Annotated in this window: 107 protein-coding genes (1 of these 107 only partly in view); 36 read left to right on the forward strand and 71 right to left on the reverse strand. The window is 63.3% G+C overall.

Features of this window, described 5'->3' with window-relative positions:
• Window positions 1-127: 127 nt before the first annotated feature.
• Window positions 128-1,177 (reverse strand): threonine aldolase family protein, encoded by a 1,050-nt coding sequence (locus NKJ04_RS18720; protein WP_352677064.1) that lies wholly within the window; start codon window positions 1,175-1,177, stop codon window positions 128-130.
• 510 nt (window positions 1,178-1,687) lie between these two features.
• Between NKJ04_RS18720 and gltB the strand changes: the two genes are divergently transcribed.
• On the forward strand, window positions 1,688-6,424 hold the full coding sequence (gene gltB / locus NKJ04_RS18725) for a glutamate synthase large subunit (RefSeq protein ID WP_352677065.1): 4,737 nt from the start codon (window positions 1,688-1,690) through the stop codon (window positions 6,422-6,424).
• Window positions 6,425-6,564: 140 nt separating this feature from the next.
• Window positions 6,565-8,019 (forward strand): glutamate synthase subunit beta, encoded by a 1,455-nt coding sequence (locus tag NKJ04_RS18730; protein WP_352632041.1) that lies wholly within the window; start codon window positions 6,565-6,567, stop codon window positions 8,017-8,019.
• A gap of 158 nt (window positions 8,020-8,177) precedes the next feature.
• Here NKJ04_RS18730 and NKJ04_RS18735 read toward each other — a convergent pair whose 3' ends face one another.
• Both NKJ04_RS18735 and NKJ04_RS18740 read right to left on the reverse strand, forming a co-directional pair.
• Window positions 8,178-9,392, reverse strand: a complete 1,215-nt coding sequence (locus tag NKJ04_RS18735; RefSeq protein ID WP_352677066.1) for an SGNH/GDSL hydrolase family protein — start codon at window positions 9,390-9,392, stop codon at window positions 8,178-8,180.
• Window positions 9,393-9,520: 128 nt separating this feature from the next.
• Window positions 9,521-10,741, reverse strand: coding sequence for a lytic murein transglycosylase (locus NKJ04_RS18740; protein WP_352677067.1), 1,221 nt, complete (start codon window positions 10,739-10,741; stop codon window positions 9,521-9,523).
• A gap of 209 nt (window positions 10,742-10,950) precedes the next feature.
• On the opposite strand from NKJ04_RS18740, the gene galU reads away from it, so the two are divergent.
• The gene (gene galU, locus NKJ04_RS18745) at window positions 10,951-11,856 is read left to right on the forward strand and encodes a UTP--glucose-1-phosphate uridylyltransferase GalU (protein ID WP_352677068.1); all 906 of its coding nucleotides are present in this window, start codon (window positions 10,951-10,953) and stop codon (window positions 11,854-11,856) included.
• A gap of 40 nt (window positions 11,857-11,896) precedes the next feature.
• Here the strand turns inward: galU and NKJ04_RS18750 are convergent, their stop codons facing one another.
• Entirely contained in the window at window positions 11,897-13,687 is a 1,791-nt protein-coding gene (locus NKJ04_RS18750) for an outer membrane beta-barrel protein (RefSeq protein WP_352677069.1), read from the reverse strand.
• A gap of 250 nt (window positions 13,688-13,937) precedes the next feature.
• Between NKJ04_RS18750 and NKJ04_RS18755 the strand changes: the two genes are divergently transcribed.
• On the forward strand, window positions 13,938-14,939 hold the full coding sequence (locus NKJ04_RS18755) for a KpsF/GutQ family sugar-phosphate isomerase (protein ID WP_127414279.1): 1,002 nt from the start codon (window positions 13,938-13,940) through the stop codon (window positions 14,937-14,939).
• A gap of 52 nt (window positions 14,940-14,991) precedes the next feature.
• On the opposite strand, the gene NKJ04_RS18760 is transcribed toward NKJ04_RS18755, so the two are convergent.
• The 8 genes from NKJ04_RS18760 to NKJ04_RS18795 form a co-directional block, all read right to left on the reverse strand.
• Entirely contained in the window at window positions 14,992-15,456 is a 465-nt protein-coding gene (locus NKJ04_RS18760) for an NfeD family protein (protein WP_023810067.1), read from the reverse strand.
• Between the two features lie 11 nt (window positions 15,457-15,467).
• Window positions 15,468-16,418 (reverse strand): SPFH domain-containing protein, encoded by a 951-nt coding sequence (locus NKJ04_RS18765; protein ID WP_127259978.1) that lies wholly within the window; start codon window positions 16,416-16,418, stop codon window positions 15,468-15,470.
• 121 nt (window positions 16,419-16,539) lie between these two features.
• Window positions 16,540-17,751: an NAD(P)/FAD-dependent oxidoreductase gene (locus NKJ04_RS18770; protein ID WP_352677070.1), complete on the reverse strand. Its 1,212-nt coding sequence runs from the start codon at window positions 17,749-17,751 to the stop codon at window positions 16,540-16,542.
• A 156-nt stretch (window positions 17,752-17,907) separates the two neighbouring features.
• Complete coding sequence (hemH, locus tag NKJ04_RS18775) at window positions 17,908-18,972, reverse strand: ferrochelatase (protein ID WP_352554014.1); 1,065 nt, start codon at window positions 18,970-18,972, stop codon at window positions 17,908-17,910.
• A 236-nt stretch (window positions 18,973-19,208) separates the two neighbouring features.
• On the reverse strand, window positions 19,209-21,266 hold the full coding sequence (locus NKJ04_RS18780) for a 5'-nucleotidase C-terminal domain-containing protein (RefSeq protein ID WP_352677071.1): 2,058 nt from the start codon (window positions 21,264-21,266) through the stop codon (window positions 19,209-19,211).
• A 187-nt stretch (window positions 21,267-21,453) separates the two neighbouring features.
• On the reverse strand, window positions 21,454-21,834 hold the full coding sequence (gene omp10, locus NKJ04_RS18785; protein ID WP_031212818.1) for an outer membrane lipoprotein Omp10: 381 nt from the start codon (window positions 21,832-21,834) through the stop codon (window positions 21,454-21,456).
• A gap of 85 nt (window positions 21,835-21,919) precedes the next feature.
• Window positions 21,920-23,365, reverse strand: a complete 1,446-nt coding sequence (locus tag NKJ04_RS18790) for a homospermidine synthase (protein ID WP_352554016.1) — start codon at window positions 23,363-23,365, stop codon at window positions 21,920-21,922.
• 219 nt (window positions 23,366-23,584) lie between these two features.
• Window positions 23,585-24,616, reverse strand: a complete 1,032-nt coding sequence (locus tag NKJ04_RS18795) for a LacI family DNA-binding transcriptional regulator (protein WP_164892874.1) — start codon at window positions 24,614-24,616, stop codon at window positions 23,585-23,587.
• A 213-nt stretch (window positions 24,617-24,829) separates the two neighbouring features.
• Here NKJ04_RS18795 and NKJ04_RS18800 point away from each other — a divergent pair, with 213 nt between their 5' ends.
• Both NKJ04_RS18800 and NKJ04_RS18805 read left to right on the forward strand, forming a co-directional pair.
• Complete coding sequence (locus NKJ04_RS18800) at window positions 24,830-25,159, forward strand: MoaF-related domain-containing protein (protein ID WP_023810059.1); 330 nt, start codon at window positions 24,830-24,832, stop codon at window positions 25,157-25,159.
• A gap of 95 nt (window positions 25,160-25,254) precedes the next feature.
• Window positions 25,255-25,698 carry a hypothetical protein gene (locus tag NKJ04_RS18805; RefSeq protein WP_031212814.1) on the forward strand — a complete coding sequence of 148 codons (444 nt, stop codon included), beginning with the start codon at window positions 25,255-25,257 and terminating at the stop codon, window positions 25,696-25,698.
• On the opposite strand, the gene NKJ04_RS18810 is transcribed toward NKJ04_RS18805, so the two are convergent.
• The 5 genes from NKJ04_RS18810 to NKJ04_RS18830 form a co-directional block, all read right to left on the reverse strand.
• Window positions 25,695-26,645: a heme-dependent oxidative N-demethylase family protein gene (locus NKJ04_RS18810; protein WP_352677072.1), complete on the reverse strand. Its 951-nt coding sequence runs from the start codon at window positions 26,643-26,645 to the stop codon at window positions 25,695-25,697. The two genes, NKJ04_RS18805 and NKJ04_RS18810, sit on opposite strands and share 4 nt — an antisense overlap.
• Before the next feature lie 3 nt (window positions 26,646-26,648).
• A complete protein-coding gene (locus NKJ04_RS18815; RefSeq protein WP_352677073.1) occupies window positions 26,649-27,311 on the reverse strand; it encodes an aminotransferase class IV family protein in 663 nt (220 codons plus the stop codon).
• Window positions 27,260-28,405, reverse strand: coding sequence for an aminodeoxychorismate synthase component I (locus tag NKJ04_RS18820; protein ID WP_352441868.1), 1,146 nt, complete (start codon window positions 28,403-28,405; stop codon window positions 27,260-27,262). The genes NKJ04_RS18815 and NKJ04_RS18820 overlap by 52 nt, the downstream gene beginning before the upstream one ends.
• Before the next feature lie 181 nt (window positions 28,406-28,586).
• Complete coding sequence (locus NKJ04_RS18825) at window positions 28,587-29,342, reverse strand: helix-hairpin-helix domain-containing protein (protein ID WP_352677074.1); 756 nt, start codon at window positions 29,340-29,342, stop codon at window positions 28,587-28,589.
• Between the two features lie 361 nt (window positions 29,343-29,703).
• Entirely contained in the window at window positions 29,704-31,536 is a 1,833-nt protein-coding gene (locus NKJ04_RS18830; protein ID WP_352677110.1) for a M3 family oligoendopeptidase, read from the reverse strand.
• Window positions 31,537-31,713: 177 nt separating this feature from the next.
• On the opposite strand from NKJ04_RS18830, the gene NKJ04_RS18835 reads away from it, so the two are divergent.
• The 3 genes from NKJ04_RS18835 (at window position 31,714) to NKJ04_RS18845 (ending at window position 35,839) form a co-directional block, all read left to right on the forward strand.
• Window positions 31,714-33,249, forward strand: a complete 1,536-nt coding sequence (locus NKJ04_RS18835; protein WP_352677075.1) for a sigma-54-dependent transcriptional regulator — start codon at window positions 31,714-31,716, stop codon at window positions 33,247-33,249.
• 406 nt (window positions 33,250-33,655) lie between these two features.
• Window positions 33,656-35,482 carry a peptidoglycan L,D-endopeptidase MepK gene (locus NKJ04_RS18840; RefSeq protein WP_352677076.1) on the forward strand — a complete coding sequence of 609 codons (1,827 nt, stop codon included), beginning with the start codon at window positions 33,656-33,658 and terminating at the stop codon, window positions 35,480-35,482.
• Between the two features lie 165 nt (window positions 35,483-35,647).
• Window positions 35,648-35,839, forward strand: a complete 192-nt coding sequence (locus NKJ04_RS18845) for a hypothetical protein (protein ID WP_127272097.1) — start codon at window positions 35,648-35,650, stop codon at window positions 35,837-35,839.
• Between the two features lie 73 nt (window positions 35,840-35,912).
• Here the strand turns inward: NKJ04_RS18845 and NKJ04_RS18850 are convergent, their stop codons facing one another.
• Window positions 35,913-36,551 (reverse strand): 2-dehydro-3-deoxy-phosphogluconate aldolase, encoded by a 639-nt coding sequence (locus tag NKJ04_RS18850; protein ID WP_352632073.1) that lies wholly within the window; start codon window positions 36,549-36,551, stop codon window positions 35,913-35,915.
• Window positions 36,552-36,810: 259 nt separating this feature from the next.
• Here NKJ04_RS18850 and trhO point away from each other — a divergent pair, with 259 nt between their 5' ends.
• The 3 genes from trhO to NKJ04_RS18865 all read left to right on the forward strand — a co-directional run bounded on the left by trhO (window position 36,811) and on the right by NKJ04_RS18865 (window position 39,595).
• Window positions 36,811-37,731, forward strand: a complete 921-nt coding sequence (trhO, locus tag NKJ04_RS18855) for an oxygen-dependent tRNA uridine(34) hydroxylase TrhO (RefSeq protein ID WP_352677077.1) — start codon at window positions 36,811-36,813, stop codon at window positions 37,729-37,731.
• Between the two features lie 116 nt (window positions 37,732-37,847).
• Complete coding sequence (locus NKJ04_RS18860) at window positions 37,848-38,585, forward strand: tellurite resistance TerB family protein (RefSeq protein WP_127809400.1); 738 nt, start codon at window positions 37,848-37,850, stop codon at window positions 38,583-38,585.
• A gap of 254 nt (window positions 38,586-38,839) precedes the next feature.
• Window positions 38,840-39,595 carry an SDR family oxidoreductase gene (locus NKJ04_RS18865; protein ID WP_352677078.1) on the forward strand — a complete coding sequence of 252 codons (756 nt, stop codon included), beginning with the start codon at window positions 38,840-38,842 and terminating at the stop codon, window positions 39,593-39,595.
• On the opposite strand, the gene NKJ04_RS18870 is transcribed toward NKJ04_RS18865, so the two are convergent.
• Window positions 39,596-39,961 (reverse strand): YciI family protein, encoded by a 366-nt coding sequence (locus NKJ04_RS18870; protein ID WP_352677079.1) that lies wholly within the window; start codon window positions 39,959-39,961, stop codon window positions 39,596-39,598. It lies immediately after the preceding gene.
• A 151-nt stretch (window positions 39,962-40,112) separates the two neighbouring features.
• On the reverse strand, window positions 40,113-41,297 hold the full coding sequence (locus tag NKJ04_RS18875; RefSeq protein WP_352677080.1) for a pyridoxal phosphate-dependent aminotransferase: 1,185 nt from the start codon (window positions 41,295-41,297) through the stop codon (window positions 40,113-40,115).
• A gap of 83 nt (window positions 41,298-41,380) precedes the next feature.
• On the opposite strand from NKJ04_RS18875, the gene NKJ04_RS18880 reads away from it, so the two are divergent.
• From NKJ04_RS18880 to denD, 4 genes are all read left to right on the forward strand, one after another.
• Entirely contained in the window at window positions 41,381-42,067 is a 687-nt protein-coding gene (locus NKJ04_RS18880) for a GNAT family N-acetyltransferase (protein WP_352632078.1), read from the forward strand.
• Between the two features lie 10 nt (window positions 42,068-42,077).
• On the forward strand, window positions 42,078-43,061 hold the full coding sequence (locus tag NKJ04_RS18885) for a cation diffusion facilitator family transporter (RefSeq protein WP_352677081.1): 984 nt from the start codon (window positions 42,078-42,080) through the stop codon (window positions 43,059-43,061).
• An 89-nt stretch (window positions 43,062-43,150) separates the two neighbouring features.
• Window positions 43,151-43,363, forward strand: a complete 213-nt coding sequence (locus NKJ04_RS18890; protein WP_023810042.1) for a hypothetical protein — start codon at window positions 43,151-43,153, stop codon at window positions 43,361-43,363.
• Between the two features lie 16 nt (window positions 43,364-43,379).
• Entirely contained in the window at window positions 43,380-44,357 is a 978-nt protein-coding gene (gene denD, locus NKJ04_RS18895) for a D-erythronate dehydrogenase (protein WP_352677082.1), read from the forward strand.
• A 25-nt stretch (window positions 44,358-44,382) separates the two neighbouring features.
• Here the strand turns inward: denD and NKJ04_RS18900 are convergent, their stop codons facing one another.
• From NKJ04_RS18900 to NKJ04_RS18915, 4 genes are all read right to left on the reverse strand, one after another.
• Window positions 44,383-45,576: a nickel/cobalt transporter gene (locus NKJ04_RS18900; RefSeq protein WP_023810040.1), complete on the reverse strand. Its 1,194-nt coding sequence runs from the start codon at window positions 45,574-45,576 to the stop codon at window positions 44,383-44,385.
• Window positions 45,573-46,241 carry a DUF1007 family protein gene (locus NKJ04_RS18905; protein ID WP_023810039.1) on the reverse strand — a complete coding sequence of 223 codons (669 nt, stop codon included), beginning with the start codon at window positions 46,239-46,241 and terminating at the stop codon, window positions 45,573-45,575. Before NKJ04_RS18905 ends, NKJ04_RS18900 begins: the two co-directional genes overlap by 4 nt.
• An 82-nt stretch (window positions 46,242-46,323) precedes the next feature.
• A complete protein-coding gene (locus NKJ04_RS18910) occupies window positions 46,324-47,223 on the reverse strand; it encodes a LysR family transcriptional regulator (protein WP_023810038.1) in 900 nt (299 codons plus the stop codon).
• Between the two features lie 2 nt (window positions 47,224-47,225).
• On the reverse strand, window positions 47,226-48,422 hold the full coding sequence (locus NKJ04_RS18915; RefSeq protein ID WP_023810037.1) for an amidase: 1,197 nt from the start codon (window positions 48,420-48,422) through the stop codon (window positions 47,226-47,228).
• A gap of 540 nt (window positions 48,423-48,962) precedes the next feature.
• On the opposite strand from NKJ04_RS18915, the gene odc2 reads away from it, so the two are divergent.
• Window positions 48,963-50,096: an ornithine/lysine decarboxylase gene (odc2, locus tag NKJ04_RS18920; RefSeq protein WP_023810036.1), complete on the forward strand. Its 1,134-nt coding sequence runs from the start codon at window positions 48,963-48,965 to the stop codon at window positions 50,094-50,096.
• A 171-nt stretch (window positions 50,097-50,267) separates the two neighbouring features.
• Window positions 50,268-50,837 carry a GNAT family N-acetyltransferase gene (locus tag NKJ04_RS18925; protein WP_352554065.1) on the forward strand — a complete coding sequence of 190 codons (570 nt, stop codon included), beginning with the start codon at window positions 50,268-50,270 and terminating at the stop codon, window positions 50,835-50,837.
• 96 nt (window positions 50,838-50,933) lie between these two features.
• Here the strand turns inward: NKJ04_RS18925 and NKJ04_RS18930 are convergent, their stop codons facing one another.
• From NKJ04_RS18930 to flhA, 11 genes are all read right to left on the reverse strand, one after another.
• Complete coding sequence (locus NKJ04_RS18930; protein ID WP_013529756.1) at window positions 50,934-51,218, reverse strand: SCP2 sterol-binding domain-containing protein; 285 nt, start codon at window positions 51,216-51,218, stop codon at window positions 50,934-50,936.
• 197 nt (window positions 51,219-51,415) lie between these two features.
• Window positions 51,416-51,931, reverse strand: coding sequence for a hypothetical protein (locus tag NKJ04_RS18935; RefSeq protein ID WP_023810033.1), 516 nt, complete (start codon window positions 51,929-51,931; stop codon window positions 51,416-51,418).
• Window positions 51,932-52,028: 97 nt separating this feature from the next.
• Window positions 52,029-52,454 (reverse strand): hypothetical protein, encoded by a 426-nt coding sequence (locus NKJ04_RS18940; protein WP_127290460.1) that lies wholly within the window; start codon window positions 52,452-52,454, stop codon window positions 52,029-52,031.
• Between the two features lie 12 nt (window positions 52,455-52,466).
• A complete protein-coding gene (locus NKJ04_RS18945; protein WP_352441887.1) occupies window positions 52,467-53,078 on the reverse strand; it encodes a rod-binding protein in 612 nt (203 codons plus the stop codon).
• A gap of 129 nt (window positions 53,079-53,207) precedes the next feature.
• Complete coding sequence (locus NKJ04_RS18950; RefSeq protein ID WP_023810030.1) at window positions 53,208-54,101, reverse strand: carbohydrate ABC transporter permease; 894 nt, start codon at window positions 54,099-54,101, stop codon at window positions 53,208-53,210.
• A gap of 1 nt (window position 54,102) precedes the next feature.
• Window positions 54,103-54,954, reverse strand: coding sequence for a carbohydrate ABC transporter permease (locus tag NKJ04_RS18955; protein ID WP_372337954.1), 852 nt, complete (start codon window positions 54,952-54,954; stop codon window positions 54,103-54,105).
• Between the two features lie 193 nt (window positions 54,955-55,147).
• Window positions 55,148-56,473, reverse strand: coding sequence for an ABC transporter substrate-binding protein (locus NKJ04_RS18960; protein WP_352677083.1), 1,326 nt, complete (start codon window positions 56,471-56,473; stop codon window positions 55,148-55,150).
• Between the two features lie 37 nt (window positions 56,474-56,510).
• The gene (locus tag NKJ04_RS18965; RefSeq protein WP_352677084.1) at window positions 56,511-57,596 is read right to left on the reverse strand and encodes an ABC transporter ATP-binding protein; all 1,086 of its coding nucleotides are present in this window, start codon (window positions 57,594-57,596) and stop codon (window positions 56,511-56,513) included.
• A 179-nt stretch (window positions 57,597-57,775) separates the two neighbouring features.
• A complete protein-coding gene (locus tag NKJ04_RS18970) occupies window positions 57,776-58,159 on the reverse strand; it encodes a hypothetical protein (RefSeq protein WP_352677085.1) in 384 nt (127 codons plus the stop codon).
• 2 nt (window positions 58,160-58,161) lie between these two features.
• On the reverse strand, window positions 58,162-58,914 hold the full coding sequence (gene fliR, locus NKJ04_RS18975) for a flagellar biosynthetic protein FliR (protein ID WP_127290444.1): 753 nt from the start codon (window positions 58,912-58,914) through the stop codon (window positions 58,162-58,164).
• Window positions 58,911-60,998, reverse strand: a complete 2,088-nt coding sequence (gene flhA / locus NKJ04_RS18980; RefSeq protein ID WP_127326668.1) for a flagellar biosynthesis protein FlhA — start codon at window positions 60,996-60,998, stop codon at window positions 58,911-58,913. Before flhA ends, fliR begins: the two co-directional genes overlap by 4 nt.
• Window positions 60,999-61,146: 148 nt before the next feature.
• On the opposite strand from flhA, the gene NKJ04_RS18985 reads away from it, so the two are divergent.
• Both NKJ04_RS18985 and NKJ04_RS18990 read left to right on the forward strand, forming a co-directional pair.
• Entirely contained in the window at window positions 61,147-61,446 is a 300-nt protein-coding gene (locus NKJ04_RS18985; RefSeq protein WP_352677086.1) for a putative quinol monooxygenase, read from the forward strand.
• Between the two features lie 127 nt (window positions 61,447-61,573).
• Window positions 61,574-63,355, forward strand: a complete 1,782-nt coding sequence (locus NKJ04_RS18990; RefSeq protein WP_352441893.1) for a chloride channel protein — start codon at window positions 61,574-61,576, stop codon at window positions 63,353-63,355.
• 49 nt (window positions 63,356-63,404) lie between these two features.
• Here the strand turns inward: NKJ04_RS18990 and NKJ04_RS18995 are convergent, their stop codons facing one another.
• The 31 genes from NKJ04_RS18995 to NKJ04_RS19145 form a co-directional block, all read right to left on the reverse strand.
• A complete protein-coding gene (locus tag NKJ04_RS18995) occupies window positions 63,405-65,048 on the reverse strand; it encodes an MFS transporter (RefSeq protein WP_128303092.1) in 1,644 nt (547 codons plus the stop codon).
• A gap of 229 nt (window positions 65,049-65,277) precedes the next feature.
• A complete protein-coding gene (gene fliQ, locus NKJ04_RS19000; protein ID WP_013529773.1) occupies window positions 65,278-65,544 on the reverse strand; it encodes a flagellar biosynthesis protein FliQ in 267 nt (88 codons plus the stop codon).
• Window positions 65,545-65,568: 24 nt separating this feature from the next.
• On the reverse strand, window positions 65,569-65,976 hold the full coding sequence (gene flgD / locus NKJ04_RS19005) for a flagellar hook assembly protein FlgD (protein WP_013529774.1): 408 nt from the start codon (window positions 65,974-65,976) through the stop codon (window positions 65,569-65,571).
• Complete coding sequence (gene flbT, locus NKJ04_RS19010; protein WP_023810019.1) at window positions 65,976-66,419, reverse strand: flagellar biosynthesis repressor FlbT; 444 nt, start codon at window positions 66,417-66,419, stop codon at window positions 65,976-65,978. The genes flgD and flbT overlap by 1 nt, the downstream gene beginning before the upstream one ends.
• Window positions 66,416-66,763, reverse strand: a complete 348-nt coding sequence (flaF, locus tag NKJ04_RS19015) for a flagellar biosynthesis regulator FlaF (protein ID WP_023810018.1) — start codon at window positions 66,761-66,763, stop codon at window positions 66,416-66,418. The genes flbT and flaF overlap by 4 nt, the downstream gene beginning before the upstream one ends.
• 31 nt (window positions 66,764-66,794) lie before the next feature.
• The gene (locus tag NKJ04_RS19020) at window positions 66,795-67,838 is read right to left on the reverse strand and encodes a flagellar hook-associated family protein (protein ID WP_023810017.1); all 1,044 of its coding nucleotides are present in this window, start codon (window positions 67,836-67,838) and stop codon (window positions 66,795-66,797) included.
• Window positions 67,839-67,842: 4 nt separating this feature from the next.
• Window positions 67,843-69,297, reverse strand: coding sequence for a flagellar hook-associated protein FlgK (flgK, locus tag NKJ04_RS19025; protein ID WP_128303090.1), 1,455 nt, complete (start codon window positions 69,295-69,297; stop codon window positions 67,843-67,845).
• Window positions 69,298-69,324: 27 nt separating this feature from the next.
• On the reverse strand, window positions 69,325-70,581 hold the full coding sequence (locus NKJ04_RS19030; protein ID WP_256745508.1) for a flagellar hook protein FlgE: 1,257 nt from the start codon (window positions 70,579-70,581) through the stop codon (window positions 69,325-69,327).
• A gap of 79 nt (window positions 70,582-70,660) precedes the next feature.
• The gene (locus tag NKJ04_RS19035; protein ID WP_013529780.1) at window positions 70,661-71,329 is read right to left on the reverse strand and encodes a response regulator transcription factor; all 669 of its coding nucleotides are present in this window, start codon (window positions 71,327-71,329) and stop codon (window positions 70,661-70,663) included.
• A 222-nt stretch (window positions 71,330-71,551) separates the two neighbouring features.
• A complete protein-coding gene (locus tag NKJ04_RS19040) occupies window positions 71,552-72,139 on the reverse strand; it encodes a transglycosylase SLT domain-containing protein (protein ID WP_050592657.1) in 588 nt (195 codons plus the stop codon).
• The gene (gene fliK, locus NKJ04_RS19045) at window positions 72,069-73,175 is read right to left on the reverse strand and encodes a flagellar hook-length control protein FliK (RefSeq protein ID WP_245486093.1); all 1,107 of its coding nucleotides are present in this window, start codon (window positions 73,173-73,175) and stop codon (window positions 72,069-72,071) included. Before fliK ends, NKJ04_RS19040 begins: the two co-directional genes overlap by 71 nt.
• A gap of 272 nt (window positions 73,176-73,447) precedes the next feature.
• The gene (locus tag NKJ04_RS19050; protein WP_128303088.1) at window positions 73,448-74,827 is read right to left on the reverse strand and encodes a MotC family chemotaxis protein; all 1,380 of its coding nucleotides are present in this window, start codon (window positions 74,825-74,827) and stop codon (window positions 73,448-73,450) included.
• Window positions 74,824-76,158 (reverse strand): MotB family protein, encoded by a 1,335-nt coding sequence (locus NKJ04_RS19055; protein ID WP_023810012.1) that lies wholly within the window; start codon window positions 76,156-76,158, stop codon window positions 74,824-74,826. Before NKJ04_RS19055 ends, NKJ04_RS19050 begins: the two co-directional genes overlap by 4 nt.
• Window positions 76,155-76,781 (reverse strand): hypothetical protein, encoded by a 627-nt coding sequence (locus NKJ04_RS19060; RefSeq protein ID WP_023810011.1) that lies wholly within the window; start codon window positions 76,779-76,781, stop codon window positions 76,155-76,157. The genes NKJ04_RS19055 and NKJ04_RS19060 overlap by 4 nt, the downstream gene beginning before the upstream one ends.
• Window positions 76,782-76,784: 3 nt before the next feature.
• Window positions 76,785-78,431 (reverse strand): flagellar basal-body MS-ring/collar protein FliF, encoded by a 1,647-nt coding sequence (fliF, locus tag NKJ04_RS19065; RefSeq protein WP_023810010.1) that lies wholly within the window; start codon window positions 78,429-78,431, stop codon window positions 76,785-76,787.
• A gap of 132 nt (window positions 78,432-78,563) precedes the next feature.
• Entirely contained in the window at window positions 78,564-79,628 is a 1,065-nt protein-coding gene (locus NKJ04_RS19070; protein ID WP_127290416.1) for a flagellin N-terminal helical domain-containing protein, read from the reverse strand.
• Between the two features lie 267 nt (window positions 79,629-79,895).
• Window positions 79,896-80,882, reverse strand: coding sequence for a flagellin N-terminal helical domain-containing protein (locus NKJ04_RS19075; protein WP_128304916.1), 987 nt, complete (start codon window positions 80,880-80,882; stop codon window positions 79,896-79,898).
• A gap of 197 nt (window positions 80,883-81,079) precedes the next feature.
• The gene (gene fliP, locus NKJ04_RS19080) at window positions 81,080-81,811 is read right to left on the reverse strand and encodes a flagellar type III secretion system pore protein FliP (RefSeq protein WP_128304917.1); all 732 of its coding nucleotides are present in this window, start codon (window positions 81,809-81,811) and stop codon (window positions 81,080-81,082) included.
• Window positions 81,808-82,302, reverse strand: coding sequence for a flagellar basal body-associated FliL family protein (locus NKJ04_RS19085; RefSeq protein WP_352441899.1), 495 nt, complete (start codon window positions 82,300-82,302; stop codon window positions 81,808-81,810). Before NKJ04_RS19085 ends, fliP begins: the two co-directional genes overlap by 4 nt.
• Window positions 82,303-82,321: 19 nt before the next feature.
• Entirely contained in the window at window positions 82,322-83,029 is a 708-nt protein-coding gene (flgH, locus tag NKJ04_RS19090; protein WP_127290408.1) for a flagellar basal body L-ring protein FlgH, read from the reverse strand.
• On the reverse strand, window positions 83,026-83,610 hold the full coding sequence (locus NKJ04_RS19095; RefSeq protein WP_502897946.1) for a MotE family protein: 585 nt from the start codon (window positions 83,608-83,610) through the stop codon (window positions 83,026-83,028). The genes flgH and NKJ04_RS19095 overlap by 4 nt, the downstream gene beginning before the upstream one ends.
• Before the next feature lie 9 nt (window positions 83,611-83,619).
• Window positions 83,620-84,861, reverse strand: a complete 1,242-nt coding sequence (locus tag NKJ04_RS19100) for a flagellar basal body P-ring protein FlgI (protein ID WP_352441901.1) — start codon at window positions 84,859-84,861, stop codon at window positions 83,620-83,622.
• Window positions 84,858-85,385, reverse strand: coding sequence for a flagellar basal body P-ring formation chaperone FlgA (gene flgA / locus NKJ04_RS19105; protein ID WP_031212802.1), 528 nt, complete (start codon window positions 85,383-85,385; stop codon window positions 84,858-84,860). The genes NKJ04_RS19100 and flgA overlap by 4 nt, the downstream gene beginning before the upstream one ends.
• Window positions 85,386-85,388: 3 nt before the next feature.
• The gene (gene flgG, locus NKJ04_RS19110; protein WP_013529795.1) at window positions 85,389-86,177 is read right to left on the reverse strand and encodes a flagellar basal-body rod protein FlgG; all 789 of its coding nucleotides are present in this window, start codon (window positions 86,175-86,177) and stop codon (window positions 85,389-85,391) included.
• An 11-nt stretch (window positions 86,178-86,188) separates the two neighbouring features.
• Window positions 86,189-86,515: a flagellar hook-basal body complex protein FliE gene (gene fliE, locus NKJ04_RS19115; protein ID WP_023810002.1), complete on the reverse strand. Its 327-nt coding sequence runs from the start codon at window positions 86,513-86,515 to the stop codon at window positions 86,189-86,191.
• Window positions 86,515-86,931, reverse strand: a complete 417-nt coding sequence (flgC, locus tag NKJ04_RS19120; protein WP_013529797.1) for a flagellar basal body rod protein FlgC — start codon at window positions 86,929-86,931, stop codon at window positions 86,515-86,517. Before flgC ends, fliE begins: the two co-directional genes overlap by 1 nt.
• Before the next feature lie 2 nt (window positions 86,932-86,933).
• Window positions 86,934-87,314 (reverse strand): flagellar basal body rod protein FlgB, encoded by a 381-nt coding sequence (gene flgB / locus NKJ04_RS19125; RefSeq protein WP_023810001.1) that lies wholly within the window; start codon window positions 87,312-87,314, stop codon window positions 86,934-86,936.
• A gap of 80 nt (window positions 87,315-87,394) precedes the next feature.
• Complete coding sequence (locus NKJ04_RS19130) at window positions 87,395-88,237, reverse strand: hypothetical protein (protein ID WP_023810000.1); 843 nt, start codon at window positions 88,235-88,237, stop codon at window positions 87,395-87,397.
• Entirely contained in the window at window positions 88,224-89,627 is a 1,404-nt protein-coding gene (gene fliI, locus NKJ04_RS19135; RefSeq protein WP_023809999.1) for a flagellar protein export ATPase FliI, read from the reverse strand. Before fliI ends, NKJ04_RS19130 begins: the two co-directional genes overlap by 14 nt.
• A gap of 3 nt (window positions 89,628-89,630) precedes the next feature.
• A complete protein-coding gene (flgF, locus tag NKJ04_RS19140; RefSeq protein WP_023809998.1) occupies window positions 89,631-90,353 on the reverse strand; it encodes a flagellar basal-body rod protein FlgF in 723 nt (240 codons plus the stop codon).
• A gap of 7 nt (window positions 90,354-90,360) precedes the next feature.
• A complete protein-coding gene (locus tag NKJ04_RS19145; protein ID WP_023809997.1) occupies window positions 90,361-91,482 on the reverse strand; it encodes a DUF1217 domain-containing protein in 1,122 nt (373 codons plus the stop codon).
• Between the two features lie 146 nt (window positions 91,483-91,628).
• On the opposite strand from NKJ04_RS19145, the gene motA reads away from it, so the two are divergent.
• Genes motA through NKJ04_RS19175 form a run of 6 tightly spaced genes read left to right on the forward strand, consistent with a single transcriptional unit; the run spans window position 91,629 to window position 96,467 of the window.
• On the forward strand, window positions 91,629-92,504 hold the full coding sequence (motA, locus tag NKJ04_RS19150) for a flagellar motor stator protein MotA (protein WP_023809996.1): 876 nt from the start codon (window positions 91,629-91,631) through the stop codon (window positions 92,502-92,504).
• 32 nt (window positions 92,505-92,536) lie between these two features.
• Window positions 92,537-93,484 carry a FliM/FliN family flagellar motor switch protein gene (locus NKJ04_RS19155; protein ID WP_352677087.1) on the forward strand — a complete coding sequence of 316 codons (948 nt, stop codon included), beginning with the start codon at window positions 92,537-92,539 and terminating at the stop codon, window positions 93,482-93,484.
• A 16-nt stretch (window positions 93,485-93,500) separates the two neighbouring features.
• Window positions 93,501-93,887 carry a flagellar motor switch protein FliN gene (gene fliN, locus NKJ04_RS19160; RefSeq protein ID WP_352677088.1) on the forward strand — a complete coding sequence of 129 codons (387 nt, stop codon included), beginning with the start codon at window positions 93,501-93,503 and terminating at the stop codon, window positions 93,885-93,887.
• A 43-nt stretch (window positions 93,888-93,930) separates the two neighbouring features.
• On the forward strand, window positions 93,931-94,941 hold the full coding sequence (locus NKJ04_RS19165; protein ID WP_352677089.1) for a flagellar motor switch protein FliG: 1,011 nt from the start codon (window positions 93,931-93,933) through the stop codon (window positions 94,939-94,941).
• Between the two features lie 9 nt (window positions 94,942-94,950).
• On the forward strand, window positions 94,951-96,033 hold the full coding sequence (gene flhB / locus NKJ04_RS19170) for a flagellar biosynthesis protein FlhB (RefSeq protein WP_127396602.1): 1,083 nt from the start codon (window positions 94,951-94,953) through the stop codon (window positions 96,031-96,033).
• Complete coding sequence (locus NKJ04_RS19175) at window positions 96,030-96,467, forward strand: BspJ family T4SS effector nucleomodulin (RefSeq protein WP_127268991.1); 438 nt, start codon at window positions 96,030-96,032, stop codon at window positions 96,465-96,467. The genes flhB and NKJ04_RS19175 overlap by 4 nt, the downstream gene beginning before the upstream one ends.
• A gap of 35 nt (window positions 96,468-96,502) precedes the next feature.
• Here the strand turns inward: NKJ04_RS19175 and NKJ04_RS19180 are convergent, their stop codons facing one another.
• The 4 genes from NKJ04_RS19180 to NKJ04_RS19195 all read right to left on the reverse strand — a co-directional run bounded on the left by NKJ04_RS19180 (window position 96,503) and on the right by NKJ04_RS19195 (window position 100,351).
• The gene (locus tag NKJ04_RS19180) at window positions 96,503-97,273 is read right to left on the reverse strand and encodes a helix-turn-helix transcriptional regulator (RefSeq protein ID WP_128304927.1); all 771 of its coding nucleotides are present in this window, start codon (window positions 97,271-97,273) and stop codon (window positions 96,503-96,505) included.
• On the reverse strand, window positions 97,270-97,980 hold the full coding sequence (locus NKJ04_RS19185; protein WP_128304928.1) for a helix-turn-helix transcriptional regulator: 711 nt from the start codon (window positions 97,978-97,980) through the stop codon (window positions 97,270-97,272). The genes NKJ04_RS19180 and NKJ04_RS19185 overlap by 4 nt, the downstream gene beginning before the upstream one ends.
• Window positions 97,981-98,531: 551 nt before the next feature.
• On the reverse strand, window positions 98,532-99,563 hold the full coding sequence (locus tag NKJ04_RS19190) for a histone deacetylase family protein (RefSeq protein ID WP_352677090.1): 1,032 nt from the start codon (window positions 99,561-99,563) through the stop codon (window positions 98,532-98,534).
• 26 nt (window positions 99,564-99,589) lie between these two features.
• On the reverse strand, window positions 99,590-100,351 hold the full coding sequence (locus NKJ04_RS19195) for a TetR/AcrR family transcriptional regulator (RefSeq protein WP_352677091.1): 762 nt from the start codon (window positions 100,349-100,351) through the stop codon (window positions 99,590-99,592).
• A gap of 156 nt (window positions 100,352-100,507) precedes the next feature.
• Between NKJ04_RS19195 and NKJ04_RS19200 the strand changes: the two genes are divergently transcribed.
• The 8 genes from NKJ04_RS19200 (at window position 100,508) to NKJ04_RS19235 (ending at window position 111,133) form a co-directional block, all read left to right on the forward strand.
• Entirely contained in the window at window positions 100,508-102,187 is a 1,680-nt protein-coding gene (locus NKJ04_RS19200; protein ID WP_352677092.1) for an amidohydrolase, read from the forward strand.
• Window positions 102,188-102,328: 141 nt separating this feature from the next.
• Entirely contained in the window at window positions 102,329-103,423 is a 1,095-nt protein-coding gene (locus NKJ04_RS19205) for an ABC transporter ATP-binding protein (RefSeq protein WP_352677093.1), read from the forward strand.
• Window positions 103,424-103,425: 2 nt separating this feature from the next.
• Window positions 103,426-104,346, forward strand: coding sequence for an ABC transporter permease (locus tag NKJ04_RS19210; protein ID WP_352677094.1), 921 nt, complete (start codon window positions 103,426-103,428; stop codon window positions 104,344-104,346).
• Window positions 104,339-105,139 (forward strand): ABC transporter permease, encoded by an 801-nt coding sequence (locus NKJ04_RS19215; protein ID WP_023809983.1) that lies wholly within the window; start codon window positions 104,339-104,341, stop codon window positions 105,137-105,139. Before NKJ04_RS19210 ends, NKJ04_RS19215 begins: the two co-directional genes overlap by 8 nt.
• 23 nt (window positions 105,140-105,162) lie before the next feature.
• Window positions 105,163-106,197, forward strand: coding sequence for an ABC transporter substrate-binding protein (locus NKJ04_RS19220; protein ID WP_023809982.1), 1,035 nt, complete (start codon window positions 105,163-105,165; stop codon window positions 106,195-106,197).
• Window positions 106,198-106,265: 68 nt separating this feature from the next.
• A complete protein-coding gene (locus NKJ04_RS19225; protein ID WP_352677095.1) occupies window positions 106,266-107,462 on the forward strand; it encodes a serine hydrolase domain-containing protein in 1,197 nt (398 codons plus the stop codon).
• Window positions 107,463-107,498: 36 nt separating this feature from the next.
• Window positions 107,499-108,680: a serine hydrolase domain-containing protein gene (locus NKJ04_RS19230; protein WP_352613214.1), complete on the forward strand. Its 1,182-nt coding sequence runs from the start codon at window positions 107,499-107,501 to the stop codon at window positions 108,678-108,680.
• 128 nt (window positions 108,681-108,808) lie between these two features.
• Complete coding sequence (locus NKJ04_RS19235; RefSeq protein WP_352677096.1) at window positions 108,809-111,133, forward strand: Tex family protein; 2,325 nt, start codon at window positions 108,809-108,811, stop codon at window positions 111,131-111,133.
• On the opposite strand, the gene NKJ04_RS19240 is transcribed toward NKJ04_RS19235, so the two are convergent.
• Window positions 111,134-112,045, reverse strand: coding sequence for a LysR family transcriptional regulator (locus tag NKJ04_RS19240; protein ID WP_352677097.1), 912 nt, complete (start codon window positions 112,043-112,045; stop codon window positions 111,134-111,136). It lies immediately after the preceding gene.
• 137 nt (window positions 112,046-112,182) lie between these two features.
• Between NKJ04_RS19240 and NKJ04_RS19245 the strand changes: the two genes are divergently transcribed.
• Both NKJ04_RS19245 and NKJ04_RS19250 read left to right on the forward strand, forming a co-directional pair.
• Window positions 112,183-113,379, forward strand: coding sequence for an acyl-CoA dehydrogenase (locus NKJ04_RS19245; protein ID WP_023809977.1), 1,197 nt, complete (start codon window positions 112,183-112,185; stop codon window positions 113,377-113,379).
• A 111-nt stretch (window positions 113,380-113,490) separates the two neighbouring features.
• Window positions 113,491-113,898, forward strand: the 5' end (the start) of a protein-coding gene (locus NKJ04_RS19250; RefSeq protein WP_352677098.1) for a transglutaminase family protein. 2,952 nt of this gene lie beyond the right edge of the window; the window shows 408 of its 3,360 coding nt (coding positions 1-408); it begins with the start codon at window positions 113,491-113,493; its stop codon lies beyond the right edge, outside the window.

Here is a 113,898-nt window from a genome sequence, read left to right on the forward strand (position 1 = left end):
AATTGCTTTCTCTCCTCAAACTCAACTATCGCACATTCAACTTCAGATTTATAATATAATACCTGACTCTCTATATGGTCGCCGGCCGACCCCGCCCCGGCTTTTTTGTTGTCCGGGATATCCGTTATCAGGCGATCAGCTGGCCAAAACGGTCGACTTCATCGGCTGTCGTCGCAAAGCTGGTGACGAAGCGGTAGAGCAACTCGTCCTCGCCGATGTGGCCGTCAAAGCCATGCGGCTTGTGCCAGTCGTAGAAGGCGGCCCCCGCGGCCTGCAGCCCCTCGGCCTCGGCTTTCTTGATCACCGCGAAAACCTCGTTCGCCTGCGGCAGCCATGCCAGCTTGGCCGTGGCCGAATCCTCGATCGCGGCGGCAAGGCGTGCGGCCATAGCGTTGGCGTGGCGGGCGGTGTCCAGCCACAGTCCATCCTTGAAATAGGCCTCGAACTGCGCCGCCACGAAGCGCGATTTCGAAAACAGCTGGGCGGCGCGCTTGCGCAGGAAGGCCAATTCCCTGGCACGATCAAGATCGAACAGCACGACCGCCTCGGCGCACCAGCAGCCGTTCTTGGTGCCGCCGAAGGAGAGGATGTCGACGCCGCGTCTCCAGGTCATTTCGGCCGGTGTCGTGTCGAGTGCGACCAACGCATTGGCAAAGCGGGCGCCATCCATGTGCAGGGGCACCGAATATTGTTTGGCGATCGCGGAGATCGTCTCGATCTCATCCAGGCCGTAGATGGTGCCGACCTCGGTCGACTGGGTGATCGAAACGGCCATCGGTCGTCCCCAATGGACGATTTCCGGTGCGAAACGGCCGATGATCCTTTCCAGATTGTGCGGATCGATCTTGCCCAGCGCGCCATCGATCTCATGCAGGCGAGAGCCGCCGGAAAAATACACCGGCGCGCCGCATTCGTCCTCGATGACATGCGATTCGCGATGAGCAAAGGAAATGCCGCCCGGCTTGTTGTAAGCGGTGAGCGCCAGCGAATTGGCGGCCGTGCCGGTGGCGACGAAGAACACCGCGACCTCGCGTTCGAAAATCTCGCTGAAGCGCTGGTAGACTGCCCGGTCGAGCGCACCGTCGCCATAGGCGGTGGAAAAGCCGCCGGCATTGGCCGACAGGCCGGCGGCAATATTGGGATGGGCGCCTGCCCAATTGTCGGAAGCGAAGAACATGCATCTGCCTATGTCTTGGGAGGTCGGGGGTTGGGGAGATCGGGGTTTTGGGGAAATCAGCCTGAAGTTGACCGGTTTCGCGAGCGGACCGCAAGGGGCCAGGCGCCGGAAAAATGGTAAAGCCAGCCAACCGACAAAGCCCGGGTCGAAGACTGAAGCTTACGTTTTTCCTCAACTTCACGACATTTTCTGTCGCGGAAAGCCCAAGTTTTTTGTGAATCGGTCTTGTGTGCGTCCCAGATTTCTGCAATAAAAATTTAGGACAGTAGTGCTGTCTTATTTTGTCGCACAAAACGAGCTGGATTGGCGTATCATTTGGGCCTCTCCGGCTGTTGCCGCGAGCGACAGGTGGACAGCCAGACTCTGGCCTGTACGATTACCAGATGCGATCCATGCGGAAAGCCGCCTGGTTCGGCAAGGATTTCGCAAGACGTGCCACAAGGATCAGGGTGAGCCAAGCGCTTGCCGAGGCAAACCAGCGCCTGAATGGCTGGGAATGGAGGACAGGAGATGACGGACATGACGCACTCTGCGACGAACGGCCAGGCCGCGCAGACGAAAGCGGCAACCGTCAAAACCATGTCCCGGACCGATATTGGCCGAACCGTCAACGGCCTTTCCGCCCAGGGTCTTTACGATCCTCGCAACGAGCATGACGCCTGCGGCGTCGGCTTCATCGTCAATATGAAGGGCGTGAAGTCGCATCAGATCGTCAAGGACGGGCTGGCCGTGCTCGAAAACCTGACGCATCGCGGCGCCGTTGGCGCCGATCCGCTGGTCGGCGATGGCGCCGGCGTGCTGGTGCAGCTTCCCGACCAATTCTTCCGTGAGGAGATGGCGGCCCAGGGCATCGACCTGCCGCCGGCCGGCCAGTACGGCGTTGGACACTGGTTCATGCCGCAGGACGTGGCCCTTCGCGCCCATATCGAGGACATCATTGCCGAATCGGCGCAATCCGAGGGGCTTCCGCTCATCGGTTTCCGTGACGTGCCTGTCGACAATTCGTCGCTGTCGAAGGCGCCTGACATCGTGGCATCCGAGCCGTTCCATCGGCAGATATTCATCGGCCGCACGCCAGACATTACCGATGACGAGGAATACGAGGCCAGGCTCTATCTGCTGCGCAAGGTGATATCGGGCCGCATCTACGCCGAGAACGACAACAAGGACATCGGCGCCTATTGCGTGTCGCTGTCGGCGCGCACCATCGTCTACAAGGGCATGTTCCTGGCCTACCAGGTCGGCGCCTATTACAAGGACCTGATCGATCCGCGCTTCGAGACCGCGCTGATCCTCGTCCACCAGCGCTTCTCGACCAACACGTTCCCGTCATGGAAGCTGGCGCATCCCTACCGCATGGTCGCCCACAATGGCGAGATCAACACCGTGCGCGGCAACAACAACTGGATGGCCGCGCGCCAGGCTTCGGTCGATTCCGAACTGTTCGGCAACAACATCTCGAAGCTGTGGCCGATTTCCTATGACGGGCAGTCCGACACCGCCTGCTTCGACAATGCGCTCGAGTTCCTATTCCAGGGCGGGTACAGGCTCAGCCATGCCATGATGATGCTGATCCCGGAAGCCTGGGCCGGCAACAAGCTCATGGATGCCGATCGCAAGGCCTTCTACGAATACCATGCGGCACTGATGGAGCCGTGGGACGGGCCGGCGGCGGTGGTTTTCACCGATGGACGCCAGATCGGCGCCACGCTCGACCGCAATGGCCTGCGCCCGGCACGCTACATCGTCACCGACGACGACCGCGTCATCATGGCCTCGGAAGCCGGCGTGCTGCCGGTGCCCGAGGAGAAGATCGTCAAGAAGTGGCGGCTGCAGCCAGGCCGGATGCTGCTGATCGACCTGGAGAAGGGGCGTATCGTCTCCGACGAGGAGCTCAAGTCGGAGATCGCGACCAAGCATCCCTACAAGACCTGGCTCGCCAACACACAGCTCATCCTCGAAGATTTGAAGCCGGTCGAGCCGCGCGCGCTGCGCAAGGATGTCAGCCTGCTCGATCGCCAGCAGGCGTTCGGCTACAGCCAGGAAGACACCAAGCTTTTGATGTCGCCGATGGCGACAACAGGCCAGGAGGCGGTGGGCTCGATGGGCACCGACACGCCGATCTCGGCGATGTCGGACAAGTCGAAGCTGCTCTACACCTATTTCAAGCAGAATTTCGCCCAGGTCACCAATCCGCCGATCGACCCGATCCGCGAGGAGCTGGTGATGAGCCTGGTGTCCTTCATCGGGCCACGGCCCAACATCTTCGACCTGGTCGGCAATTCGCGCCGCAAGCGGCTTGAGGTGCGCCAGCCGATCCTGACCAATGGCGATCTCGAAAAAATCCGTTCCATCGGCCACACCGAGGACCGCTTCGACACCAAGACGATCGACATCACCTATGGCTCGGCCGAAGGGGCCGCGGGCATGCAGGGCGCCATCGACCGGTTGTGCGAGCGGGCGGAGGCGGCGGTCGCCGGCGGCTACAACATCATCATCCTGTCCGACCGCCAGGTCGGGCCGGACCGCATCGCCATACCGGCGCTGCTGGCTACGGCTGCGGTCCATCATCACCTCATCCGCAAGGGGCTGCGCACCTCGGTCGGGCTCGTCGTCGAATCCGGCGAGCCGCGCGAAGTGCATCATTTCTGCTGCCTTGCCGGCTATGGCGCCGAGGCGATCAACCCTTACCTTGCCTTCGACACGCTGCTCGACATGCACAAGCGCGGGGAACTGCCGAAGGAGGTGGACGCCTACGAAGTCGTCACGCGCTACATCAAGTCGATCGGCAAGGGCATCCTCAAGGTGATGTCCAAGATGGGCATCTCGACCTACCAGTCCTATTGCGGCGCGCAGATTTTCGACGCCATCGGCCTGAAGACCGATTTCGTGCAGCAATATTTCACCGGCACCGCGACGCTGATCGAAGGCGTCGGGCTGGACGAGATCGCGGCCGAGACGCTAAGCCGCCACAATGACGGTTTCGGCAACGACCCCGTGCTGCGCAACAGCCTCGAGGTCGGCGGCGAGTACATGTACCGCATGCGCGGCGAGGCCCATATCTGGTCGCCCGACGCTGTCGCCACCTTGCAGCACGCCGTGCGCCAGGGATCGTGGGAAACGTTCAAGGACTATTCCGCCCAGATCGACAGCGAGACGGCCCGCGCCCAGACCATTCGCGGCCTGTTCAAGATCAAGCTGGCCGGAGAAACCGGCCGCAAGAAAGCGGCGCTCGACGACGTCATGTCAGCGGCCGACATCGTCAAGCGGTTCTCGACCGGGGCGATGTCGTTCGGTTCGATCTCGCGCGAAGCGCACACGACGCTGGCGCGCGCGATGAACCAGATCGGCGGCAAGTCGAACACCGGCGAGGGCGGCGAAGAGGCCGACCGCTATCTGCCGCTGCCCGGCGGCGGCAAGAACCCCGAACGCTCGGCGATCAAGCAGATCGCCTCGGGGCGTTTCGGCGTCACGGCCGAATACCTCGTCAATTCCGACATGATGCAGATCAAGGTGGCGCAGGGCGCCAAGCCCGGCGAGGGCGGCCAGTTGCCCGGCCACAAGGTCGACGCGACCATCGCCAAGGTCCGGCATTCGACGCCGGGCGTCGGCCTGATCTCGCCGCCGCCGCATCACGACATTTATTCGATCGAGGATCTGGCACAGCTGATCTACGATCTGAAGAACGTCAATCCGGCGGCCGACGTGTCGGTCAAGCTGGTGTCGGAAGTCGGCGTCGGCACGGTTGCGGCGGGCGTTGCCAAGGCACGCGCCGACCACATCACCATTTCGGGCTATGATGGCGGCACGGGCGCCTCGCCGCTGACCTCGCTCAAGCATGCCGGCAGCCCTTGGGAAATGGGCCTTGCCGAGACGCACCAGACGCTGGTGCTGAACGGCTTGCGGTCGCGCGTCGCGCTGCAGGTCGACGGCGGCTTGCGCACCGGGCGCGACGTGATCATCGGCGCGCTGCTCGGCGCCGATGAATTCGGCTTCTCGACCGCGCCGTTGATCGCGGCCGGCTGCATCATGATGCGCAAGTGCCATCTCAACACCTGCCCGGTCGGCGTCGCGACGCAGGATCCGGTGCTGCGCAAGCGCTTCAAGGGCACGCCCGAGCATGTCATCAACTTCTTCTTCTATGTCGCGGAAGAGGTGAGGGAGCTGCTCGCCGAGATGGGCTACACCCATCTCGACCAGATCATCGGCGACACCGATCTTCTGGAGAAGCGCGACCTGATCGTGCACTGGAAGGCACGCGGGCTCGATTTCTCGAAGATGTTCTTCAAGCCGGATGCGCCGCATGAGGCGGTGCACTGGACCGAGCGGCAGAAGCACCCGATCGACGACGTGCTCGACCGCAAGCTGATCGAGTTGGCCAAGCCGGCGCTTGAGAGCAAGCTGCCGGTCAAGATCGAGGTCGACATCCGCAATGTCGACCGCTCGACGGGCGCCATGCTGTCGGGTGAAGTGGCCAAGCGCTTCAAGCACAAGGGCCTGCGCGAGGACACGATCCAGGTGAAGCTGACCGGCACTGCCGGCCAGTCCTTCGGCGCCTTCCTGGCGCGCGGCATCTCGTTCGAGCTTGTCGGCGCCGGCAACGACTATGTCGGCAAGGGCCTGTCGGGCGGCCGCATCGTCATCCGGCCGCCGGAAGGGGCCAAGATCGTCGCGGCTGAGTCCATCATCGTCGGCAATACGGTGCTCTATGGCGCAACCGAGGGCGAGGCCTACTTCGCCGGCGTCGCAGGCGAGCGTTTCGCCGTGCGCAATTCGGGCGTCGCCGCCGTCGTCGAAGGCGTTGGCGACCATGGCTGCGAGTACATGACCGGCGGCATCGTCGTCGTCATAGGCAAGACCGGCCGCAACTTCGCCGCCGGCATGTCGGGCGGCGTCGCCTATGTGCTCGATGAGGCAGGCGACTTCGCCGAGCGCTGCAACATGGCGATGGTCGAGCTGGAGCCGGTTCCCGAAGAAGACGATTTGATGGAGAGGCTGCTGCACCATGGCGGCGACCTCGACCACAAGGGCCGCGTCGACGTGTCCGGCGACATGACCAGCCATGACGAGGAGCGGCTTTACCAGCTGATTTCCAACCATGTGCATTACACCGGGTCGGTGCGTGGCCGCGAGATCCTCGACGACTGGACGACTTTCCGGCCGAAGTTCCGCAAGATCATGCCGGTCGAATATCGCCGTGCCCTGATCGAGATGGAACGCATGCGCATGGGCGTCGCGGCGGAATAGGCTTGCAATTGCCGGGGAGCCCAGGCTTCCCGGCCCATCTTCATCGACAGTTTGACCTCCGGCGCAAGGTTGCCATGGCTGCCTCAAGGGGTTAACGGGTGCGGCGAAAACCGTACCATCTGGACAGCAGGAACTGGACTATGGGCAAGGTAACAGGCTTTCTCGAAATCGACCGGCAGGTGCACAAGTACCAGCCGGCCTCCGATCGCATCCGGCATTTCCGCGAATTCACGCTGCCGATGTCGGACAAGGAGGTCGAGAAACAGGCCGCGCGCTGCATGGATTGTGGCATTCCGTTCTGCCACGGGCCGACCGGCTGCCCGATCCACAACCAGATTCCGGACTGGAACGATCTCGTCTACAATGGCGATTGGGACAACGCGATCCGCAACCTGCATTCGACCAACAATTTCCCGGAGTTCACCGGCCGCATCTGCCCCGCGCCCTGCGAGGAAGCCTGCACGCTGAACCTCGAGGACATTCCCGTCGCCATCAAGACGGTCGAGCAGGCGATCGCCGACAAGGCCTATGAAACCGGCCATATCAGGCCTTATCCGCCGGAGAAGAAGACCGGCAAGCGCGTCGCCGTCATCGGTTCCGGTCCGGCCGGTATGGCGGCTGCGCAGCAGCTTGGCCGCGCCGGCCATGACGTCCACGTGTATGAGCGCGAGAGCCGGCCCGGCGGGCTGATGCGCTACGGCATTCCCGACTTCAAGATCGAGAAGCACTACATCGACCGGCGCATCGAGCAGATGCAGGGTGAGGGCGTGACATTCCATTGCGGCGTCAATGTCGGCGTCGACAAGTCGGTTGCCGAGCTGCTCGCCGAACATGATGCCGTGCTCTATTGCGGCGGCTCGGAAACGCCGCGCGCGGCCGGCATTCCCGGCGACGATCTCGGCGGCGTGCATGACGCGATGCCCTATCTGGTGCAGCAGAACAGGCGAGTCGGCGGCGAACCGATTCAGTCGGTGGCGTGGCCGTCGCATCCGATCATCGCCGGCGGCCAGCATGTGGTCGTCGTCGGCGGCGGCGATACAGCGTCCGACTGTGTCGGCACGGCCTTCCGCCAGGGCGCCGTGCGTGTCACCCAGCTCGACATCCGCCCGCAGCCGCCGGAGAAGGAAGACAAACTTTCGGTCTGGCCCTACTGGGCGACCAAGATGCGCACCTCGTCCTCGCAGGCCGAAGGCGCGGAGCGCGAATTCCAGGTGGCGACGCTCGAATTCATCGGCGAGGAAGGCCAGCTGACCGGCGTCAAGTGCTGCGAGGTCGATGACAAGCGCAAGCCGATCGCCGGTACCGAATTCGTCATTCGTGCCGATCTCGCTTTCATCGCCATCGGCTTTGCCGGGCCGGCCGCGGCCGGTGTGGCGAGGGAATTGGACGGGCAGATGAAGATCGCCACCGACAGCCGCCGTTCCAGGAATGTCGAGGCCAATGACCGCGACTACAGGACCAGCGTGGACAGGCTCTATGCGGCCGGCGACGTGCGTCGTGGCCAGTCGCTGGTCGTCTGGGCAATCCGCGAGGGCCGCCAGGCGGCACGCTCGATCGACGAGGCGTTGGTGGGGTCGAGCGTCCTCCCGCGCTGAGCCCGTTTGGAAACTCTACTCCTGCGGCCATCTGAAGGCGTTTTCTGCGCTTCCGGTGCTCGCGTACTCAAATGTACGCTCCGCTCCGGTTCTCGCAAACACCATCATATGACTCGCAGGAGCGAGTTTCGAAACGGCCTTGGAGTAGCTCTGCGATACTAACGATTGATCGCGGTCGTGGTGTCGGTTGCGGCCGCGGCTTTCGGCGGCCATGAGAAATCGTCGGCGCGGCCGGGCGATGCAATAGGTGCCTTGCCCTCGACCACAAGCTTTTCACCGGGCAGGTCCGGATTTGCTTTCGCCGGCGGGGCCGCGCCAAGTAGCTCGGAGCCGCCGTCGAGTGCCGGATCGCTGAGCAGCATCGGCGCGGTGCGGTCGATGACGATGGGTGCCGCGGCCGGCGCCGGCGCCTCGACAGGGGCGCCCGCCGGAGCGGACGGCGTAACCACGCTTCCCGGCGCGGTCAGGCCGAGGATCTTCAGCAGCGGTTTTTCGGTATAGAAGGCGAGCTTGCGCTTGCCCGCCCTCGAGACGTTGATGCCGTCATCGGCGCGCAGCCGCACCGGCTGGCCGTTGATGTCGGGGCCGCTGGTGACGAAAGCACCGTTCTCATCGACGAAGCCGTCCCAGACGTCGACGAATTCACCGCCATGGCTTTCAGCGGCCTGATGGTAGATGTCGTTGAAGGCCAGCATGTCGGAGGTCATCTTCGGCACCCGGAACGCCGGCATGCCGACCCATAGGAAAGGTACCTTTGCCTCCGCGATAGCTTTGCCGAACGCCTCGGTCCGGCGCTCATATTCCTTGGTCCAGGTTTCAGAGCGGGGCTGTTCGCGCACGTCACCCACCTTCATCTGCTGGCGGTCGTTGGAACCCAGCATGACGATCACGGCGGCGGGTTTTTCGGTCTCGATCAGCGATTTGATCTGTTCGGGCCAGTTGTAGAAGTCGTCGCGTACGAAGCCGGACGAGCCATTGCTGCGAACGACGATCCTGACGCCGGTATTCTCGGCAAAGGCGGTGTCGAGGCCTTCGGCGAGGCCGGCCGCCATGAAGTCGCCGACCACCAGTACGGTGCGAGCGTCCGGTGCCTTGTCGACCACCGGGATTTCCGGTTCCGCGGGCGGGCGCGGGGCACGGGGTTTTTTCGCCTTTGGCCTGGGCCTCGGCTTCTGGATGTCCTGCGGCGGCTCGATCCGCTCACTGCGGCGTGGGAACAGAAGGTCGCGCAGCGACCAGCTGCGGTTTTGCTGCTCCTGCGCCATGGCGGGCGCATGAAAGGCGCCAGCCACACCGACGGTGAGCACGATCGCGGCCAGGATGAGCACCGGCATGCGACGAACAAGCCCTGCGATGCGCGCAGCCGAAGCCAATCGTTTCCTCCATCCCTTGGCGCAGCCCTTTTTTTGAAAAGTCGTACTTTTCAAACGGACTTTGCGCCAACCAGATTGCTACAGCGTCCTTTGCGCGGCCGAAAGGCCGCGCGGCACCGCAGGCGGCTCTATTTCTGCCGGAGCCACTTCAGCACTTCCATGCTCGGGTAACCGTCCTGGGTCAAGCCGGCCTTGGCCTGGAAAGCCAAGATGGCTGATTTCGAGCCGTCGCCTATCTTGCCGTCGAACTTGCCGTCATAAAGGCCATGTTGGGAAAGCCGCTGCTGCAGCTCCTGCCTTTCCTCGAAAGTGAGCTTGGTGAAAGGCCGCTTCCAGTCCTGCACGAGACCGCTGGAGCCGGCGATTTCGTCGGCAAGAAGGCCGACGGCAAGCGCATATTTGTCGGCATTGTTGTAGGCTTTGATGACCGTGAAATTCTTGATCATCAGAAAGGCCGGCCCGTTGCGGCCGTCCGGCACCTTCAACGTCGCCTTGTCTGAGCCGTTCTTGAACGGCTTGCCGTTGGCCCTGACGACGCCCAGCGCCTGCCATTGCGACAGCGTCTTGGACCCGGCGGGAAGTTTGCCGGCCGGCAAGGCGACCTCATAGCCCCAGGTCTTGCCGGCCTGCCAGCCATTCTTCTTCAACAAATTGGCTGATGTCGCCAGCGCATCGGGGATCGAATTCCAGATGTCGCGCTTGCCATTGCCGTCTATGTCGACGGCATAGTGCAGATAGCTGGTCGGAATGAACTGGGTGTGGCCCATGGCGCCGGCCCAGGATCCGCTCAGATGGCTTTCGTCGATGTCGCCGGTCTGCAGGATCTTCAGTGCGGCGACCAGCTGGGTGCGGGCGAATTTCGCCCGCTTCGGATCGGCATAGGCCAAGGTTGCCAGCGAGCGCACGACATTGCGCATGATGTCGTCGCGCTTGAGGATCTCGCCATAGTTCGATTCCATCGACCAGATGGCCAGGAGGATGTAACGGTTGACGCCGAACCTGGCCTCGATCCGATCCAGCCACGGCTTCCATTTCCTGGCCATCTGCTGGCCGACGGCGACCGACTGGTCATGGACGCGGTTGTCGAAATAGTCCCAGGCAGGAGCCGTGAATTCAGGCTGCGTACGCGCCTTTTCCAGCACCACCGGATCGATATCCCTGATGTTCCTGAAGGCCTGGTCGTAGAGGGCGCCGGAAACGCCGCTCTGCACGGCGGTGGCGCGGAAGCCGGCGACCCACTGCCGGAAACCGGCATCGGCGAAAGCGGGGCCAGGCATCAGCAGAGCGAGCGATAGGCTGGCTGCCGCTATGACGCTGGTAAAACGTTTTGCGGCATTGCGAACGGACATCTTTTCCTCCTTCTCTGTCTCAGGAAAGACCATTCATCGCCGAACCAGGTTAGGAATTAGTTTACCATAGGCGCCACCGGGAACGAAAAGACGCTTCGAAGCTTTACCGGTGGACATTCCTCTCAGTTGCCCAGTAGTCCCCAATTCCGGCGTGAAAATGTCTTGGAACGGGGATTGCGGAGCTGGCCCTCAAACGGATAATTGAAAGCATGAAGAGAGTTCGCAAGGCAGTCTTCCCGGTCGCTGGTCTCGGCACACGGTTTCTCCCGGCCACCAAGGCTGTCCCCAAGGAAATGCTGACCGTCGTCGACCGGCCGGTGATCCAGTATGTGGTGGATGAGGCGCGCGAGGCCGGCATCGAGCATTTCATCTTCATCACCGGCCGCAACAAGGCCGTCATCGAGGACCATTTCGACATCCAGTTCGAACTCTATGACACGCTGGCCCAGCGCGGCAAAGACGACCAGCTCGCCCGCCTGCAACGGCTGCAGCCGGCGCCGGGGCAGACCAGTTTCACACGCCAGCAGGTACCGATGGGACTTGGGCACGCCGTCTGGTGCGCCCGCGAGCTCGTCGGCGACGAGCCCTTCGCGCTTTTGCTGCCCGACATGATCATGCAGTCGGAGAAGAGCTGCACGAAGGCAATGGTCGAGCTCTACGAGGAGACCGGCAACAACATCATCGCGGTGCAGGAATGCGCTCCCGCCGAAACCCACAAATACGGCATCGTCGGCCGCGGCGAGGACACGCATCACGGTTTCCGAATCACCGAGATGGTGGAAAAGCCGAAGGCCGGCACCGCGCCGTCCAACCTTTACATCAACGGCCGCTACATCCTGCAGCCGGAGATCTTCAAGATCCTCGAAGGCCAGGAAAAAGGCGCCGGTAACGAGATCCAGCTCACCGACGCCATGCTGAAGCTGGAAAAGCAGCAGCCTTTCTACGGCTACCACTATCGAGGCCGCACATTCGACTGCGGATCGCCGGAAGGCTTCGTCGAGGCCAACGTCGCCTTCGCGCTGTGGCGCAGCGACATGAATGAGAACATGGCTGGCGTCATCCGCACGCTTCTCGACGAGCTGAAGCCGTCTGAGCGCCGCGGCGCTGCGTTTTAAGGTATTCTAGCGAGCGGCCGGATGTCGTTGGTGCGGCCGTTCAGCGCTGCACCTTGACGCCAAGGAAGATGCTGTTGGCGGTGTAGTCCCGGCCCGGCAGATTGCTGGTCAGCTTCTCGGTCCTCACTCTTGTGGTCAGGCCGGCGTAGCGGTTCAGCCACCAGGTCAGTCCGGCCTCGGCGCTCAACACCCTGTCATGGCCGTCGATGCCGATGTAATCACGCCAGTCGAGGCCCAGAGCCGCATTGGCGGTGAGGTTGGCGCGAATCTGGCGCTCGCCGGTCAGGCGACCGGAATAGAGGATGTCGCCGCTTTCGCCCGATGTGGTCGTGGGCTCGACGGTGGTCCGCCCGGTCAGGCCGATCGTTGTGCCGCGCTCGGGTGACCATTTGAGGTCGGCGTTGACGGTGGCACCAGAGATCGCATCAAGGTTTTTGTCGTCGATCGCTTCCCTGAGCCAGCCGGCCGAGAATTCACCCGACAGCTTCTCACCCATATCGAGTGCAAGGCCAGCGCGGGCGCCGAGCCGCGTCGACGAGCGCTCGAAGCCTTCATTGTCGATGCGTTGATCATAAGTCCGGCGGCCGACCTCGATTTCGGTGAAAGGGGTCAGGGCAGGGGAGATCTCGTAGCCGGTGCGCAACGTCGCCGTGTAGAGTGTGGAGTCCTGATCCTTCTGCGACAGCGAGGTGCCGTCCGAGAGCTTGGCGTCGCCGTAGAAGTCGTGCGAGACCGCGCCGGTCAACGTGTACTGCATCTTGCCGAGATGCTTTTCGACGGCGAGGCTGCCATCGATGGTCTGCCGCAGCGGCTGCTTGCTGACGCCCGCGATGGCGTCCGGCGATGATGCCGATTCCGGCACGGCCTCGTAGCCGAGCTTGGCGATGGCGCGCAACTCATTGTCGAGGTCGACATTGAGCTGGCCTTCGATGCGCCCTTGCTCGTCGTGAACCGGGTAACCCGAGACGGTCTCGCGAAACAGGCCATAGCCGTCGATCGTGGCTGAGTTCTCGCGCCAGTCGGAGGCGGCGGAAAAGCGCAGCGCCGTCTCGGACAGCAGCGCCGACGTGCCGGCACTGCTCGAATCGCCGTTCGATGTGGCGGTCAGGCCCTGTTCGATCGTCGGCCGGATGACGAAGGAACCCCATTTGACGCCGGTGGCGGCGAATGGATCATCCTCCGGTTTCTTCTTCTGGCCTTCGATGGCGTCCGTGCGCTCCGCTCCTGGGTCAAGCTTCTGCCTGTCGGCACTGTCGATGGTGAGGGCGCGGCGGTTGGCCGTGTCCGCATCGGTCTCTGCACCATCGGCAGCGTCCGTCGTGGAGGCCGTCGTGGAAGCGGTGATGTCGGAGGCGCCGGCCGTCGATTTCTTCTTCTTTTTCGATTTGTCGGCAGCCTTGTCCTTGGCCTGGTCAGCCGCATTCTGCCTGGCGGTCGATGAGCGGCGGCGAGGCTTGGGCGGCGCCGCAGTGTCGGCGGACGTGTCGTCAGTGGCTGCCGGCGGGTCGAAGAGGCTGCCGGTCGCGGTGGCGTCGCCAGTGTCGGCGTCGTCAGGCACGGCACCGGCGCTGGCCGGCAGATAGGTGCGGGCCGGCGCATTGTCCTGCGCTGCATTGGCCGGCTGTTGACCCTGCGCTGCCAGGGCCAGCTGTCTCGCCTTGCGCTGCTGGTCGGACAGGATCGCCGATTCCGAAACCTCTCCGCGCAGTTCGGTTTCCTGGGCATGGAGCGCAGTCGGGCGCAGCAAGGCAAACATGCTGGTTGCCAGCAGCAAGGCGCAGACCGCCTTGCCCTTTCGTCCTGTCGAATTTTCTGGCTGGGCCCCGGACATCGCCACCACTGCTTGCGCGGCGCACGCGCGCCATACTTACCGAACCGTAAATGGGGATGGTTAACGGAGGGTTGAGGCGGCGGCCCGTCAGCCGCCTGAAGCGCTGATTTCCAAAGGCATTCATACCGCGTGCGTCAAGCTTTTGGTTTTCGCCCCTGCCGTCGTCAAAAACCACCGCACACGTTCGGGCAACACGCCTTGGGCCATTTCTGTTGGACAGCGCGCCGGCAAAGCGCTAATCGCATCAGCCATGCATGCGGGATCCCTGGATAAGAAGCCTTCGGACAGGCAAGCCTCGATCGCTTCGGCGCTGAGGACGGTGGCAACAGAACAGGCTGGGGTTGCAGCCCTTGCCGAGGCCTTGGAGAACGGATTGGCCGCGCCTTTCGCGCAGGCGGTCGAGATGATCTCTGGGATTGAAGGCCGGCTCATCGTCACCGGTGTCGGCAAAAGCGGCCATATCGGTTCGAAGATCGCCGCGACGCTGGCCTCGACCGGCACGCCGGCTTTCTTTGTCCATCCCGCAGAAGCCAACCACGGCGATCTCGGCATGATCGCCAGGGACGACGCCATCATCGCCATGTCGTGGTCGGGCGAGAGCAAGGAACTGATGGGCATCGTCGCCTATTCCAGGCGCTTTTCCATTCCGCTGATCGCCATCACCGCCGGAGAGACATCGGCGCTGGCGCGGGCGGCGGACGTGGTGCTGCTTTTGCCGCGCGCTCCGGAAGCCTGCCCGCACGGCCTGGCGCCAACGACATCGACGCTGCTGCAACTGGTGATGGGCGACGCGCTGGCGATCGCGCTGCTCGAAGCACGCGGCTTCACGCCGGATCATTTCCGCACCTTTCACCCGGGCGGCCAGCTCGGCGCCAACCTGACGCAGATCCGCGAGATCATGCATGTCGGCGACAGGCTGCCGCTGGTGGTCGCGGGCACCGGCATGCAGGACGCGATCCTGGAACTGTCGCGCAAGGGGTTTGGCTGCGTCGCGATCACCGACGCCGACGGTGCGCTGGTCGGCATCATCACCGATGGCGACATCCGCCGTCACATCGGCAGCAATCTGCTGGCGATGACGGTGGATCAGGTGATGACAAAAGGCCCGAAGACCGCGACGCCGGACACGCTGGTGGCAACGGCGCTGCAAACGATCAACAATTCAGCCATCACCAGCCTGATGGTGGTGGAGGGCCGGAAACCAGTCGGCCTCATCCACCTGCACGACCTGCTGCGCATCGGCGCCGCCTAAGGGTGTGCTGATATTCAGGTGATGCCGGCCTGACCTGAATCTGCGCGCTCGTTCAGACCGCCTCGACGGTCAGTTCCAGATCCGTATCGGCCGCACCCGTTACGCGCACTTGCGTGCCGGCCGGCAAATCCGGCCCGGAGACACGCCACAGCGTATCGCCCAGCTTGATGCGGCCGCGTCCGTCCCGGATCGGCTCGGCAAGTGTCGCCATCCTGCCGACCATTTGCGCGCCGCGCCGGTTGAGCAGCGGCTGGTCGGTCGGGTCGTTGCGGCTGCCGACCAGCTTTTTGCCGACATAGGCCGAGACCAGCGACAGCGCCAGGAAGGCGAGGACCTGAACCTGCCAGGTCCAGAAGCCGGCGTCCCAGATCAGCAGCGACACGGCGCCGATGATCAGCGCGGCGATGCCGATCCACAGCATGAAGATACCCGGTGCGATGATTTCCATCACCAGCAGGACGAAACCGAGTACCATCCAGTTCCACGGGCCGAGTTCGGAAACGATGCGGTCGATCATTGGTTTCGACCTCAGTTGTCGGTTGGGCGAACGACCGGCGGGCGCGCGGCCTGCCTTTGCGAGCCGGTCGTGCCTTCGCTGCGGAAGACTTCCTTGGCGATCTCGCCGATGCCGCCGAGCGAGCCGATCAGCGACGACGCCTCGAAGGGCATCAGCACGATCTTGCTGTTGGTCGCCGTGCCGATCCTGCCAAGCGCTTCAGTGTATTTCAGCGCTACGAAATAGTTCAGCGCCTGCACATCGCCTTTGGAGATCGCTTCCGACACGACCTGGGTGGCGCGGGCTTCCGCCTCGGCCGAACGTTCGCGCGCCTCGGCATCGCGGAAGGCGGCTTCCTTGCGGCCCTCGGCCTCGAGGATCTGCGACTGCTTGAGACCTTCGGCGGCAAGGATCTGCGCGCGCTTGTTGCGTTCCGCCGTCATTTGCCGGCCCATCGATTCGATAAGGTTGGCCGGCGGGTTGATGTCCTTGATTTCGACGCGGGTGATCTTGATGCCCCACGGATGGGCCGCTTCATCGACGACGCGCAGCAGGCGCTCGTTGATGGCGTCGCGGTTCGACAGGAGTTCATCGAGGTCCATCGAACCCATGACGGTACGGATGTTGGTCATCGTCAAATTGAGGATGGCGTTCTGCAGTCCGGAAACCTGATAGGCGGCCTGCGCCGCATTGAGGATCTGGAAAAAGGCGATGCCGTCGACACCGACAATGGCGTTGTCCCGGGTGATGATTTCCTGACTCGGAACGTCGAGCACCTGCTCCATCATGTTCATCTTGGCGCCGATGCGGTCGATGAACGGGTAAATGAAATTGAGACCCGGGCTCAGTGTCTTGGTGTAACGGCCAAAGCGCTCCACCGTATAGTTGTAGCCTTGCGGGATTGTCCTGATGCCTTTGATCAGCAGCACCAATACCAGAAGGGCAAGTGCACCAACCGCAATATCGAAACCACTGAAATCCATTTGGCTCTCCCTCAGACGAAGGCCGCACAAGCCATTCTCGCGCTGCCGACTTCACCAAAGACTTAGGTGTATTTCAGATGCGTTACAATCAGGTGATGATGGATTGTTTATAGGGTTGCACTCAGCGGTTGAAGGCAAACGATCTTGCATCCATGTCATCCAGCCCGTTGATCGAAGCCGGGATGATCTCGGAAGCGATCTGCGAGAAGGTGATGCCGTTGCCGCCGTAGCCCAGCACCGCATGGATGCGCGGGTGGCGGGGAATGGCGCCGATATAAGGCAGGCCGGTGGTCGTGGTGCCGAACGAGCCGGTCCAGGCAAAATCGGGTCTGGTGTCGAGATGCGGAAATATCAGGCCGAGCTTCTCGGCGATGCGTGTGCTCTTGTCGGCGATCAGCTCGTCGCGCCGCGCTTCGTCGATAAAATCCTCGTCCTCGCCGCCGCATATGACCCGGCCGTCGACCGTCGTGCGCATATACAGATACGGCTCCGACGCTTCCCAGATGAACGCTGCGTCCGGCCAGAGCTTTCGCGGTTGCGGGCGTGTCGCAATCGCCCATGTCGAGATGATCCGGTGGGCCGCGGCCGGCACGATGTCTACAAGTTCGTAGCCGGTGGCCAGAACAACATGTCGTGCGGTTATGGTCGGGCCATCCCTGGTCGCGACGACAACAGCTTCGGCGCTGTCCTCGATCATTGTGGCTTCGACGGGGGCATAGAAGCGTGCCTTGCGCTCCAGGGATTTCAGCAGCAGCCCAGCCGTCAGCTTGCGCGGGTCGAGCGCGATGTTGCCGTGGCCGAGAATGGCGCCTTCGCGGTCGATGCCGAATTTCTCGGCTAGCTGTTGTCGGGTTAAGCAGATGGCGCCGATGCCGGCTAGCCGACGTGCCTCGGCCTCGTCGCGCAGTTCCGACGGACCAAGCATCGTGCCGGCCAGATAGAGTGATGGCATGCGCCTCAGGCCACAGTTGATGCCGAGTTCGGCAATCCGTCCGGCGAGATTGGAAACGGCGAGCCGCGAGCGTCGCCAGGCCTGCTGGGCCGAGGCTCTGCCAACCATCTTCGCGAGCGTGGAGAGAGGCTGGTCTATTTCGAATGCCACCAGTGCGGTGGTTGCGGCCGTCGAGCCCTTCAGCGGGCCGCGCCGGTCGATGCAGATCACCCGATGGCCATCGGCCGTCAGCGCCTCGGCCATCATGGCGCCGCTGATGCCCATGCCGACGATCAGCACATCCGTCTTGACGTCCCGGATCAGGCCGTCCGTCGGCACCGCAGGCGCGCGATAGGCCGACCAGACGGGCTGGCCAGTTCTGAGGTCGAGTTTGCGGGGCATCGCATTCTCCGGAAGGCGCGCCTTAACGGCCCGGAGCTTGTGTTGTTCCGGAGTTAGAGCGGCGAGCCGCTCTAACTCTCTGGTTGACGAAATTCCCAAGGGAAAGCGCTATGCTTTTCCCGGGAAAACCGTTTCACACTTTTCCTGGAATTTCTCCTACACCCAGCCGGACAGCTCGCGCCGCACCATCGCCTCGATCACCGCCATCCCTTCCGCGCTATCGTTGAGGCAAGGGATGTGAGCGAAATTCTTGCCGCCGGCATGGTGAAAGGTTTCGGCCGCCTCGCGGCCGATCTCGTCCAGCGTCTCGATGCAGTCGACGGAAAAGCCCGGATTGACGATGGCGATCGACTTGACGCCGTCCTGCGCGAGTTTTTCCACCGTCTTGTCGGTATAGGGCTGCAGCCATTCCTGCGCGCCGAAGCGCGACTGGAAGGTGATGATCAGTTTCTTGTCATCCCAGCCAAGCCGTTCGCGCAGCAGCCGCGTCGTCTTCTGGCAATGGCAATGATAGGGGTCGCCCTTCTCGAAATAGGGTTTTGGAATGCCGTGATAGGAGGTGATGACCACCTCCGGCTCGAAGTCCAGCGTCGCCAGATGCCGTTCGATCGAGCGCGCCAGCGCTTCGATGTAGACCGGTTCGTCATAGTAGGGCGGCACGCTGCGGACGGCCGGTGCGCGGCGCATTTTCATCAGCGCGCGAAACAGCTGGTCGTTGGCTGTTGCCGTGGTCGTCGCTGAATATTGCGGATAGAGCGGGAAGGAAAGAATGCGGTCGCAGCCCTGGTCGACCAGACGCTGGGCAATGCTGGCGGTTGAAGGGTTGCCGTAGCGCATCGCCCAGTCGACGACGACATCAGGCAGGTCGCTCAGCGCTTCAGCCAGCTTTTCGGCCTGGGCGCGGGTATAGGTGCGCAGCGGCGACTCGTTCTTTTCCCGGTTCCAGATCCGTGCGTAGTTGGCGCCCGACTTCTTGGGCCGCCTGGTGAGCACAAGGCCATAGAGGATCGGATACCAGATTGCCCTGTTGAGTTCGATGACGCGCGGGTCGGACAGGAATTCACGGAGATACCGCCACATCGGCTTGAAATCGGTGCCGTCGGGCGTGCCCAGATTGACCAGCATGACGCCAATCCTGCCCGCCTTGACCGGCGGATGCCCAGCGGGCAACGGGCCGAGCGCCTTTGCGGCCTTGGGTTCGGCAGGGGTGGGAAGCGTCATAAGGGTTCTCCGGAAGACGCGAACCTAACCATCTTGCGCGCGCTTTCAATGCAGCGTCTGGCCGCACCTTAAAGCGGATTGTCTGAATGGATTCAGACGACCCGCTTTAAGTCCTTGTTTTCATGCATGTCGTTCTCCCAAAACCGAGTTCACTTTTGGGCGACATGCATTAGCCCGAAAACAGGACGCCCGTCCGGTTTTCGGGCGGGCGGTGTCATTCAGGCATATAAGCGAGGCTATTTCGGCGGGATGGTCAGCGTTGCGCCGACCGGAAGCCGGCGCGGCTCATAGCCCTTGTTGGCGCCCGAAATGACCTTCCACTTGGCACCGTCGCCATAGGCCTTCTTGGCCAGGTCCCAATAGGTGTCGCCGGCAACGATGACATGGCTGGCTTCGGCCGGCGCGGCCTCCGCAGGCTTTGCCGGCTCGGCGGCGAGAGCCGGTGCCGCCGGGGCGGGGGCTGCTTCAGCCGGTTTTGCCGCCTCGGCCGGTGGCGCTGGCGGGGGTGGCGCTCCCTCTGTCGATATGGCCGGGGGCGTGTTGGCGATGTCGCCCGAGTTGGCCGGCAATTCGGGCATTGCCGGTGCCGCATCGGCGGGCTTGGCGGCTTCAGCCGTTGCCGGGGCCGCTTCGGCTGGCTTTGCCGGCTCAGCAGCCGGGGCCGCAGGCGCCGCGGCGACGGTCGCGGCTATTTCGGTGATGCGGCCGTCGAGCTTCGGCGTGTAGGGTCGGTGGGCACCGAGATAGTCGGCAACCACCTGTTCGAGGCCGGGGCCGTAATCGTAGGCATTCTTGGCCTTGTCGGCGAAGATCTTGTAGCCGTCGCCGCCCTGGCGGACATAGTTGTTGGTTGCGACCAGATAGTCCTTGTCCGGCTTGATCGGCGTCCAGGCGCCGCCTTCCATGACCTCCACCGACTTGACGCGGCCGGCATTGGGCGCGACGGATTTGTCGAAGGAATATTTCAGGCCGGCGACCTGGGGGAAGCGCCCGGCGCCGTCCTCGACCTGGCTGAGGCCGCCCTCGAGGCCGGCCACCAGATCCTTGCCCGAAATCTGGAAGGTCGCCAGCGTGTTCTGGAACGGCAGCACGGCCAGCACCTCGCCCATGGTGACGGTGCCCTTGTCGATCGAGGCGCGCAGGCCGCCGCCATTGGAGATGACGATTTCGACGCCCTGTCCCTTGACGCGGTCGAGGACGGCGTCGGAAACGAGGTTGCCCATCGCGCATTCTCGGGTGCGGCAGCTCTCACGACTGCCGTCGATGACGTCGGTGGTTTCCGCCACTTCCTTGTTCTTCAGCGCCTCGATCGGCGCGCCAAGTTCCTTGATGCGGGCGAGCACGGCCGGGTCGGGGGTGATCGACTTGTCGAGATAGATCGGGTCGCCGCTGGCCGATTTGACGACGCCATTGTCGTCGAACACCACCTTGAACTCGCCGAGATATTTCGAGTAGGACGCCGCCTGCACCACCGGCACCTTGTAGCCGTCCGGATTGTCGACCATCGTCGGGTAGGGGCCTTCGGCCTTCGGATCGGTGTTCGACAGCAGGGAATGGCTGTGGCCGCCGACGACGACATCGATGCCCGGGATCTTGGCAATGACGTCGCGTTCGCGCCTGTAGCCGATATGGGTCACGGCGATGATCTTGTTGACGCCTTCGCCCTTGAGCTTCTCGACCTCGGCGGTGATCGACCTGACGTCGTCCTCTATAGTGACGTTGGGTCCGGGGGAAGCGAGGTCCGGCGTGTCGTTGGTGATCGCGCCGATGATGCCGATCTTCTGGCCGCCGACCTCGACGACCACAGACGGCTTGATGCGGTCGCCGAGCTTGGATTGCGCGTTGGCCTTCACATTGGCGCCGAGCACCGGGAACTTGATCATGTCGAGGAACGGCGCCAGGGCCACTTCGCCGTCGTCGAATTCATGGTTGCCGAGCGCCATGGCATCGAACTTCATCTCGTTGAGGAATTCGCCTTCGACCTTGCCCTTGTAAGTGGAGTAGAACAGTGAGCCCTGGAAATTGTCGCCTGCGCTGAGCAGCAGCACGTTCTGGCCTTCCAGCTTCTTGCGCTCCTGGGCGATCGCGGTGATCAGCCGGCCCGCGCCGCCGATGCACTCGCCCTTGGTTTCCTCGTCCGCCGAGCAGGTCGATTCATATTTGTTGTTGCCTTCGATGCGGCTGTGCCAGTCGTTGATATGCAGGATGTTCAGCGTGTAGTCGGCAAAGGACGCGCCGGCCGACAGACCGAGTGCTGAGGCTGACAGGGCAGCAATGGCGGCAAGCTTCTTCATCTTCGTCTCCCGGAAAGCTGGTCAGAGGCCACTAGCGCTCTTGTTTGACTGGAACATTACAGCCGGCGCTTCGGCCATGTTCCCATCGCGTTCCGGATGACGCAAGCGGAATCCGGGACCCTTTGCCGGCACAAAAAAGGACGGCGGCCAACCGGCCGCCGTCCTTGGAAAATGAATGGTCGTGGGTTCAGACGCGCCTTGTCAGCACGAAATTCTGACCGCTGGAGCTCGTGCAGTTGAGCTGGCTTGTCGATACCATCAGGCAGTTGAAGCTGACCGCGGTCTGGCGGATCAGCGAGGTGCCGCTGATCTGCACCGATGTGGCGCCTGTCATCGTATAGCTGCCGTCGGCAAGCTTCTGGCCGGTGTCGGTGGCGACCGTCGTGAAAGTACCGCCGGCGAAGGTCGACAGGCCGGTGCCTTTGGCGTCGATCCAGGAGCCCTCGACGCCTTTCGGCGCCGCCGCCATGGGCGGCTCATCGGGACCGCTGGTCGCACAAGCAGCAAGCCCGGCCAAGGCTGCCGCCGCTACGCTCATCGAAAGAACTTTGCGCGCAATGTTGTTCATATGAAAATCCTCTCCTCAGTCCGCATCCCTTCAATCGCCCGATTTCCGGGCGATTGCAAGGCAGTGAGGTAGGTAGGCGGTGCTGCTATCGCACAAGGATGTTGCGGAACTGCCACGGGTCGTTGCGGTCGAGGTCTTCCGGGAACAGGCCGGGACGGTTATCGAGCGGCGTCCAGTCGGTGTAGTAGCCCTTGACCGGTCCGAGATACTGGGACTGCACTTCCAGGCACCGCCTGTAGTCCATCTCGTCGGCTTCGACGATGCCGGCCTCGGGGTTTTCCAGCGCCCAGACCATGCCCGAGAGCACCGCCGAGGTGACCTGCATGCCGGTGGCGTTCTGATAGGGCGCCAGCTTGCGCGCCTCGGCGAGCGACAGCTGCGAGCCGTACCAGTAGGCATTCTTGTCGTGGCCGTAGAGCAGCACGCCGAGTTCGTCGACGCCGTCGATCAACTCGTTCTCGTCGAGCACATGATGCACCGGCTGAGGCTTGCCGGCGGCGCCGAACATTTCGTCAAGCGACAGCATCGCGTCGTTGCAGGGATGGTAGGCATAGTGGCAGGTCGGGCGGTAATGCACCTTGCCCTTCTTGGAACGCACGGTGAAGAAATCGGCGATCGAGATCGCCTCGTTATGCGTCACCAGCAGGCCGTATTGCGCGCCGGGCGTCGGGCACCATGAGCGCACGCGCGTGTTGGCGCCCGGCTGCTCCAGATAGATGGCGGCCTTCGAGCCTTGCTTGTGCTTCTTGGCGTTCTTCGGCATCCACGTCTCATGCGTGCCCCAGCCGAGTTCGGCAGGCTGCAGGCCCTCGGAGATGAAGCCTTCGACCGACCAGGTGTTCCAGAACACATTCATCGGCTTCGGCTTCTTGGTGCGCTGGGTGTCGCGTTCGGCGATGTGGATGCCCTTGACGCCGGCCTTCTTCATCAGCTTGGCCCAGCCCTCGCGGTCGTCCTGCGCGGGCTCCGAGAATTCCAGGCCAAGATCGGTGGCGAGATTGACCAACGCCTGCTTGACGAACCACGAGACCATGCCTGGATTGGCGCCGCAGGTGGAGACCGCCGTAGCGCCGCCGGGCTTGTCGTGCTTTTCCTTGAGCAGCGACTCTCGCAGCGCGTAATTGGTGCGGCTGGCGTTGTCCGCCTTGGCGTCGAAATAGAAGCCGAGCCACGGCTCGACGACGGTGTCGATGTAGAGCACACCAAGCTTGCGGCAGAGCCGCATCAGATCCACCGAGCCGGTATCGACCGACAGGTTGATGCAAAAGCCCTGGCCGCCGCCATTGGTCAGAAGCGGGGTCAAGAGCTTCTTGTAGTTCTTCTCGGTCACCGCTTCCTGGACGAAGGCGATGCCGCGCTCGTCGAGCAGCTTGCGGTCGGTGTCGCGCGGGTCGATGACCGTCATGCGCGACTTGTCGAACTTGAAATGGCGTTCGATCAGCGGCAGCGTTCCCCGGCCGATCGAGCCGAAGCCGATCATCACGACGGGGCCGCTGATCTCACCGTAAACGGGCCAGTTTTCATTCGCCATTTTATCGAGCACTCCTTCAAAACCCAGGAAACTGGGAAAACACGCGCAAAACCGGGAATTTCTGCCCGGCGGCCATGCGCTACATCATAGATCATTGTCACAAACCAGCGAAAAGCGCCAACCAGCGGCTACGCTGCGTTGGCTACGTGGTTAAGGCCGAAACCGTGGATGAGTGGCTCTATCCGAGCCTGAGCTTGCCCATTCGCCAAGCGCACCGGTTTAACGGATTTTTGCCCTCGGCGCGGCTGTGGACGCCCGAACCACCAGTTCCACGGGCAGAACGACTTGGCGGGGCGGTTGATTGTCAAGAACCATGCGGGCGGCGAGCCTGCCTTTTCCGATCACGTCTTGCGCGACAGTCGTCAACGGAGGCGTGGTGCGTGCGGATTCGGCAGTGCCATCGAAGCCGATAACCGACACATGGCGCGGCACCTCTATGCCACGACGAACCGCCTCGTCGAGTATTGTGATCGCTTGCCAATCCGACATGGTCAGGATTGCGGTTGCTTCGGGCACATTGTCGAATACCACCGCCCCAGCAGATGGATCGCCCGGCGTCGTCTCGATGATCGGAACATCGTCGATCGACAAGTTCGCCTCCGCCAAACCCTGTTTGAAACCGTCGAGCCTTTCGTCGTCGAGTGAGAAGCCGGCTAGAAGCGGGCGCTCTGCCTGTCCGGGCATGTGCACGATCGGAGGGCCTGGAGTCCTCCGTATGGAAAGGATGGCAAAATGCCGGTGCCCTAACCCGGTCAGATGCCGGACGGCGGCGACCGCGCCACTTCTGCCGTCGATCTTTATCGAATTGATGTCGGGACCTGCGTCATTTTCGAGAATGACGAAGGGCAGGCGCCGTCGTTGTGCCGATGTTATGAGACCGATGTCCCCGCTGTGACCAAGGATGAAGCCGTCAACGAGGGCCTCGCGGATGCTGGCGAAGCGGGTATTGTCGGTGCCGTTTACAAGGCTGAGCGTCGTTCCGGCCTCGTCGCAGGCGAGCGAAACGCCCAGCACCAACTCGCGGCCATAGGGGCTTCTCATCACCTCGGCGATGGCGTAGGCGCCAGGTGGCATGAACCCGATGGCATTGAACTTGCCATCCCGCAGCAATCGTCCTTTCGGGTCGGGGCCGCCAAATCCGAGCGCTCTCGCGGCCGCTTCAACACGTTGGCGCAATTCAGGCCTGACCAGTTCCGGCCGGTTGAAGACGTTGGAAACAGTGCCCCGGGAGACACCGGCAGCCTTGCCCACATCGGCTAGTGTTGGCATTGTGATTCACCCATTTCCCTTCAGTTAGACCATTTTTTGGAGCGCTCCAAGAATTTCGTTGACTCGAAAGTGAAAAAGGGGGATCGTATCACTTGGAGCGCTCCAAATAAACATATCTGCTATATTTCGCGTCTGAAACAACGGAGATTGTCAAAAGGCTTGGTCACAGCGGCGGCCATGCCCAAGGAGAGAGTCATGGCAGAAACCAATGTTTTTCCAGCCTCGCTTGTCGGTAAGTCTTTCGACTGCGTTTTCGGCCCGTTCGTACCCCGGCTGACGTTTTTCTCGCCGGAGGAATTGCATGTGCAGGCGTCGATCGGTGCCACCGAAATTGACGAGATGGTCAAGATCGACATGACCAGCGTACGCCCGAACCTCGTTCTCATGAGCTGGACGGAGCAGAGCGGCAACTTCATCGTGCAGTTGCAGGATCATGAAAACGGGATCGTCCATAATTATGCGCGTCTGGCCGATGGGCAGCTCTTCTGTGCCCAAGGTGCCATTCAATCCGTTGCGGTGGCGTGACACTGCCGCGTCTTGGCCCGGCCGACCGCGTGCGGCCGGACTCCGATCTGCTGAAGTGCCTGTCATCGATTTCCCTAATGGAGGAGGAAAGTGCGATGGAACTCGCTTACGACAGTCATCTGCTTGCCCGAATTCTGTTGAGCGTCGCGACCGTGGGCTACGGTGTGGTGACGATCAAAGCCGACCTCAACGCCACCCACGCCACCAATCCGCTGTGGACCCCGCACGCCCGGTTTCACGTCGTTTGGCAGGTGCTGAGCTACACCGGAGTTGCGCTGATTGCGCTGGGGCTTATCTGGATCGAGGGGCCACTCGAAGCCGAGCGGCTCTATCTCGCAGGGGGATTGGGCGTCGCTATGTACGGAGCGTTCTTCGTGGCAATGCTCTCACGACCGATTTATGGCGGCGTGCTCTACGACGAGAACGGCTATCTGCCATTCCGACCGCCGTTCGGACCGGCGGGTTGGCGGTGGGATGTCAACGTCACCGTCTTTAGCGCGATGTCCGCGATCCTGCTGCTGGGCCTAGCCGCGATTTAGGACAGCGCCAGCGCCCCGAGCCGGTCGACTAGCCGATCGCGGTCTGATGTCAGGCCCTTGTAGTCGAGCTGCGCGAGATCGAGCGCCTTGAGCTGGGCGGCGAAAGACGCCGCGAGCTTCGCCCGATCAGGGTGCCTGGCCAGCACGGCGAGCGGGTCGAGATGGATGCGGATGGTGAACAGGATATCGCGTGAAACAGGCAGTTTGCGCAGGGTTTGCCGCTCGACGCGGATGAAGGCATGGGCGTCGATGTCGCCATCGGGGAAGCGCGACGGCCGATTTGTAGCGCGGTCGATGCGCTGCAGGTCGGAAAGCGGATGGTAGAGCGCGTTATCGGACTGGATCGACCAGTTGTAGCGCTCGACGGCCTGCCCCTGGAGGCCATCGAACATCCGGTTGATGAGTTCCGCCGGACGCGTGCCCGGGCCGAAACCGGGCACCGGCGCGTGGATGTCCTGCAGCGGCTTGCCGAATTTTTCCAGGAGCGACCAGGACGAGGGAAAGCAGAGCGAGCCGGCAACCAGCCGCCAGCCGCTGTCACTGCTGCGCATCAGGATGAGGTCTTCCTGGACGAGCTGTGAGGCCTTGGCCAGCGGCGCATCGGCAAGGGAAGCAGGCAGACGGCTCGCCGCGCCCGCCACCTCGACGCCTGATCCGCCGAGCCGATGGGTTTCGGGGAACCTCTCCAGGAGATGCGCAGCGAGCAAGTCGAGCACTTCCTGCTGGGCGTCCCGCGTGCCGTTTTCCTCGACGAAAACGCGCTCTGGGATTTCGGCATAGAGCCGGCGCTTTTCGGCGAGATACGGCAGCAGATGGCCGTCGACCTCGATCCAGTCCGCCGGGTCGAGCGGCTTCAGCCCGATACTGAACAGTTTCGACGAGCCGTCATAGGGCGTGTGGGTGGGCGGCGTATGCTCTGGGGGTGTGTGAGTGGGCACAGTCGTCATGTTTCAGGTCAGTCTTGCGGGGATTAGTCCGCGCAGCGAATTGCCGACGAACAGGGACTTGGCGGATTTCAGATCGTCCAAGCTGTAGATTGCTTCGCGGGCGCGGCCTTCATCCAGAAGCTGCGCGCGCAATACACCAGGCAGCAGGCCGCAGTCGAGCCGGGGTGTGACCAGCACGCCGTCGCCGAGATCGGCAAAGACATTGGTGATCGTGCCTTCACAGATCTCGCCGCGCTCGTTGGCCATAAGCACCTCGTCGGCCTGGGTGATGAGGTGTTCGGCGCGGGCACGCGTGTAGAGCTGCCGCCGGCTGGTCTTGTGGCGCAGCAGCGTGTCGTTCGAATCGAGCTTGGTCCGCGCCAGCCGCAGCATCCAGACCTTGTCGGCGGCGAGCGGTTCATAAGGCTGCGCCGAGGCCGCCACCTCACCACCATGCGACAGGACGAGCCGCGTGCGCATGGCAACGCCGGAACCGCTGACCGCGCTGCTCAGCGCCTCGCCGACCGTGCCTGGATCACAGCGGAAGCCGAGCTCCGCCGCCGAGCCGTAGAGGCGCGCAAGATGGCGATCGAAGCGCAGGAAGCCCGGGCCGGGTTCCCAGCGCATGGTCTCGATCAGCTGAAAGTCGGCGGTGTTCCCGTCGCGAAGCGCGCTTTCAGCAGACACTCCTGATACTCCTCCTGCGCCGTGGAATCGAAGACGACGCCGCCTCCGACATTGTAGACGGCCTCGCCGCCCGAAAAGAGCGAGATGGTGCGGATCGCCACGGAAAAGCGCATCGGGCCGCCGGGCGCGATCCAGCCTATGGCGCCGCAATAGGCATCGCGGGGCGTGCCTTCCAGATCGCGCAGGATCTCCATGGCACGGATCTTAGGCGCGCCGGTGATCGAACCGCAAGGAAACAGCGCCGCGAAGATCTGGCGGATAGAGAGACCCGGCAGCAGTCTGGCCCTGACGTCGCTCACCATCTGATGCACGGTCGGGTAGGTCTCGATGCGGAACAGCGCCGGCACGTCCAGCGTGCCCACCTCGCTGATCAGCGAGATATCGTTGCGCAGGAGATCGACGATCATCCGGTTTTCGGCCTGGTTCTTCTCGTCATTGCGCAGGAAGATCTTCTGCCGTTCGTCCTCGGCTTTGGTGGCGCCGCGCGGTGCCGTTCCCTTCATCGGATGCGTCTCGATCATGCCCTCGGCATCGATCTCGAAGAACAGTTCAGGCGAGCGCGACAGCACGATGGGTTCACCGAGCGCGATCAGCGCGCCGTATTTCACCGGCTGACGTTCAGTCAATGCATTGAAGGCGGCCAGCGGCTCGCCCGACCACTGCGCATGCACGGGAAAGGTCAAATTGCCCTGGTAGCAATCACCTTGCCGGATGTGCTGGTGCAGCCGCGAGAAGCGTTTTTCATAATCCTCGGGCGACCACGTCGCACGGGCGTCGAAGATCGGGCCGTTGGTCGCCGTGGTGTCGCGCGGCGGCACCGCCTCTTCGACCGGGGCATCGAAAACCCCAAGGCACACGAGTGGGGAGCGGCGTCCGTTAGGCAGCAGGGGAACGAGCTTGGGTTCGAGCAGGTAGCCCGCCTCATACGAGAAATAGCCGGCAAGCCATTTGCCTGCATCATGCGCGGCTTGTGCTGCTTCCAGAGCCGGCCCGAAATCCCCTGCTTCGTGCGCCACGATAATATCGGCCGGCCGGTCGAAAACGAGCTGGCGCGCGCTTTTGTCATTGCGAAAAATTGCGGCGGGCAGGGACATGGGCACCGAATGCTGCGGTCAATGAAGCCATCAACCGCTCTATATGGGGTGCCGCCCGCGCGCAATCGAGGGAACGGCACGCTGCCTCTTAAAGCCGACCTTAGGGCCAACTCAGGAACCAAGAGCAAACGGCGGCGCCGATATGGCGCCGCCGCTTGCAATCTTCAATATTCGCCAGCGATCAGCTGTTGCCGGTGGTTCCGGCTGTTGGAAACTGCTTGGCGAATTCCTTCTCGTTGCCGGAGGCGAGCAGCTTGGCCTGCTCGATCCAGCGTTCGCGCGCGATACGGCCGTCGAAATTCATGACGTCCTCGATCCGTTTGATATCGGCCGCGGTCCAGGACGCGATCTGGGCGAAGTTGGTGACGCCTTGCGCCTTGAGCAGCTTCTCGTTGACCGGACCGATACCGATCAGCCGGCGCAGATTGTCGGGCTTGCCGGATGCTGGGCCGGCTGCTGGCTTGGCTGTTGTTGCAGGCTTGCTCGTCGCGGATTTGGCTGGAGCCGAGGCTTTGGTGGCGGCGGGTTTCGCCGCTGGCTTGGCAGAGACCGCCTTGGCAGAGACCGGCTTGGCAGAGACTGCTTTTGCCGCGGCCGGTTTGGCCGGCGCGGGCTTTGTGGCGGCGGATTTGGCCGGCGCGAGGGTCGACATCAGGGCCGCCGGCGCCTGGCTTGCCGGCTTTGCCGCGCTGCTTCCGGCGGCAGGTGCGGCCGGCGCGTCGCGCAGCCGGCGCTCGAGGTCGGCGCGGGTCTTGCCGCATGCATCGAGTTCGCCGGTCAGGCGGTCGCTGTCGGTGCGCAGCCTGTCGCGTTCGCTGCGTGTACGGTCGAGGTCGCCGCGCAAGCTGTCGAGTTCACCGCGCAGGCGCCCCCAAAGGAACCAACCGACCAACACGCCTATCAGGAACGCCAGGACCACGTAGAAAAAAGTGCCCATTGTCTCTCTCCAGTCAGATCCGTCTGCCGTGGGTCATGACCTTCGGCGAAGGACTACTCTTGGTGGTTCCGCGGTAAGCAGAACAGCCGGCTTCGGTTCGAGCTGCGGCGATCGGCTTTGCTTGCCCATGGCCAACGGCCGTTGTCGCGTTCGCCTGAGCGCCACGGCCGGCTGAGATTTCTCCTCGCCGATCCGCATGCGCTCCGGCTGAGCTTGGAGCGAAGGCTATCATAGAGCTTGTGGAAAGCTATCGGAAAACTTCGGTGGAGAGTACTTCAAGAACAGATATTTAGGGCGATAGTAGAGCTGTCCCAACATGCATTCCGGCTAAACTGTTAGAGCGACGCCTGAGGGACGCATCTCAGGTGTCGAGCGCTTCCAGCTCGTCGATCAGGCCACTGATGACGCCAAGTCCGATCTGCCAGAAGGCGGGATCGGTGGCGTCGAGCCCGAAGGGCGCCAGAAGCTCGGAATGATGCTTGGTGCCCCCGGCGCGCAGCATTTCGAAATACTTGTCCTGAAAGCCGCGCTCGGCGTTCTGGTAAACCGCGTAGAGCGAGTTCACCAGGCAGTCACCGAAAGCATAGGCATAGACATAGAAGGGCGAATGGATGAAGTGCGGGATGTAGGTCCAGAACACCTCGTAGCCTTCGCGCAGTTTGATAGCGGGACCCAGACTTTCGGCCTGCACTTCGAGCCAGAACTGACCGAGCCTGTCGGAGGTCAGTTCGCCGTTCTTGCGTTCGGCATGCACCTTGCGCTCGAATTCATAGAAGGCGATCTGGCGCACGACCGTGTTGATCATGTCCTCGACCTTCTGGGCGAGCATGGCCTTGCGCTCGCGCCGGTCGGTGGTCTGGTCGAGCAGCGAGCGGAAGGTCAGCATCTCGCCGAAGACCGATGCCGTCTCGGCCAGCGTCAGCGGCGTCGAGGCCATCAGTGCGCCCTGGCCGCCGGCCAGCACCTGATGCACCCCATGGCCAAGCTCGTGCGCCAGCGTCATCACATCGCGCGGCTTGCCCATGTAGTTGAGCAGGACATAGGGATGCGCCGACGGCACGGTCGGATGCGCGAAGGCGCCAGGCGACTTGCCGGGCCGCACCGGCGCGTCGATCCAGTTGCGGTCGAAGAAGGTTCGCGCGATCTCGGCCATGTCGGGCGAAAAGCGCTGATAGGCGGACAGCACCGTGTTCCTGGCCTCGTCCCAGCCGATGATCGCCTGGGGCGTATCCGGCAACGGCGCGTTGCGGTCCCAGTGGTTCATCACCTCCATGCCCAGCCAGCGCGCCTTCATCGCGTAATAGCGGTGCGACAGGCGCGGATAGGCATCGCGAACGGCGGAAGCAAGGGCGTCCACCACGCTGCGCTCGACGCGGTTTGCGAGATGGCGTGAATCGGCGATGTCCTCGAAGCCGCGCCAGCGGTCGGATATTTCCTTGTCCTTGGCCAGCGTGTTGGTGATCAGCGTGAAGGTGCGCAAATTTTTGCGGAAGGTCATGGCCAGCGCCTCGGACGCCCGGCGGCGCACCTCGCCGTCGGCATCCTGCAAGCGGTTCAGCGCCGGCTCCAGCGTCAGGTCCTCGCCGTCGATGTCGAAGCGAAGGTCGGTCATCGTCTCGTCGAACAGGCGGTTCCAGGCGCCGCGCCCAGTGATCGACTTTTCGTGGAAGAGCTGCTCGACGCGGTCCTCGAGCTGGTAAGGCTTGTCCTTGCGCAGATCGAGCACCCATGGCCGGTAGTGACCGAAGGCGGGGTCGCCGGCGAGCGCGCCTTCGATCGACGCATCGTCTATCAGGTTGAGTTCGAGCGCGAAGAACAGAAGGTGCGCGCTGGCGTCGGTCATCTTCTCCTGGACGTCGCCATAGAGCTTGGCGCGCTGGGGATCAGCGGTGTTTCCGGCATAAACCAGTCCCGCATAGGAGACAATGCGGCCGATCAGTTCCTCCAGCGCCTCGTAGGCGACAAGCGCCTCGCCCAACCTGCCGGCGCTGCCGCGCTCGGCCTCGGCGGCCAGCGTGCCTTTCCAGCGGTTCTCGAAGCTGGTCGCATCAGTGGCGGCCTTGGCGATGTCGCGCTTCAGTTCCGGCGCGTCCATGCCGGCATAGAGGTCGGCAAGGTTCCATTCCGGCAGGTCGCCCAGCTCGGCCGCGCCCTGACCGGACGCCGGCGCCGCAAGCCGCCGAGCAGAGACCATGTTGCCAGAATCCTTATGCATTGCCGACACCTTCCGTGGCCAAGGTTCAAGGGGAAACGAGAAGCCGGTCAAATCCTAAGGAATTCATTCACCGGGTTTTTTGAAACCTTATTTAGAACCCTGTGCCAAGATGGTCCACAGGGCAGGATTCCTCGGGCGGGCATAGTCGTATCAGTCATGACAGGTTCCATACTCATAGTCGATGACGATCCGGTGCAACGCCGGCTGCTCGAAGCGGCGGTGACGCGGTTCGGCTACAGCGCAATCGTCGTCGACGGCGGCGCGGCCGCTCTCGATATCCTCGATGGACCCGGCGCCCGCGAGGTGTCGGTGGTCATCCTCGATCTGGTCATGCCCGGTCTCGACGGTATCGGCGTGCTGAAGGCGATGCGCGAACGCGACATCAACGTGCCGACCATCGTGCAGACCGCGCAGGGCGGCATCGAGACCGTGGTTTCGGCGATGCGTCATGGCGCCTTCGATTTCGTCGTCAAGCCGGCGTCTCCCGACAGGCTGCAGGCGTCGATCGGCAATGCGCTCAAGGTCGAGGCCGTCGAGGGCGAGGTCAAGCGCACGTCACGCCGGCGCGGCGGCCTCCTGACCTTCAAGGACATGATCACGCACAGCCCGGCCATGGACAGGGTGATCCGCCTTGGCCAGAAGGCGGCGGCATCCAACATCCCGATCCTGATCGAGGGCGAGTCCGGCGTCGGCAAGGAACTGGTGGCGCGCGCCATCCAGGGCAGTGGCGACCGCCGTTCGAAACCCTTCGTCACGGTCAATTGCGGCGCCATCCCCGACAATCTGGTCGAATCGATCCTGTTCGGCCATGAGAAGGGCTCGTTCACCGGCGCCACCGACAAGCACACGGGCAAGTTCGTCGAAGCGCATTCGGGCACACTGTTCCTCGACGAGATCGGCGACCTGCCGCTCGACGTGCAGGTCAAGCTGTTGCGCGCGGTCCAGGACGGCGAGGTCGACCCGGTCGGCGGACGCTCGACCGTCAGGGTCGACATCAGGCTGATTTCGGCGACGCACCGCAACCTCCTGCAGCAGGTCAAGGACGGCAAGTTCCGCGAGGATCTGTTCTATCGGCTGAACGTCTACCCGATCTTCGTGCCGCCGCTGCGCGACCGCCGCGACGACATCCCGTATCTGGTCACCCATTTCATGGAGAAGGTGGCGCCGGCCGACCCGCGTCATCGCCTGCAAGGTATTTCGGCGGCAGCGCTCGCCGTGCTGCAGGCCTATGACTGGCCCGGAAACATCCGGCAGCTGGAAAATGCCGTCTTCCGTGCCTCGGTGCTTTGTGAAGGCGATGTGCTTGCCGCCGAGGACTTCCCGCAGATACGGGCGCAAGTGGAAGGCACCGTCAACCTCGATTTGGATGGCGACGCGTCGTCGCCGTCCCTGTCTTTGGAGGGGCGCGATGACGAAGCCTTTCCCGGCGAGGGCGGCCCGGCAATCGCGTTCGATCCGCCGGCAAGGCTGCAGCCTCGCTTCGGCACGTTGCGGGCGCTCGACGAGCGCGGCAATGTGCGGGCACTTGCCGATGTCGAACTCGAGATGATCAAGCTTGCCATCGATCACTACAACGGACAGATGAGCGAAGTCGCCCGCCGACTCGGCATCGGCCGCTCGACGCTCTATCGCAAGCTCAAGGAACACGGCATCGATCCGGAGACAGGCCGCGTGGACCGACTCGCCTCCTAGGGCGATGCCAGGCTGAGCTTCGGCCCGAATCCGGCTTTGCCACAAGACCGGCGCCAGCTGCAATGCCATAACAGCCCTTGTGTCGCCGTTTCAGCGGCATTGTGGCTGTGTCATGGACAGCTCTGTTCACGCATTAAGGCTAACGGTAACAGATCGTGTTCGGGCCGAAGGCGAAAATCTGATCTAAACCAGCGGTTTACCAAGAAACCTTGTGAACAATTTTTGACGGGATATCGCCACGGTGTTACCGCATTTCGGCTTCAATAAGCGATGATTAACCATTAGGATCGATATTCGGGTGTGCTAATGCCACATCCGTTTGGACAAATCCGGGGACAAACGGCAGCCTGCAAGGCCTTTTGATTTGAACAGAATCGAACGACACACAAACAGGCGGCACCATCATTTGAGCGTCTGGCCGAAGTGGCTGGCAGTGTTGGTTGTCGCTTTTGGTTTTGTTGCCGCGGCTGCGAGCGGAGCCAGCGCCGAAACACGGTCGCTGAAGCTGTATCATCTCCACACCCATGAGAAGGCCGAGATCGTCTACAAGCGCAACGGCCGCTACGTTCCCGAGGGTCTCAGGAAGATCAACATCATTTTGCGCGACTGGCGTCGCAACGAGCCGACCAAGATGGATCCGCGTCTGCTGGATCTGGTCTGGGAGGCGTATCGGGAAGCAGGTGCCACGGACTACATCCAGGTCGTCTGCGGCTATCGTTCGCCGTCGACGAACTCGATGCTGCGCGGCCGCAGCAGGGGCGTCGCCGAGAAGAGCCAGCACATGCTCGGCAAGGCGATGGATTTTTACATCCCCGGCGTGCCGCTGAAGAAGCTGCGTAACATCGGTCTCAAGATGCAGGGCGGCGGCGTCGGCTACTATCCGTCATCCGGTTCGCCGTTCGTCCACATGGATGTCGGCAATGTGCGCCATTGGCCGGGTATCAGCCGGCAGGAACTGGTCAGCCTGTTCCCCAATGGCAAGACGCTGCATGTGCCGAGCGACGGCAGGCCGCTGCCCGGCTTTGAGCAGGCGCTCGCCTCCTACAAGGCGCGCAAGGGTTCAGGCTCGCCGGCCATCGAGATGGCCAGTGCTGGCGGCAGCGGCAAGAAATCAGGTGGCTTCCTGTCGGCTTTCTTTGGCGGCGGCGGCGACGACGAGGCCGACGACAGCGCCGACGTCCAGACCGCTTCGGCCGCCCCCCCGCCCAAGGCGAGAAACCTGAAGCCGGCAGCAGCAGCCAAGACCAGCAACCTCCCGGGCATTGCCATCGTGGCGCCGGAGAATGCGCGGCGCGCCGAGATTCCGCAGGTGACCGAGCAGCAGGCTCCGGAGCCGGAAGAGGACACGCCGGAGACGATCATCGCGGCATTGCCGGCCCGAAGCATTCCGCTGCCGGATTTCGCACCGCGGCCGAAAGCCGACGTCGGCGCACAGCAGCCTGAGAACGTTCCTTTTGCGATGGCGGAGGCGACAGCCACCACCGAGCAGGCCGTGGCGACCGCGCATGCGCCGGCGAGCGTTCCTTTCGGCTTGGCCGATGCAACGGCTTCGGCTAATCCGGCCCAGATCGCGGTCAACAACATACCGTTGCCGACATGGCGTCCCGACAATTCGCTGCCGGCCGCTCTGGCTGCGCCGCCCAGCAAGGATGTGCTGATGGCGCTGGCCGAGACGGCTGATCAAGGCAAGACCGCGACCGATGCGTTCTCGGTGCTGCCGACGGCGCGGCCCGAGACGGCCAGGCCGGATGCGGTCAAGGCCGTGCTCGACGAGGCCAATGCACAGGTCGGTGCGGCCGATTACCAGCTTGCTTCCTTGTCCGGATCCGAGCCGCGTTCGGCGTTCAACGATCCGGGCACCAACGCCGCATCGCCGCGCGATGCTGTCGTTGCCCGTCCGGCCGGTTCCGATCCGGCCGCCGCGATCGGCGCCGGCGTCAAGACGACCCGCAAGGAATCGAGAGCCACCGCCCGCGACCTGAAGCCAGGCCCCAAGGCCATGGTGGTTGCAGCCGCACCGCAGGCCGCCCGCTGGGCATTGACCAGCGGCGAGCATGTCGCCACCGTTTCAAGCGCGACGACGGCGCCGGGCTACGCCTACAGCATCGTGCACACGCCGCCGAGCGAGGTCTACACGGCCGGCTTCCAGCCGAGCAGCCAGGTGGCCGATGCCAATCGCTTCACCGGCAACGCCGTCAAGTTCATGTCGGTGGCCCGCTTCCAGACCAAGTGACGGCAAATCAATCGACAAAGCCGCGCCGGGCAACCAGCGCGGCTTTTTGTTGTTCAGCGAACCGGGCCAGCCTGCACGGTCACGTGCGGCTGAACTTCTCGTGAAGGCGGAACGGTCGGCCTATTCCCCGGGTTAATATAGGTTCGTTCAAACCCGGGGAGATCCATGAAGAACATCCTATTGGCATCGGTCATCGCATTGGCAACCGCTTCGGCGGCCATCGCCCCTACGCAGGCCGAGACCATTGTCGTCAAGACTCATGACCATATGCACATGAAGAAGCATTGCCGGACCAAGGTGGTCACAAGCTGGAAGCATCACCACAGGGTGGTTGAAAAGGTTCGGGTCTGTAGCTGATCCGGTTCGGAGCCGATTTGGCAAACCCGGTCGACGCGAGTCGGCCGGGTATTTTCATGCCGTGGCCGAAGCCTTATTTCGCAAGCTTGCTCGCCGCGCGCGCCAGGGCTTCGATCTCGTCCCACTTGCCGGCCTTGACGAGGTCGTCGGGCGCCACCCAAGAACCGCCGACGCAGACCACGTTGGGCAGGCTTAGATAGTCAGCCGCGTTCTTGGCCGAGATGCCGCCGGTCGGGCAGAATTTCACATCGGCGAGCGGTGAGGCGAAGGCCTTCAGCGAAGCGATGCCGCCCGACTGCTCGGCCGGGAAGAATTTCAGGAAGCGCAAGCCGGCTTCGCGCGCGGCCATGATCTCGCCGGGCGTGATGGCGCCGGGCAGCAGCGGAACATCGCTGTCGGCGGCTGCCGCCAGAAGCTCGCGGGTGATGCCCGGGCTGACGATGAATCGCGAGCCTGCGCTCGCTGCCTTTTCGAACTGCCTGATATCGAGAATGGTGCCGGCGCCGACGATGGCTTCCTCGACCTCACCAGCCACACGCCGGATCGCCTCCAGCGCGTCGGCGGTCCTCAGCGTGATCTCGATCGCCGGCAGGCCGCCACGCGCCAGGGCGCGGGCCAGCGGCACGGCGTCAGCGACATTGGCGATCTTCAGCACCGGGATGACCGGCTGGCCGTTGAGGAGCGACAGGAGGTTTTCGGTCTTGCTTGGCATCTGTCTCTCCATATCCTAGTGCATGTCGCCCAAAAGTGCCCCTGGTTTTGGGAAGACGACATGCATAAAACAAAGACCTAAAGCGCGTCACATGAATTCGTTTCGGCGCGACGCGCTTTAGGACAATTCAACCGATTAGCAGACGGGTGTTTTTCTGTCCATGAAACGAAGCGTGTCGCGATGTCACGCGCCGTCGATGCTTGCCGGGATTCCGGCTCTGCCTTGAATCGGCTTGCGTGAGCGTTTAGTGGCTTTGGCAATGACATCACTTCTGCCCCTTCGCGTGGCCGCGCTCTACCGGTTTGCCCGGCTCGACGCCTTCGAGGAGCTGCGCGCGCCGCTCGCTGCCTTCTGTTGCGGGCGCGGCATCAAGGGCACGCTGCTTCTGGCGCATGAAGGCATCAACGGTACTGTCGCCGGCAGCGAAAAGGCGATTGCCGAACTGATCGAGTATCTCGAAGCCATCGAAGGGCTCGCCGGCCTCGAGGTCAAGTACAGCGTGGCCGCGGACATGCCGTTCCATCGCATGAAGGTGCGGCTGAAGCGCGAGATCGTCACCATGGGTGTCGATGATATCGACCCTTCGAAAAGCGCCGGCACCTATGTCGCGGCGGCCGACTGGAACGCGCTGATTTCCGAGCCCGATACTGTTATCATCGACACGCGCAACGCCTATGAGGTGTCGATCGGCACCTTCAAGGGCGCGGTCGATCCAGCCACGTCAAGCTTTCGCGAGTTCCCGGCCTGGGTGGAAGCGCACCGGGCGGAGCTCGAGGGCCGCAAGGTCGCGATGTTCTGCACCGGCGGCATACGCTGCGAAAAGGCGACCGCCTACGTCAAGTCGCTCGGCTTCGAGGACGTGTTCCACCTCAAGGGCGGCATCCTAAAATATCTGGAAGAGGTTCCCTCCGAACAGAGCCTCTGGCAAGGCGAGTGCTTCGTCTTTGACGAGCGCGTTTCGGTGTCGCACGGCCTCGCCGAGGGCGAAGCGGAACTGTGCCGGGCCTGCCGCCGCCCGCTGACGCCGGGCGACCTGACGTCGCCCAAATTCGCCGCCGGTATTTCCTGCCCGCATTGCTTCGATGCGCGTTCGGACGAGGACCGCCAGCGTTATGCCGAGCGCCAGCGCCAGGTCGAGCTTGCGCAGGCGCGGGGCAGAGAGCCGCATATCGGCTCCTGATCCAGGCATCGAGCTGCTGCAAAGCGGCCGCTGTCATTGCAATGTCAAGTTTCGGGACTTACGTCTTCGACGTTCGAAACCTGCCCGTTCGGCCGGGCAAATCCTGGAGGCACTGAATGTTCGATCCCAAGAAGCTTCTCGACGATCTGCTCGGCTCGCAAATCCCCGGCACCAGCGGCACCGTTCGCGACAAGGCGGGGCAGGCCGTGCAGATGGCCAAGGACAATCCGCTGGCCGCCGGCGCACTGGCCGCCGTGCTACTTGGAACTGGTGCCGGTCGTAACGTAACGGGCGCCGCGGTGAAGCTTGGCGGACTGGCTGCCATCGGCGGTCTCGCCTACAAGGCCTACCAGAACTACAAGGCCGGCAACGCACCCGCCGAAGCACCGGCGGCCGGCGAACCGGAATTGCTGCCGCCGCCCAAGGACACCGCCTTCCACCCGTCGCAGGCGCCGCAAGGCGAGGACGAATTCACGCTGACCCTGATACGGGCGATGATCTCGGCGGCGAAGGCCGATGGCCATATCGACGATGAAGAGCGCCAGAAGATCGCCGGCAAGCTCAGCCTGGCCGGCATAGACTCCGATGCCGAAAAGTTCCTGATGGCGGAGCTGGCAAGCCCGCTCGACCTCGACACGCTGGTGGCCGGCGCCAAGACCGACGCGCAGAAGCTCGAACTCTACACGGCGTCGCGCCTGACCATCGATCCCGACACCCGCGCCGAGCGTGGCTATCTCGACCTGCTTGCAGGCCGGCTCGGCCTGCCGGACGCGCTGGTCGACCATGTCGAGGCAACGGTTTCGGCGGCCAAGGTGCCGGCCAAGGCAGGGACATCACCCAATCCGCGCTGGTAGGCCAAAACGGCACAGGAGGCACTTTCCGGGTTAACCTCTCGTTAACCCAGCAAGCGCATCAACACAGTCGGATCGGCTTTTCCTCCTCCCAAGCCCGGTTCAGATCAGGGGCGGTCGCCAATGGCCGCCCTTTTTGTCGGTCCGATCGGATGGACACGCTTGCCATCGCCGCCCTCATTTGCGATGCCTTCCTTTTTCGAGCCAAAACCCGAAAATCAGTCGAGCAAGCGCAGCTCTGCCGGAGGACAACAGCCATGACCGAGCAAAGAACCGCCATCGTCACCGGGGCCGGCACGGGCATCGGCAAGAGCGTCGCCACGGCGCTGCTCAAGAACGGCTGGAACACGGTATTTTGCGGGCGCCGCAAGTCGGTGCTGGACACTGCGGTCGCCGAGGCCGGCCGCACCGACGCCAAGGCCTTGGCGGTAGCCTGCGATATCAGCAAGGCAGGCGAGGTCGACGATCTGTTCGAGACCGTGGCGGCGGCCTTCGGCCGTGTCGACCTGCTCTTCAACAATGCCGGCATGGGCTACAAATCGGCGCCGATCGACGAGATACCGGTCGAAGTGTGGAACGATATCGTCGGCGTCAATCTCACCGGTTCGTTCCTGTGTGCCCGTGCCGCCTTTGGCGCCATGCGCAAGCAGAAGCCGATGGGTGGCCGCATCATCAACAACGGTTCGGTGTCGGCCTATGCGCCGCGCCCGGGCTCGGTGCCCTACACGGCGACCAAGCATGCCATCACCGGGCTGACCAAGACGCTGGCGCTCGACGGCCGGCCCTATGACATCGCCTGCGGCCAGATCGATATCGGCAATGCGCTGACCGATATGGCGCAGCCGATGACGGTCGGCGTGCCGCAGGCCAACGGCTCGATATCAGCCGAAGCGGTGATGGATGTTCAGCGCGTCGCCGACGCCGTCGTCCACATGGCCAGCCTGCCGCTCGAGGCCAACGTGCTGTTCATGACCGTCATGGCGACCAAGATGCCGTTTGTCGGGCGTGGGTAGTTATTCTCCCGGTAGCTCTGCGCCGGGCAGATAGAGCGCGATAGGACGGATCTCGTAGACGGCGGTCGTATTGACGCGACGAAAGTCGCGCGCGATAGCGATGGCATCGTCCCGCGTCGGGCAGTCGACGACATAGAGGCCGAGAAGCTGTTCCTTGGTTTCGGCGAAGGGGCCGTCGACGATCATGCCGTCGCGCAAGGTGCAGGCCGATTGTGTCGCGTCAAGCCGCGCCGACGGGCCAAGGCTGCCGTCGGCATAGAGCCCTTCATGGATCTTGAGCAAGTCAGCCATCAGCGCCGTATCTTCCTGCGGCGTCAGCGCCTTGATTGCGTCTTCCACATGATAGGCAAGGATTGCATAGAACATCCGATGTCACCCCACTTCGATCCTGATCCGAGGACCGTAGCCGTTCTCGACATGCACGCCCAGTCTTGGCCGCGCGCCTCCGGACGGCTCATGACACCGTCATGCCACAGCCGCAAATTGTCCGGAAGAGGACAGCGGGCCGCTTTCAAGCTTACTTCGCCAGGAAGGCCCCGATCCGTTCCAGCGCCCGCAAGATGTTCTCCTCGGAATTGGCGTAGGAGAGCCTGATATAGCCTTCGCCGAGAATGCCGAAATCGGGACCGCCGATCAGCGCCACGCCGGCCTCGTCGAGCAGCGCCGAGGCGAGCTTCTTGGCCTTCCAGCCGGTCTTCGAGACGTTGGGGAAAGCGTAGAACGCGCCCTTGGGCGTGATGCAGGAAATGTCAGGCAGGGCGTTCAGTCCCTCGACGACGATCTTCCGGCGGCGGTCGAAGGCGCGCATCATATTGGCGACATCGTCCTGCGGGCCGTCGATTGCCGCGATGCCGGCGAATTGGCTCGGCGCGTTGACGCAGGACCAGCAGTTGACAGCCAGCTTGCGCACCTTGTCGTAGAGATGGGCGCCCCTGTCGCCATTCGGCCAGATCGACCAACCCATGCGCCAGCCGGTCATCGCCCAGGTTTTCGACCAGCCATTGAGCACGATCAGCCGGTCGCGGATCTCGGGAAAGCCGAGCAGCGAGCAATGCGTCTCGCCATCATAGGTCATGACGTCGTAGATCTCGTCGGAGAGGATGGCGACGTGCGGATGCGCCTCCAACCCCTTGACCAGTTTCTCGATCTCGGCACGCGGCGTGACGCCGCCGGTCGGATTTGCGGGTGAGTTGAGGATCAGCAGCCTGGTCTTCGAGGTGATCAAGGCCAGCGTCTCCTCGGCGGAGAAGGCAAAGCCGTTCTCCTCGCGCATCGGCACCGGAATAGGCGCCGCACCGGTGAACTCGATCATCGAGCGATAGATGGGGAAGCCCGGATCGGGATAGAGGATTTCGGCGCCAGGTTCGCCGAACATCAGGATCGCCGCGAACATGGTCGGCTTGCCGCCGGGCAGGATCATCACCGTTTCGGGCGATACTTCGACACCGGTGGTGGTCAGCGTGCGCCGCACCACCGCCTCGCGCGTCGCCAGCAAGCCGTTGGCCGGCGTGTAGCCGTGGTGACCGTCGCGCAACGCCTTGATCGCCGCCTCGACGATGTGCTGCGGCGTCTTGAAGTCCGGCTGGCCGATGCCGAGATTGACGATGTCCCGACCTTGGCTTGCAAGGGCTGTCGCCCGCGCCAGCACCGCGAATGCATTTTCCTCGCCGAGACGGTCGAAAGCCGAAATCGTGTGGAGCATTTTTCCCGTCCGTGTGGTTCTTGCTGTTGGGTCGCGTTTTTGTGAGCTTCGGCTGGCAAAAGTCAAACGGATTGGAGCTTTCGGTGTCGGAAAATCTCAGGGATTGGCAACCGCGCCCGCGGCCTGAACGCACGGCCATCGATGGCCGGTATGTCCGGCTTGAACCGCTGAGCGCCGCAAAACACGGCGACGGCCTCTATGAAGCGTCCTCCGTGTCCGACATCGGCGGCCGCTTCGCCTGGCTGCCGGACTATCCGCCGGAGACCCGCGCCGCCTTCCAGCCATGGCTGGACAAGGTCGAGGCCAGCGAGGATCCGCTGTTCTTCACCGTCATCGACAAGGCCAGCGGCAAGGTCGCCGGACGCCAGACACTGATGCGCATCGATCCGGCGTACGGCGTCATCGAGATCGGCAACATCTATTGGGGACCGCTCATCTCGCGCAAGCCGGGAGCAACCGAAGCGCAGTTCCTGTTCATGAAATACATCTTCGACGAACTCGGCTACCGCCGCTACGAATGGAAGTGCAACAACCGCAACGAGCCATCGAAGCGGGCGGCCGAACGGTTCGGCTTCAAGTTCGAAGGCATTTTCCGCCAGCATCTGATCGTCAAGGGTGAAAACCGCGACACCGCGTGGTATTCGATCATCGACAAGGAGTGGCCGGCTCTGCGCAGTGCCTATGAGGCGTGGCTCGATCCGGCCAATTTCGATGGCGACGGCCAGCAGAAGCGACGGCTCGAGGATTGTCGCGCGGAATTCGGCGCTTAGGAGTTCGCCATTGGCACATACAAACGATCACCGCGGGCATGATCACACTGGGCACGATCATGGGCCTGGCCATGTGCACGGCTCGACCGACAAGAAACGCGTTCTGATCGCAGCCTGCCTGACCGGCGGCTTCATGGTCGCCGAAGCGCTTGGCGGCATCCTCACCGGATCGCTGGCGCTGCTGGCCGATGCCGGCCACATGCTCGCCGACTCGATCGCGCTCGGCTTGGCCTGGTATGCTTTCCATCTAGCCGGCCGCCCGGCGACCGTTCGCCTCACCTACGGCTTCGGCCGGGTGAAGACGCTGGTGGCCTATACCAACGGCATCGCCATCTTCGTCATCGCGCTGTGGATCGTCTATGAGGCGTGGGGGCGCCTGCAGGCGCCGGCACCAGTGCTTGGCGGGCCAATGCTGGCGGTGGCGATCCTCGGCCTGCTGGTCAACATCGGCTCGTTCTTCGTGCTGCATGGCGGCGACCGCGAGAGCCTGAACATGCGCGGCGCCATCCTGCATGTGCTTGGCGACCTGCTCGGCTCGGCTGCGGCCATCGCGGCGGCGCTGGTCATCCTGGCGACGGGCTGGACGCCGATCGACCCGATCCTGTCGGTCCTGGTCTCGCTGCTGATCCTGTACACGGCGTGGTCGCTGATGCGAGAAGCCGCTCATGTCCTGCTCGAGGGCGTGCCGCCAAGCCTCGACCGCGATCTGATCGCCAGGGATATCGAGGCGACGATCCAGGGCGTGCGCGAAGTGCACCACATGCATGTCTGGTCGCTCGACGGGACCAGCAACATGGCGACGCTGCATGCCTGTCTCGACGAGGGCGTCGATGCGCATCAGGCGGTGAGTGCCGTCAAGAAGCGGCTTGCCAGCGAGCACGGCATCAGCCATGCCACCGTGGAACCGGAATTCGGCCAGTGCGCCGACGATGGCGACGAGCACGGGCATGGGCACGAGCATGAAGCGGCAGCCTATCACGACCACCATCATTAGGACCGATCGATCGACGTCGATTGATCCTGCCTCGGGAGTTGCAAAACCTTGAAAACCAGCTTGATGAACACCCGCTGCCCTGGTGCGGCGTGATGGATCGCGACACCAGGAATGCTCTTATCGCCGCAGTGTGGATCATGCTTCTGTTCGGTATCGGCGCCTACTATCTGCCGACCGTGATGCTGGCACTCGGCAGCCTTTCGACCGTGCTGGCCGGCGCCTTCGGCGTCGTCTTCGTGCTGGCGTTCTTCTCGGTGTTCTGGCTGCGGGCCCGCAACCAGCGCAAAAACCAGGGTAAATAGGCAAGGGATTTTCGATATGCGCATTCTGATCACTGGCGCCGCGGGTATGGTCGGCCGCAAGCTCATCGCCCGGCTGGCCAAGGACGGCACGCTGCGCGGCGGCAAGATCACCGCGCTCGATTTACACGATATCGTGCCGCCGCAGGCACCGAGCCTGGATGGCGTCAGCGTCACGCTGCACACCGGCGATCTCGCCGAAGCGGGTGCCGCTGAGCGCCTGGTCGCATCGCGTCCCGATGTCGTCTTTCATCTCGCGGGCATCGTATCGGGCGAGGCGGAAGCCAATTTCGATCTCGGCTACCGCGTCAATCTCGATGGCACGCGGGCACTGTTCGATGCCGTTCGCCTGGCGGGCTTTGCACCGCGTGTCGTCTTCACCTCGTCGATCGCGGTGTTCGGCGCGCCGTTCCCGGATGTCATTCCCGATGAATTCCATCCGACGCCGCTGACCTCCTACGGCACGCAAAAGCAGATGAGCGAAGCGCTGCTGGCCGACTATTCCAGACGCGGCTTCTTCGACGGCATCGGCATCAGGCTGCCGACCATCTGCGTGCGGCCGGGCAAGCCGAACAAGGCGGCGTCCGGCTTCTTCTCCGGCATCATCCGTGAGCCCTTGAGCGGCCAGGGGGCGATCCTGCCGGTGCCGCGTTCGGTCGTGCACACCCACGCCAGCCCGCGCTCGGCGGTGAACTTCCTGATCCATGCGGCGGGAATCGACGGCAGTGCTGTCGGGCCGCGCCGCAACCTGACGATGCCTGGCGTCGCCGTCACCGTCGGCGAACAGGTCGAGGCGCTGGAACGCATCGCCGGGCCGAAGGCGGTAAGCCTGATCCGCGAGGAGCCGGATGACACGATCTGGGCGATCGTCAAGGGCTGGCCAACACGGTTCGAGGCGCGGCGGTCAAGGGAACTGGGCTTCAGCGCCGAGAACAGTTTTGACGAAATCATCCGCGCGCATATCGAGGACGAACTCGGCGGCAAGATCGCGGGTTAAACCCCGAGCCTCGCGGCGCCGGGCATCATCCGCCGCTCGCCAAGCTCGCCGACAGCAACAACAATCCGAACAGGAACACGAAGGCTGCGCCGCCGATCTCGACGATCGAGTGGATGCGGTTGCCCATGCGGCCGTCGCCGGCGAAATACACCGCCCAGTTCTTGGCGGTCACCGCCAGTGTCGCCAGTGCCGAAACGGTGATGGCGGTGCCAAGCGACATCGCCAGGACCGACAGCAGGCCGCCGAGCCAGAGCCCGTTGAGCAGGGCGAAGCTGAGCACGATCAGCGCGCCGGAGCAGGGGCGGATGCCGACCGCCGCCACCGCCGTCCAGGCCGTGCGCCAGTCGAAGCGGTCGCCCGACAGCAGCGCCGGATCTGGTGCATGCGAATGGCCGCAGGTGTCGCAGACTTCGCCCGCCGCGTGATCGTGATGAGCATGATCGTGTTCGGCATGATCGTGATGATCGTGCGAAGGGCCGTGCACATGGTCATGCGCGTGTAGCGCGTGCGAATGAGCATGCGCCGAATTGCTGTGAGCTGCATGGGAGTGACCGGCCTGCGAATGCGCGCCGTGCGAATGACCCCCATGAGAATGATCGGCGTGAGAATGACCGGCGTGAGCCGCCGACAGGCTGTAGGCCGGGCCTCTTCCAAACAGGCGCAGGATGGAAGGGCCGAGCTTGCGCCACAGCAGCCAGGCGCCGAACAGGGTGACGAAGACAAAGCTCATGATCTCCATGAACCAGGCTGCGTCCGTCATCGAGACGGAGGTGCCGCGCAGGACGAAATAGGCGACTCCCATCACCGCGACCGCGGTCAGGCCCTGCAGCAGCGCCGAGACGAAGGACAAGAGGATGCCGCGCCGCAACGCCACCTCATTGGCCACCATGTAGGACGAGATCACCGCCTTGCCGTGGCCGGGGCCGGCGGCATGGAAAATACCGTAGGCGAAGGACAGGCCGACGAGTACCCAGATCTTGCTGCCGTCCTGGCGCATCGCCTTCATCGCCGTCGCCAGCGCGCGGTAGAATTCCTGCTGCCTGAGATTGATCCACATCAGGATGTGGGCGAACGGGCCGGTGGTGGGCGCCATGCCGTCATTGACGCCGATGCCGAGCGAACTCTGGGCATGAGCGGCGTCGGCGAAATGCATCATTGCGACAGTGAGGGCCAACAGGCCGAATGCCAAACGCAGGGACGGTTTCGTCACCGGCTTCATCCTTCTGGCTGACAGGTCAGTTCGAGCTTGGTGGCGAAGATCTTGCTCATATCGGTGCCGGTCGGGTCATTGAAAAAGGCATCGGTGAGGGTCTTCTGGTTTTCCTTGATGGCCTCGTCCGGGTCTGGACGGACCACCTTGCTGGTGCAGTTCGAGGGCAGGCCTTCAACCGTGATGTTGGAGTCCTCGGTGAAGTCGATCGCCGTGTAGAATGTCGGATCGTAGACGCCGATATCGATCTTGCCGTGGAGCTTGATCGGCACCTTAGGTTCGGACTCGAAAAGGATGATCAGCTGATCGTTGTCGAAATTGGCCATCAGATGCGGCGGCGGCGTCATCGCCACATCCTTGCCGTCGACGGTGACGAGCTGGAAGTAATTGAACTCGGCCAGCGAGGCATGAACGGTGTCGGCGACTTCCTTCAGCTCCTTGTCGTCGAGCTTCAGGTCGGAGTTCTTGTCGAACTCCATCATCACGGTCGAGGAAAACAGATCGTCGAAGCGCCAGAGATGACGCAGAGCCTTCACGCTTTGGTGATCCGGGGAGAGAATCACATCGAGGCGGGCCTCGGCGAAGACATGCGGATGCACGTAAGCGGGTCCAGTGGCGGCAAAAGTAGCCGCCAAGGCCGAAGCCAGCATGATTGCGTGCCGTTTCAGATTCATTCTCGGTCCATAGGCCTCGGAAGAGTTGCCGAGAGTTACCAGAAAGGGGGCGAAATTGGGACCACGAGACTATTGACGCCGGTCAGCCAGCCTCGCGCGTCCTGAACCACTGCACCAAAAAGTCGACGAAGACGCGGACTTTCGCCGGCAGATAGCGACGGTGCGGGTAGACGGCGAAGATGCCGCCGCCCGACAGGATACGGTCATCCATCACCGCCACCAGCCGGCCGCTCGCGAGGTCGGGCGCGGCGATGAAATCCGGCAGGACGGTAAATCCGAGACCCGCCACGGCCGCGGCTCTCGCCGTCATCGGGCTGTTGACCTCGACCGGACCGGACACCGAAACGCTCACCGGATCGCCATTGTCGCCCTTGAACGGCCAGTTGTTCAGTCCGCGGCCATTGGTGTCGACGATGCAAGGCATGCGGCTGAGATCCTGCGGCCTTGTCGGCATGCCATGCTTGGCGATCAGTTCGGGGGAGGCGCAGAGCTTTATCGAAAACGGCGCCAGCCGCCTGGCGATCAGCGACGAGTTCTCCAGCCGCGAGATGCGCACCGCAAGATCGAAGCCCTCCTCGACCAGATCGACGAAGCGGTCGTCGAGCTGGATGTCGAGGACGATGTCGGGATGCTGCTTGGCGAAGTCGATCAGGGACTGGCCGATCGGCGCATCGGCGAAGGTGCGCGGCGCCGACAGCTTGATCCGGCCGCGCACGTCACCGGAGGATTCACGCACCGCGTCGGCCAGGCTGTCGACCTCGCGCACGATCTCCGAGGCGCGCCGGTAATAGGTGTGGCCGGCCTCTGTCATCGAGAACTGGCGCGTGGTGCGGTTGAGCAGCAAAGCGCCGAGTTCGTCCTCCAACTCGCGCACATATTTCGACAGCAAGGCCTTGGAACGGCCGATCTTGCGCGCCGCCGCCGAAAAGCCCTCGGCCTCGACCACGTCGATGAAGGCACGCATGCGCGTCAGTGTGTCCATGGTCAGGCCTTTCGTGCCGCGTCGAGAAGTTTCCGGCCGAGCCGTATCAGGGCAATGTCGCTGCCGGAAGGGCCAAGCAGCGACAGGCCGAACGGGGCGCCGGCGACCGAGCCGACGGGCAGTGTGATCTGTGGAAAACCGGACAGGCCGGCCAGGCACAGAAGTTGGAGCGCCCGTTCGCGATAGGCCTGGAACTGCTCCGGCGTGCTGTCCACGTAAGGTGCCGGACCAGGCACCGTCGGCAGGACAAGGAAGCCGTTCTTGCCGAGCAGGGCGCTCAGTTCGCCGCGAAAGGTCAGACGTCGCACCTTCTCGGCCTGGGCTGTCTTGTCGTCGACGGCGCGGCCAAAGCCGAAACGCTCCTCGACGCCGGGGCCAAGGCCGCGCTCGCCGCTGGTGATCCATTCGCCATGCACCGCCCAGGCCTCCCTGGCCTGCAGCCGGCGAAAGCACCAGTAGAGTTCATCGGGAGATGAGGAGAAGCGCACTCCCGGCGTCATCGGCGCGCCGAAGACCTTGCCCGCCAGCCCCTTCATTTCACCATATTCGGCAAGCGCCGGGCGGGCGACCAATCCATCCAGCCAATCCAGTGCCAGCGGCCGGTCCAACACATGCTGGTGCGGATCGCGGCCGAGCAGCAGCTTGCCGACGGTTTCGTAGGTCTCGATGTCGTCGGCGAACCAGCCGAACGTGTCGAGGCTCGGCGCCAGCTTCATGGTGCCGTCGAGCGGAATGCGGCCATGCGTGGTGCGCAGCCCGATCAGTCCGCAAAAGCTCGCCGGGGCGCGGATCGAGCCGCCGGTGTCGGAGCCGGTGGCGATATCGGCCAGCCTGCCCGCCACCGCCGCCGCCGATCCCGATGAGGAGCCGCCTGTGACGCGGTCGGGTGCCGCCGGGTTCACCGGAAACGAGAAATGCGCATTCTGGCCGAACAGCGCGAAGGCAAGCTCGTCGGTCTGCGTCTTGCCGACGAAGCGTGCGCCGGCATCGAGGATCATCTGCACGGCGGGTGCGGTGCGCGAGGCTGCGTGGCTTTCGGCGAATTTTTGCAAATTGCCGCAACCGGTGCGGTAGCCGGCGACGTCGTAGATGTCCTTGACGGCCAGCCGCAGGCCGGCCAGCGGGCCTAGCTGGGCATGTGCCACTGGCATCTGGCGAAGATCGAGAAAGGCGTTGAGAGGGCCGTGCGTGCCTGTCATCGTTCGATATCCGGATACGGTTGCCGCAACATTGTTCGACGCCAGAAATTTTACAACCTGCGATACGATTTTTATTGATTGTGAAAGTCTTCGCCCTTATATCGCGCTTGCCCAAAGTCGCACGTGCCTGTGGGTGTCCGCCGATCCTCGAATGGTGAGGGAAATCGGTAAGGTAACTGGAGCTAACCCCTCCAGTCGGTCTAGCGGCCAACCGCCAGCCCGAGGACACCTTGAAGCAACGACGGTGCGGGCCTTTCTGGTGTTCTGCCGGTTGTCCAAAAACCGGGGTTACTGAAGAGGCACACCTTCATTGCCGGCAGTGCGGACGGGTCTCCCATCCAAGCCAAGGCAGACAAAGCGAACCGAGGCCGGGCAAGGCCAAGGTTCACCGCCGCGAGACGGCGCTTCATGGTTCCGGGGTCTCCACCGGCTGGTTCCATGAATTTCCGTCCCGCCTTTGTCCACCGCGAGTTCGCGAGGCCGACAGCCCGCGTCCCGCAGCCTTATTGCGCGCCGAAAGGCGCTGATGGAGAGACCCCGATGGCCACCCAGCGCATTCTTGACTTTCTCGCCACCCGACGTCCGACCGGCCCCTGCCTCGTCGTCGACCTCGATGTCGTGCGCGACAATTTCCGCGCCTTCGAGAAGGCGCTGCCTGATTCCAAGATCTACTATGCTGTGAAAGCAAACCCGGCGCCGGAAATCCTGCGCCTGCTTGCTGCGATGGGCTCGTCCTTCGACACCGCTTCCGTTGCCGAAGTCGAGATGGCGATGGACGCTGGTGCGCCGGCGGACCGCATCTCCTTCGGCAACACCATCAAGAAGGAGCGTGACATCGCACGCGCCTACCAGCTCGGCATCCGCCTGTTCGCGGTCGACTGCGTCGAAGAGGTCGAGAAGATCGCCCGCGTCGCTCCAGGCGCGCGCGTGTTCTGCCGCGTGCTGACCGATGGCGAGGGCGCCGAATGGCCGCTGTCGCGCAAGTTCGGCTGCGTGCCGGCGATGGCCGTCGACGTGCTGCGCCATGCCAAGGGGCTCGGCCTCGACGCCTATGGCGTATCGTTCCATGTCGGCTCGCAGCAGACCGACCTGACCGCCTGGGACCGTGCGCTGGCCGACGCCAAGGTGGTGTTCGCGACGCTCGCCGAAGAAGGCATCGTCTTGAAGATGGTCAATATGGGTGGTGGTTTCCCGACGCGCTATCTGCGTGACGTGCCGGCCGCCCAGGCCTATGGCCAGGCGATCTTCTCGGCGCTGCGCAAGCATTTCGGCAACGCGCTTCCCGAGACCATCATCGAGCCGGGCCGTGGCATGGTCGGCAATGCCGGCGTCATCAAGTCGGAAGTCGTGCTGATCTCGAAGAAAGCGGCCAACGACAATGTGCGCTGGGTGTTCCTCGACATCGGCAAGTTCGGCGGCCTGGCCGAGACGATGGACGAGGCGATCCGCTACCCGATCGTCACCGCGCATGACGGCACGGAGACAGCACCTTGCGTGCTCGCCGGCCCGACCTGCGATTCGGCCGACGTGATGTACGAGAAGACGCCCTATCCGCTGCCTTTGTCGCTGACGATCGGCGACGAGGTGCTGATCGAAGGCACCGGCGCCTACACGACCACCTACTCGGCGGTCGCCTTCAACGGCTTCGAGCCTCTCCGATCCTACGTGATCTGACGGCGCTTCCTCAGCGCATTTTCGGACGGCGAACCGGACACAACTTCGCCTGAAAATGCGCTGAGAGAGCCGATCAGATCATCCCAGGTGGGCGCCTGTCGTCCACCCGGGCTCGCCTGTGGAACAGATCTCCGCTCGCCAGGGATTGCGGAAATGGAAATGTCATTTGAAATGGAAATGCCAGTTGAAATTGGGGGCCACGCACCGGCCTTTGGGATGGTCGCCGAAACCGCCGCCGATGTTGCGGCGCGCGAGGCGTTGCTCGATCGGGCCATGGGGCCGAAGCGCAGGAAAAAGTCGTCGGAGAAGTTGCGGCGTGGCCGGCGGCCCTCGGAAGGGCTGGCCTTCGTCGCCCGCGATGCTTCGGGCGGCGTGGCCGGCACCGTGCGGCTGTGGGATGTCAGGCTGGGCGAGGGCGGTGCGGCCGCGCTGCTGCTTGGCCCGCTTGCCGTCGACCCGTCGCTCAAGAATGCCGGCATCGGCTCGGCGCTGATGCGCCATGCCATCGCCGAAGCGGCGCGTCTCGGCCATGCCGCTATCCTTTTGGTCGGCGATGCGCCCTATTACGCGCGCTTCGGCTTCTCGGCCGAGAAGACCGGTTCACTTGCCATGCCAGGACCCTATGAGCGGCACCGCCTGCTGGCGCTGGAACTGGTGGAAGGCGCGCTTGACGGCGTGCACGGCACGCTGAAGGCGGCCGGTCGCAAGCTGAAGGCGCAGGAATTGATATCGGCGGCCTGACACGAAGCCGCCAGCATTTCATGCAAAAACGCCGCCCGAAAAAGGCGGCGTTTTTTCGCAATTGGTGGGTGCCGCCGCCTGGGCGGCTGGATGCCTTCAGCCGATCAGCTGGCTGAGCGCCATAGCGACGGTCATGTCGCCTTCGACCTTTATCTTGCCGGTCATGAACGCCATTGTCGGGTTCAGGTCGCCAGCGATCAGCGAATCCAGATCGTCGAGCGAGAGCTTGATGGTGCAGTCGGTGGGTGCATCGGTGTTCGAAACAGTCGCGCCGTCGATGACGATGACGCCGTCGCTGCCGGTGTCGAATTTCACGGAACGATCGAACCCGCTACTGGCCACCCGCGACTTGATCTTCTCGGCAATCTCCTGAACGCTCACGCTGTTCTCCTTGTCTGGTTGCATCTGTCTCGCAACGGCGCTTCGATCCAGCCGAAGCCCATGCCGCGGTTTCGCGATCACGGTCGCTGCCGCATATAGCTTTGGGTTGACGTTTACGTCAACGCGGATTCGGGTGGCTGGTTCCTGCCCTTGCGGCAGGCGAGGCTCGATGTGACCGGGCCTGTGAGCAGGGCAACTCAGTGTTCCTTGAACGCCTTGGTCATTTCGGTCGCCGTTTCGCTTTTCTTGCGGCGCAGCCAGTTGTCGCGGATTTCGTCCTTCGACAGGAAATTGACCTGGTCGATCAGAACTTCATGCACCAAAGGCGCGCCGACACGCGCGTTGACGGTATCGCGGATTGCGGCGCGGAAGGCATCGAGATCGATGGTCGCCTTGTTGGTGAAGTCGATCTGCGGATTGGAATAGAGGTAGGAATAGACCTGGTCGGTGATCAGCGCTTCGGCCGGAATGGACAGCTTCTTTATCTGCTCGGGTTCGACGGTGTAGACGAGCTTGGTCAGGAAATAGCCGCCGATCTCAGAATCGCGGATCAGCGGCACCGAAATGATGTCGGTCTTGACGTAGTCGAGACCGCCCAGCATCGGCTTCGGCGTTTCGCCGACACCGCGCTCGCCGGCCGCCTGAAACGAATAGAACACGGCGCCGAGGGTTGCGGCGCAAATCCAGACGGCGATGGCGATGACCTTGATCATCGACTCTTGTCAGTCCCTTGATCAGTCCCTTGCGAAGGCGACGCGGCACTGCGCCGTTGCTTCGGCAGGATCTCCGAAGTGTCGCTCGTGTTCGGCATCATGCCTTCATCCAGCCGAACTCGCCGGCGGAGTAGGTGCCGTCGGTCTCGGCGCGCTGGATGGCATGCCGCAGCAGGCTGGCGACTTCGTTGACCGCGCTGAGATGCGCGAGGATCGCCGCTTCGTTCTTCGCCAGCTTCTGGCGCAGCCGGGTCAGGCCCTCGCGGTGCTGTTCGAGGAATTCGGCTTCGCTGCCGCCCTTCATGGCGCGGGTCAACTCGTAGAGGTAGCGGCTCTTGCGGGCGTTCGATGCCTTGAGATCATAGTTGGTCGCGTTGCGGATGCCGGCGGTCTCTTCCTCGACCACTTCCTCGATGCGACCGATGATGGCGGCGAGGTTGCCAGGCCGCGCGAACGGGATCGGCGCTTCCGACGCGGTCGTGCGTGCTGGCAGGTTGGAGGTGGATTCCGAAAAGTCGGCCATGGCGTTTCCCGTTTAGATCTTGATATTTGTTTTTATGGTCGTCTCGTCACCGGTCATCGACCCCGCAGCCTTGCGCTGCAATTGGTGGACCAGCGAGGTCGACAGGCTGTTTTGCTGGTCGATCTCGGTCTTTTCCAACCCGCCCGAAACCGGACCGACCGGAACCACGCGCTTGCCTTCGAGATAGTGGTCGGCAAGCATCGACTTGGCGATGCCGATGCCACCGCGTTCGGCCATCACGTCCGCGACCCGCTCGGCAAGCTGCGATTTCCACATGTCGCCGGCCAGGCCCTTGCCGTAGACGCCCTCGGTATCCTTTGGCAGCATGTTCTGGATGAAGGTCTGCAGCACCATCGCCTCGAACTTCTTGAATTTGTTGGCCGGGTCGGTTGCAGCGGCGGCCTTGTCGGCGGTGGCGCGCGACAGGATCGAGCCGGCATCGACCGAAGCGGCGGTGTCGAGTGAAAACGTGCCCGCAGCGCCGCCGGCCCGCTTTGCCAGCGCGGCGCGGGCGGTCTCGATATCCGCCGGGTCGACGGCTCGGGCCACATCCATAACGATGTCGCTGGGTGGAGAAATCGCCAAGAAAGTCCGCCTTTTACCGGTTTTCCTTAGCCAGACCATGCCTCAACAAGCTTGTGGCAGGCTTGCGGGAAGGAGAGGGAGCGGAAGTGCGGGGATCGGATCGAAGCTGCCGGCTTGGCGCCATGCGTTGTCGGGCAGTTTTTTCCATCGTCGATTTCCGCCTCAGCTTCACTCCTTGACCGCGCCCGTCATCGAGGAGACGTAGTGTTCGACAAAGAATGAATAGAGCACCACCACCGGCAGCGAGCCGATCAGCGCGCCCGCCATCAGGGCTCCCCATTCATAGACGTCCGAACGCACGAGCTCGGTAAGCACGCCGACCGGCACGGTCTTGTTTTCGGACGACTGGATAAAAGTCAAAGCGTAGATGAATTCGTTCCATGACAGGGTGAAAGCGAAGATGCCGGCGGAGATCAGGCCGGGCACCGACAGCGGCAGAACTATCTTGGTCAGGATTTGCCAGCGGCTGGCGCCGTCGATCAGCGCGCATTCTTCCAGTTCGAAAGGGATCGAGCGGAAGTAGCCCATCAAGAGCCACGTGCAGAATGGAATGAGGAACGTCGGATAGGTGAGGATCAGCGCGAACGGCGTATCGTAAAGGCCGAGGTTGAAAACCATCACCGACAGGGGAATGAACAGAATCGAGGGCGGCACGAGATAGGCCAGGAAGATCGCCAAGCCGACCTGCCGCGCCCCGGAAAACCTCAAGCGTTCGATGGCATAGGCAGCGAACACCGCCGCCAGCAGCGACAGGAAAGTTGCGGCGGTCGAGATGATGATCGTGTTGAGAAGCCAACCCGGATAGGACGTGTCGAAGAGCAGATATCGAATATGCTCGAGCGTCGGATGGACGACCCAGAACGGGTTGAAATTGGCATAATCCGTCATCTCGAGATTGGGTTTCACCGCCGTGATCGTCATCCAGTAGAACGGGAACAGCAGCACGATGACGAATATCAGGAGCGGCAGATAAACGGTCACCACGCGCCGGGGCAGGCTTTGAAGATAGCCCATGCCGCCTTCATCCGTATTCGGACGGTTGTTCGTTTCGATCGCGGCCATGTCAGTCTCCACCGCCCTGCTGCCATTTACGACGTTGCAGCCCAAAATAGCTGAAAAGGATCGCCGCAAGCAGGAACGGGATCATCGCCACCGCGATCGCGGCTCCCTCGCCAAGCTGGCCGCCGGAAATGCCGCGCTGGAACGAGAGCGTCGCCATCAGATGGGTGGCATTCACCGGCCCGCCGCGAGTCAGCACATAGATCAGCTGGAAATCGGTGAAGGTGAACAGGACCGAAAAGGTCATGGTGATGGCGATGATCGGCGTCAGCAGCGGCAGCGTCACATAGCGGAACAACTGCCAACGGCTGGCGCCGTCGAGCGTCGCGGCCTCGTAAAGCGATTGGGGAATCGTCTGCAGGCCGGCCAGCAGCGTGATGGCCACGAAAGGAATGCCGCGCCAGACATTGGCAGCGATCACCGAGGCGCGTGCGTTCTCCGGATCGCCAAGGAAATTGATGCGGTGATCGATCAGTCCCATTTCCATGAGCGCCCACGACAGGATGGAGAACTGCGAATCGTAGATCCACCAGAAGGCGATGGCCGAGAGCACCGTCGGCACCACCCACGGCAGCAGGACAATCGCGCGGAAGAACGATTTGAAGGGAAGGTTCTGGTTGAGGAGGAGCGCTAGCCAGAGGCCGAGCGCGAATTTCAGGATCGAAGCGCTGATCGTATAGAGCAAGGTGTTGAAGACGGAGAGCCAGAAGACGGCGTCGCTCCACAGATATTCATAGTTTTCGATGCCGATGAAGATGCCGGGGCGGCCGATGCGGGCATCGGTGAAGCCGAGCCAGACGCCGAGCCCCAGCGGATAGGTCAGGAAGACAAGCAGCAGTGCAGCCGCCGGAAGCATGAAGCCGAAGCCAAGTGCGTTCCGGCTTTCGCTCCAGCGCGACAGAATCCGTGAGAAGATCGAAGGTCGCGGCTGGATGGCAGCTGACGGCACGGCCATGGGTTGGCTCCTGCTGAGGTCTCATTGATAGGCCGGATCGGCCGCGACGCAATCCGAAGCCAGCCGGGCAGCCGCGCTGCCCGGCTGAGCAGGCTCAAACGCGATAATAGCGATTTGCCCGCTTCTCGGCCTCTTCCATTGCCTCTTGCGGCGTCGCCTGGCCGGTCACCGCTTTGGCGAACATGTCGACCAGCACGTAGTCGGCCATGGTTGCCGCCGAGGCATAGCCGAGCGGCCCGGCATAGCCGTTAGGCCGCAGAGTAGCCGAAGCCTTGGCGTAAGCGGCGTTGTTGGGATCGGCGGTCCATACGGGGTTGTTGTCGAATGCCTTCAGTGTCTGGCAGCAATATCCGGCCGAGGAGGTGATCCAGTCCTTCATTTGCGGTTCCTCGAACATGAACTGCAAATACGCCTTAGCCGCGTTGGGGTAGGGCGTGTAATTGAAGATGACAGCCGTGGTCACCTGGAACAATTCGACGGATTTGCCGACAGGACCGATGGGCAGGTTGGTCGTGCGTATGTCCTTGGCGATTTCAGCCAGCTTTGGATCTTTGTCCTTGTTGATCTTGGCCGTGTTGTAGGCGGAAATTCCATTGGCGATCACCCCCAGTTCGCCGGCCAGGAAGGCGCGGTTGTTGTTGACGTCGAGCCAGCTTTCGGTGCCTGGAATGAAGGTCTTGTAGAGCTCCTGCGCGTATTCGATCGCCTTGAGGGTCTCGGGGCTGTTGATCGTTACCTTGCCACTCTCGTCTACCATCTGGCCGCCATGGCTCCACAGCAGCCAATGAGCATAGTTGTTGCCGTCGCCGACGCCATGGCCATGCGTGAAGCCGGCCGGATGTCCCTTCGCTTGCAAGGCCTTGCAAAGTTCCAGGAAGCCTTTCGTATCCTTGGGAAACTCCGAAAAGCCGGCCTCTTTCACCCAGCTTTCCCGATAGACGATGGCATTGCCGATCGTGGCCAGGGGCAGGCCGACGAACTTCCCGGCGCGTGTCGCATATTGCTTAGGTCCCTCGTGCCAGCCACCGTATTTCGCGCCTAGATACTCACCCAGTTCGCTCACGTCGTGCAGCTTGTCGGGATATTGGTGCGGGTCATCGAACCAGACGAACATCAGGTCGGGGCCGGACCCGACATTGGCGGCGACCGCCGCCTTGGGACGAATGTCCTCCCAGCTTTCCTTGTCGACGCGAACCTCGACACCGGTCGCTTCGATGAAGCGCTTGGTGTTGGCCAGCCATTGGTCCTCGTCGCCCTGGACGAAAGGCGACCAGCGCAGCAGTCTAAGCTTGGCGCCATCCTCGGGTTTGTATTTCAGTCCGTCCTGGGCAAGGGCCGGAGAGCTGATGAACCGACTTCCCAAGGCACCCGCCGCCGCGCCGGCGGTGGTGCGGATCACGTCGCGTCTGGTGAACTTCATGCTCGTTTCCTCCTGTTTGTTGTCCTTGCCTATGGTCCTACTGATCGGTACGTGTTTGGAATCTCTGTCCGGTTTCTGCGTGAAAGAGATGAATGAGGCTGGGCTCGGCCGTAAGCCGGATGGTTTCGCCCGGCGTAAAGGAATGTCGTTCCCGGAAATTCGCGACGATCTCTTCGCCGCCGGCTGTCCTGCCGATGAGCTGCACTTCGGACCCGGTTGGTTCAACCACCGCGACGGTGACCGGAATGCCCTGCTCGTCGGACAGCCGCAAATGCTCGGGCCTTATTCCCAGCACCACAGGCTCGCCATCGCGGATGGAAAGTGCCGAGGCCAACGGGACTGAAATCCCCCCGGCGCCGCGGAACGAGGGTGAGCCGTCGGAAGCGATCTCGCCCCTCAGCAAATTCATGGCCGGCGAGCCGATAAAGCTGGCGACAAAAAGATTGTTCGGCCGGTCATAAAGTTCCAGCGGCGGCCCTATCTGCTCGACGATGCCGTCATGCATGACCACGATCTTGTCAGCCATAGTCATGGCTTCGATCTGATCGTGAGTGACGTAGACTGTCGTGGTCTTGAGGCGCTGGTGCAGTTCCTTGATCTCGGCGCGCATCTGCACTCTGAGTTTGGCGTCGAGATTGGACAGCGGTTCGTCGAAGAGAAACACCGCCGGATCACGCACGATCGCGCGGCCCATCGCGACGCGCTGGCGCTGGCCGCCGGAAAGCTGCCGAGGATAGCGCGCCAGCAAAGGCACCAGCCCAAGGATTTCGGCTGCGCGGCGCACGCCGGCATCGCTCTCCGGCTTGGAAACTCCTTTGAGCATCAGCGAGAACGCCATGTTCTCGGCAACGGTCATGTGTGGATAAAGCGCATAGTTCTGGAAGACCATGGCGACGTCGCGCTCCTTGGGCGCAACGTTGTTGACGACACGTTCGCCAATCGCGATCTGGCCGCGTGAAATCTTTTCCAGGCCGGCGATCATTCTGAGAAGGGTTGATTTTCCGCAGCCCGACGGTCCGACCAGAGTGACGAACTCGCCGTCCTCGATGTTCACGCTGACCCCGTGCAGGATCTCGACAGCGCCGAATGATTTATAGACTTCGCCAATTGCGACAGACGCCATCGGTCCTCCCAACAATTCCCGCGACGTCGTCGAAGGAACAACGCTTCCGCTAGCGACAGCCCTGGCTCCTCCCAGGCTCACGCTAGGCCGAAACGGTAGCGCTACCAAACCGGGCTGTAAAGCGTTTACGGGAAAGCCGAACCTTGGAGCGTCCGCTTCGCGCCACACAATCGTCCCAGCTACTCCTGCGTCCGCTTCTGCGCGATGATATCGAGCCGCTCGCGGTCGGAGCGTTCGCGTTCGTCGCGGTCGCGCACGTCCTTGTAGGCGCGCTCGACCATGTTGGTGCGGGCGGTCGCCGCGGCGATGAGGTTGGCTTCCTGCCTGGCGCTCGCCAGGTTCGCCTCCTGGCGCACCACCGCCTGGGCAATGCGGCGATGGTAGAGATCGGGAAACAGGGCGGAGAGCGAATCGGCCTGGTCGAAATGGCCGACCAGTTCCTTGGCCTCGGCCTCGGCGGTACTGGCCGCCGCAAGGAAGGTGGCGTGGCGGGTTTCGTGCAGCGCCTTCAGCTGTTCCTGCACCTTGACCAGCTTCTTGAGGCGGTCCTTGCGCGTGCTCATTTCTACCTCGCCAATGTCAGGTCGACGAAGCCGTCGACGAACAGCGACAGCATGGTGCCGACGGCGAAATAGAAGATGATCATGCCGCCGGCGATGATGAAGGGCTGGGAGATGAAATAGATGGGGATCTGCGGGGTCAGCTTGTTGACGAAGCCGATCGTCAGATTGACGAGAATGGCATAGGCGACGAACGGGCTGCCGAGGCGGATGACCAGGAAGAAGGTGTCCGACACCGTGTCGGTGACATCGACAAGGGCTGCCTGCGGGTTGAAGAAGATGTTGACCGGCGCGACCGTGTAGGAGGAAACCAGCGCGCGTATTATCTCGTGGTCGAAATCGAAGACGAACAGCATCAAAAGCGCCGAGAACGAGATGATGGCGGCAAGGGCTGCCTGGGGTTCGGGCTCCTCGATCGCCGGTCCGCCGCTGCCGCCATAGCCCACCAGCATGGCGATGGCCGAGCCCATGAAGCGCAGGGCTTCCATGTAGAGCCTGGTCATGGCGCCGATCAGGCCGCCGACCAGAAGTTCCGAGATGATCATCGGCACCAGGATCTGGGGGCGCGGGTCGACGAAAGGAAAGATCTTGTCCCACAGGAAGGCGAGCAGGCCGCCGGTGGCGGCGACCGCCACGAACAGCCTGACCTGGACCGGGACGCGGGCGCTGGAGAGGCCCGGCATCAGCATGAAACAGGCGCCGATGCGGCAGAAGGCGAGGAACGCCGCGATGACGACGCCTTGCGACAGCACGCTCACGATATGGTTCCGAGCACCTTGATCTCGACGCCCTTGGCGATTTCGACATGGCTGAGCACCGGCAGTGTGGTGAACAGGCGCTCGATGATCATGCGCACATAGGGGCGGGCGTCGGGCGCGGTGACGAGGACGAAACGCTCGCCGGCTTCCAGATATTTCTTGATCGCCTTGGTGGCGTCCTGGCCGAACTCCTCGAGCTGGCGCGGGTCGATGTCGAACTCGCGCACCTCACCCTTGGCGTCGCGCTTGAGGCTCTGGTGGAAGGCGAGATCCCAACGATTGCCGAGGCGCAGCACCTTCAGCACGCCGCCCTCGGACAGGTCGCCGCAGATCTGCTGGGCCATGCGGATGCGGACATGCTCGACGATCTGCTCGGTGCGGCGCACATGCGGCGCGATCTCGGCGATCGCCTCGATGATCAAGTGCAGATTGCGGATCGAGACGCGCTCGGCGAGCAGCAGCTTCAGCACCGCCTGCAGGCCGGGATAGGAGATGTGCGTGGTGCAGATCTCGTCGGCGAGCTTGCGGTATTCCTGGTCCTGACGTTCGAGCAGCGCCTTCATGTCCTTGTAGGACAGAAGCTGCGGCAGGTTGTTGCGGATGACTTCGGAGAGGTGGGTGAGCAGCACCGACATGTTGTCGGCGAAGGTGTAGTTCTCGCGCTTCAGATCCTCGGCGAAGGCTTCGACCACGGAATAGGCGCGCATGCCGAAGGCCGGCTCGCGGATTTCCTCGCCCGGTATTTCGGGTATGTCGCGGTTGCCGAGCAGCACCATGATCTCGCCGACGCGCATCTGGTACTCGGCCACCACGGTGCCGTGCACCTTGATCTGATAGCTCTTCGGCGGGATGGCGAAATCGTCGGCGACACGCACTTCCGGCACCACGAAGCCGTACTGGGTGGCGAATTTCTTGCGCATCTTGCCCATGCGGAAAACCAGTTCCTGATGCGACGTCAGCAGCCTTGTCGACAGCTGCTTGCCGATCAAAAGCTCGATCTCGGCGGTGGCGAGCGAAGCCTTGACCGAGTTCTTCTCCTCCTCGACCTTGGTCGCCTTTTCCTGGTCCTTGATCGCCTCGGCTTCGGCGACGGCGCGGTTGGCGCGCATCGGGATGACGTAGCCGAGGCCGGCCATGCCGGCGGCGAGCGCAAAGAACGGGAACAGCGGCAGGCCGGGCATCAGGCCGAGCAGGACCAGCAGCGATGCCGCGACATAGAGGGCGCGCGGGTGGGCGCCGAGCTGGCCGAACACCGCCTGGTTGGTCGAGCCGCGGGTGCCGCCCTTGGAGACGAGCAGGCCGGCGGCGAGCGACACGATCAGTGCCGGGATCTGGGTGACGAGGCCGTCGCCGACCGACAGCTTGATGAACACGTCGGCGGCTTCGCCCATGCCCATGCCGTGCCTGATGTAGCCGATGGCAATGCCGCCGACGATGTTGATGGCGGTGATGATGAGGCCGGCGATGGCGTCGCCGCGCACGAACTTCGAGGCGCCGTCCATTGAGCCGAAGAATGAAGATTCTTCTTCCAGCTCGCGGCGGCGCAGCTGCGCGGTCTTGTCGTCGATCATGCCGGCGGAGAGATCGGCGTCGATCGACATCTGCTTGCCGGGGATGGCATCGAGGGTGAAGCGCGCGCCGACTTCGGCGATACGGGTGGCGCCCTTGGTGATGACGATGAAGTTCACCACGATCAGGATCATGAAGACGATCAGGCCGATGACGAAGTCGCTGGCCATCACCAGCTTGGAGAAGCCGGCGATGACATAGCCGGCGGCATGCGTGCCCTCATTGCCATGCGACAGGATCATGCGCGTGGTGGCGATGTTGAGCGACAGCCGCAGCATGGTGGCGATGAGCAGCACGGTCGGGAACGACGAGAAATCGAGCGGCCGCTGGATCCACAGCGCCACCATCAGGATCAGCACCGAAAGCGCGATCGAGAAGGCGAGGCCGATGTCGATGAGAAAGGCCGGAATCGGCAGGAACAGCACGGCCAGGATGATGACGATGCCGATGGCGAAGAAGACGTCGCGGCCGTTCTTGGCCACCGCGCCGGGCTGAATGCTTTCGCTGATCGCCATATCGTCCTCAAACCCCATACACTGCCGAGCGCGCGACAGCCCTGTGAGGGTAGTCCGCCAAGCTTGCGCGAGGGTGGGAGACTGGCTAGTCCGAACGATCATGCGCAGGCCGCCGTGTCGGTCGGCCTTGTAAAGAAGGGAAAACCGCATGCTTCTGATCATCGGCACCATCCGCTTGCCGCCAAACAAACTGGAAGAAGCCAAGCCCGCTATGGAACGCATGGTTTCCGGCAGCCGCGCCGAGTCCGGCTGCATCCAATATTCCTATGCGCAGGATGTTTTCGATGCCGGGCACATCCGGGTCACGGAAGTCTGGAGCGACAGGGCAGCGCTCGACGCGCATTTCGCCTCGCCGCACATTGCGGACTGGCGTGCGAGCTGGCCGGCGCTTGGCATAGGCGAGCGCAACCTCGTGCTCTATGAAGCCGGCGAGCCCATGCCGACCTGAACGGTCCATCGGCCGATCGATATCGCGCCCGCTATGTGGTGTCTGTCGGCATTGTGGTTGCCATGCCGTGCCGCCGGGCGTATCAGGCTGGCTTTCCACTGCCATTCGATATCGGCGAGCCGCCCGGGTGCTTTCCAGAAACCACAGCGAAGTCTACGCCCGCCGGTTGCGCGCGGTGCTGGTCAGGTCGTTGCCTCTGCTCGAGGCACGCGGCATCGTGGTGGTCATCCTCGCAGGTGTCGTAGGCGTGATGGCTGGCATATTGGTCACGGCGATGAGCCAGATCGTGCAGGACCTGCACGGGCTGCTGTTCGGCGTTCAGCCAGGCGGCCGGCTTTCCGGCATGTTCTCGCTCGCCAATCCGATGCAGGCGCTGATACCGGCGATCGGCGGCATGCTGCTGGGGCTGACGGTGGTCTGGCTCAGGATACGGAAATTCCGCACGCCGATCGACCCGATCGAAGCCAATGCGCTCTATGGCGGGCGCATGTCGCTGACCGACACCTTCATCATCGCCGGCCAGACGATGATCTCCAGCGGTTTTGGCGCCTCGGTCGGGCTGGAAGCCGGCTATACGCAGGTTGGCTCCGGGCTGGCATCGCGGCTGGCGGGCATCTTCAGGCTGCGCCGCAACGATGTCCGCATCCTGGTCGGCTGTGGTGCGGCCGGCGCCATCGCCGCCGCCTTCGATGCACCGCTGACCGGCGCCTTCTACGGCTTCGAATTGGTCATCGGCATCTACTCTGTCGCCAATGTCGCACCGGTCTTGACAGCCGCGATCTGCGCCTCGCTGACCGCCGAAATGTTCGGCGGCGTGCCGTTTCCGCTCGAGCTTTCGGGCCTGCCTGCGCTCACCGCCAGCCAGTATGTGCCGTTCCTGCTGCTCGGCCTGCTCGGCGGTGCCGCCTCGATCGCCATCATGCATCTGGTGACGTTGATCGAACGTGGTTTTGCCAGACTGTCGATCGATGCGGCGCTGCGCCCCGTCATCGGTGGCGTCATCGTCGGGCTGCTGGGTCTTATCACCCCGCAAGTGCTGTCAAGCGGCCATGGCGCGCTGCATCGCGAATTCTCGATGAATTACGGGCTGGCCGTGGTGGCCAGCGTCTTCGTGCTCAAGCTGACGGCGTCGGCGGTGTCGCTGGGGTCGGGTTTTCGCGGCGGATTGTTCTTCGCCTCGCTGTTCCTCGGCGCGCTGCTCGGCAAGGCATTCGCGGATGTGATGATTGTCGTCTCGCCGGCAACCGGCATCGACCCTGCCGTTGCCGCCGTCGTCGGCATGACGTCGCTCGCAGTCGGTGTCGTCGGCGGTCCGCTGACGATGACCTTCCTGGCGCTGGAATCGACCCGCGACCTGACGCTGACCGGCGTTGTGCTGGCCGCCTCGATCATGTCGGCGATCCTGGTGCGCGAAACCTTCGGTTACTCGTTCTCGACATGGCGCTTCCATCTGCGCGGCGAGACCATCCGCAGCGCCCACGATGTCGGCTGGATGCGCAGCCTCACAGTCGGTTCGATGATGCGCAAGGACATCAAGACCATCTATGCCTCGACGACGCTGGCAGCCTTCCGCAAGCAAGTGCCGCTCGGCTCTGCCCAGCGCGTCATCGCCGTCGACGCGGGCGACCACTATGTCGGCGTGCTGATCGTAGCCGAACTGCACAGCGATCCTTCCGGCGGCGAGGTCCCGGTGCGCGATCTTGCCAAATACAAGGACGCGGTGCTGGTGCCGAGCATGAACGTGCAGGCCGCCGCGGAAACATTCCAGCGGGCGGGCGCCGAAGAACTCGCTGTCGTCGAGGATTTCACCGACCACATCGTGCTGGGGCTGTTGACCGAAGGCCATTTGATGCGGCGCTATGCCGAGGAGCTCGACAAGGCGCGCCGGGACCTGTCGGGCGAGGGGTGACGGGAGGGCCAAGCGGGGTGCCTGCGACAGGGGGCGCGGTTGCGGAGCCCTAATGCTCGATCGGTCCCTTGGCCATCACCAGGGCCGTGCCGGCGGTGGTCGGGCGCTCGATCATGCGTCGCACGCGCGGCGGTTCGTCGCCGCTGTGCAGGGCCCGCACGCGTTCGCCGATGACGGCGTCGGCATGGGTGATGCGTCCATTGTGCCTGATATATTCGATCCAGGTCGGCGTGTGATAATGCTCGATCCATACGGTGGGATTCTCGAGATCGCGCGCCAGCGTCCAGTTGCGGGCGCCGTCACGACGGCGGATGCGGCCGCGTTCGGCCATGATGGCGAGGAACTCCGGTTCGTCCTCGTGCCGGATCACATACTCGATCATGATGGCGATGGGACCACTGCGCGGCTTCAGGTCAAGCGCAAGGTGCGGTTCCTTGAAGCGATTGAGCGGGTCGAGGTTGAGCACCTGCTGTTGCGGCAGCGGGAGCAAAAGACCGATGGCGCCGCCGGCCAGCATGGCGACGCTGGCTGCGATCAGCGCGGTTTCGGCGCCGTGCGCATCGGCGACGACACCCCAGATCCAGCTGCCGAGCGCGATGCCGCCGAAAGTCGCGGTCTGGTAGACCGACAGCACCCGGCCGACCACCCAGCGCGGCGTCGCCATCTGCACCGTGACGTTGAAATGCGAAAGCGCGATCACCCAGCAGGCGCCGCCGACAAGCAGGCCGAGCGACGTCTGCCAGGCATGCTGGCTGACGGCGGCATTGAAGGCGCAGACAGCGAAGCCGGCAAAAGCACAGCGCACCATCGTCTCGCTAGACAGCAACTGCCGCAGCCTGACGCTGATCAAGGCGCCGCCGACCGCGCCGATGCCGAAGGCGCCGAGCATGATGCCATAGGTCAGCGCATCGCCCTTGACGACATCGCGCGCCACCAGAGGCAGCAACGCAAGCACAGCGCCTGCACTGAAGCCGAACGCAGCACCTCTGACCAGCACCTTGCCGATGTTGGGCGACATGGCGACATAGCGCAGGCCGGCGCCCATGGCGGCCCCCAGAGACTCGCGCGGCAAGGTCGACATGGGCACGTCCGGCTTCCAGCGCGCCAGCACGACGATCAGGCCGATATAGCTCACCGCGTTCGCCGCGAAGGCGGCCGCCGCACCGGCCGCGGCGACAATGATGCCGCCGATCGCCGGACCGACGCTGCGCGTCAGGTTAAAGCCCATCGAATTGAGGGCGACGGCCGCCGGCACCTTGTTGCGGGGTACGATATCGCCGACGGAGGCTTGCCATGACGGGCTGTTGAGCGCGGTGCCGCTGTCGATCAGGAAGGTGAAGGCAAGCAGCGTCCATGGAGTGATCAGGCCGGAATAAGTGAACACGGTCAGGAGCACCGACACCACCAGCATGAAGGTCTGGGCGACCAGCATCACCTTGCGCCGGTCGAAACTGTCGGCGATGGCGCCGGCTACGAGTGCAAACAGCATGATCGGCAAGGTGGTCGAAGCCTGGACCAGGGCCACCTGATAGGGCGAGGTGGCGATCGTGGTCATCATCCAGGCGGCGCCGACACCCTGGATCAAGCCACCGAAATTCGAGACGAGACTTGCGCCCCATACGGCGCGGAAAATGCCGTGACGGAAGGGCGCCAGCGCCGAGACGCTCTCGCTGTCCGGCTTTTCGTCAATCATTTGGGGTTCCTGCCATGTCGTGCCTGCTCGTCAGACAATCCGTTTGCGCAGACCGTTTGCCGAAAGTAGGGCAGGGCGCCGAAAAGGGCAAAAAAGCTCATGGTCCAACAATGGGATAGAGGCGGTCCAGGCCTTGTCCGCCGTGGGTCCGGAGGTGCCGCGGGGATCGGCGGCTCTGTCTTCAGACAATTGCGAACGGCATGCCGCGGCACACCATCCTGGAACAGGTTCAGAATCCGTTCTGGATGCGCTCGAAGATGACGTTGGTGAAGGCCGATATCTGGCTGCCGATGAAGGGGCCGGTCAGCGCCACCACCAGCATGATGGCGACGATTTTCGGCACAAAGGTCAAGGTGATCTCCTGCACCTGCGTCAGCGCCTGGATGAGGGCGATGCCGATGCCGACCACCATGGCGACCAGCACCACCGGAGCCGACGCGACGAGCACCGTCCACACCGCATACTGGACGATGTCGAGAGCGTCGGCCTCATTCATGGGACTGGCTCTCTGCCGAAAGCGTCAGCTTGCTGCCTTGACCGAAACTCCCGGACCGACCGCGACTTCGGTGCCGTTCTGCAGCACGGCGATGAGACCGTTGCTGGCGAGGCGCACCGAAGCCACGGTGCCCGTCGTCAGGCCGTCGGCGGAGGTTATCGAGCGCCCGATCAGTGCGTCGGCCTGCGACAGCGCCGAGGACTGCATGATCTGATTGAGCTTGGTGTTGGTCTGCACCGATTGCTCGACCTGAGAGAAGGTGGCGAGCTGGGCGACATATTGCGTCGAATCCATCGGCTTGGTTGGATCCTGGTTCTTCATCTCGGCGATCAGAAGCTTCAGGAACGACTGGTAGTCGACCGCTGTCTTCGAGGTCGACGCCGTGGCCTGATTGGCGCCGGTCGGAATCGTCGTCGTCATGTCCACGTTCATCAGTATCGTGCTCCCACAGCCAACGGGCGCTCGGCACCCGAAACATCGTCATTACCACCCAGCGCGCGGCGTTCGAGCGGATAAAGCGCGCGGATCGCCTTCAGCGCCTCGTAGATATGATCCTCGCCGACCATGCGGTCGATCTGTTTCAGCGCGCTGCAGATCTGGGTGTCCTCGAAGCTTGCCAGAAGCAGCGGCAGCGAACGGCGGAACATGTCGCGTGCGGCGGCGGCGCCGGCCGGGTTCATCAGCATGACCTGCAGGATGAAATAAAGCTGCTTGAGCGGCGTCGAGGCATCGTCGGCCTGAATCACGTGGCTTTCGAGCAGGAACTGGACGTCGTTCATCAATTCGACGGTGACCTTGCGGTCGACCCGGATGACGGCGCCGTTGATGTAGATCTTTTCGTTCGGCTTCAGCGATATCTTCAGCGTGTTGGTCATTGAATGCCGTCCCTGATGATCTGGGACACCTCGATCAGCCCTTCGAAATTGTTGGTGCGGCCCTGACGGATGTCCTCCGCCTCGCGCAGCAGCCACAGGCCGATGGAAATGAGGTTGGCGCGCAGTTCCTTGGGCAGGGCGTTGTCGCTGGAGCCAAGATCCTCGACGAAGGCGGTCCAGACGCGGTTGGTGAAGTGAAGCGCCTCGATCGCCTCCATCGAATCGTGGCCGGCCGCTGCTGCCGCCGCCAGCATGTCGATCGAGCGGGTCAGAAGCTCCCGCTCGCGGTCCTTCGCGTCGGCAACGGAGTTGCTCTGGATGTCGGCGTAGGAGAATTGGTACATCGTTGGGGCTCTACCGTTCCGTTAAGCGTTGTCAGGTCAGGTAATTCAACAGGCTGAGCTGCTGCAGGCGTGCGGTCAACGCGAAAGACGTTTCGATGTGCTGTGTCAGGTCCGCGACCCGTGTCGCGGCTGCCGCCGGATCGACGGCTTCCAGATCGAGAATGTGCCGTTCGAAAAGGTCGACCTGCGTTTTCATCCGATCGTTGGCATCGGAAACCCGCTTCTGGACGATGCCGGTCTCGGATTGAAGCTGGCCAATGCCGCTCAGCGCTTCGCCAACCAATGTGGTCGAGCGGCTGACAACCGTATTCTTCGCCGCCTGGCTGATGTTGCTGGACATCAGGCTGCTGACCATGGCTGCCGCCATGGCGAGTTTCTGAATGCCATCGCTGTTGGCGCTGGTCGAAGTCGGTGTGGTTTCGTTGAGTGCGATGCGGCTGACGATCTGCTGGTCGGTGGCGTTCGACCAGTTGCCTTGCCAACCCGCGCCCGTGAACTGCGGCACGACATCATTGGTGATGAAATCGTCCATCTGGGCAGCCGTGATGTTGGCCGCTGCCGGGTCGTCCTGGGTGAAACCGAAATTGGTGAGGAAAGCGGTATCGAATGCAGCCTTGGCAGGAGAGCCGGCAGCGGTGAAATCGTTGATCGGCTTGACGTCTGTGTTGGTGCCGGCAAACAGATATTCACCATTAACGCTGGTGTTGAGGATCGAGGTCAGCTGCTGGATGGTCGCCTTGCCGGAGTCCCGGGTGAGGCTGTTGGACGAGTCGCTCGAGGAAGCGGTGGTCAGGGCGGACAGGAAGGTCTGCGCGGCGGTGGAGAGCTGACCAAGCGAGGTCTGCGTCGAGGAAAGCCGGGCGCCGACCAGGCCGTTGGAATCGATGATGACGTTGAGCCGGTCAAGATCGCGCTGGAAGGTGACGGCCTGGGTGGTGCGCCCACCGAGAGCCAGGCCGACGTCAGCGACCCGGCCCGTCGAGGATTCTTTGGTGGCTTTGACGAGTTCGGCCTGCATGCGCATCTGCTGGGAGCGCATGGCATTGGAGATTGCGGCCGAGGAGACTGAAGTCATGGAATTATCCCACCGCGTTGAGCAAGGCCGTCAACATGTCGTCGACGGTTTTCATCATCCGGGCTGATGCCTGGTAGGTGTGTTCGAGGTCGAGCAGCAGCGACATTTCCTGGTCGACATTGACCCCGGTCGCGTTGGACAGCGCCTCGGCGCTGCGCGATGCCAGTGCTTCCTTGGCGTCGGAGGCGGTCGAAGCCTGCTGGCGCACGCTCTCGAACCAACCGATCGAACTGGCGGCGTAGTCGGATACGCTGGAGGTTGCCGAAACGCCGGCGGCGGGGTCGAAAGTCATCGGCTGGTCGAGCCGGTCGCCATAGGCAACCAGAAGGGTGGAATAGGACGCGCCGCCGCCCGTGTTGGCGACATAGGCAGCACCATTGGCGCCGCCGTCGCGCAGCAGCGTCGGGTTGCCGCCGGTGCTCGGGTCCATCGCTGCATTGACGCTGATGGACGCGGCAAGGCCGGTGACCAGCGTGCCGGCGGCCGGCACGGCCGGCGCCCCCGACCAGGTGAACAGGCCGGCGGCATTGGCCATCGAGGGTGCGGTCTCGGCAAAAGCGGTGATCAGGCCACGCGCGGTCTCATCGAGCTGGCTCTGCATGGTCGAGGCGACGCCGTCGCGCAATTGCAGCAGGCCGGCAAGCGTGCCGCTGGCGCTGGTGTTGCCGCCGGCTCCCGCCGAGATCGGCACGTTGTCGATGTAAACGGCATTGCCGGCGGCACCCGCGGTATAGCCTGCCGACGCCGCGAAGGTGACCGTGCGCGGTATCGTCTCGAACAAAGTCGTGCCGTCACCGGTGGTGATGACCATGTCATTGTCGCCTCGCGTGAAGGTCGACACCGGGACATAGTTCGAAATCTTCTTCAAAAGCGCGTCGCGCTGGTCGAGCGCATCGGAAACGTCGGTGCCGGAACGGGTTCCGGACATGACCGCCGTGTTGGCATCCTGGAACTGGCTGAGCAGCGAGTTCAGGTCATCGACGGCGGTGGCGATCTGGCCGTCGGTCTGGGTGCGGAAATCCTGGACTGCCTTGGAGCCCTCATTGAGCGAGCGCACGACCTGCTTGGCGGCGTCGATGACCGAGGCGCCGAGGTTCTGGTTCGACGGCGAGGTGGCGTAGAGCTGCAGCGCCTGCTGCAGGTTGGCGATCGCGGTCGAGGGCGAGGACGCATTGTCGACGCCATTGACCGCAACGCCCAGCTGATCCATGCCGCTGTAGAGCGCGTTCTGCCCGCTCCAGGCCGACAGCGCGCCGAGATTCTGGCGAAACAAAAGCTCGTTGGCTGCGCGCTGGATATCGACCGAACGCGCGCCCGGCGCCGTGCTGGTGACGACGGCCTGACGCCGTGAATAGTCCGGGTTGGAGGCGTCGGCCACGTTGCGCGAGACAACGCTGGTCTGTCGCGCGGTGTTCATAAGCGCCGACTGGGCGATACTCAATGCGGTAGACAGTGACATGCGGGTCTTTCGCGGGCGACGCCCGTCTTATCTCTTCAGGTTGACAAGGACGTCCATCAGATCGGAACCGGTCTGGAAGACTTTCGAATTGGCGGTGTAGCTGCGCTGCGCCGCGATCATGTTGGTCAGTTCTTCGGCGATGTCGACGTTGGAATTCTCGAGCGCGCCGGAGATGATGGAGCCGAGCTTGCCTTCATTGGCAAAGCCGACACGAACCGCGCCGGACTCGGTACCCTGCGAATAGACGTTGCCAGGCAGCGCGGTGAGCTGATCCGGGCTCTGTACGTCAGCCAGCGGGATCTTGTAGAGCGGCTTGGTGGAGCCGTCCTTGTACTGCGCGTAGATGGTGCCGTCCTTGCTGATCTGGACCTTGTCGATAGTGCTCGGCGCGTTGCCGTTGACCTGGGCGTCGGAAACCGTGAAGCCGGCGCCAAGCTGGGTCAGCGCAGACAGATCGAGCGAAAAGGCGGCGCCGTTGGGCACGGTGAGGGAGACGCTGTCGACGGCGCCGGTGAGCTTGCCAGTGGTGGCGTCGAACGTCAGGTTGGCCGAGCCCAGCGCGCCACCGGTATAGGGGAATGCTGTCCCGGCCGTGGCCTGAGACTGATCGAAGACCGAGACCTGCCAGGTGCCGGCGCCGGTGTTGGTGAAATAGACGTCGAGCAGCTTCTTGTTGCCGAGATTGTCGTAGGCAACCATGGAGGATTTTGAGGTGTACTGCGCGCCGACAGCATTGGTGGTGGGCAGATTGCCGGCGGCGATCGGGGTCGCGCCGGCCGGCAGGTTGCCGGCATAGCTGCCCTCAGTGCTCGGTGTTGCAGTCATTCCCTGGTCTGAGATGACAACCGGGACCAACCCCTCGAAGCCATTGACCGTCGCTGCCGGTACGCCGTTGTCGTAGCTGTACGCCATCAACTGGAAGCCGGCCGAGTTGACCAGTCTGCCTTGACCGTCGGGAACGAAAGCGCCGGCCCGGGTCAGGTAGGGGGTGCCGCTCGGATCCTGAACGACAAAGAAGCCATCGCCGCTGACGGCAAGGTCGGAAACCGAGGTCGTGTATTGAAGCACACCCGGATCGCTGACCGCCTGGCGGATCGTCGTGGTGACGCCGCCGGAATTGTAGGCACCGCCGGTCGACGGCATGACCAGCGTCGAGAATTCGGCGGAGGAGCGCTTGTAGCCGGTGGTGTCGGAATTGGCGATGTTGTCGGCGACCGTCGATAGGCGGTTTGCCTGGGCGTTCATGCCGGAGACGCCGGTCCGCATCATTCCGTAGAGGCTCATCGAAACGTCTCCGCTGTGTCCATGCTGCTGGCTACGAGGCTACGCATGTTTTCTTGCGCGAGGCTGGCGCGGCGCTGCATCAGAAGACGAGCCGGTAGCCGAGGAAACGCTTGGAATCGATCGGGTCGGTGCCCAGCTTCTCGCGCAGCTTCTTGCGCAGTTTGCTGATGTGGCTTTCCACCACGTTCTCCTCGACCTCTTCGTCGAAGATGCCGTAGATGGCATTGAAAACCTGGGTCTTGGTGACACGGCGCCCCCGATTGCTCGCCAGATATTCGAGGATGCGGCGCTCGCGGCGCGGCAGGGGGAGGGGCTGACCGTCGATCTCGGGGTCGCGGCCGTCCATGAAGATGCGCATGGCGCCGATCTCGGTGTAGGCGACGTCTTCCTGGGCGCGGCGGCGGATGGCGGTGATGCGGGCCAGAATCTCGCGGATATGGACGGGCTTGCGAATGACGTCGTCGACGCCGCTCTCGAACAACCGCAGCGTGTTCTCCAGCGAATGCTGTTCGCTGAGCGCAATGACCGGAGCGCCGGTGCGGTCGCGGATCTGGCGGGGAGAGATGGAACCTTCGCGGCAGTCGCCGATGAGGAAGGCCCGGACCGAGCGCAGATCGGTGTCCGCGGCCGAGTTCACCCACTCACCGAATTCGCCGGACGCAAAGCCTGCACAGGCGATGCCCTCACGATCGAAAAGTGAATTGTATCCCTCTGTTACGAGCTCGCGCTCGTCAACGATCACAATCATCGGCCCCGCCTTCCGAATCAAATCATTTGCCCCGTGAAGAGAGGCGTATCCGCTGGCGGGAATCCTGAACAACCGTCATTTCTTGTAGCTAGTTTCTTGGGAGTCTGGAATCGTACCGGTTGCATTAGCGGGCGGCCAGATGTGCTTTCGGCGGCAAGGTATGATCAAGTCTAACCAACAATTCGGGTTGTACGGTTGGTCTATTAGTAACGGGAAATGCGCTTACGGGTTGCAGAAGCCGCGGGCGTTCGCGGTCCATTTTCCAAAGCCGGTGGCGACCATGTTGGCAATGACGCGGCAGACATAGATCTTCTGCGCCGGGTCGTTGTCGGGACCGGCATGATAGCGGGCAACGGCCATCGACCAGGTCTCGTGACGGGCATGAAGGCTGGCCAGGAAGCGCGCCGCATAGTCGACGTTCTGGCGTGGGTCGAGCATGTCCTCGACGCTGCGAAAATGCGATGCGTGATAGTGGTGATTGATCTGCATGCAGCCCAGATCGATCAGGGTCTTGCCCTCGCGCCGGGCATTGGCGAAGGCGGCAAGGGCCTCGGTCCGGCTCCTCGGAAAGACTGCTTTTCCTTCTATATTCAAGGCATTGGGTTGAAGGCTGCCCTTGTTTCCGGTCTCCGTCAGGCCAACGGCATAGAGGATGCCGGCGGGCACGCCATAACGATCGGCGGCGCGCAGGATCTCCGGCTCGCAGGGGTTGGCCGCGGCTGCGGCGGCGTTTGCCGCGCTAGATAAAGATATCGCCGCCAGCGCGCTCGCGAGCAGGCGAAGTGCCGCGGCCGTAGTCCTGCGCGTCATCGTTGCGTTTCCCTGAGGATTGCTGGCCCGGTTGCTGGCCGCCGGCTCCACCATTGCCGCTGCCCGAATTCCCCGGTTGAAAGGATGCTGGATCGCGGCCTGTCGCCGCCGCCATAGGAGCGGTTGCATCCGTCCGGGTTGTAGCGGGAGCTGCTACCGAAGGTTGCAGTATCGTGACCTTGTCAACCTCAAAGCCGAGCCCCCGCAGTGACTTGACGATGGCCTCGCTGTCGGCCGACAGCCGACGATAAGCGTCATGCGTTTCAGGCTTCAGCTCAATCGAAAGTTGTTCCCCGGAGAGGCGAAGATTGGCCGTCACCATGCCGAGTTCGGCGGGGTGGAGTTCGATCTTCAACACATGTGTCGGAACGGCAACAGAGCTGGCCAGATGGGTGGTCGTGGGTGAGGCTGAAAGCGCCTTTTGCGGCCCGGCGTCGGCGGCTATGGCGTTGATCACATTGAGGGCTGCCTGGCTGATGGGACTTTGCGGCGGTGCGGGGAAACTCCGTTCCGACACCACGTCGATGCGCGCAGTGGACAGGGACTGTTTTCCCGCTTCTGGACGCATCGAGGACTGGACATCCTCGATGCTCTTCATCGCATTCGCGGTGTGCTTCGACCGCACGCCGGGCACATCGGCGGCCGGTGCGTCCGACAGCTTCTGGGCCGCCGCTGCGGCGTCGCGTTTTGGCGCGCTGGAGGCAGCGCTCGGCGACTGACCGTCAAACGCCGTCAAAGGTCCGTCGACGATTGACGCCTGCTCCGGCTTCGACATGGTTTCGAGTGCTTCGCGTCCGCCCGCGGCTTTTGGCCGGTAGGTCTTTGGCAGTGAAGCCTGCCCATCGAGCGCCGGGTCCGACGGATTCTCGCCGGTGGCCGTATTGCCCCCGGCTGCCTTGGCCGTTGTCGCGAAATGCCGCAGGTCATGAAACGCGATCAGCAGCGGCAGGTCGTCCTGAAGCGGCCCGGCATCCGGCGCCGTATCTTCAGCGTCGGCCTTCGCGTTTTCTTCCAAATCGTCCTTGCCGGTTTTCACGTTTGCCACTTTGGCCGAGATGGTCCTTCCGGGCTCGGCCGATGCTGGTTCGGCCCTGGCGTCATGCCCGGCAAGGCCGGCAGCGAGCTTGCTCCAGCGCTGGTCGCGCGATCCCGCCTCTGTCGAAGGCTGCCGTTCCGGGCGGGCAGCACCGGCATCGTCGCGCAGCATCTCGCCGAAGCCGGCGTCATCGTTCCTGCCGTTCGCGGCCGGCTGCTCCGACGTCGCGCGCGTGGAGGCAAATCCTGGCAAGGCCGAGCCGAGGCTGGTGGTCATTTTGGGGCGGCTCCAAGCATCTGGTCGATCAGGTCGAGCTGTCGACGTGTTCTGGTCATGGCGGCGTCGGTCGGATCGGCGGGCTCTGGACCGGCTGCGGGTGACGGTGCCGACGCTGGCATGACAGTCGCAGGGTCGGCGGATGCCGCTGCTGCCATGTCCGGCGCATTGGCGGCTGGTCCGCCGGAGGCCGCGGTGACGGCGGGTTGCTCCGAGATGGCGCCTTCGACCGGCGGCAGGCCACTGTCATCGGCGCCTTGCGCCGTGGCGATCTCGGGCACCGGCTGCGCCGCGGCGGCAGGAACTGGGGCAGGCTTTTCCGCCGGAAGGGCGGTGGGCGGCGCGACGACCTCGCCGGCAATGGCCTGCGCGGCGTCGAGCAAAGCGCGGTCGCCCTCCGACAGCCGGCTGCGGTCGATCTTGCCGAGCTTGGCGCGAACGTCCTCGATTGTACCCGAGGTGACGGTGGAAAGGCTGGCATAGAGCAGGGCGCGTGGATCGTCCTGATTGGTGTTGCCGTCGCGGCCCTGTTCCGCCCGCGCCGAAGCGAAGGCCGACAAGTCGTTCAGGCCGTCTATCGCGGCCCGGCGGGCGATGCGCAGATAGATCACCTTCTCGCGCTCGGGATCCATCATCGAGGTGATGTCGCCCAGCTTGTCCTGGCTGATCGACATGTGCAGCGCGATGACGCCGGAGACGAAGGAGTCGGCGAACTGGCTGGCATAGGGCGAATAGAGATAGCGCTCGACATATTGGGTGGAAGCAAGGGCGAAGCGTGCCGCGTCGCCTTGCGCGACTGCAAGGCCAACCGAACGGCGAAGTGCCGCTTCCTCGACCAGCGTGCCGGGGCTGAGCAATCTTGCCTCGTCGAGCAGACGGAGTGCGGTCGCCGGTTGATCGCCGGCAAGCAGTGAGCCTTTGACCAGGGCGAGGAAGGCGCCGAGATCCGGAGGCAGCGCCATGGGATCGATCGGCCTCAAGGCTTCGATAGCCTCGCCGGGCCGGCCGTTGAGGTAATCAATCACGCCTTTGGCGATGGCAAGGCTTTGCGGGTCCGTCGTAGCGCGCGACGTGGCCGCTTCGACGGTCACCGGGTTGCCGCCGCTCATGCCATAGACAAGCAGAGCTCGAAAGTTCTTGGGATCCTTGTAGTCCTCGGCATTCGCCGCCCGCAGGCGCGCATCTGCCATCTCCAGCAGCTTGGCTTGCATCGGCAGGGCGGCATGATCGCCGGCGGCTATGCGGTCCTGGATGAGTTGCAGCGAGCGCACCAACTGATACGGCTGCAGCGTATCCTGGGCGAAACCGGTCGACGGGTGTCCGCCGGCCAGCAGCAACAGGCCAATCAACCGGCGGGTGACGGCCGCTCGCTTCATCCGCCGGTCGCCATCAGGATCTCGATGCGGCGGTTCGCGGCCGCCAATGGATCGGCTGCTATTTTCGGCTGGCGGTCGGCGAAGCCGGCGACCTCGGTGATGCGGCGTTCGTCGACGCCGCCGCGCACGAGCATGTAGTAGGCGGAATGCGCGCGCGCCGTCGACAGGCGCCAATTGTCGTAGCTGTCGCCGCGGAACGGCCGGGCGTCGGTGTGGCCGTTGATGCTGATGGTGCCCTTCTGGCTGTTGACGATGCGGCCGATCTTCTCCATCGCCAGCACCAGTTCGCGTCTCGGCAATGCCGAGCCGACCTCGAACATGCCGAAGTCGAGCTGGTCGGTGATCGAGATGACGACCCCCTTGTCGGTGGCTTCGACCGAGACGCCGTCGTGCAGCTTGTCGCCGGGCTTGAAGGCATCGGCCAGTTGCCGCTTGACGTCGGCCGCTGCCTTGACGGCAGCCGCGGTTGGCGCCTTCTCGCCGACGTCAGGCTTGGTGGCGTTTTGCGTCGCGGCTTTCGCTCCGCCCGCGACCGTGGTGCCGTCCGGTTTGGTCTCGCCGGCCATTGCCGTGGCAGGGTTCGCGGCCTGCTTGCCGGTCGCGTCCTTAGCCAGCGGCTCGAGCGGTGCCGCGACAGGCGGCACGGCTTTGACTTTGAGCACTTGCGTTTCGGCGGTCTTGTCGCCGGGCTTGGCCGGATCGCCCTCGATCTTGGTGCGCTCGGCGCTGGCCTCGGCGCCGGGCGCCGCGACCTGCTGCGACCAGAAATCCGGCTCGAAGGGATCGCGGTAGGAGGCGCCACCGGAGGCGCCGGTAGCCGGTCCGGCAGCCTGCACGCCGCCGTCGCCTTTCTGGCTGACATTCTGCATGACGCCGGTATCCGCGGCGATTTCCGAAAGCACCGCGTAGGGGTCGGCGAAGAGATGATCGTCGGTGCGTTCCGCCTGCTGCGGCTCCTGCTTGTCCTGCTTGCGGTCCGACGCGCCCGCGCCGGCATTGCCGTTCTGTCCGGCTTTGCTGGTCGCCTCTTGCGGATCGTCGGCCGTCAGCCCCATGGCGCGCGGGCCGTCGCCGAGATCCTCCAGGCCCTTGCGGCTCGAATTGCGGTCGACCAGCTTGACCGGGTTGAAGTAGCTGGCGACGGCTGCCTTGGTCTGCTCGTTGGCGGCGTTGATCAGCCACATGACCAGGAAGAAGCACATCATGGCCGTCATGAAGTCGGCGAAGGCGATCTTCCAGACGCCGCCATGGTGGGCTTCGTCATGGTCGTCATGACTGCGCCGCACGATGATGATCTCGTGGCGGCCGTGATCGGCGTCGGCGACGCTCATGCCAGGACCTCCGAGAGGGTCGTCGACCATTCGGCCATGCGCGTCTCGAACACCGCCTCGTCGATGGCGACGGTCAGGTCGAAGCCTGGCGCCTCGACAAAATCGAGATTGGCGGCGCGGGGTCCGAGCGACGCCTTCAGTGTTTCGAACATCGAGAGCGGGCCGCGCACGACGATGCGCACCGCTTCGGCATCGCCAACCGCTTCGCGAACGGCGCCGGCCAACGCATCGATCGAACGTTTCTGCAGATCGTCGCTGACGATGCCGCCGATGATGCGGGCGACCGTGGCGGCGACAAGTCCGGTCACGCGCGCCTCCATCGCATCGATGCGCAACGAGACAGCCTTGCCGACATCGTCGCCGAGGCTTTCGAGAAATATCCTTGCTTCCTCGGCACTGGCCTGGCGTTCGGCTTCGAGCGCGGCGTCATGCGCAGCCGACAGGCGGACCTCCAGCGCTGCCTCCGCCTGGGCAACCGCCTCGGCGATCAGCGTGCCGATATCGGCTTGTGGCGCCGGCGTCTCGGGCTTGTGGTCGGGATCGACTGCTGCCCGGGGCTGGCCGGCGCGTTGCGCGCGCGTCCCGAAATCGGGCAGAAGGTCGAAGAGGGCTACGGAGGGCATGGTTTACACCGCCACTTCCTGGGCAGCCCATTTGCGCAGGATCTGCGCGGTGCGCTCCTCGTTGAGATCGACCATCCTGGCAAGCCTGTCCTGCGGCGCCGGCCGGATCTTCTGGCGAAGATCGTCGAGCGGCGTGGGGCCTGGGCGTGTGCCTGGCAAGGTCCCGATCGCGGCACTGTCGGTGGCCGCCATTGCCTCCGGCGTCGGCAGCGAGCGCTGGACGTCGTCGAAGCTGGGACCTGCCAGGGCCGGAGTAGCCTTTGCCGTCAGCGCCGCGGCCATCGGCCTCAGGCCGAAGAAGGCGACCAGGAACACCACGACGATGAAGGCACCGGCATTGATCATCGTGCCGGCATGCTGGCCGATAGAATCGAGCATTCCCGCCTGCGGGATCGCCTCGCCATCCAGGCCATCGATGAACTCGACCGCCGAGACGTCGATGATGTCGCCGCGCTTTTCGTCCAGGCCGGTGGCGGACGTGACCATCTTCTGGATCTCGGCGACGCGCTTGGCGATCTGCTCCGGCGTGGCGTCCTTGCCGAGGATGGCCGTCAGCCGCTGCTGATTGACGACCACGGCGATCGACATCTTGGTGACGGTGTAACCGTTGGAGACCGTGGCGATCTTCTTGGAATTGATCTCGTAGTTGGTGATCTCTTCCCTGCGGTCGTTTTGCGAGGAGGATTGCGGGCCATCGGTGGCGGTTGCCTGGGTCTCGGGCAGGTTCTGCTCGACGCTGGCCGGAGTGGAAGCCTGCTTCTGGTTGTTGTTCTCGTTGGCCCGCACCGACTGCACCGAGCGTTCGACGCGGGAATTCGGATCGAAGATGGTCTCTTCCGTCTGGCGGGTGTCGGTGTTGACCTCGGCCTTGACGCTGGCGCGGAAATTGTCGGGGCCGAGATAGGCCGTCAGCGCACGGCGGATGTTGTCTCCGATCTGCGCCTCGACGGTCTGCTCGACGCCGAGCGTGCGGGCGGCGCTGGTGTTGGAAGGGTCGTCGCCCGCAGCCAGCAGATTGCCGCTGGAATCGAGAACAGTCACCTTGTCTGCCGACAGGCCGGGAACGGCGGCGGCGACGAGATGGCGGATCGACATGGCGCTCTTCTCGGCGTCGATGCCGGCGTAGCGGATGACCACGGAAGCGGAGGGCTGCTGCTCGTCGCGGCGAAAATTGGCGCGTTCGGACATGACGATGTGGACCCGCGCAGCCTTGATGCCCGATATCGACTGGATGGTGCGGGCGATCTCGCCTTCCAGCGCGCGCACGCGGGTGATCTGCTGCATGAAGGAGGTGAGGCCGAGCGAGCCGACATTGTCGAACAGTTCGTAGCCGGCATTGGCGCTGGTCGGCAGGCCCTTTTCGGCGAGCAGCATGCGGGCCTGAGCGGTGGTGCCGGCCGGCACCAGAACCGAGGTTCCATCGGCGCCGACATCGAAGCCGATACCGGCTTCGCCCAGCACCAGGCCGATCTGGTTCACGTCGGCACGGTCTAGTCCCACATAGAGCGTGTCGTAGGCGGGGCGGTTGAGATAGACCGAGGCGATGCCGATGACGCCCATCACCAGAACGGCGATGCCCGCCAGCATGGCGAGGCGCTTCACGCCAAACCCGCGGAGATTCGAGATGATGCTCTGGATCTGTTCCGGCACGGTTCAACGACTCCCAGCATGATTGTCCGCTGGAACTCTAGTCTTCGAAGCTTGTGCGAAAATGAAATCGGGCCGCGCTTGCGGCGCGGCCCGATTATCTGATGGGAAGGTGGGCGCCGGTGGCGCCCGTGATCAGCTCTTGAACAGAGACAGGATCGACTGCGAGGCGGCGTTGGCGATCGACAACGCCTGGATGCCGAGCTGCTGCTGCACCTGCAGGGCCTGGAGACGGGTCGATTCCTTGTTCATGTCGGCATCGACGAGCTGGCCGACGCCGCGGTCGATGGAGTCCATCAAGCTCTGGGTGAAGGTCTTCTGCAGGTCGATGCTGCTCTTGGCCGAGCCGAGGATGGTGGCGGAGTCGGTCAGCTGGGCCATGACCTTGTCCATCCTGGTTACCATCTGCGTGATGATGTCGTCGGTTACCCCTGGGGCCGTGATGTCGAGGTTGTAGGCGGAAATATTGTCGACCTTGGCGACCGCTCCCGCCGCCGTCTGGCCGGCTGTGTTCGCGGCGATATCCGTTCCTCCGCCCGCGATCACGCCCGCATAGGCGTTGTCGTACAGGGTCTGGGCGGCGCCCGTGGAATAGATGGAGGTTTTGCGATCGAGGGTTCCGGAATTCTTCACCTCGGCGGCGAGGCCGTAGTCGAAAAGCTTGGTGCCCTCAACATCGATGTTGATCGTTCCGATCGACACTGCGCCGGATGAGGAGCGATTGAATGAGGACACGATCTGCGAGTCGGGCTGAACGCCATCATTGGGGGCGGCAGTCTGCTTGGAGGTCACCGCCAGGAAATTCGAGCCGGAGAAGGTCGCCGCATCGGCAAACGACTTCATCTGCGTCTGAAGCGCCTTGATCTCGGTCTGGGTTTTTGCCTTGGCGGCATCCGTCTGACCGACCATGGACAGCACCTTGGTCTTGATCTGCCCGATCGTTGTCAGCACATTGTTCATGCCGGTGTAAGCGGCGTCGACCTTCGAGGCGCCGAGGCCGAGTGCATCCTGCACGGTCGACAGGGCCGCGTTGTCGGAGCGCATCGTGGTGGCGATCGACCAGTAGGCGGCGTTGTCCGAGGCCTGCGAGACCCGGTAACCGGTCGATATGCGGGCCTGCGTCTGTTCAAGCGACTTGTTGGTGGCGCTGAGGCTTTGAAGTGCGGTTAACGCCGAAGCGTTGGTCATGATGCTCGCCAAGAAAGTCGCTCCTTCTCAAAAGCCGACATGCTCAGACATGCCGGATGGGCCTGTTCAACGGGTGGCATCGTGCCGGTCGGACCGATACGCCAACTGTCGTAAGCTATTGGTTAACCATAACTAGCGCGGCATGGTTAACAGCCTGTTAAAAGCTGGCTTTTGAGAGTTAAGCATCGAGGGTTGCGTGGGGCTGGAGCAAAACGCAAATCGGGCCGCGCTTTTGGCGCGGCCCGATTTTTAGTGCGAACTGCGGTTGAGCGAAGGCGATTAGCCGCGGAAGAGCGACAGGATCGACTGCGACGAACCGTTGGCGATCGACAGCGCCTGGATGCCGAGCTGCTGCTGGACCTGCAGGGCCTGCAGACGGGTCGATTCCTTGTTCATGTCCGCATCGACCAGCTGGCCGACACCGCGATCGATGGAGTCCATCAGGTTCGAGGTGAAGGTCTTCTGCAGGTCGATACTGCTCTTGGCGGCGCCGAGCGTGGTGGCGGCGTTGGTCATGGCCTTGAGCGCGGCGTCGACGACGTTCATCTGCTGCGCGATCTGGCTATCGCTGGCAGCCGTGCCACCCGAAAAGATAGTGAGCGAGGCAACCGAATAGGTGTCGGTTGCCGCTGCTGCAGCACCCAGGGTGGGGTTCGAGGCCGTGGCAACAGCAGCGCCCGTGGTGCCGAGGCGAGCCGTGTCGAGAATACCCTTGGCGGTTGGTGCCGCGCCGGCATCGTACAGCTTGATGCTTTCCACATTGACATCGATCGTCGAGATCGAAGCCGCGCCGGTCGCGTCGCGGTTGAAGGCCGAAACAATCTTCACGTCGGCCGCGGTGCCTGTCGCAGTGGACACCGAAAGCATGTTGGTGCCGGAGAAGGTGGCGCCATCGGCGTAGGCCTTCAACTGGTTCTGAAGGGCGGCGATTTCGACCTGGGTCTTTTCCTTGGAGGCGTCCGTCTGGCCGTAGGACGCGACCAGCTTGGTCTTGATCTGGTTGATGGTATCGATCGCGCTACTCATGCCGGTATAGGCTGTGTCGACCTTGGAGGCGCCGAGGCCGAGAGCGTCCGAAACGGTGGACATTGCCTGGTTGTCGGAACGCATTGTGGTGGCGATCGACCAATAGGCGGCGTTGTCCGAAGCCTGCGAGACCTTGTAGCCGGTCGAAATGCGGGCCTGGGTGTCGGTGAGGGATTTGTTGGTGGCGTTGAGGCTCTGCAGAGCCGTCAATGCGGCGCTGTTCGTCATGATGCTGGACATGGTACTCGTACCTTGATTTTACAGGTATTTTTTACATACCGGCTCTACCGGTATGACGGTGCGGCATCATGCCCATGATCTCTCAAATCGATCACCCGCCATCTGCGAGCGAATATGCGGGCAAGTCCCTACCAAAGGGCTAAACCGGACGGTTAATCGAAAATATATTGCTGGGATTTCGAGCCGGCGCGGCAGGGTCAGTTGAAGGAGCGCACCAGGCTGCCGACAAGCAGGTTCCAGCCGTCGATCAGGACGAAGAACAGGATCTTGAACGGCAGCGACACCACTGTCGGCGGCAGCATCATCATGCCCATCGCCATGGTGATGGTGGCGACGATCAGGTCGATGACCAGGAATGGCAGCACGATCAGGAAGCCGATCTCGAATCCGCGCCGGATCTCCGAGATCATGAAGGCTGGCACCAGGATGCGCAGGTCGACGGTGTCACGCGAAACGGTCTGGCCGCGCTCGCGGGCGAGGTCGGCGAAGAGGTCGAAATCCTTGTCACGCACATTGTGCAGCATGAAGGTGCGGAACGGGTCCGAAATCTTGTCGAAGGCTTCGGTCTGTGTGATCTGGTTGTCCATCAGCGGCTTGACGCCGGTGTTCCAAGCCTGATCGAAGGTCGGCGCCATGACATAGAAGGTCATGAACAGCGACAGCGAAATCAGGATGAGGTTTGCCGGTGTCGACTGCAGGCCGATGCCGGCGCGCAGGATCGAGAAGGCGATGACGAAACGGGTGAAGCTGGTCACCATGATCAGCAGGCCTGGCGCCACCGACAGAACGGTCAGCAGGCCGAACATCTGGATGATGTAGCCGACGGTGGTGCCGTCAGCCTTGCCGATGCCGCCGAGATCGAGTTGCTGGGCCGCCGCGATGGAGGTGGCGGCGGCGATCATGGCCGTGGCGAGAAGGAGTTTTCTCATTCGAGCAGCAATGTCCTGATGAGTACCTGTTTGGCGTGACCCTGGCTGCGGATCGCGGCGCGGTCTTCGAGGTCGGCCTTCAGGTGCTGGTAGCCGCTGGCGCCCTCGATCTGATGCATCTTCAACGTGCGCACCAGGGCCAGAAGGTCCTGGTGGATGTCATCCGACATTGCCTGTGGCTGCGGCGCGTCATAGACGATGGACACCTCCATCCTGATCCAGGTGCCGGCAGGCGAGGCGATGTTGGTGGTGATCGGCGCCAGCACGACCAGTGTAGGCCCCACGGCTGGCTGCTCGGCAGAAGCCGGCTGCTCCGTCTTGCCTTCATTCTCGGGCGCCGCCGGTACCGACGACGGTGCGTCGACACCCTTCAGATAGCCGCCGGACATCCAGCCCATGCCGATGGCGGCCGCCGTCACAACCAGCAGCATGCCGGCCTGAATGGCAAGGGAGGGACCCTTGCGCGGCTGGACCTGTTCGACATTTGCCACTGTGCTCTGTTCCCCAACCCTAGAACGGAAGAACCTGGTCGAGAATCTGCTGGCCGTAGGCAGGCTGCTGAACCTCGGTGATGCGACCGCGTCCGCCGTAGGAGATGCGGGCCTCGGCGATGCGTTCGTAGGGGATGGTGTTTTCGGCGCCGATATCGGCCGGCCGCACGATGCCGGCGAGCGTCAGCACCCTGAGCTCGGCGTTGACGCGCACTTCCTGCGATCCGGTGATCATCAGATTGCCGTTGGGCAGCACATCGGTGACGATCGCCGCGACATTGAGCTCAAGCGTCTCCGAGCGCTTGATCTCGCCGTCGGCGGTCGTGTCCGTGGTGGAGCTGAGAGCCCCAGCGCCCTTGCCGGCGGTGCTCCACTTGTCCCACTGCGCGCTGAGGTCGTAACCGAGCTTGCGATTGGCGGTGCGGCTCCTGTCGTTCTGGTTCTTGAAGTTGGCTCGATCGTTGATCTTGATCTTGACCGTCAGGATGTCGCCCTGGGACAGCGCCCGCGGGTCGGTGAACAGCCGGCTCTGGCGGTCGTCCCACAACGAGAATTTCTTGACCGGCGCGGGCGGCGTTTGCGGATAGCGATAGAGGGAGCCAGTACTGCCGCCATCGATGCCGGAGCCGACCGGGGACAGAGCCGGCTCCCTGCCGACCTCCTTGAGGTTGGTTCCGCAACCCGACAGCACGGTGACCGCGCACAGGACAAGCATTTTCCGGATCATGACGGGTCTACCCTTCGGGCTGCGCTGGCCATAATGCCGGTGAGCGTCGCCGCCGCCTTCTGGTCCATTTCGTTGAGGATGACGCTCGCCTTGCGTGTGTCGAGCTTCATCAATATGGCCGCAGCCAGATCGGCGTTGACGATGGCCAGCCGCTCGGCAGCGGCGTCGGGTTTCATGCCGGCGTAGATCTGGACGACGCCGTCCTCGGCCCGGGCCAGGAAAATCTCGCGCCGCTTCAGCCAGGTCTCGTATTCAGCTTTCTTTGCATCGAGAGCTTTCATGCGCTCGTCAATGCCGGCCTGGAGCTGCTTCAGTTCCTCCGCTTGCAGGACATAGCGGCGGTCGCGGGCGGCGTCGGCGATGTTTGAGCAGAAGCGCTCGATCTCGCTTTGGTCCGGCGCGTTTTCCCGTGTCAATTGCCGCGGCGGCGCTGCCACCGGTGCTCCCGGCAGGACCTGGCGGACCGTCTCCTCGCCGCGTGCGGTGTCGCCGGCAAAGGGCAGAGCCGCGAGAATAGCGGTCGCAAGCAGGATCGCGGCTTTGCGGTGTCTGCCGTCATGGCGTGGGAAGGAGCGCGTCATCGGCATCGCCTATTGCAGAACCAGGTCGGCCTGCAGGGCCCCGGCCGACTTTATGCCCTGCAAAATGGCGATGATGCCGTCCGGCTTGACCCCGAGGCGGTTGAGGCCGGAAACGAGGGTCTGGAGATCGGGTCCGTCAAGCACGGCAACGCGGGCGTCGGGCCGGCTGGCGTCGATGGCGGTGAACGGTTCGACGGCGGTTTCGCCCTTGGAGAAGGGCTCGGGCTGGACGACGCGCGGCGCTTCGGTGATGCGTACGGTGAGCGTGCCGTGGCTGATGGCGACCCGTGAGATCTTGACGTCATTGCCGATGACGATGGTGCCGGTGCGCTCGTCGATCACGACACGGGCCGGCGTGTCGGATTCGACCACAAGGTTCTCGATCTCGGCATAAAAGCGCGCCGCCGAGACACCCTTCGGCCTTCTGATCTGAACGGTGCGCGAATCGCGCTCGGCCGCGACCCGCATGCCGAAGCGTTGGCCGGTGTAATCGTTGATGGCGTCCGCGATGCGGATAGCGGTCGAGAAATCGGGATTGCGCAGTTGCAGCGTCAGGATCGCCTGATCGTCGAACTCGGCCTGGACAGCACGCTCGACGATGGCGCCGTTCGGCACGCGGCCGGAGGTCGGCACGCCTTGCGTCAGCTGCTCGGCCTGTCCCTGGGCGGTAAAGCCGGACACGATGACCGAGCCCTGGCCGACGGCATAGATCTCGCCGTCCGCCGCCTTCAGCGGCGTCATGATCAGCGTGCCGCCGGAAAGCGAGGTCGCGTCGCCCATCGAGGAGACGTCGATGTCGATGCGGGCGCCCGACTGCACGTAGGGCGGCATGTTGGCGGTGACGATGACGGCGGCGACATTCTTGGCGCGTGCACTGCCGCCTTCGGTGGCGATGCCGAGGTTTTCGAGCATCGCGCGGATAGACTGTTCGGTAAATGGCGAGTTGCGCAGGCTGTCGCCCGATCCGGCAAGGCCGATGACCAGGCCGTAGCCGACGAGCTGATTGTCGCGCGAACTCTGCAGCTGGGCGATGTCCTTGATGCGCGAGGCGACCTGGCCCGGCGGCAGCGAACTCGGCCCGGTCGACACCCGGAACATGCGGCTGGTGGTGGCCGGATCATATTCGGGATCGTTGTAGACGCCGCCATTCTTGGCGGCGAGCTCGCGCTTGGCCTTCGGCGTCAGGCCGTCGGCCAGCGCCGGCTGCAGGCCAAGCACGGCTGCCAGTATCAGGGTAAGCCCGCGCATCATGAAGCGCTGACCTGGATGGTTCCATCCGCCATCACCGTGCCGGACAGGACTTTGCCGCTGTCGATGTTGCGAACCTTGACGAGGTCGCCCGCGGCTCCCGGCTGCAGCGTCACGGCGGTGGCCGAGATCGTCAGCCCGCCGGCGATGAAGAAGATCTGCACGGAAGCACCCTGTTCGACCAGCCAGGCCTCGCGGATGGCGGTGGAGGGAATGTAGCGGCCGGGCAGCAACGTGCGCTTGGCGACCTTGCCATCCAGTTCCTCGACCCGTGTGGCGACCGCCTCTGGCTTGTGCTTGCCGACGATAAGGGTGACCTGTTTCAGGGCAGCCAGGTTGATGGTCTCGCCGGGATAGATAACCCGGCTCGGAATAAGCACCACCTCGCCGACAGCTTGATTGCTGGCGATCCGGGTGGCCGACTGGTTGGCCGATTCCTGGGCAAAAGCCGGCATCGTGCCGGTCACCAGCGCAAGGACGAGCGCGCTGCGGCGGAATGCGGACAGGAGGCCGGGCGTCGACATCATGCGTTACCTGATGTTCTTGGAGACCACGGAGGCCATGTCGTCGGCGGCCTGGATGACCTTGGAGTTCATCTCATAGGCGCGCTGCGCCGAGATCAGCTCGGTGATTTCCTTGACCGGGTCGACGTTGGAGGCTTCGAGATAGCCCTGCTGGATGGTGGCGAAGCCTGGATCGCCAGGCACGCCGACATTGGCTGGCCCCGAAGCCGTGGTTTCCTGGAACAGATTGTCGCCGAGCGGCGCCAGGCCGGCCTCGTTGGCGAAATTGGCGATCTGAAGCTGACCGAGGTTCTGCAGGTCGGTCTGGCCGTCGATGCGGGCGAAGACCTGGCCGGTCTTGTTGACGATGACCTCGACGGCATCCACGGGGACGTTGATTGCCGGAATGACGGCAGCGCCGTCGACCGTCACCAGCTGGCCGGTGGCGTTGGTGTTGAGAGCGCCGGCGCGGCTGTAGAGCGTGCCGCCGTCGGCACCCTCGATCTGAAACCAGCCCCTGCCGGTCAGCGCCAGGTCGAAACTGTTGCCGGTGCTGGTCAGTTCGCCCTGTGTGTGCACGTTGCGCACGGCCGTCGTCTTGACGCCGAGGCCGATCGAGACGCCCTCCGGCACCAGCGAGGCGTTGGAGCGGTTGGGCACGCCTTGCGTGCGGTCGACCTGATAGAGCAGGTCGGAGAATTCGGCACGGGCGCGCTTGTAGCCGGTGGTGTTGATGTTGGCGATGTTGTTGGCGATGACTTCCAGATTTGTCTGCTGGGCATTCATGCCGGTGGCGGCGATGGCAAGTGCTTTCATGGCGGAATTCCTCAGATGCCCATTCGACTGACTTCGAGATACGCGGAAACCACCTTGTCGCGGATGGCGACGGCGGTCTGAAGCGCCTGCTGCGCGCTCATCACGGCGTCGACCACCTGACGGGTGTCGGCGTCGCCCTTGAGCGCCTGCATCGATACCTGCTCGGCATTCTGCATCGTGTCGACGGTCTTGGAGGCTGCCTGGCTCAGCGCCTCGGCAAAGGAGGTGCCGACATTGCCGCCGGCCGAGGGTGTTGCGCCGCCCTGGAGCAGGCTTGTCGCCGTGTCATCGCCGCCGATCGACGGCTTGAACTGAAGGGCTCCGATACCGCTGATCATTACTGGTTCCTCATCAGGTCGATGGTCATGGAAATCAGGTCACGGGCCTGCTTGACGACCTGAAGGTTGGCCTCGTAGGAGCGGTTGGCCTCGGTCATGTCGGCCATTTCGATCAGCACGTTGACGTTGGGCATCTTGACGTAGCCCTTCTCGTCGGCTGCCTCGTTGCCGGGCTGGAACTCGACTGGAAAGTCACTGGGATCTCGATCGATCGAGTTCACTGCAACCGTTGAACTGCCGGAGGCCCGGTCAAGCTCGGAGACGAAGCTGATGGTCTTGCGGCGATAAGGATCGGAGCCGGGCGCGGTGCCGGTCGACTGGGCGTTGGCGAGGTTTTCGGAAACCACGCGCAGGCGCTCCGACTGGGCGCCGAGGCCGGATGCTGCGACTTTGAGGGCTGCGGTCAGTGCGTCCATGGTCAGCTCTTCACCGCCATCATCATCATCGTATGAAACGCCTTGACGATCGCCGTGTTGAGTTCGAAGGAGTGGCGCACCTCGCCGGCTTTCAGCAACTGGTCTTCCAGAACGACGGAGTTCTTGGACGGCATGACGACGCCGTCATCCTCCTGCGGCTTGATGGTGAAGCCGGCATTGCTCGCTGCATTGCCGAGATGGCCGGCCTGGGTGGCCTGCAGCGATACGGCGGCGCGGTCGAGCACCTTTTCGAATGGCTCGACGTCGTTTGCCGTATAACCCGGCGTGTTGGCATTGGCGATGTTGCCGGCGACTGCCGACTGGCGCACGGCCAGCCATTGCGCTTGCTTGGCGGCGAGATCGAAAAGGGAAACGGGCTCCATGGGAATCTCCGAGCAGGTACCCAGAGACTAGGCCGCCAGTCTTGCGCGGGCCTTGCGGATGGCCGGAAGCCGGAGATCGTTTATCTGGAGAGTTCGATTACCCGGTCGGCACTGGTGACCATGACCCATTTGCCGTTGCGCTGCTCGATGGAGGACACCTGACTGGAGTCAGGCAGTATCGAGCCGCGCTGGACGATCCAGAGGCCAGCGTCGTCCTGGATCATGGCACGGCCGTTGGCGACATGAACCATGCGGAATTTCGCCGCGTCGGCCGGAAACGGTTGCTCGTCGGGTGCGGCTGCGGGATTGGCATCATCCCGCACCGTTCCGGTGGCAAGAAGATCGAGATTGGCCGCGGGAATATCCTTTGCCGTCAGCGGCGCGCTGCGTTCGGCGACCACGCCGCCGCCCGCTCGCCCGGAATTGGAGCCGGTGCCGCCGAACTTCATCGCCTGGACGCCAAACTGGTCCTGGTTAAAGAAGATGTACCAGGGAAACAGGGCGCAGATCAGGCCGAGCGTGATGCCGAGCGCGGCTATGACGAAATCGCTGCGTCGGTCGGACTTCTTCCTCAGTCGGGGAAACGGTGCCTTTGGCGGCTGCGGCCATTCGGTGCGCGGGAACAGCCCGTTGATCAGCGAGTCGCGGCTCGCCTGCGTCATCTCGGCAGCCACCGCCTGGACAGCCCGGGGCAGAGCGGGTTCGACGGGCCTGGCCAGAAGATCAGGATCGGCTCTGCCAGCCCGTGGCAGGATTGGCTTGACGGCTCTGGCCAGAACGGCCTCGGCTTTGGCTGCGATGATACGGGCAGCCTTTGCCTTGGCGGTTCTCGCTTCGTCAGCCTCGGCTTGCTCCACGGCATTGGCCTCGGCGATCATGTCGCGCAGGATGCGCTCGGTATATTCGCGTTCAGTCTCCGGCATCGGCGTTCAGCTTGCTCTTGAGGTGGCGGGCGAGATCGGAGAAAGGGTCGGCCGACGGGCGATCCTTCGGCGCTTGCGTCAGCGCCTCATAGATCAGCGGCACCTGGCGCACGGCGATGTCGAGTTCGGCATCGACGCCCCCCTGATAGGCCCCAAGCAACCGGATATCGCGCGTGTCCTCGAAGCGCGAGATCATCGACTTCAGCCTTGTCACCAGCGCGCGCTGTTCGACGCTCCAGGCCTTTCCGGCCAACCGCGATATGGACGACAGCGGGTTCACGGGGGGATAGCGACCCTGTTCGGCGATCGTGCGATCGAGCACGACATGGCCGTCGAGGATGCCGCGCACGCAATCGGCGACCGGGTCGTTGTGATCGTCGCCGTCGACCAGCACGGAAATGATGGCGGTGATCGACCCTTTGCCTTCCGTACCCGGCCCGGCGCGTTCGAGCAGCTTGGGCAGTTCGGTGAACACCGAGGCCGGATAACCGCGCGCGACCGGCGGCTCGCCGGTTCCAGTCGCCACCTCACGCAGGGCGTGAGCGAAGCGGGTGATCGAATCCAGCACCAGCAAAACGCGATGCCCCTGGTCGCGAAAGTGCTCGGCGATGCGCATGGCGGTGTCTGGCGCACGCCGGCGCATCATGGCGCTTTCGTCGCTGGTGGCGACGACGGCGACGGTCTTGGCCATGCTGTCGCCGATCGTGTCCTCGAGGAATTCACGGACTTCGCGGCCGCGTTCGCCGACGAGCGCCACCACGACGGTATCGAATGCGTCGGCGCCGGCGAGCATGGCGAGCAGCGTCGACTTGCCGACGCCGGAGCCGGCAAAGATGCCGAGGCGCTGGCCGAAGCAGAGCGGCGTGAAGATGTCGATGACCTTGACGCCGGTCATGAAGGCAGTGCCGACGCGTTGCCGCGCCATGGCCCCCGGCGTCGTCTGGGCGCCGCGCGTTGTGTCGTCTCCCCGGGCGAGTGGCGGGCCGCCATCGATCGCCCTGGTGAGTGCGTCGATGGTGCGGCCGCGCCACGAGGCATGCGGCGCCACCACGAGCGGACCGCGGCGGAACACGGCATCACCGATGCCGGAATCGGCGCTGCGTTCGAAGGGCGCCACGACGGCCTCGTCGCGGCCGATCTTGACGATCTCGCCGCGGCGCGCACCGGCATTGCCGCGCTGCTCGACGATGTCGCCCAGCCTGGCGAAACCGGAAAGGCCGTGCACCTTGTAGTGCGTGGGCGTGACTTCGATGACGCGGCCGCCGCGCTTGAGCAGCGCCTCGGCGTCGGCGAAACGCCGCCAGACCCGTTCCAGCGCGGCAAGCCGGTCTTCCGGCGCCGGCTGGAGTTGTCTTTCGAGTGCGCGCAGGGATGGCTGGTCGAGCGACATGGATTATTTCGAGCCGAGCGTCTTGATCGCCTCGTCGGTGGACGAGTCGGTCTGCCGCATCAGGGCGGCGGTGTTCTCGAAGGCGCGCTGGACCATGATCAGCCTGGTGATCTCCAGCACCGGATTGACATTGGACTCTTCGAGAAAGCCCTGGGCAACGCCGATATCCGAGCGATCGGTGACAGGCTCCGGGGTGCGTGCCGGAACGATGCCGGAATTGCCGTAGCGGACGAAGTTCGCGCCTGGATCGAAATTGTAGAGACCGATCGAGCCGACAAGCTGATCGTTCTGGCGCAACGAACCATCGGCCCCGGCCTTGGGCGGGCCGTTGCGGGGGTCAAGCTGGATCGGCGAGCCCCCGGCATCGAGCACCGGGTGGCCCTCGAGCGACATCAACTCGCCGTTCTCGTTCATCGAAAAGCGTCCGTCGCGGGTCATGACGGTGCCGACCGGCGTCTCTATGGCGAACCAGGCATCGCCCTGGACGGCGAAATCGAAGGGATTGCCGGTCTCGCTCAAGGCACCGTGGGCGCCGGAAAGGTAGGTCTTGCCCGGAGAGGCGAAGGATACCGATTTCTGCCCGGTGCCGGAGACGACGTCCTCGAACTTCACCCCGGTGGCGCGAAAGCCGATCGTCGAGGCGTTGGCGACGTTGTCGGCGATGGTGTCGAGGCGCCGCTCGAGCGCGATCTGCGACGAAAGGGCGACGTACAGGCTGTCCCGCATGATGGTCTCAGAACCTCAGTTTCTGCATGGCCATCATCAGGTCGGTGGAGATGCCGACGGTGAGTGGCTGGGCAAACAGCACGCTGACCGAGGCGACGGCCGATGAAGTCGGGTGGTTGATCTCGTACATGCTGGTGAAGCGCGTCAGGAACTTGCCGAGTTTTTCGGGGTCGGAGAAATCCGAGATGTCGAGTTTTTGCTCGAACAGCTGCGCCTGCTTGTCGACGTCGGCGGTGGCGAAGGAATCGGGCAGGCCGAGCACGGTGCGCACGACACTGGCAAGCGCGGTGTCGGCCAGCACGTCATACCAGCTGGTGATGGTCGGGGCCTTGCGATCGAAATAAAGCGCCAGCCGCACGCCCTGGTTGGTCTGACCGGCATCCTCTTCGAGGGTCTGGCGCATGTATTTGTCGACGGTCGGCTGTTGCGCCGGATTGATGGTGGTGGTGTTTTCGCCATAGGCTTCGAAGTTGAAGGCGGAGGCAAGCGCGGCATAGGTCTTGTCCGTCATCTTGTTGGCGACACTGTCGGGGTCGCGGACGCCGCCCTGCAGAACCCGCTTGATGAGATCCTTGTCCTCCGTCGCCGAATCGAGACCGAATGACGCCAGCGCGTATGTGTAGAGCCGGTTGTTCGACATCAGATCGTCGATCGACTTCACCTTGGTGATGTTGGCAAGATAGTATGTCGTCTCGCCCTTCACATAGGCCGAATTGGGATCGAGGCCGGCGATCTGCGCCTGGGTGGCATAGTTCTTGGTCACCAACTGCTGTGTCTTGTTGTAGATGGTCGCATCGGCGCCGTTGGCGGCGAAGTTGAAGGCGCTGACGAATTCGGCGTAGCGCTTGTCGGTCAGCTTGTTGGCGAAGCTGTCGGGATCGGAGACGCCTTCCTTGAGTGCCTTGACCATGAAGGCCTTGGCGTAGTCCATGTCCTCCAGCCCGTAGGCCTTCATGGCATACTTGAACAAACGGTCGTTTTTGACGAAATCGTCGATCGATTTCACCTTGGTGATATTCGCGAGATAATATTTGGTGTCGCGATCAACCACGGGCTGCTGCTCGATCCTGTCGATCGATTTTGAAATGTCCTTGGTGATGAGCTGGTAGCTGGTAAAGGTATTGAGCAAAGACGTGCCTCCGGCCGAAGCTATGCCGGCACAATACCCCTACTTCCTTGCGCGAAACTGAATCGCTTCCAAGCCCTCGATTCAAGCCTCACACAAGGCACGGGGACTATCCCTAGCTCCTGATGTGAAATGCGGAAGGACCTGTCGTGGGCATTCTGATTGGACTGGTGGTAACGCTCGGCTGCGTCCTTGGCGGCTTCATGGCCATGGGCGGCCATCTTCACGTGCTGATTCAGCCATGGGAGGCCGTGATCATCTGTGGTGCGGCTTTTGGCACCTTCCTCGTCGCCAATCCGATGAAGACGGTCAAGGACACCGGCAAGGGCATCCTCGAAGCCTTCAAGCAGGCGGTGCCGAAGGAACAGGACTATCTCGAGACGCTCGGCGTGCTGCACTCGCTGATGCGCGAGCTGCGCTCGAAATCCCGCAGCGAAGTCGAGGCGCATATCGACAATCCGGAAGAGTCGGCGATTTTCCAGGCGTTCCCAACCGTGCTGCATAACCACGACCTGACGCATTTCATCTGCGACTACTGCCGTATCATCATCATCGGCAATGCCCGCTCGCACGAGATCGAGGCGCTGATGGACGAAGAAATCCAGACCATCAAGTCCGACAAGATGAAGGCCTATCACGCGCTGGTGGCGGTGGGCGACGGCTTGCCGGCGCTCGGCATCGTCGCCGCCGTGCTCGGCGTGGTCAAGGCGATGGGCGCGCTCGACCAGTCGCCTGAAATCCTCGGCGGTTTGATTGGTGCCGCACTTGTCGGAACGTTCCTCGGCATCTTCCTGTCCTATTCGGTGGTCGGGCCGGTCGCCACCAAGATCAAGACAGTGCGCGAGAAGAAGAACCGCCTCTATATCATCGTCAAGCAGACGCTGCTGGCCTACATGAACGGTGCGCTGCCGCAGGTGGCGATCGAGTTCGGCCGCAAGACCATCTCGTCCTATGAACGGCCGACGATCGACGCCGTCGAGCAGAGCACGATGAATACCGGCACCGTCGAAAAGAAGGCCGCCTGAACGATGCGCGACAGATCGGTCCCGGCACTGTCATGACCAGCCTGGGCAGTCCAGCGGAAGCGCGTTCGCTGATCATCGAGCGTCTGGTCGGCGACAGCGGCGAGGCCGCGCAGGTCATCGACGCAGGCCGCGCCATGGCCGAACGCGCCGTACCGCTGTTGCAGAAAAGCCTGACCAGCGAGCTTGGCGTTCCGGTCGTCGTCGAACTCAAAGTGATCGAGGTCAGCCGCGTTCCCGAGGCGCGTTCGCGTGCCGGCGACACGTTTGCCATGACCGTGATCGGCTCGTCGGCGTCCTCCGATGCGATGACCTTGGTGATCGATGCTCCGGCGATCGCGATCATGGTCTGCACGCTGTTCGGCGGCGATCCGGATCTGCCGGCATCGCCGATCGAACGCGATCTGTCGCAGATCGAAATCGATGTTTCGACCATGGTGTTCCAGCAGGTCGCGCAGGCCCTCAACGGATCGGGAAAGCGCTCGCTCGACCTGCGCCTGCCCGCGCCGCGAGCAATGTCCGGCACCGAGGCGAAGCGGTATGTGCTGCGCGATGGCGCGGCAATCCGTATCGTGCTTGGCATCTCGACGCCGGCCGATAGTGGCACCGTCACGGTGACGATGCCGCAGCGCGTCGTGCTGGCCAGCCGCGACGGAGCCGTGCCTGTCAGCGACGACGATCACGGCCCCAGCTGGCGCGCCCGCTTTTCGGAAGAGGTGATGCGCTCCACCGTGGCGCTCGAGGCCACGATGCCGCTGGCGCGGCTGACGCTCGGCGAGCTCGCCGGTTTCCAAATCGGCGACGTCATCGAATTCGAGGAAAAGGCCCAGTCCCAGGCGCGTCTCAGCGCACGGGGCAAGACGCTGTTCGTATGCGAGTTCGGCAAACTGGGACAGAGCTACACCGTCCGGATCAGGCATCCTTACGACGCCGGACAGGACTTTATCGACGGGCTGATGCCGGCAGCCGCCGGACGCGCCTGAGAATTTGGAGACGATCATGGCCAAAACCAAGGCGGAAGCCGACCTCGACCAGCCGGACGAGCAACTCGACCGTGCCATCGAAGAGTTGCGCGGTGTCCTGCATGAAGAGGAGCAGCGCCCCGATGCGGCGGTCAGGGCGGCCTCATCAGCCAATTCGAGCGTGATCATGAACATCCCCGTCGATGTCCAGATCATCCTCGGCAGCACGGAGATGCCGGTCTCCGATCTGATGGCGCTGCAAAAAGGGTCGACCGTGGCGCTCAATCGCCGCATCGGGGAACCCGTCGACGTCGTGGTCAACGGCCGCAAGATCGCGCGCGGCGAGATCACCGTGCTGGAAAGCGATCCGTCGCGTTTCGGCATCAGGCTGACCGAAATCATCGCCGGCACGAAGGGCGCCTAGACATGGTTTGCGGGGCTTGCCGGTGGCAGCGGAGGCGAGTGGCATGACGACGCCGGTGACCTTGACCCGCGCGCAGAAGGCGGCCGCCATACTTGTGGCGATGGGCAAGCCGTCGGCCAGCCGCCTGCTGAAATTCTTCAAGCAGGAAGAACTGAAGGCCCTGATCGAGGGCGCCCGCCTGCTGCGGACGATTCCGCAAAGCGATCTCGAACGTATCGTCGCCGAGTTCGAGGCCGAGTTCACGGAAGGGGCGGGATTGCTTGATTCCGCCGACAGGATGGACACCATCCTCAACGAATCGCTCTCGCCCGAAGAGATGAGCGCGATCATGGGCGACAAGAAATTCGAGGTCGCACCGGAAGGCCCGCCGCCGATCTGGCCCGAGCTTGAAAAGCTCGAGCCGGCGCGGCTTGGTGCCTTCCTGGCCGGTGAGCATCCGCAGACGGCGGCCATGGTGTTGTCGAAACTGGCACCGCAGGTGGCGGCCAACGTGCTGCTGACACTGACCAAGCCGATGCGTGGAGAAATCATCAAGCGCATGGTGACGATGGCCAATGTTCCCGACGCTGCCGCCAGGATCGTCGAAGACCGGCTGCGTACCAGCGTGCTGGCGGAAACCTCGACCAAGGACACCTCGGCCGGGCAGGCGCGTGTCGCCAGCGTTCTCAACGAACTCGACAAGCCGCTGCTCGAGGAGGTCATGCAGGATCTGGAAGCCGCCGGCACGCCTGATCTCGACGGTGTGAGGGCCCGCCTGTTTGCTTTCGACGATTTGCCGCTGCTCACCCAGAAAGCGCGGGTGCTGCTGTTCGACGGGCTGTCGACGGAGTTGGTCACGCTGGCCCTGCGCGGCACTTCGGCCGCACTCGCAGAATCGGTGCTGTCAGCCATCGGCGCCCGCTCGCGGCGCATGATCGAAGCCGAACTCGGACAGGGCTCGGACGGGGTCCCTCTCGCCGACATCACGGCGGCGCGCAAGACGATCGTTACGACGACGATCCGGCTGTCGCGCGAAGGTGCCTTCGAACTACCCTCGACCCAAGACGCCGCCTAAGACCGCGCCATGGCTGACGCGGTCGACAAGGATTCGAAAACCGAAGAGGCGACGGAAAAGAAGATCCGCGACACCATCGAACAGGGCAAACTGCCCCATTCGCGGGAGACAGCGCTCCTTGCCTCGTTCGTTGCCATACTGGTGTTCACCGTCTTCTACGCCAAGGATGCGATCATCGATCTCGGCATGTTCCTGTCGATGTTCCTGGAGAAGCCGGAAGCCTGGCCGATGGACACCGAGACCGACGTCATCGCGCTCTACAAGATCGTCCTCCTCGAGGTTGGCCGCGCCGTCCTGAGCCTGATGGTGCTGCTGACCGTCGCCGGCGTCGGCGCCTCGGTGTTCCAGAACATGCCGCAATTCGTAGGCGAGCGGGTCCGGCCGCAACTCTCGCGCATTTCGATCGCCAAGGGGTGGAACAGGCTGTTCGGCATCCAGGGTTGGGTCGAGTTCCTGAAGTCACTCGGCAAGGTCGGGTTTGCCATCGTCGTGCTGAGCTTCACGCTGTCGGAAGACCACCGAAAGCTGCTCGCCGGGATGATCACCAATCCGGTCGCCTTCGGTCTCGTCATCCGCGGCATCGCCGTCGACATCCTGGTGGCGATCGTCTTCGTCATGGGGCTGATCGCGGCAATCGACATCGTCTGGTCGCGCTTCCACTGGAAGCAGGATCTGCGCATGAGCAAGCAGGAGGTCAAGGACGAGTTCAAACAGTCCGAGGGCGACCCGATCGTCAAGTCGCGGCTGCGCTCGCTGGCGCGCGACCGGGCGCGCAAGCGGATGATGACGGCGGTGCCGCGCGCGACGCTGATCATCGCCAACCCAACGCACTTCTCGATCGCGCTGAAATATGTGCGCGACGAGGACTCGGCACCCATGGTGCTGGCCAAGGGCCAGGATCTGGTGGCGCTGAAAATCCGAGAGATCGCGCGGGAACACAACATCCCGGTCTTCGAGGACGTGGCGCTCGCCCGCTCCATGTACAAGCAAGTTTCGGTCGATAGTGTGATCCCATCACAATTCTACCAGGCCGTCGCCGAACTGGTGCGGATCGTCTACTCGAAAAAGGCTGAGCGCAGACAGATTTCATGAACCGGCAACCGCACGCAAAATCCCGCGAGATCATCGTCGCCAGCGCCATCGAGCAGGTGGTGGGGGAACTCAGGCTGATCGATGTCGCCGACTACATCGCCTTTATCCGGCTGGAGCATTTCGCGTGCCTGTCGGACCTGGTCGATTCAGCGGTTGAGTTGTTCTTCATGCCGGGCACTCTACGGCTCGGCCATGGTGGTGAGGCGCATGTCGACTGGAGCGGCAGCCCGCGCATCGTGCTCGATCTGGAACTGAGGCCGCCCGGCGTCACCGTCTATTTCCAGCTGACGCTGAGCGAGCTCGGCGCATCGGTGGCGGTCAACTACGTGTCGTTCGAGAAGCCGGGCGAAGACCCGGAGCACAATACGGCGCTGCTCGAGGCGGTGATCGAACAGGCGCGTATCCGCAAGGTCGAGCCGCTCGCCTATCGCTGACCGTCGGTCGCCTTTCGAAGCGCTGTCGAATTCCCCTATTCGATCAAGCCCAGCCGCAGCGCCTTGGCAACGGCCTGGTTGCGATTGACGGCGTTGAGCTTCTGGGTCGACTGGGTCAGATACTGGTTGGCGGTGTGCACCGACAGTTTCAGGAGCCGCGCGATCTCCTCGCTGGTGTTGCCGTTGGCGGTCAGCTTCAGGCATTCGAGTTCGCGCTTGGAGATTGCGCGCATGCGGCCGGTATCGCCCGGACGGATGCGGGCGACGGCGGCGAACAGCGAAAAGCAGCGGGCGTGTATTTCGTAGAGCGCATCCTGCTGCATGGTCATCTCCGAGCCGAGGAACACGACAAGGCCGCATTGGCCGCGGTCGGCGTGAACGGGAAAAGCGATGCCGCTGGTTCCGGGCACCAGCGCCGCCATCTGCTCGGTCCAGGTGAGATCGCCAAACAGCTCCGCCATGGCAGGGACGCCGTCATCCGTCCACCAGCGCGGTTCGGTCGAGATGCGGGTGTGGCGCACGATCTCCTCGCCGTTGGCGCCTGAGATGAACTTGGTCGCCACGGCAATGCCGGGATAGTCGGAATCAAAGCATGGGACTAGCCGCGCCCGCTCGGGCGAGGGGCTTACGAAGAAGAGGCCGAAAGCCGAGGCATTCATGTCAACGGCGATCCAGCGGCAGCGGCGCACGGCATCGGGAATGGTGACCGCGTGATGGGTTTCGGAGCCAAGGGTGAAGGCTCCGAACGGGTTGCGCTGCTCGTTGAAAAGGGCTTCGGCCGTTTCCTTGATATCGGCGTGTTTCAAATGATGCCGCTCCTGATCGCCGTGGCGATGGCCATCGCGCGGTTGCTGGCCGCGAATTTCTGGATGGCGTGGGTGATGTAGCTATTGACGGTGTTGGAGGAGACGCCAAGGATGACGGCGACCTCGTCGGTGGTCTTGCCTTCGGAAACCCAGAACAGGCATTCGCGCTCGCGATCCGACAACGGATCCTGCATGGCGGCGGCGGCAATCAGTTGCGGAATGTGCGAGAGCGCGTAGCAGCATTTCAGCTGCGCCCGCATCAACGCCGGCTGGTCGATGCTGCCGGCGGTCGCCGCAGAGAACAGGGCGAACAGGCGCTGGCGACCGACATTGAGGCGCAGCGAATAGATTTCGGCATGGCCGAGCACGTCGAGAAGGCGGGCTTCCTCGCCGGTGATCAATCCGTCTGTTTCTGGTGCCCGGGATGCCACCAGCGGCTGTGGACGGATACCTGGCGCGACGGTGAGCGCGCCTTGCGCGAGCCCGGCGATCAGCCGCTTGCCGATCAGCTCGATGGCATCGAAAATCCAGTTGGAGGAGACGATGCGCGCATCGTTGCGGTCCTGGTCGTGGACGATGGCGACCAACATGTAGCTGTCCGCGCCGATCTCGGCGGTCAGTTGCATGAAAAAACTGGTGAGATCGCCGCGCGACGTCAGGCGCGAGCCCAATGTGTCGGATTGAAGAAGTGCGGCGGGACTGCTCATTCTTGTTGCTTTTGGCCGGAATCGTTTCTGCTGTCCGGATGCTGGAAGCCAGCCGCCGAACCCGAATACGCATTACTTTGACGAAGACACACGCGTGGCGCAGGGCTGCGCCGAACCAAATCCCGAATCCATTCAGGGAACGCGAAGCCGTCCGCGTCTGGTGCCGGAAAAGCTCCGGAACAAGAGACTTTGGGTGGTCGCCGCGCCCCCCGAGGACCGGCTGATTCGGGTCTAATCTACCCGCAGTTGAATCTGACATCAAACGCGATTTGACAAAATCGAATCCGATGGACTCAGGTGCGACTCAGAGGTCGGTTTTCGCGCCTTGGACAGAAGACCGGGACGCGAAAGTCTTCGCCGGTCCTCTCGGCGGCTGGTCGATTTCGCCAGGCTCGGGAGCATTGAACAGATGGGCGCGCCGGTTGCTGTGCCGAAGGCTGGTGCCTTGGCCCGATAGTGGGAACCGGGCGATGTTGCCGCCCGGTCCCGGTGGTCCTTTGCTATGCCTGTCGTTGTCCCAAAATCGCTAGATGCTCCTGAACGACAGGCATTTACCGATCCTCGAACCCGCTCAGCACGCCTACCGCGTTGATGCCGATCTCCTCGACGGCATAGCCGCCTTCCATGACGAACAGCGTCGGCAGGCCGAGCCTGGCGATGCGGCGGCCGATCTTGGGATAATCAGATGTCTTCAGCTTGAACTGGCTGATCGGGTCCTTCTCGAACGTATCGACACCCAGCGAGACGATGACGACATCCGGTGCATAAGCGGTGAGCCTGGCGCAGGCATCCTCGAGCGAGGCGTTCCATGCATCCCAGTCGGTGCCGAAGGGCATCGGATAGTTGATGTTGAAGCCTTCGCCTTCGCCGGCGCCGCGTTCGTCGGCATGGCCGAGGAAGAACGGGTACTCGACCATCGGATCGCCATGCAGATTGAGCACCTGCACGTCGGCACGGTCGTAGAATATCTCCTGCGTGCCGTTGCCGTGGTGATAGTCGACATCGAGGATCGAGATGCGTTTGGCGCCCTGGTCGCGGAACCATTGCGCGGCGACGGCGGCGTTGTTGATGTAGCAATAGCCGCCCATGAAGCCAGCCCCGGCATGGTGGCCGGGCGGACGGCAGAGCGCGAAGGCGGAAGCCTCGCCATCCTTGACCAGGCCGGCGGCGGTCAGCGCCACGTCGTAGGAAGACTTGATCGCCGCCCATGTGCCTTCGACGAAGGTGGCGCCGGCATCGAAGGAATAATAGCCCAGTAGCGCGTCGATGCGTTTTGGCGGCACGTCGCCGCGCAGGCCGCGCGTCGGCCAGGTGAAGGGCATCGCCGTGCCCGTGAGGCCTGCTTCCAGCCATTGCGGCCAGACCGTCGGGAGAAAGTCGATATAGTCTGATTTGTGGATGCGCTTGGCGGCGGCGAGGTCATGTTCGTGCGGCGCGATGATGGGACCCAGTTTCTCGCTTTCGACCCGTGCCTTGATGAATTCGGCCCTCGATGGCTTTTCGAAGCCCGGCACGATGGCCGATGTGACCAGTTCCATTTGGCCGGCATGGCCGGCGTGCAGGGGGGAGAAAACAGTCTTCATAAATTCCTCTCGAAGTGTGAAATCAGTCAAGATTCAAGATTGAGATAAGGGCTCACCAGAGCGAGCCACATGGTTTCCACATCGTCCTCGATGAGGTCGAACGTCCTGCGATCCTTTTTCAGCCCCACAAGCCGGCAAACGTGTCCGACCTCCATCATCAGCACACCGAGCCGGCTGGCGATCTTGTCTTCAAGTGCCGGGTTCACATGCTGCAGCCATGCGGCGTAGAGGGCGATGATCTGGTCGTCATATTCGTTCTGGATCGGCCTGAGGTCGGCGTTGCCTGAAATGGCCTCGATCACCGGCATCAGGCTGGCGTTTTCCAGGTAGAGCCTGGACGTGTCGGTGAAGAGCCTGCGCACTTCGCGCCGAAACTCTTCACGGTTGGTGGGCGGGGCGACCTTGATACGCTTGGCGATCACCTCGGGAAAGGATGACAGCCAGCGCCGGGCGAGGTCCAGAAGAATGGCTTCCTTGTTGGGAAAGTATTGGTAGATCGAACCAACCGACAAGCCTGCGCGCTGCGCAATGGCGAGCGTCGTCGGCGTCTTGGTTCCTTGCTCGCGCGTCAAGACCAGCGCTGCGTCGAGAATCCGGTCGACTACCTTGCTGGAGCGTTGTTGCCGCGGCTGTTTGCGCGGTTCGAGCGCTATCCTGGTTTTGCGGTCGAGACTGCGCTTCACCGTCCGATGTCCTCGTTCCCCGCCTGGTCTCAACATGGTGGGAGCTTGCTGTCCACAATACATTCCAGATTCGGTATGTTGACAAACGCGAATAATCAGTCGCATTCTTTATCCACGCTGCCTCTTGGGATGACAAGGGGAATTTCCAAGACAGCGCGCTGGCATTCTTTTTCGTCCCATGGCGCCGCTCCGGTGGAGTGGCAGGTCGTTGGACATGAGGGGTTGTCGGTCCCAGTCAGTCGTCAAAAGCGCGGAGTCGCGATGTCTGTCACAGGTGCGGGTCACAATGCGGATCTGATCGTCATCAACGGTCGTGTACGGACCATGGACGACGACAATCCCGCCGCCGAAGCCGTCGCCGTCAAGGACGGCGCCATCATCGCCATCGGCAGCCGCGCCTCCATCGAAGAGTTCAAGGGACCGACCACCAAGGTGATCGACGCCAAGGGGGGTTCGGTGGTCCCGGGGTTCATCGAAGCCCATATGCATTTGTTTTCGGGCGGGGCTGAACTTGCCCACCTTCAACTCACCGGTATTCATGGCTTCGAGGCGCTGCAGAAGGCGATCCGCGACTATGCGCCGACCCGGCCCGACGCCAAGATGCTGGTCGGCCAGGGCGTCGACTACACCGTGCTCGGCAGCGAGCGGGTGACGCGCCACCACCTCGACGCCATTTTGCCCGATCGCCCGTTCTGCATGGCCGCGCCTGACCATCACACCATGTGGGCCAACACCAAGGCGCTGGAAATGGCCGGCGTCCTGCAGGGGCGCACGCTTGGGCCGGGCAATGAGATCGTCATGGGCGACGACGGACTGGCCGCGGGTGAATTGCGCGAAGGCGAGGCCTTTGGCCCGGTGCTCGACCTTGCCGGCGAAGGCCGGGTGCGGCTGGGGCTGTCGACCGGCGGCGAGCCGGACCCGATGCCGACGACGGCCGAGCGGGACGCCGACCGCGACATCATGCGGCGCGGGCTCGCCTGGTGCGCCCGCCACGGCATCACCTCGATCCAGAACATGGACGGCAATCTCTATCAACTTGAGCTGCTGGCCGAGATCGACGCCGAGGAAGGTTTGCCCTGCCGCGTCAAGATCCCGTTCCACTACAAGAATTTCATGACGCTCGACATGCTCGACAAGGCGTCCGATATGGCCGAACGCTACAACAGCGAATGGCTGTCGTCGGGCATGGTCAAGGTGTTCTACGACGGCGTTCTCGATTCCTGGACAGCTGTAATGGTCGAGCCCTATGCCGACCGCCCGGACTGGGTTGGCGAGCCGCTGTTCACGCCGCAACAATTCATCGATCTGGCCGTCGCGGTCGACAGACGCGGGTTGCAGATCGCCGTGCACTCGATCGGCGACGGCGCGGTGCGCGCGGTGCTCGACGGTTATGAGGCGGCGCAGAAGGCGAACGGCAAGCGCGACAGCCGTCACCGTGTCGAGCACATCGAGGTCACCACCACGGCTGATGTGCCGCGTTTCGCCGAACTCGGCGTCATTGCCTCCATGCAACCGCCGCATCCGCCCGGCGCCATGGATTTTCCGTTGGAGCCGACAGTGTCTCGCATCGGGCCGGCGCGCTGGCCGCTGAGCTATGCCTGGCGGACCTTGAAGGATGCCGGCGCGCATGTCGTCTTCGCATCCGATTGGCCGGTGTCGCCGATCGATCCGATCCTGGGCATTCAGGCGGCAGTGTTGCGCAAACCGTGGGCAGAAAGCGACCCGGACCAGAGTTTCTCACTGCATGAAGCGATCGCCGGTTACACGATCGAGGGCGCCTACGCCGAATTCGCCGAGCACCGCAAGGGCACGCTGAAATCAGGCTACATGGCCGATCTGGTGGTTTTGTCGATGGATATCGAGAACACCGCCCCGGCCGACCTGCACAAGGTGCGGCCGGTGACGACGATTTGCGGCGGCAAGGTCACCTATCAGGCCTGACTATGGCATGGGGCTTGCAGGCCTCAATGACTGATTGAACTGTGACCCAATGCCGGGCTTGCCAACCCACCGGCCATGTGGTCACATCGAACAGGGGAAGAGCTCCGCCAGCAAGAGCGGGGTCAACAGTGAGGCGTAATCGTGCCGGACAAACCGGATCGGAATGCGATTGAAGTAGTAAACGTCAGCAAAATTTTCGGATCAGGTGAGGGGCAGGTAGCTGCCCTCGACACGGTCTCGGTATCTATCCGGGAGAACGAATTCTTCACGTTGCTGGGGCCATCCGGCTGCGGCAAGACGACGTTGCTCAGGCTGATCGCCGGCTTCGACTTTCCAACCGCCGGTGAAATCCTGCTCTACGGCCAGGACATCGCGCCGCTGCCGCCCTTCAAGCGGCCGGTTAACACCGTTTTCCAGTCCTATGCGCTGTTCCCGCACATGACGGTCGCCGACAATATCGGCTTTGGCCTGGAAATGCTGGGCAAGCCGAAGGCGGAGATCAAGGCGCGCGTCGCCGAGATGCTGAAGCTGGTCAAGATGGAGGCACTCGCTGGTCGTCGCACCAGCCAGATCTCCGGCGGCCAGCAGCAGCGCGTGGCTTTGGCCCGCGCTTTGGCGCCGCAGCCGAAGGTGCTTTTGCTCGATGAGCCGCTGTCGGCGCTTGACTACAAGCTGCGCAAGGAGATGCAGATCGAGTTGAAACGGCTGCAGCACGAGACCGGTATCACCTTCATCTTCGTCACCCACGACCAGGAAGAAGCGCTGACCATGTCAGACCGCATCGCGGTGATGTCATCGGGCAAGATCCTGCAGGTCGGTTCGCCCTGGGATATCTACGACAAGCCGGCGGAGCGCTTCGTCGCCGACTTCATCGGTGAAACCAACTTCCTCACCGCCGCCATCAGCGAGATGGCCAACGGCAAGGCGCGCGCCACGCTCAAATCCGGTGCGACCATCGAGGCGACCGTGGCCCAGGGTTTCCAGTCCAAATCCAACGCCACGGTGGTGGTTCGGCCCGAACACGCCAAGCTGACCAAGGCCAAGGGCGAACTGTCGGGGACGGTCGAAAACATCGTCTATTTCGGCACCGACACCCACATCCATGTTCATCTCGACAGTGGCGAACTCTTCACCGTACGCCAGCAGAACACGCGCAGCGCGGGCTGCGGTTTCGAGAAGGGCGACGCAGTCGGCATCCTCATCGGCAGCGATGCCGCTCAGGTCCTGAAGGACTGACGATGGCGACCGCGGAAGAAGTCGCCAAGGCAGCGGAGCGGCGCGATGTCCGTGACCGCTGGCTTTTGTCAGCGCCAGCGCTGCTGGTCATTTTCCTCGCCGCGACCGGCCCCTTGCTGATCGTGCTCGTCTACTCGTTCCTGACGCCAGGCTCCTATGGCGACGTGAAGTGGCAGTTCTCGCCGGAAGCCTGGACATCGGTGTTTCTGGAACGCGATATCTTCGACGACACGCTTTCGATCGCCGCCGCCCACGTCACCATCTTCCTGCGCTCGATCAAGCTCTCGGTGGTGACGACGATCGCCACTTTGGTGCTTGGTTTCCCGACCGCCTATTTCATGGCGACGCGCAGCGAAAAGACCCGCGATCTCTGGCTGTTCCTGATTACCATTCCGTTCTGGACCAACCTTTTGATCCGCACCTTCGCGGTGCTGCAGATCATCCGCAACGAAGGCATCGTCAACACGATCCTGCTCAAGCTCGGCATCATCTCGGCGCCCATCCAGATACTCTACACCGACACGGCGATCCTGATCGGCATGGCCTATGTCTACCTGCCACTGATGGTGCTGCCGATCTATGCCAGCATGGAAAAGCTCGATTTCCGGTTGGTCGAGGCGGGGTACGACCTTTACGCGTCGCGCTTCCGGGTGCTGCGGCGGATCATCTTTCCGCTGGTCAAGCCGGGCGTCATCGCCGGCTCCATACTGGTCTTCATTCCAGCGCTTGGCGCCTATGTGACACCGAGCGTTCTTGGCGGCGGCAAGAACATGATGCTGTCCAACCTGATCGAATTGCAGTTCGGGCAGGGCCGCAACTGGCCACTCGGCTCGGCGCTGTCGATCGCCGTCATGATCATCGTCATGGTGGCGCTGCTTGCCTATGTGCGCAATGCCGGCAAGTCGGGGGTACGTCATGGCTAAGAACTTTTCCATCAAGCACCAGCCAGGATTCACCGCGATCGCCGCGACCTGCTTTATCGTGCTGTATCTGCCGATCATCGTGCTGGTCATCTATGCCTTCAACGCGGCGAGCTCGACCTCCGAATGGGGCGGCTTTTCGCTGAAATGGTTCCAGTCGGCATGGCAGAACACGCAGGTCGTCGATGCCACGCTGCGTTCCTTCCAGATTGGCTCCATCGCGGCGGTGCTCTCCACGATCTTTGCCACCATGGCGGCGCTCGCCACCACCCGCACCGCGCCCTATCCCGGCCTCACCTTCAAATATGCGGCGATCAACCAGCCGCTGATGGTGCCCGAGATCGTCACCGGCGTGGCGCTGCTGATCTTCTTCTCGCGCATCAAGATCTTCACCGGCTATTCCGGCATCGGCTATCTGGTCGCCGCGCACACGGCGTTCTGCATTCCCTTTGCCTATTTGCCGATCCGGGCGCGGCTTGAGAATATGGACCTGACGCTGGAGCGTGCCGCAGCCGACCTCTACGCGACGCCCTGGAAGGCTTTCCGGCGCATCACGCTGCCGCTTCTGTGGCCCGGCATCCTGGCCGGGCTGATGCTGGCCTTCGTCATCTCGCTCGACGACGTCGTCATCACCGAGTTCGTCAAATCAGGCGGCCAGGACACGCTGCCCACCTACATGCTCGGCCAGATCCGCCGCGGCATCACACCCGAGATCAACGCGATATCGACCGCCTTCCTGCTGCTTTCGGTCGCGATCGTCACGTTGTTTTTCTTCGTCAGCAGGAAACGAGACTGAACCGAAAAATGGGAGTTAAAACCATGAACTGGAAGACAACAGCAACCGCCATGGGGTTGGCGTTGCTCGCCTCGACGGGCCTGGCCCGCGCCGACGGCGTGCTCAACATCTACAATTGGGGCAACTACACCAGCCCCGACGTGATCAAGAAGTTCGAGGCCAAATACAACGTCAAAGTGACCATCACCGACTACGATTCCAACGACACCGCGCTGGCCAAGGTTCGCCAGGGAGGCACCGGCTTCGACATTGCGGTGCCGTCGCAGACCTACGTGCCGATCTGGATCAAGGAAGGCCTCATCCAGGAGACCGATCCTGGCAAGATGGAAAACTTCAAGAACGTGGCGCCGGAATGGGCCAATCCCGATTTCGATCCGGGTCGTAAATACAGTGTTCCATGGGCGTGGGGCACGATCGGCGTGGTCGTCAACACCGATGCCTACAAGGGGCCGGCCGATAGCTGGGGTATCATCTTCAACACGCCTGACGAGCTCAAGGGGAAGGTCAATGTCGTTCCGGAGATGGGCGATGTGATGTTCGCCGCGATCAAGTATGTCGGCGGCCAGCAATGCACCGACGACAAGGCGGTGCTGAAGAAGGTGCGCGACCTGCTGGTGGCGGCCAAGCCGAACTGGATCGCGATGGAATACAACACCATCGAGAAGATGGGCGCCGGCGACTTCAAGGCGACCAGCGACTGGAACGGCTCGGCGCTGCGCCAGCGGCTGGCCAACCCGGCCATCCACTACAACTATCCGAAAGAAGGCTTCGGCCTGTGGAGCGACAACGTCGTCGTTCTGAAGGAAGCCAAGAACGTCGAGAACGCCAAGCTTTTCCAGAACTTCATCATGGATCCGGAAAACGCGGCAGGTCTCTCGGCCTTCCATCGCTACGCCAATGCCATCACCGGCTCGGACAAGTACATGCCGGCCGACATGAAGGACGCGCCCGAAGTCATCATTCCGGCCGCGGACAAGCCACGCGGCGAGCTGCAGCAGATGTGCTCGCCGGAGACCCAGGAAATTTACACCAAGATCTGGACCGAGTTGCAGAAATAAACTGGGTTCGACGGACCCGGCGGCACACGCCGCCGGGTCCGTTTTCATGTTCAAAGGACTCGGCCGTCATGGACTCCTATCGCAATTCCGATCCGCGGCCGCCGATCATGCAGGGCTCGCCGCCCGCCATGGTACCGCCGAAGCTCGACTGGGACCGGCCGCCGTGGAACCGCTGGGCGTTCCAGAACATCCGTGAAATTCTGCCGACCGCCGAAGTCTGGCGCGGCAATGGCCATCGCCACCGCTTCGAACGCGCCGAGGCCGATCTCGACGGGCTGACGGTCGAGGACAGCACAGGCGCGCCGACGACGCTCGCCGGGCTGCTCGACGAGACCTATACGGACGGCTTCCTGGTGCTCAAGGACGGCAAGGTCGCCTATGAGCGCTACTTCAACGGCATGGATGAGCGCACGCTGCACCTGTCGCAGTCAATGGCGAAGTCCCTTACCGGTTCGGTGTTCGGCATACTGGTTGGGCGCGGCCTGATCGATCCGGCCAGACCGGTAACGGACTACCTGCCGGAGCTCGGCGTTACCGGCTGGGCCGGCGCCAGTGTGCAGCATGTGCTGGACATGACCAGCGGCGTCCGCTTCTCCGAGGAATACACCGACCGCTATTCGGACATTGGCCAGGTCGATGTCGCCACCGGCTGGAAGCCGGTGCCGCCGGGCAGCGATCCGGCCTTTCGCTGGCCATCGCACATGTTCGAGCTGATCCTGGGCTTGAAGGAAACGATCCGCCCGCACGGTGCCCAATTCGAATACCGCTCGATCGAGACCGACGTGCTTGCCTTCATCATGGAACGGGTGACGGGCAAACGGCTTCCGCAGCTGGTTTCGGAAGAACTCTGGCAAAAGCTCGGCGCTGATGAAAGCGCCTGCTTCACGGTCGACAGCGCCGGCTATGCGGTGGCCGACGGTGGCTTCAACGCGACGCTGCGCGACTATGGCCGCTTCGGCCAGCTGATCCTCGACAATGGTGGCGGCGTCGTGCCGGCCGGCTGGGTCGAGGCGACGCGCAACGGCAGGCATGGGCCGGACTTCAGCCCCAGCCTGCCGGAGGGCAGCTATCGCAACCAGTTCTGGATCGAGGACCCGCGCTCGCGCGCACTGATGTGCCGCGGCGTGTTCGGTCAGATGATCCATATCGACTGGAACACCGGAATGGTCGTGGTGAAGCTTTCGACCTGGCCGGATTTCGCCAATGGTGGCTATTCCATAGCGACGCTGAAGGCCGTGCACGCTATCGCCACGGCACTTCGCTGAGCCCCACAAAGAAGAAACGACCCGGAAGGAAACGCCATGACCGGCAAGACCGTGTTCGAGACCCGCTATGGCTTCCGGCGCAACCAGGTGGTGCTCGCCAACTGGCGCGAGAACCCGTTCAACCGGTGGTCGTTCCAGAATCTCGACGAACTGGTGCCGACCGCCCGCGTGGCGGCGACGTCGGGCGTTGTCGAAACCCCCGTTCGCGATATGGGCGGCCTACTCGGCGGAAAGGTCGCGATCGCCGGCACACCGGAGACGGTGGCTGAATTTCTCGCACGTTCGAGCACCGACGCACTGACGGTGATGAAAGGCGGCAAGATCGTCGGCGACTGGTTCGCCCCGCATATGGATTTCGGCGCCCGCCACATCATCTTCTCGATCAGCAAGTCGGTGACAGCCATCATCGCCGGCATATTGCAAGGCGAGGGGATGTTCGACCCGGAAGCGCCTGTGACGGCCTACATCCCTGAAGCCGCCGGCTCTGCCTATGGCGATGCGAGCGTGCGGCATGTGCTCGACATGAGCGTCAGCCTCGATTTCGAGGAGGCCTATCTCGATCCGGAGAGCGCTTTCGCCCGCTATCGTCGCGCCACGTTGTGGAATCCGGGCGGCGGCACGGAGAGCCTGCGCGAATTCATTTTGACCTTGCAACGCCTTGCAGAGCCGCATGGCCAGACCTTCCGCTACCGCTCGCCGAATTCCGACCTGCTCGGCCTGCTGCTCGAGCGTGCGTCGGGCCAGCGTTTTGCCGACCTGATGCGCGAGAAGCTGTGGCTGCCGCTCGGCGCTGTCAGCGAAGCCTCGATCGGCGTCGACATGGAAGGCACGGCGCGCACGGCCGGCGGCATTTCGGTGACGCCGCGCGACCTGGCGCGTGTCGGCGAGATGATGCGGCAAGGCGGGGTGGCCAATGGCCGCCGCATCGTGCCCGAGGTGTGGGTACGCGACACGACCAGCACCGGCGGCAGTGCGGACGCCTGGCAGCGCGGTGCGATGCTGCCACTGTTTCCCAAAGGTCGTTACCGCAACAAATGGTACCAGACCGGTTTGCCGAGCGGCGCCTATTGCGGCATCGGCATCCATGGTCAGTGGCTGTATGTCGATCCCAGGACCGAAGTGGTGATCGCCAAGATGTCGTCGCAGCCCGAGCCGGTCGACGATCCGCTCGATGTCGAGATCGTCGCCTTCTTCGAGGCGCTGAGCCGCATGGTCTAGACTGGGCCCGAGCCGCCACATTAGCGCACGCTTTCCTGTGGACCCGCCGGGCTGATCAAAGCGCGGCGGTTGGCGGGCCGGACGTCTGCGCCTATGGTCGCCGCTCTTTGGGTGAGAGCAGGTACGACATGGCATCCGACATCAAGCGCATTGCAGCCATCATCGCGGCCGAGATCAGCGCGCGGCCCGAACAGGCGGCCGCGGCGATCGAACTGCTCGATGAGGGCGCGACAGTGCCGTTCGTGGCGCGCTACCGCAAGGAAGTCACCGGCGGCCTGGACGACACGCAATTGCGCAATCTTGCCGAACGGCTTGCCTATCTGCGCGAGCTCGACGCGCGCCGCGACACCATCCTTGGCTCGATCCGCGAACAGGGTAAGCTGACCGAGGAGCTTGAAGGCAAGATCGCCGCCGCCACCACCAAGGCGGAATTGGAAGATATCTATCTGCCCTACAAGCCCAAGCGCCGCACGAAGGCTGAAATCGCCAGGGAGCGCGGGCTGGGCCCGCTGGCTGAAGCTATCCTGGCGAATCGCGCGCTGATGCCGGCCGAACTGGCGCTGGCCTATCTGACCGAAGAGGTGGTCGACGCCAAGGCGGCGCTCGACGGCGCGCGCGACATCCTGTCGGAACAGTTCGCCGAGAATGCCGATCTGGTCGGCAAATTGCGGACCTACATGAAGGAACGCGCCTTCATGCGGGCCAGGGTGGTCGACGGCAAACAGGAGGCCGGCGCGAAGTTCTCCGATTATTTCGACCATGTCGAGCGCTGGACAAATGTGCCGAGCCATCGCGCGCTGGCGATGCTGCGCGGCCGCAACGAGGAAGTGCTGTCGCTCGACATCGAGGTCGATGCCGATGATACGTCGCCGGTGAAGCCGGTCGAGCGGATGATCGCCAACGCCTATGCTATAGGCGGCAATTTGCCGGGTGACAGATGGCTGATGGAGGTGGCGGGCTGGACCTGGCGCATAAAACTGTCGCTGCACCTGACGCTCGATTTGATGCGCGACCTGCGCGAGCGGGCAGAAGAGGAAGCGATCCACGTCTTTGCCCGAAACCTCAAGGATTTGCTGCTGGCGGCGCCCGCCGGCTCGCGCGCGACGATGGGGCTCGACCCCGGCATCCGCACAGGTGTCAAGGTGGCGGTGGTCGACGGCACCGGCAAGGTGCTGACAACGACGACGGTCTATCCGTTTCCGCCGAGGAACGATGTGCGCGGCACCCAGGCCGAACTCGCCAAGCTCATCCGCCTGCACAAGGTCGAGCTGATCTCGATCGGCAACGGCACCGGCAGCCGCGAGACGGAAAAGCTGGTCGCCGACATGCTGTCCGACATGCCGGCGGATGGTGGTCCGAAGCCCCTGAAGGTGATCGTCAGCGAGGCCGGCGCCTCGGTCTATTCGGCATCGGCGACGGCGGCGGCGGAATTCCCTGGCCTCGACGTGTCGTTGCGCGGTGCCGTCTCGATTGCCCGGCGGCTGCAGGATCCGCTGGCCGAACTGGTCAAGATCGAGCCCAAATCGATCGGCGTCGGCCAGTACCAGCATGATGTCGACCAGTACCGTCTCGGCCGCTCGCTGGAAGCGGTGGTGGAAGACGCGGTCAACGCCGTCGGCGTCGATCTCAACACCGCCTCGGCGCCGCTGCTGGCGCGCGTTTCAGGTCTCGGCGCGTCTCTGGCCGACGCGATCGTCGCGCATCGCGATGCGACCGGCCCCTTCGCCAGCCGCAAAGACCTGCTCAAGGTGCCGCGGCTCGGACCTCGCGCATTCGAACAATCCGCCGGCTTCCTGCGCATTGCCAATGGCAGCGAGCCGCTCGATGCCTCGTCGGTGCATCCGGAGGCCTATGGCGTGGCCAAGAAGATCGTCGCCGCCTGCGGGCGCGATGTGCGGTCGTTGATGGGCGATAGTGCCGCGCTGAAGGCACTCGACCCGCGCGTTTTCGTCGACGAGCGTTTCGGCTTGCCGACGGTACGCGATATCCTGGCAGAGCTGGAAAAGCCGGGCCGCGACCCACGTCCGGGCTTCAAGACGGCGACGTTTGCCGACGGCATCGACGATATCAAGGATCTGAAGCCCGGCATGCTGCTGGAAGGCACCGTCACCAATGTCGCCGCCTTCGGCGCCTTCGTCGACATCGGTGTCCATCAGGACGGGCTGGTGCATGTCTCGCAACTGGCCGACCGGTTCATCAAGGACGCGCATGAGGTCGTGAAGGCCGGCGATGTGGTCAAGGTGCGGGTCGTCGACGTCGACATCAAGCGCAAGCGCATCGCGCTTTCCATGCGCAAGGATGGTGGCGAAGGCGGCGCGTCGAAAGGTGGGCCGCGCGATACCGGAGGCGGCAGGCCGGCACCGCGTTCGCCGACGCCGCAGCGCCAGCCGGAAAGGCCGACGCAGCAAGGTGCGTTCGGCGCGGCGCTGGCCGATGCGCTGAAGCGAAAGTAGTTACCACGCCAGAACGACCGGCTCCTTCTCGACATGTCTCAGCAGCCAGTCGCGAAAACTGGCGACCGGCGGATGGCCGCGCTTGTCGTGTGGGACGACGAGATAGTAGGCGCTGCGGCTTTGCATGGGCTGGCCTGGCGCCGGCACCAATTGGCCGCGCTGCAATTCGCCTGCAATGAGGATCAGCGGTAGCAGCGCCACACCGAGCCCCGCCATGCAGGCCTGGGCGGCGGTGCCGAACTGCTCGAACTGCATGCCGGGCCCCGTCGGTGCGCTCAGGCCCTGATGCTCGAACCATTCCGTCCACGCGCCAGGGCGCGTCGCCATATGCAGCAGCGGCAACCGGCCGATATCGGCCGGTGTGGCGATGGCGCGGCCGGCGAGGAATTCGGGCGATACCACCGGCGCCACCGTTTCGCGCACCAGCAGTGTCGAGTCGGCCTCCGGCCAGTCCGGCAGGCCATAGTGGATGGCGGCATCCAGCCTCTCCCTGGCGAAGTCGAAGCGGCCGACGCGGGTGACGAAGTTGATGGTGATGTCAGGGTTGTTTTCGACGAAATCGGGGATCATCGGCATCAGCCAGCGCGTGCCGAAGGTCGGCAATATGGCAAGGTTCAGGATGCCGCTATGCCGATTGCTCATCAATCCAAGGGCTGCGTCACGCAACTGGCCAAGTGCTGAACGCACCGCCTCGGCGTAGATTTCGCCCGATGTCGACAGCCTGACATTGCGGCTGTCGCGCTCGAATAGCCGGCGGCCGAACTGATCTTCCAGCAACCTGATCTGCCGGCTGACCGCGCCCTGGGTCAGATCGAGCTCCTGGGCGGCAGCGGTGAAACTGCCTAGCCGGGCCACAGCCTCGAAGGCGGCAAGGGCGCTTATGTTGGGCAAAAGGCGGCGCTGGACACTCATGATCCATTCCTAACGCTCATTGATCGGTGAATCAATTTCGTTTGATTTTTTCGAGGCGCAAGCCGATAGAACGGGCCAAGATTTTGCTTCATGCATGCCGTCATTTTGAGCGACATGCATTGTTTGGGAGAAACGCGATGGCCGCCGACAAGAACGCATTCGTCTGGGAAGATCCGTTCCTGATCGAGGGCCAGCTTTCGGAAGACGAGCGCATGGTGCGCGACGGTGCGGCCGCCTTCGCCGCCGACAGACTGGCGCCGCGAATCGAGGACGCCTACCTCAACGAGACATTCGACACCGCGATCTTCCGCGAAATGGGCGAGGCCGGCCTGCTCGGCATCAACATCCCCGAGGAATTCGGCGGGCTTGGCGCGAACTACGTCACCTATGGGCTGGTCGCGCGGGAAGTCGAACGTGTTGACTCGGGTTATCGCTCGATGATGTCAGTGCAGTCGTCTCTGGTGATGTATCCGATCTACGCCTATGGCTCGGACGAGCAGCGCAAGAAGTACCTGCCCAAGCTTGCCAGCGGCGAGTGGATCGGCTGTTTCGGCCTGACCGAGCCGGATGCCGGCTCCGATCCGGGCGGCATGAAGACACGCGCCGAGAGGACAGCCAACGGCTACAAGCTGTCCGGTTCGAAGATGTGGATTTCCAACGCGCCGGTCGCCGACGTGTTCGTCGTCTGGGCGAAGCTGAAGGGCGAGAACGGCAAGGACGAGATCCGTGGCTTCGTGCTGGAAAAGGGCATGGAGGGGCTTTCGGCGCCGAAGATCGGCGGCAAGCTGTCGCTGCGGGCGTCGATCACCGGCGAAGTGGTGATGGAAGGCGTGGAGGTCGGCGAGGACGCGCTGCTGCCCAACGCAAAAGGCCTCGGCGGACCGTTCGGATGCCTCAACCGGGCTCGCTTCGGCATTTCCTGGGGCTCGATGGGCGCCGCCGAGGATTGCTGGCACCGCGCCCGCCAATACGGTCTCGACCGCAAGCAGTTCGGCAAGCCGTTGGCCGGCACGCAGCTTTACCAGAAGAAGCTCGCCGACATGCAGACCGAGATCGCGCTGGGATTGCAGGCATCCTTGCGTGTCGGGCGGTTGCTGGATGAAGGCAAGATGGCGCCGGAAATGATCTCGATCGTCAAGCGCAACAATTGCGGCAAGGCGCTCGATATTGCGCGCCAGGCCCGCGACATGCATGGCGGCAACGGCATCCAGATCGGCTACCACGTCATGCGCCACGCGCAGAACTTGGAGACGGTCAACACCTATGAAGGCACGCATGACGTGCATGCGCTGATCCTGGGAAGGGCGCAGACGGGGATACAGGCGTTTTTCTGAGCCGGCAACCGTTGCTTAAATTAGGTGCACCGCAACATCTCTGCTTGGAGAATGGCGGCCTGATGTGTCAGGGTTCGGCGAAATCGTTGAAACGCTGAATTCCGGGGCTTCATGGCAATTCTGGCAGCCGTCTATCACCTGACCCATTACAAATATGACCGGCCGGTGGTTCTCGGGCCCCAGATCATCAGGCTGCAGCCGGCGCCGCATTCCCGCACCAAGGTGCTCAGTCATTCGCTCAAGGTCGAGCCGGCGAACCATTTCGTCAATCTGCAGCAGGATCCTTACGGCAATTTCCTCGCCCGCTTCGTCTTTCCGGAGCCGGTGACGGAGTTGAAGATCGAGGTCGACCTCGTCGCCGACATGACGGTCTACAACCCGTTCGATTTCTTCGTCGAGCCGTCGGCCGAGGCGTTTCCGTTCGAGTATCCGGAAGAAATCCGCGACGATCTCGCCATCTATCGCACCCCGGAACCGGCGGGACCGCTGCTGTCGGCGCTGCTGAAGACCATCGATCGC

The organism is Mesorhizobium sp. M0618, from assembly GCF_040320765.1.
In the GTDB taxonomy this organism is placed as follows: domain Bacteria; phylum Pseudomonadota; class Alphaproteobacteria; order Rhizobiales; family Rhizobiaceae; genus Mesorhizobium.

Excerpts from the sequence above, each read along its gene's own strand:
- NKJ04_RS18720 (WP_352677064.1), bottom strand. The coding sequence starts at position 1,177 with ATGTTCTTCGCTTCCGACAATTGGGCAGGCGCCCATCCCAATATTGCC.
- gltB (WP_352677065.1), top strand. The coding sequence starts at position 1,688 with ATGACGGACATGACGCACTCTGCGACGAACGGCCAGGCCGCGCAGACG.
- NKJ04_RS18730 (WP_352632041.1), top strand. The coding sequence starts at position 6,565 with ATGGGCAAGGTAACAGGCTTTCTCGAAATCGACCGGCAGGTGCACAAG.
- NKJ04_RS18740 (WP_352677067.1), bottom strand. The coding sequence starts at position 10,741 with ATGTCCGTTCGCAATGCCGCAAAACGTTTTACCAGCGTCATAGCGGCA.
- galU (WP_352677068.1), top strand. The coding sequence starts at position 10,951 with ATGAAGAGAGTTCGCAAGGCAGTCTTCCCGGTCGCTGGTCTCGGCACA.
- NKJ04_RS18750 (WP_352677069.1), bottom strand. The coding sequence starts at position 13,687 with ATGTCCGGGGCCCAGCCAGAAAATTCGACAGGACGAAAGGGCAAGGCG.
- NKJ04_RS18755 (WP_127414279.1), top strand. The coding sequence starts at position 13,938 with ATGCATGCGGGATCCCTGGATAAGAAGCCTTCGGACAGGCAAGCCTCG.
- NKJ04_RS18760 (WP_023810067.1), bottom strand. The coding sequence starts at position 15,456 with ATGATCGACCGCATCGTTTCCGAACTCGGCCCGTGGAACTGGATGGTA.
- NKJ04_RS18765 (WP_127259978.1), bottom strand. The coding sequence starts at position 16,418 with ATGGATTTCAGTGGTTTCGATATTGCGGTTGGTGCACTTGCCCTTCTG.
- NKJ04_RS18770 (WP_352677070.1), bottom strand. The coding sequence starts at position 17,751 with ATGCCCCGCAAACTCGACCTCAGAACTGGCCAGCCCGTCTGGTCGGCC.
- hemH (WP_352554014.1), bottom strand. The coding sequence starts at position 18,972 with ATGACGCTTCCCACCCCTGCCGAACCCAAGGCCGCAAAGGCGCTCGGC.
- NKJ04_RS18780 (WP_352677071.1), bottom strand. The coding sequence starts at position 21,266 with ATGAAGAAGCTTGCCGCCATTGCTGCCCTGTCAGCCTCAGCACTCGGT.
- omp10 (WP_031212818.1), bottom strand. The coding sequence starts at position 21,834 with ATGAACAACATTGCGCGCAAAGTTCTTTCGATGAGCGTAGCGGCGGCA.
- NKJ04_RS18790 (WP_352554016.1), bottom strand. The coding sequence starts at position 23,365 with ATGGCGAATGAAAACTGGCCCGTTTACGGTGAGATCAGCGGCCCCGTC.
- NKJ04_RS18800 (WP_023810059.1), top strand. The coding sequence starts at position 24,830 with ATGGCAGAAACCAATGTTTTTCCAGCCTCGCTTGTCGGTAAGTCTTTC.
- NKJ04_RS18805 (WP_031212814.1), top strand. The coding sequence starts at position 25,255 with ATGGAACTCGCTTACGACAGTCATCTGCTTGCCCGAATTCTGTTGAGC.
- NKJ04_RS18810 (WP_352677072.1), bottom strand. The coding sequence starts at position 26,645 with ATGACGACTGTGCCCACTCACACACCCCCAGAGCATACGCCGCCCACC.
- NKJ04_RS18820 (WP_352441868.1), bottom strand. The coding sequence starts at position 28,405 with ATGTCCCTGCCCGCCGCAATTTTTCGCAATGACAAAAGCGCGCGCCAG.
- NKJ04_RS18825 (WP_352677074.1), bottom strand. The coding sequence starts at position 29,342 with ATGGGCACTTTTTTCTACGTGGTCCTGGCGTTCCTGATAGGCGTGTTG.
- NKJ04_RS18830 (WP_352677110.1), bottom strand. The coding sequence starts at position 31,536 with ATGGTCTCTGCTCGGCGGCTTGCGGCGCCGGCGTCCGGTCAGGGCGCG.
- NKJ04_RS18835 (WP_352677075.1), top strand. The coding sequence starts at position 31,714 with ATGACAGGTTCCATACTCATAGTCGATGACGATCCGGTGCAACGCCGG.
- NKJ04_RS18845 (WP_127272097.1), top strand. The coding sequence starts at position 35,648 with ATGAAGAACATCCTATTGGCATCGGTCATCGCATTGGCAACCGCTTCG.
- NKJ04_RS18850 (WP_352632073.1), bottom strand. The coding sequence starts at position 36,551 with ATGCCAAGCAAGACCGAAAACCTCCTGTCGCTCCTCAACGGCCAGCCG.
- trhO (WP_352677077.1), top strand. The coding sequence starts at position 36,811 with ATGACATCACTTCTGCCCCTTCGCGTGGCCGCGCTCTACCGGTTTGCC.
- NKJ04_RS18860 (WP_127809400.1), top strand. The coding sequence starts at position 37,848 with ATGTTCGATCCCAAGAAGCTTCTCGACGATCTGCTCGGCTCGCAAATC.
- NKJ04_RS18865 (WP_352677078.1), top strand. The coding sequence starts at position 38,840 with ATGACCGAGCAAAGAACCGCCATCGTCACCGGGGCCGGCACGGGCATC.
- NKJ04_RS18870 (WP_352677079.1), bottom strand. The coding sequence starts at position 39,961 with ATGTTCTATGCAATCCTTGCCTATCATGTGGAAGACGCAATCAAGGCG.
- NKJ04_RS18875 (WP_352677080.1), bottom strand. The coding sequence starts at position 41,297 with ATGCTCCACACGATTTCGGCTTTCGACCGTCTCGGCGAGGAAAATGCA.
- denD (WP_352677082.1), top strand. The coding sequence starts at position 43,380 with ATGCGCATTCTGATCACTGGCGCCGCGGGTATGGTCGGCCGCAAGCTC.
- NKJ04_RS18900 (WP_023810040.1), bottom strand. The coding sequence starts at position 45,576 with ATGAAGCCGGTGACGAAACCGTCCCTGCGTTTGGCATTCGGCCTGTTG.
- NKJ04_RS18905 (WP_023810039.1), bottom strand. The coding sequence starts at position 46,241 with ATGAATCTGAAACGGCACGCAATCATGCTGGCTTCGGCCTTGGCGGCT.
- NKJ04_RS18910 (WP_023810038.1), bottom strand. The coding sequence starts at position 47,223 with ATGGACACACTGACGCGCATGCGTGCCTTCATCGACGTGGTCGAGGCC.
- NKJ04_RS18915 (WP_023810037.1), bottom strand. The coding sequence starts at position 48,422 with ATGACAGGCACGCACGGCCCTCTCAACGCCTTTCTCGATCTTCGCCAG.
- odc2 (WP_023810036.1), top strand. The coding sequence starts at position 48,963 with ATGGCCACCCAGCGCATTCTTGACTTTCTCGCCACCCGACGTCCGACC.
- NKJ04_RS18925 (WP_352554065.1), top strand. The coding sequence starts at position 50,268 with ATGGAAATGCCAGTTGAAATTGGGGGCCACGCACCGGCCTTTGGGATG.
- NKJ04_RS18935 (WP_023810033.1), bottom strand. The coding sequence starts at position 51,931 with ATGATCAAGGTCATCGCCATCGCCGTCTGGATTTGCGCCGCAACCCTC.
- NKJ04_RS18940 (WP_127290460.1), bottom strand. The coding sequence starts at position 52,454 with ATGGCCGACTTTTCGGAATCCACCTCCAACCTGCCAGCACGCACGACC.
- NKJ04_RS18945 (WP_352441887.1), bottom strand. The coding sequence starts at position 53,078 with ATGGTCTGGCTAAGGAAAACCGGTAAAAGGCGGACTTTCTTGGCGATT.
- NKJ04_RS18950 (WP_023810030.1), bottom strand. The coding sequence starts at position 54,101 with ATGGCCGCGATCGAAACGAACAACCGTCCGAATACGGATGAAGGCGGC.
- NKJ04_RS18955 (WP_372337954.1), bottom strand. The coding sequence starts at position 54,954 with ATGCTTCCGGCGGCTGCACTGCTGCTTGTCTTCCTGACCTATCCGCTG.
- NKJ04_RS18960 (WP_352677083.1), bottom strand. The coding sequence starts at position 56,473 with ATGAAGTTCACCAGACGCGACGTGATCCGCACCACCGCCGGCGCGGCG.
- NKJ04_RS18965 (WP_352677084.1), bottom strand. The coding sequence starts at position 57,596 with ATGGCGTCTGTCGCAATTGGCGAAGTCTATAAATCATTCGGCGCTGTC.
- NKJ04_RS18970 (WP_352677085.1), bottom strand. The coding sequence starts at position 58,159 with ATGAGCACGCGCAAGGACCGCCTCAAGAAGCTGGTCAAGGTGCAGGAA.
- flhA (WP_127326668.1), bottom strand. The coding sequence starts at position 60,998 with ATGGCGATCAGCGAAAGCATTCAGCCCGGCGCGGTGGCCAAGAACGGC.
- NKJ04_RS18985 (WP_352677086.1), top strand. The coding sequence starts at position 61,147 with ATGCTTCTGATCATCGGCACCATCCGCTTGCCGCCAAACAAACTGGAA.
- NKJ04_RS18995 (WP_128303092.1), bottom strand. The coding sequence starts at position 65,048 with ATGATTGACGAAAAGCCGGACAGCGAGAGCGTCTCGGCGCTGGCGCCC.
- fliQ (WP_013529773.1), bottom strand. The coding sequence starts at position 65,544 with ATGAATGAGGCCGACGCTCTCGACATCGTCCAGTATGCGGTGTGGACG.
- flgD (WP_013529774.1), bottom strand. The coding sequence starts at position 65,976 with ATGAACGTGGACATGACGACGACGATTCCGACCGGCGCCAATCAGGCC.
- flbT (WP_023810019.1), bottom strand. The coding sequence starts at position 66,419 with ATGACCAACACGCTGAAGATATCGCTGAAGCCGAACGAAAAGATCTAC.
- flaF (WP_023810018.1), bottom strand. The coding sequence starts at position 66,763 with ATGTACCAATTCTCCTACGCCGACATCCAGAGCAACTCCGTTGCCGAC.
- NKJ04_RS19020 (WP_023810017.1), bottom strand. The coding sequence starts at position 67,838 with ATGACTTCAGTCTCCTCGGCCGCAATCTCCAATGCCATGCGCTCCCAG.
- flgK (WP_128303090.1), bottom strand. The coding sequence starts at position 69,297 with ATGTCACTGTCTACCGCATTGAGTATCGCCCAGTCGGCGCTTATGAAC.
- NKJ04_RS19030 (WP_256745508.1), bottom strand. The coding sequence starts at position 70,581 with ATGAGCCTCTACGGAATGATGCGGACCGGCGTCTCCGGCATGAACGCC.
- NKJ04_RS19035 (WP_013529780.1), bottom strand. The coding sequence starts at position 71,329 with ATGATTGTGATCGTTGACGAGCGCGAGCTCGTAACAGAGGGATACAAT.
- NKJ04_RS19040 (WP_050592657.1), bottom strand. The coding sequence starts at position 72,139 with ATGACGCGCAGGACTACGGCCGCGGCACTTCGCCTGCTCGCGAGCGCG.
- NKJ04_RS19050 (WP_128303088.1), bottom strand. The coding sequence starts at position 74,827 with ATGAAGCGAGCGGCCGTCACCCGCCGGTTGATTGGCCTGTTGCTGCTG.
- NKJ04_RS19055 (WP_023810012.1), bottom strand. The coding sequence starts at position 76,158 with ATGAGCGTCGCCGACGCCGATCACGGCCGCCACGAGATCATCATCGTG.
- NKJ04_RS19060 (WP_023810011.1), bottom strand. The coding sequence starts at position 76,781 with ATGCCCTCCGTAGCCCTCTTCGACCTTCTGCCCGATTTCGGGACGCGC.
- NKJ04_RS19075 (WP_128304916.1), bottom strand. The coding sequence starts at position 80,882 with ATGTCCAGCATCATGACGAACAGCGCCGCATTGACGGCTCTGCAGAGC.
- fliP (WP_128304917.1), bottom strand. The coding sequence starts at position 81,811 with ATGAGAAAACTCCTTCTCGCCACGGCCATGATCGCCGCCGCCACCTCC.
- flgH (WP_127290408.1), bottom strand. The coding sequence starts at position 83,029 with ATGATCCGGAAAATGCTTGTCCTGTGCGCGGTCACCGTGCTGTCGGGT.
- NKJ04_RS19095 (WP_502897946.1), bottom strand. The coding sequence starts at position 83,610 with ATGACGCGCTCCTTCCCACGCCATGACGGCAGACACCGCAAAGCCGCG.
- NKJ04_RS19100 (WP_352441901.1), bottom strand. The coding sequence starts at position 84,861 with ATGATGCGCGGGCTTACCCTGATACTGGCAGCCGTGCTTGGCCTGCAG.
- flgA (WP_031212802.1), bottom strand. The coding sequence starts at position 85,385 with ATGATGTCGACGCCCGGCCTCCTGTCCGCATTCCGCCGCAGCGCGCTC.
- flgG (WP_013529795.1), bottom strand. The coding sequence starts at position 86,177 with ATGAAAGCACTTGCCATCGCCGCCACCGGCATGAATGCCCAGCAGACA.
- fliE (WP_023810002.1), bottom strand. The coding sequence starts at position 86,515 with ATGATCAGCGGTATCGGAGCCCTTCAGTTCAAGCCGTCGATCGGCGGC.
- flgC (WP_013529797.1), bottom strand. The coding sequence starts at position 86,931 with ATGGACGCACTGACCGCAGCCCTCAAAGTCGCAGCATCCGGCCTCGGC.
- flgB (WP_023810001.1), bottom strand. The coding sequence starts at position 87,314 with ATGGAGCCCGTTTCCCTTTTCGATCTCGCCGCCAAGCAAGCGCAATGG.
- NKJ04_RS19130 (WP_023810000.1), bottom strand. The coding sequence starts at position 88,237 with ATGCCGGAGACTGAACGCGAATATACCGAGCGCATCCTGCGCGACATG.
- fliI (WP_023809999.1), bottom strand. The coding sequence starts at position 89,627 with ATGTCGCTCGACCAGCCATCCCTGCGCGCACTCGAAAGACAACTCCAG.
- flgF (WP_023809998.1), bottom strand. The coding sequence starts at position 90,353 with ATGCGGGACAGCCTGTACGTCGCCCTTTCGTCGCAGATCGCGCTCGAG.
- NKJ04_RS19155 (WP_352677087.1), top strand. The coding sequence starts at position 92,537 with ATGACCAGCCTGGGCAGTCCAGCGGAAGCGCGTTCGCTGATCATCGAG.
- fliN (WP_352677088.1), top strand. The coding sequence starts at position 93,501 with ATGGCCAAAACCAAGGCGGAAGCCGACCTCGACCAGCCGGACGAGCAA.
- NKJ04_RS19165 (WP_352677089.1), top strand. The coding sequence starts at position 93,931 with ATGACGACGCCGGTGACCTTGACCCGCGCGCAGAAGGCGGCCGCCATA.
- flhB (WP_127396602.1), top strand. The coding sequence starts at position 94,951 with ATGGCTGACGCGGTCGACAAGGATTCGAAAACCGAAGAGGCGACGGAA.
- NKJ04_RS19175 (WP_127268991.1), top strand. The coding sequence starts at position 96,030 with ATGAACCGGCAACCGCACGCAAAATCCCGCGAGATCATCGTCGCCAGC.
- NKJ04_RS19185 (WP_128304928.1), bottom strand. The coding sequence starts at position 97,980 with ATGAGCAGTCCCGCCGCACTTCTTCAATCCGACACATTGGGCTCGCGC.
- NKJ04_RS19190 (WP_352677090.1), bottom strand. The coding sequence starts at position 99,563 with ATGAAGACTGTTTTCTCCCCCCTGCACGCCGGCCATGCCGGCCAAATG.
- NKJ04_RS19195 (WP_352677091.1), bottom strand. The coding sequence starts at position 100,351 with ATGCGACTGATTATTCGCGTTTGTCAACATACCGAATCTGGAATGTAT.
- NKJ04_RS19200 (WP_352677092.1), top strand. The coding sequence starts at position 100,508 with ATGTCTGTCACAGGTGCGGGTCACAATGCGGATCTGATCGTCATCAAC.
- NKJ04_RS19210 (WP_352677094.1), top strand. The coding sequence starts at position 103,426 with ATGGCGACCGCGGAAGAAGTCGCCAAGGCAGCGGAGCGGCGCGATGTC.
- NKJ04_RS19215 (WP_023809983.1), top strand. The coding sequence starts at position 104,339 with ATGGCTAAGAACTTTTCCATCAAGCACCAGCCAGGATTCACCGCGATC.
- NKJ04_RS19220 (WP_023809982.1), top strand. The coding sequence starts at position 105,163 with ATGAACTGGAAGACAACAGCAACCGCCATGGGGTTGGCGTTGCTCGCC.
- NKJ04_RS19225 (WP_352677095.1), top strand. The coding sequence starts at position 106,266 with ATGGACTCCTATCGCAATTCCGATCCGCGGCCGCCGATCATGCAGGGC.
- NKJ04_RS19230 (WP_352613214.1), top strand. The coding sequence starts at position 107,499 with ATGACCGGCAAGACCGTGTTCGAGACCCGCTATGGCTTCCGGCGCAAC.
- NKJ04_RS19235 (WP_352677096.1), top strand. The coding sequence starts at position 108,809 with ATGGCATCCGACATCAAGCGCATTGCAGCCATCATCGCGGCCGAGATC.
- NKJ04_RS19240 (WP_352677097.1), bottom strand. The coding sequence starts at position 112,045 with ATGAGTGTCCAGCGCCGCCTTTTGCCCAACATAAGCGCCCTTGCCGCC.
- NKJ04_RS19245 (WP_023809977.1), top strand. The coding sequence starts at position 112,183 with ATGGCCGCCGACAAGAACGCATTCGTCTGGGAAGATCCGTTCCTGATC.